Source organism: Terribacillus sp. JSM ZJ617, from assembly GCF_044383785.1.
Classification (GTDB): domain Bacteria; phylum Bacillota; class Bacilli; order Bacillales; family Amphibacillaceae; genus Terribacillus.
The window spans coordinates 1-112458 of record NZ_JBISEQ010000004.1 but is presented as its reverse complement, the minus strand read 5'-3'; the positions used below and the strand labels follow the sequence as shown (position 1 = coordinate 112458).

The 112458-nt window shown below is 44.9% G+C and carries 125 protein-coding genes, 11 tRNA genes, 1 pseudogene and 4 riboswitches; of the genes and pseudogenes, 103 read left to right on the top strand and 34 right to left on the bottom strand.

The window, feature by feature from the left end:
- Nucleotides 1-67 precede the first annotated feature (67 nt).
- The 6 genes from ACH6C1_RS14100 to ACH6C1_RS14075 all read left to right on the top strand — a co-directional run bounded on the left by ACH6C1_RS14100 (nt 68) and on the right by ACH6C1_RS14075 (nt 4333).
- On the top strand, nt 68-853 hold the full coding sequence (locus ACH6C1_RS14100) for a hypothetical protein (protein ID WP_374078049.1): 786 nt from the start codon (nt 68-70) through the stop codon (nt 851-853).
- A 3-nt stretch (nt 854-856) separates the two neighbouring features.
- Entirely contained in the window at nt 857-1234 is a 378-nt protein-coding gene (locus ACH6C1_RS14095) for a GntR family transcriptional regulator (RefSeq protein ID WP_095223970.1), read from the top strand.
- On the top strand, nt 1227-1916 hold the full coding sequence (locus tag ACH6C1_RS14090; RefSeq protein WP_374078047.1) for an ABC transporter ATP-binding protein: 690 nt from the start codon (nt 1227-1229) through the stop codon (nt 1914-1916). Before ACH6C1_RS14095 ends, ACH6C1_RS14090 begins: the two co-directional genes overlap by 8 nt.
- 43 nt (nt 1917-1959) lie before the next feature.
- Complete coding sequence (locus tag ACH6C1_RS14085; protein ID WP_095224080.1) at nt 1960-2880, top strand: ABC transporter ATP-binding protein; 921 nt, start codon at nt 1960-1962, stop codon at nt 2878-2880.
- Nucleotides 2873-3817 carry an ABC transporter permease gene (locus ACH6C1_RS14080; protein ID WP_374078043.1) on the top strand — a complete coding sequence of 315 codons (945 nt, stop codon included), beginning with the start codon at nt 2873-2875 and terminating at the stop codon, nt 3815-3817. Before ACH6C1_RS14085 ends, ACH6C1_RS14080 begins: the two co-directional genes overlap by 8 nt.
- 99 nt (nt 3818-3916) lie before the next feature.
- A complete protein-coding gene (locus ACH6C1_RS14075) occupies nt 3917-4333 on the top strand; it encodes an organic hydroperoxide resistance protein (protein WP_366248680.1) in 417 nt (138 codons plus the stop codon).
- A 45-nt stretch (nt 4334-4378) separates the two neighbouring features.
- Here the strand turns inward: ACH6C1_RS14075 and yidC are convergent, their stop codons facing one another.
- Both yidC and ACH6C1_RS14065 read right to left on the bottom strand, forming a co-directional pair.
- Nucleotides 4379-5161, bottom strand: a complete 783-nt coding sequence (yidC, locus tag ACH6C1_RS14070; RefSeq protein WP_374078041.1) for a membrane protein insertase YidC — start codon at nt 5159-5161, stop codon at nt 4379-4381.
- The gene (locus ACH6C1_RS14065; RefSeq protein ID WP_095223975.1) at nt 5110-5487 is read right to left on the bottom strand and encodes a hypothetical protein; all 378 of its coding nucleotides are present in this window, start codon (nt 5485-5487) and stop codon (nt 5110-5112) included. Before ACH6C1_RS14065 ends, yidC begins: the two co-directional genes overlap by 52 nt.
- Nucleotides 5488-5647: 160 nt before the next feature.
- On the opposite strand from ACH6C1_RS14065, the gene ACH6C1_RS14060 reads away from it, so the two are divergent.
- From ACH6C1_RS14060 to ACH6C1_RS14030, 7 genes are all read left to right on the top strand, one after another.
- Nucleotides 5648-6154, top strand: a complete 507-nt coding sequence (locus tag ACH6C1_RS14060) for a GNAT family N-acetyltransferase (RefSeq protein ID WP_374078038.1) — start codon at nt 5648-5650, stop codon at nt 6152-6154.
- A gap of 153 nt (nt 6155-6307) precedes the next feature.
- On the top strand, nt 6308-7672 hold the full coding sequence (locus ACH6C1_RS14055) for a processed acidic surface protein (RefSeq protein ID WP_374078035.1): 1365 nt from the start codon (nt 6308-6310) through the stop codon (nt 7670-7672).
- A 126-nt stretch (nt 7673-7798) separates the two neighbouring features.
- Nucleotides 7799-8725, top strand: a complete 927-nt coding sequence (locus ACH6C1_RS14050) for an ABC transporter ATP-binding protein (protein ID WP_374078033.1) — start codon at nt 7799-7801, stop codon at nt 8723-8725.
- A complete protein-coding gene (locus ACH6C1_RS14045) occupies nt 8718-9641 on the top strand; it encodes an ABC transporter permease (protein WP_095223979.1) in 924 nt (307 codons plus the stop codon). Before ACH6C1_RS14050 ends, ACH6C1_RS14045 begins: the two co-directional genes overlap by 8 nt.
- 20 nt (nt 9642-9661) lie before the next feature.
- Nucleotides 9662-10087, top strand: a complete 426-nt coding sequence (locus tag ACH6C1_RS14040) for a DUF4064 domain-containing protein (protein ID WP_374078031.1) — start codon at nt 9662-9664, stop codon at nt 10085-10087.
- A 26-nt stretch (nt 10088-10113) separates the two neighbouring features.
- Complete coding sequence (locus ACH6C1_RS14035; RefSeq protein WP_095223981.1) at nt 10114-10524, top strand: DUF4064 domain-containing protein; 411 nt, start codon at nt 10114-10116, stop codon at nt 10522-10524.
- 24 nt (nt 10525-10548) lie between these two features.
- Nucleotides 10549-10974, top strand: coding sequence for a DUF4064 domain-containing protein (locus ACH6C1_RS14030; protein WP_176465792.1), 426 nt, complete (start codon nt 10549-10551; stop codon nt 10972-10974).
- A 37-nt stretch (nt 10975-11011) separates the two neighbouring features.
- On the opposite strand, the gene ACH6C1_RS14025 is transcribed toward ACH6C1_RS14030, so the two are convergent.
- Both ACH6C1_RS14025 and crcB read right to left on the bottom strand, forming a co-directional pair.
- Entirely contained in the window at nt 11012-11356 is a 345-nt protein-coding gene (locus tag ACH6C1_RS14025) for a fluoride efflux transporter FluC (protein WP_374078027.1), read from the bottom strand.
- A complete protein-coding gene (crcB, locus tag ACH6C1_RS14020; RefSeq protein ID WP_374078024.1) occupies nt 11353-11745 on the bottom strand; it encodes a fluoride efflux transporter CrcB in 393 nt (130 codons plus the stop codon). The genes ACH6C1_RS14025 and crcB overlap by 4 nt, the downstream gene beginning before the upstream one ends.
- Nucleotides 11746-11843: 98 nt before the next feature.
- On the opposite strand from crcB, the gene ACH6C1_RS14015 reads away from it, so the two are divergent.
- The 11 genes from ACH6C1_RS14015 to thiM all read left to right on the top strand — a co-directional run bounded on the left by ACH6C1_RS14015 (nt 11844) and on the right by thiM (nt 20123).
- The gene (locus tag ACH6C1_RS14015; RefSeq protein ID WP_374078022.1) at nt 11844-12047 is read left to right on the top strand and encodes a hypothetical protein; all 204 of its coding nucleotides are present in this window, start codon (nt 11844-11846) and stop codon (nt 12045-12047) included.
- A gap of 78 nt (nt 12048-12125) precedes the next feature.
- Nucleotides 12126-12590: a flavodoxin gene (locus tag ACH6C1_RS14010; protein WP_095224082.1), complete on the top strand. Its 465-nt coding sequence runs from the start codon at nt 12126-12128 to the stop codon at nt 12588-12590.
- A 131-nt stretch (nt 12591-12721) separates the two neighbouring features.
- Nucleotides 12722-13135 carry a secondary thiamine-phosphate synthase enzyme YjbQ gene (locus ACH6C1_RS14005; protein WP_374078020.1) on the top strand — a complete coding sequence of 138 codons (414 nt, stop codon included), beginning with the start codon at nt 12722-12724 and terminating at the stop codon, nt 13133-13135.
- Nucleotides 13132-14166 (top strand): EAL domain-containing protein, encoded by a 1035-nt coding sequence (locus tag ACH6C1_RS14000; RefSeq protein ID WP_374078018.1) that lies wholly within the window; start codon nt 13132-13134, stop codon nt 14164-14166. Before ACH6C1_RS14005 ends, ACH6C1_RS14000 begins: the two co-directional genes overlap by 4 nt.
- Before the next feature lie 202 nt (nt 14167-14368).
- Nucleotides 14369-14959 carry an MCP four helix bundle domain-containing protein gene (locus tag ACH6C1_RS13995; protein WP_374078015.1) on the top strand — a complete coding sequence of 197 codons (591 nt, stop codon included), beginning with the start codon at nt 14369-14371 and terminating at the stop codon, nt 14957-14959.
- Nucleotides 14956-16080, top strand: coding sequence for a methyl-accepting chemotaxis protein (locus tag ACH6C1_RS13990; protein ID WP_374078600.1), 1125 nt, complete (start codon nt 14956-14958; stop codon nt 16078-16080). Before ACH6C1_RS13995 ends, ACH6C1_RS13990 begins: the two co-directional genes overlap by 4 nt.
- A gap of 188 nt (nt 16081-16268) precedes the next feature.
- Nucleotides 16269-16514, top strand: a complete 246-nt coding sequence (locus tag ACH6C1_RS13985) for a transcriptional regulator SplA domain-containing protein (RefSeq protein ID WP_038557971.1) — start codon at nt 16269-16271, stop codon at nt 16512-16514.
- Nucleotides 16507-17535, top strand: a complete 1029-nt coding sequence (gene splB, locus ACH6C1_RS13980) for a spore photoproduct lyase (protein ID WP_095223987.1) — start codon at nt 16507-16509, stop codon at nt 17533-17535. Before ACH6C1_RS13985 ends, splB begins: the two co-directional genes overlap by 8 nt.
- 60 nt (nt 17536-17595) lie before the next feature.
- Nucleotides 17596-17696: riboswitch (TPP riboswitch) on the top strand.
- A gap of 115 nt (nt 17697-17811) precedes the next feature.
- Complete coding sequence (tenA, locus tag ACH6C1_RS13975; protein ID WP_374078010.1) at nt 17812-18510, top strand: thiaminase II; 699 nt, start codon at nt 17812-17814, stop codon at nt 18508-18510.
- Nucleotides 18503-19339, top strand: coding sequence for a bifunctional hydroxymethylpyrimidine kinase/phosphomethylpyrimidine kinase (gene thiD, locus ACH6C1_RS13970; RefSeq protein WP_374078007.1), 837 nt, complete (start codon nt 18503-18505; stop codon nt 19337-19339). The genes tenA and thiD overlap by 8 nt, the downstream gene beginning before the upstream one ends.
- Nucleotides 19326-20123 (top strand): hydroxyethylthiazole kinase, encoded by a 798-nt coding sequence (gene thiM, locus ACH6C1_RS13965; protein WP_374078004.1) that lies wholly within the window; start codon nt 19326-19328, stop codon nt 20121-20123. The genes thiD and thiM overlap by 14 nt, the downstream gene beginning before the upstream one ends.
- A gap of 39 nt (nt 20124-20162) precedes the next feature.
- On the opposite strand, the gene ACH6C1_RS13960 is transcribed toward thiM, so the two are convergent.
- Complete coding sequence (locus ACH6C1_RS13960; RefSeq protein ID WP_374078001.1) at nt 20163-20486, bottom strand: YckD family protein; 324 nt, start codon at nt 20484-20486, stop codon at nt 20163-20165.
- A 175-nt stretch (nt 20487-20661) separates the two neighbouring features.
- Here ACH6C1_RS13960 and thiE point away from each other — a divergent pair, with 175 nt between their 5' ends.
- From thiE to ACH6C1_RS13940, 4 genes are all read left to right on the top strand, one after another.
- A complete protein-coding gene (gene thiE / locus ACH6C1_RS13955; RefSeq protein ID WP_374077998.1) occupies nt 20662-21300 on the top strand; it encodes a thiamine phosphate synthase in 639 nt (212 codons plus the stop codon).
- A 117-nt stretch (nt 21301-21417) separates the two neighbouring features.
- On the top strand, nt 21418-21966 hold the full coding sequence (locus ACH6C1_RS13950; RefSeq protein WP_374077996.1) for a copper resistance CopC family protein: 549 nt from the start codon (nt 21418-21420) through the stop codon (nt 21964-21966).
- A gap of 6 nt (nt 21967-21972) precedes the next feature.
- Nucleotides 21973-23043 carry a copper resistance D family protein gene (locus tag ACH6C1_RS13945; protein WP_374077993.1) on the top strand — a complete coding sequence of 357 codons (1071 nt, stop codon included), beginning with the start codon at nt 21973-21975 and terminating at the stop codon, nt 23041-23043.
- A 243-nt stretch (nt 23044-23286) separates the two neighbouring features.
- Nucleotides 23287-24549 (top strand): S8 family peptidase, encoded by a 1263-nt coding sequence (locus tag ACH6C1_RS13940; protein WP_374077990.1) that lies wholly within the window; start codon nt 23287-23289, stop codon nt 24547-24549.
- A 46-nt stretch (nt 24550-24595) separates the two neighbouring features.
- Here ACH6C1_RS13940 and ACH6C1_RS13935 read toward each other — a convergent pair whose 3' ends face one another.
- Together ACH6C1_RS13935 and ACH6C1_RS13930 are read right to left on the bottom strand one after the other, a co-directional pair.
- Entirely contained in the window at nt 24596-25792 is a 1197-nt protein-coding gene (locus ACH6C1_RS13935) for an MFS transporter (RefSeq protein ID WP_374077988.1), read from the bottom strand.
- A 4-nt stretch (nt 25793-25796) separates the two neighbouring features.
- Nucleotides 25797-26840 (bottom strand): ArsR/SmtB family transcription factor, encoded by a 1044-nt coding sequence (locus tag ACH6C1_RS13930; protein ID WP_374077985.1) that lies wholly within the window; start codon nt 26838-26840, stop codon nt 25797-25799.
- Between the two features lie 74 nt (nt 26841-26914).
- Between ACH6C1_RS13930 and ACH6C1_RS13925 the strand changes: the two genes are divergently transcribed.
- The 4 genes from ACH6C1_RS13925 to ACH6C1_RS13910 all read left to right on the top strand — a co-directional run bounded on the left by ACH6C1_RS13925 (nt 26915) and on the right by ACH6C1_RS13910 (nt 29504).
- The gene (locus ACH6C1_RS13925) at nt 26915-27424 is read left to right on the top strand and encodes an NUDIX hydrolase (RefSeq protein WP_374077983.1); all 510 of its coding nucleotides are present in this window, start codon (nt 26915-26917) and stop codon (nt 27422-27424) included.
- Nucleotides 27425-27447: 23 nt separating this feature from the next.
- Nucleotides 27448-27810, top strand: coding sequence for a DoxX family protein (locus ACH6C1_RS13920; protein ID WP_374077980.1), 363 nt, complete (start codon nt 27448-27450; stop codon nt 27808-27810).
- 65 nt (nt 27811-27875) lie between these two features.
- Nucleotides 27876-28952, top strand: coding sequence for a tetratricopeptide repeat-containing glycosyltransferase family 2 protein (locus tag ACH6C1_RS13915; protein WP_374077978.1), 1077 nt, complete (start codon nt 27876-27878; stop codon nt 28950-28952).
- A gap of 63 nt (nt 28953-29015) precedes the next feature.
- Entirely contained in the window at nt 29016-29504 is a 489-nt protein-coding gene (locus tag ACH6C1_RS13910; RefSeq protein WP_366248706.1) for a DUF456 domain-containing protein, read from the top strand.
- Between the two features lie 29 nt (nt 29505-29533).
- Here ACH6C1_RS13910 and ACH6C1_RS13905 read toward each other — a convergent pair whose 3' ends face one another.
- From ACH6C1_RS13905 to ACH6C1_RS13895, 3 genes are all read right to left on the bottom strand, one after another.
- Entirely contained in the window at nt 29534-29827 is a 294-nt protein-coding gene (locus ACH6C1_RS13905; RefSeq protein WP_095224001.1) for a DUF3817 domain-containing protein, read from the bottom strand.
- A 94-nt stretch (nt 29828-29921) separates the two neighbouring features.
- Nucleotides 29922-30704, bottom strand: coding sequence for a carbon-nitrogen family hydrolase (locus ACH6C1_RS13900; RefSeq protein ID WP_095224002.1), 783 nt, complete (start codon nt 30702-30704; stop codon nt 29922-29924).
- A complete protein-coding gene (locus ACH6C1_RS13895; protein WP_374077974.1) occupies nt 30701-31795 on the bottom strand; it encodes an iron-containing alcohol dehydrogenase family protein in 1095 nt (364 codons plus the stop codon). The genes ACH6C1_RS13900 and ACH6C1_RS13895 overlap by 4 nt, the downstream gene beginning before the upstream one ends.
- 74 nt (nt 31796-31869) lie before the next feature.
- Nucleotides 31870-31972: riboswitch (SAM riboswitch) on the bottom strand.
- A gap of 106 nt (nt 31973-32078) precedes the next feature.
- Between ACH6C1_RS13895 and ACH6C1_RS13890 the strand changes: the two genes are divergently transcribed.
- Nucleotides 32079-33257, top strand: coding sequence for a pyridoxal phosphate-dependent aminotransferase (locus ACH6C1_RS13890; RefSeq protein WP_374077972.1), 1179 nt, complete (start codon nt 32079-32081; stop codon nt 33255-33257).
- 41 nt (nt 33258-33298) lie between these two features.
- Here the strand turns inward: ACH6C1_RS13890 and ACH6C1_RS13885 are convergent, their stop codons facing one another.
- Genes ACH6C1_RS13885 through ACH6C1_RS13875 form a run of 3 tightly spaced genes read right to left on the bottom strand, consistent with a single transcriptional unit; the run spans nt 33299 to nt 35583 of the window.
- On the bottom strand, nt 33299-34429 hold the full coding sequence (locus ACH6C1_RS13885; protein WP_374077969.1) for an MBL fold metallo-hydrolase: 1131 nt from the start codon (nt 34427-34429) through the stop codon (nt 33299-33301).
- 13 nt (nt 34430-34442) lie between these two features.
- Nucleotides 34443-35069: a metal-dependent hydrolase gene (locus tag ACH6C1_RS13880; RefSeq protein WP_095224006.1), complete on the bottom strand. Its 627-nt coding sequence runs from the start codon at nt 35067-35069 to the stop codon at nt 34443-34445.
- Between the two features lie 58 nt (nt 35070-35127).
- The gene (locus ACH6C1_RS13875; RefSeq protein WP_374077966.1) at nt 35128-35583 is read right to left on the bottom strand and encodes a DUF4385 domain-containing protein; all 456 of its coding nucleotides are present in this window, start codon (nt 35581-35583) and stop codon (nt 35128-35130) included.
- A gap of 144 nt (nt 35584-35727) precedes the next feature.
- Here ACH6C1_RS13875 and ddlA point away from each other — a divergent pair, with 144 nt between their 5' ends.
- From ddlA to ACH6C1_RS13825, 10 genes are all read left to right on the top strand, one after another.
- Nucleotides 35728-36834, top strand: a complete 1107-nt coding sequence (gene ddlA, locus ACH6C1_RS13870) for a D-alanine--D-alanine ligase (RefSeq protein ID WP_374077963.1) — start codon at nt 35728-35730, stop codon at nt 36832-36834.
- Between the two features lie 429 nt (nt 36835-37263).
- Nucleotides 37264-37308, top strand: a riboswitch (PreQ1 riboswitch).
- 104 nt (nt 37309-37412) lie between these two features.
- Nucleotides 37413-38072, top strand: a complete 660-nt coding sequence (gene queC, locus ACH6C1_RS13865) for a 7-cyano-7-deazaguanine synthase QueC (RefSeq protein ID WP_095224009.1) — start codon at nt 37413-37415, stop codon at nt 38070-38072.
- Nucleotides 38069-38506: a 6-carboxytetrahydropterin synthase QueD gene (gene queD, locus ACH6C1_RS13860; RefSeq protein WP_374077959.1), complete on the top strand. Its 438-nt coding sequence runs from the start codon at nt 38069-38071 to the stop codon at nt 38504-38506. The genes queC and queD overlap by 4 nt, the downstream gene beginning before the upstream one ends.
- Nucleotides 38496-39227: a 7-carboxy-7-deazaguanine synthase QueE gene (gene queE / locus ACH6C1_RS13855; protein WP_374077956.1), complete on the top strand. Its 732-nt coding sequence runs from the start codon at nt 38496-38498 to the stop codon at nt 39225-39227. Before queD ends, queE begins: the two co-directional genes overlap by 11 nt.
- 188 nt (nt 39228-39415) lie before the next feature.
- Nucleotides 39416-40675, top strand: coding sequence for an argininosuccinate synthase (locus ACH6C1_RS13850; protein WP_095224012.1), 1260 nt, complete (start codon nt 39416-39418; stop codon nt 40673-40675).
- Nucleotides 40672-42087 carry an argininosuccinate lyase gene (gene argH / locus ACH6C1_RS13845; protein ID WP_366248716.1) on the top strand — a complete coding sequence of 472 codons (1416 nt, stop codon included), beginning with the start codon at nt 40672-40674 and terminating at the stop codon, nt 42085-42087. The genes ACH6C1_RS13850 and argH overlap by 4 nt, the downstream gene beginning before the upstream one ends.
- Before the next feature lie 89 nt (nt 42088-42176).
- Nucleotides 42177-43262: a carbamoyl phosphate synthase small subunit gene (locus tag ACH6C1_RS13840; protein WP_374077953.1), complete on the top strand. Its 1086-nt coding sequence runs from the start codon at nt 42177-42179 to the stop codon at nt 43260-43262.
- Entirely contained in the window at nt 43255-46458 is a 3204-nt protein-coding gene (carB, locus tag ACH6C1_RS13835; RefSeq protein WP_374077950.1) for a carbamoyl-phosphate synthase (glutamine-hydrolyzing) large subunit, read from the top strand. The genes ACH6C1_RS13840 and carB overlap by 8 nt, the downstream gene beginning before the upstream one ends.
- Complete coding sequence (gene argF, locus ACH6C1_RS13830; protein ID WP_374077948.1) at nt 46455-47405, top strand: ornithine carbamoyltransferase; 951 nt, start codon at nt 46455-46457, stop codon at nt 47403-47405. The genes carB and argF overlap by 4 nt, the downstream gene beginning before the upstream one ends.
- A 149-nt stretch (nt 47406-47554) precedes the next feature.
- Nucleotides 47555-48127 carry a VanZ family protein gene (locus ACH6C1_RS13825; RefSeq protein ID WP_095224017.1) on the top strand — a complete coding sequence of 191 codons (573 nt, stop codon included), beginning with the start codon at nt 47555-47557 and terminating at the stop codon, nt 48125-48127.
- Here ACH6C1_RS13825 and ACH6C1_RS13820 read toward each other — a convergent pair whose 3' ends face one another.
- Together ACH6C1_RS13820 and ACH6C1_RS13815 are read right to left on the bottom strand one after the other, a co-directional pair.
- On the bottom strand, nt 48128-49396 hold the full coding sequence (locus ACH6C1_RS13820) for an MFS transporter (RefSeq protein ID WP_374077945.1): 1269 nt from the start codon (nt 49394-49396) through the stop codon (nt 48128-48130).
- Nucleotides 49397-49398: 2 nt separating this feature from the next.
- Nucleotides 49399-50019 (bottom strand): ArsR/SmtB family transcription factor, encoded by a 621-nt coding sequence (locus ACH6C1_RS13815; protein WP_374077943.1) that lies wholly within the window; start codon nt 50017-50019, stop codon nt 49399-49401.
- A gap of 155 nt (nt 50020-50174) precedes the next feature.
- A riboswitch (FMN riboswitch) is annotated at nt 50175-50315 on the top strand.
- 334 nt (nt 50316-50649) lie between these two features.
- Here ACH6C1_RS13815 and ribE point away from each other — a divergent pair.
- The 7 genes and pseudogenes from ribE (at nt 50650) to ACH6C1_RS13780 (ending at nt 54657) form a co-directional block, all read left to right on the top strand.
- Nucleotides 50650-51297 (top strand): riboflavin synthase, encoded by a 648-nt coding sequence (ribE, locus tag ACH6C1_RS13810; RefSeq protein ID WP_374077941.1) that lies wholly within the window; start codon nt 50650-50652, stop codon nt 51295-51297.
- Between the two features lie 11 nt (nt 51298-51308).
- Nucleotides 51309-51926, top strand: a pseudogene (ribB, locus tag ACH6C1_RS13805) (3,4-dihydroxy-2-butanone-4-phosphate synthase); the annotation flags it as partial.
- A 98-nt stretch (nt 51927-52024) separates the two neighbouring features.
- A complete protein-coding gene (gene ribH, locus ACH6C1_RS13800) occupies nt 52025-52489 on the top strand; it encodes a 6,7-dimethyl-8-ribityllumazine synthase (RefSeq protein ID WP_095220086.1) in 465 nt (154 codons plus the stop codon).
- 83 nt (nt 52490-52572) lie between these two features.
- Entirely contained in the window at nt 52573-53148 is a 576-nt protein-coding gene (locus tag ACH6C1_RS13795; RefSeq protein WP_374077938.1) for a P-loop NTPase family protein, read from the top strand.
- 140 nt (nt 53149-53288) lie between these two features.
- Nucleotides 53289-53585: a PadR family transcriptional regulator gene (locus ACH6C1_RS13790; protein WP_255212179.1), complete on the top strand. Its 297-nt coding sequence runs from the start codon at nt 53289-53291 to the stop codon at nt 53583-53585.
- Nucleotides 53585-54034, top strand: coding sequence for a permease prefix domain 1-containing protein (locus ACH6C1_RS13785; RefSeq protein ID WP_095224024.1), 450 nt, complete (start codon nt 53585-53587; stop codon nt 54032-54034). The genes ACH6C1_RS13790 and ACH6C1_RS13785 overlap by 1 nt, the downstream gene beginning before the upstream one ends.
- Nucleotides 54031-54657 carry a hypothetical protein gene (locus tag ACH6C1_RS13780; RefSeq protein WP_374077934.1) on the top strand — a complete coding sequence of 209 codons (627 nt, stop codon included), beginning with the start codon at nt 54031-54033 and terminating at the stop codon, nt 54655-54657. The genes ACH6C1_RS13785 and ACH6C1_RS13780 overlap by 4 nt, the downstream gene beginning before the upstream one ends.
- Nucleotides 54658-54688: 31 nt before the next feature.
- On the opposite strand, the gene ACH6C1_RS13775 is transcribed toward ACH6C1_RS13780, so the two are convergent.
- Complete coding sequence (locus tag ACH6C1_RS13775; RefSeq protein ID WP_095224026.1) at nt 54689-55459, bottom strand: SDR family NAD(P)-dependent oxidoreductase; 771 nt, start codon at nt 55457-55459, stop codon at nt 54689-54691.
- A gap of 173 nt (nt 55460-55632) precedes the next feature.
- On the opposite strand from ACH6C1_RS13775, the gene ACH6C1_RS13770 reads away from it, so the two are divergent.
- Nucleotides 55633-55836, top strand: a complete 204-nt coding sequence (locus tag ACH6C1_RS13770; protein ID WP_095224027.1) for a hypothetical protein — start codon at nt 55633-55635, stop codon at nt 55834-55836.
- Between the two features lie 59 nt (nt 55837-55895).
- Here the strand turns inward: ACH6C1_RS13770 and ACH6C1_RS13765 are convergent, their stop codons facing one another.
- Nucleotides 55896-56384 carry a glutathione peroxidase gene (locus ACH6C1_RS13765; RefSeq protein ID WP_374077932.1) on the bottom strand — a complete coding sequence of 163 codons (489 nt, stop codon included), beginning with the start codon at nt 56382-56384 and terminating at the stop codon, nt 55896-55898.
- Nucleotides 56385-56489: 105 nt separating this feature from the next.
- Here ACH6C1_RS13765 and ACH6C1_RS13760 point away from each other — a divergent pair, with 105 nt between their 5' ends.
- Nucleotides 56490-56858, top strand: a complete 369-nt coding sequence (locus ACH6C1_RS13760; RefSeq protein WP_095224029.1) for a VOC family protein — start codon at nt 56490-56492, stop codon at nt 56856-56858.
- Between the two features lie 25 nt (nt 56859-56883).
- Here the strand turns inward: ACH6C1_RS13760 and trhO are convergent, their stop codons facing one another.
- Both trhO and corA read right to left on the bottom strand, forming a co-directional pair.
- Complete coding sequence (trhO, locus tag ACH6C1_RS13755; protein ID WP_374078598.1) at nt 56884-57846, bottom strand: oxygen-dependent tRNA uridine(34) hydroxylase TrhO; 963 nt, start codon at nt 57844-57846, stop codon at nt 56884-56886.
- A gap of 113 nt (nt 57847-57959) precedes the next feature.
- On the bottom strand, nt 57960-58928 hold the full coding sequence (gene corA / locus ACH6C1_RS13750) for a magnesium/cobalt transporter CorA (RefSeq protein ID WP_095224030.1): 969 nt from the start codon (nt 58926-58928) through the stop codon (nt 57960-57962).
- A 462-nt stretch (nt 58929-59390) separates the two neighbouring features.
- Here corA and ACH6C1_RS13745 point away from each other — a divergent pair, with 462 nt between their 5' ends.
- The 4 genes from ACH6C1_RS13745 to ACH6C1_RS13730 all read left to right on the top strand — a co-directional run bounded on the left by ACH6C1_RS13745 (nt 59391) and on the right by ACH6C1_RS13730 (nt 61473).
- Entirely contained in the window at nt 59391-59588 is a 198-nt protein-coding gene (locus tag ACH6C1_RS13745) for a cold shock domain-containing protein (protein ID WP_038558067.1), read from the top strand.
- An 81-nt stretch (nt 59589-59669) separates the two neighbouring features.
- Nucleotides 59670-59975 carry a hypothetical protein gene (locus ACH6C1_RS13740; RefSeq protein WP_374077928.1) on the top strand — a complete coding sequence of 102 codons (306 nt, stop codon included), beginning with the start codon at nt 59670-59672 and terminating at the stop codon, nt 59973-59975.
- Nucleotides 59976-60551, top strand: coding sequence for a xanthine phosphoribosyltransferase (locus tag ACH6C1_RS13735; protein WP_374077926.1), 576 nt, complete (start codon nt 59976-59978; stop codon nt 60549-60551).
- A 19-nt stretch (nt 60552-60570) separates the two neighbouring features.
- Nucleotides 60571-61473, top strand: a complete 903-nt coding sequence (locus ACH6C1_RS13730) for an AEC family transporter (RefSeq protein WP_374077924.1) — start codon at nt 60571-60573, stop codon at nt 61471-61473.
- A gap of 26 nt (nt 61474-61499) precedes the next feature.
- Here the strand turns inward: ACH6C1_RS13730 and ACH6C1_RS13725 are convergent, their stop codons facing one another.
- Nucleotides 61500-62378 (bottom strand): NAD(P)-dependent oxidoreductase, encoded by an 879-nt coding sequence (locus ACH6C1_RS13725; protein ID WP_374077922.1) that lies wholly within the window; start codon nt 62376-62378, stop codon nt 61500-61502.
- A gap of 480 nt (nt 62379-62858) precedes the next feature.
- Between ACH6C1_RS13725 and ACH6C1_RS13720 the strand changes: the two genes are divergently transcribed.
- Nucleotides 62859-65075 carry a ribonucleoside-diphosphate reductase subunit alpha gene (locus ACH6C1_RS13720; protein WP_374077920.1) on the top strand — a complete coding sequence of 739 codons (2217 nt, stop codon included), beginning with the start codon at nt 62859-62861 and terminating at the stop codon, nt 65073-65075.
- A gap of 18 nt (nt 65076-65093) precedes the next feature.
- On the opposite strand, the gene ACH6C1_RS13715 is transcribed toward ACH6C1_RS13720, so the two are convergent.
- A complete protein-coding gene (locus ACH6C1_RS13715; protein ID WP_374077917.1) occupies nt 65094-65759 on the bottom strand; it encodes a Type 1 glutamine amidotransferase-like domain-containing protein in 666 nt (221 codons plus the stop codon).
- Between the two features lie 106 nt (nt 65760-65865).
- On the opposite strand from ACH6C1_RS13715, the gene ACH6C1_RS13710 reads away from it, so the two are divergent.
- Together ACH6C1_RS13710 and ACH6C1_RS13705 are read left to right on the top strand one after the other, a co-directional pair.
- Complete coding sequence (locus ACH6C1_RS13710) at nt 65866-66579, top strand: TraR/DksA C4-type zinc finger protein (protein ID WP_366248737.1); 714 nt, start codon at nt 65866-65868, stop codon at nt 66577-66579.
- A 115-nt stretch (nt 66580-66694) separates the two neighbouring features.
- Nucleotides 66695-67363, top strand: coding sequence for a class I SAM-dependent methyltransferase (locus tag ACH6C1_RS13705; RefSeq protein ID WP_374077913.1), 669 nt, complete (start codon nt 66695-66697; stop codon nt 67361-67363).
- On the opposite strand, the gene ACH6C1_RS13700 is transcribed toward ACH6C1_RS13705, so the two are convergent.
- The 3 genes from ACH6C1_RS13700 to ACH6C1_RS13690 all read right to left on the bottom strand — a co-directional run bounded on the left by ACH6C1_RS13700 (nt 67329) and on the right by ACH6C1_RS13690 (nt 70939).
- Nucleotides 67329-68879, bottom strand: coding sequence for a glycosyltransferase (locus ACH6C1_RS13700; RefSeq protein WP_374077910.1), 1551 nt, complete (start codon nt 68877-68879; stop codon nt 67329-67331). The two genes, ACH6C1_RS13705 and ACH6C1_RS13700, sit on opposite strands and share 35 nt — an antisense overlap.
- A gap of 40 nt (nt 68880-68919) precedes the next feature.
- Nucleotides 68920-69366, bottom strand: coding sequence for an NUDIX hydrolase (locus ACH6C1_RS13695; protein WP_374077908.1), 447 nt, complete (start codon nt 69364-69366; stop codon nt 68920-68922).
- 181 nt (nt 69367-69547) lie between these two features.
- Entirely contained in the window at nt 69548-70939 is a 1392-nt protein-coding gene (locus ACH6C1_RS13690; RefSeq protein WP_374077906.1) for a S1C family serine protease, read from the bottom strand.
- Between the two features lie 179 nt (nt 70940-71118).
- Here ACH6C1_RS13690 and ACH6C1_RS13685 point away from each other — a divergent pair, with 179 nt between their 5' ends.
- The 4 genes from ACH6C1_RS13685 to ACH6C1_RS13670 all read left to right on the top strand — a co-directional run bounded on the left by ACH6C1_RS13685 (nt 71119) and on the right by ACH6C1_RS13670 (nt 75461).
- Nucleotides 71119-71811 (top strand): response regulator transcription factor, encoded by a 693-nt coding sequence (locus ACH6C1_RS13685; RefSeq protein WP_095224041.1) that lies wholly within the window; start codon nt 71119-71121, stop codon nt 71809-71811.
- The gene (locus ACH6C1_RS13680) at nt 71808-73124 is read left to right on the top strand and encodes a sensor histidine kinase (RefSeq protein ID WP_095224042.1); all 1317 of its coding nucleotides are present in this window, start codon (nt 71808-71810) and stop codon (nt 73122-73124) included. Before ACH6C1_RS13685 ends, ACH6C1_RS13680 begins: the two co-directional genes overlap by 4 nt.
- A 100-nt stretch (nt 73125-73224) precedes the next feature.
- Nucleotides 73225-75051, top strand: coding sequence for a translational GTPase TypA (gene typA / locus ACH6C1_RS13675; RefSeq protein WP_095224043.1), 1827 nt, complete (start codon nt 73225-73227; stop codon nt 75049-75051).
- Between the two features lie 107 nt (nt 75052-75158).
- A complete protein-coding gene (locus tag ACH6C1_RS13670; RefSeq protein ID WP_374077902.1) occupies nt 75159-75461 on the top strand; it encodes a YkvA family protein in 303 nt (100 codons plus the stop codon).
- A gap of 70 nt (nt 75462-75531) precedes the next feature.
- Here ACH6C1_RS13670 and ACH6C1_RS13665 read toward each other — a convergent pair whose 3' ends face one another.
- The 6 genes from ACH6C1_RS13665 to ACH6C1_RS13640 all read right to left on the bottom strand — a co-directional run bounded on the left by ACH6C1_RS13665 (nt 75532) and on the right by ACH6C1_RS13640 (nt 81837).
- Nucleotides 75532-76923 (bottom strand): sucrose-specific PTS transporter subunit IIBC, encoded by a 1392-nt coding sequence (locus ACH6C1_RS13665; RefSeq protein ID WP_095224045.1) that lies wholly within the window; start codon nt 76921-76923, stop codon nt 75532-75534.
- Nucleotides 76924-76950: 27 nt separating this feature from the next.
- Nucleotides 76951-78417, bottom strand: a complete 1467-nt coding sequence (locus ACH6C1_RS13660) for a glycoside hydrolase family 32 protein (protein ID WP_374077897.1) — start codon at nt 78415-78417, stop codon at nt 76951-76953.
- 118 nt (nt 78418-78535) lie between these two features.
- Nucleotides 78536-79537 (bottom strand): LacI family DNA-binding transcriptional regulator, encoded by a 1002-nt coding sequence (locus ACH6C1_RS13655; protein ID WP_483887692.1) that lies wholly within the window; start codon nt 79535-79537, stop codon nt 78536-78538.
- Nucleotides 79538-79583: 46 nt separating this feature from the next.
- Nucleotides 79584-80900 (bottom strand): ABC transporter permease, encoded by a 1317-nt coding sequence (locus ACH6C1_RS13650; protein ID WP_374077892.1) that lies wholly within the window; start codon nt 80898-80900, stop codon nt 79584-79586.
- Nucleotides 80897-81595, bottom strand: a complete 699-nt coding sequence (locus ACH6C1_RS13645) for an ABC transporter ATP-binding protein (protein WP_374077890.1) — start codon at nt 81593-81595, stop codon at nt 80897-80899. Before ACH6C1_RS13645 ends, ACH6C1_RS13650 begins: the two co-directional genes overlap by 4 nt.
- A 107-nt stretch (nt 81596-81702) precedes the next feature.
- The gene (locus tag ACH6C1_RS13640; RefSeq protein WP_095224049.1) at nt 81703-81837 is read right to left on the bottom strand and encodes a YfhE family protein; all 135 of its coding nucleotides are present in this window, start codon (nt 81835-81837) and stop codon (nt 81703-81705) included.
- Nucleotides 81838-82201: 364 nt separating this feature from the next.
- Here ACH6C1_RS13640 and argS point away from each other — a divergent pair, with 364 nt between their 5' ends.
- The gene (gene argS / locus ACH6C1_RS13635; protein ID WP_374077888.1) at nt 82202-83884 is read left to right on the top strand and encodes an arginine--tRNA ligase; all 1683 of its coding nucleotides are present in this window, start codon (nt 82202-82204) and stop codon (nt 83882-83884) included.
- Here argS and ACH6C1_RS13630 read toward each other — a convergent pair whose 3' ends face one another.
- The gene (locus ACH6C1_RS13630; RefSeq protein WP_374077886.1) at nt 83885-84349 is read right to left on the bottom strand and encodes a cupin domain-containing protein; all 465 of its coding nucleotides are present in this window, start codon (nt 84347-84349) and stop codon (nt 83885-83887) included.
- Between the two features lie 133 nt (nt 84350-84482).
- On the opposite strand from ACH6C1_RS13630, the gene ACH6C1_RS13625 reads away from it, so the two are divergent.
- The 6 genes from ACH6C1_RS13625 to abc-f all read left to right on the top strand — a co-directional run bounded on the left by ACH6C1_RS13625 (nt 84483) and on the right by abc-f (nt 90412).
- Complete coding sequence (locus ACH6C1_RS13625) at nt 84483-85622, top strand: CapA family protein (protein WP_374077884.1); 1140 nt, start codon at nt 84483-84485, stop codon at nt 85620-85622.
- A gap of 64 nt (nt 85623-85686) precedes the next feature.
- The gene (locus tag ACH6C1_RS13620) at nt 85687-86007 is read left to right on the top strand and encodes a thioredoxin family protein (protein WP_374077882.1); all 321 of its coding nucleotides are present in this window, start codon (nt 85687-85689) and stop codon (nt 86005-86007) included.
- Nucleotides 86008-86134: 127 nt separating this feature from the next.
- Complete coding sequence (locus ACH6C1_RS13615; protein ID WP_374077880.1) at nt 86135-87475, top strand: Nramp family divalent metal transporter; 1341 nt, start codon at nt 86135-86137, stop codon at nt 87473-87475.
- Nucleotides 87476-87562: 87 nt separating this feature from the next.
- Nucleotides 87563-88456, top strand: coding sequence for a YegS/Rv2252/BmrU family lipid kinase (locus tag ACH6C1_RS13610; protein ID WP_374077877.1), 894 nt, complete (start codon nt 87563-87565; stop codon nt 88454-88456).
- Nucleotides 88457-88519: 63 nt separating this feature from the next.
- Nucleotides 88520-88627, top strand: a complete 108-nt coding sequence (locus ACH6C1_RS13605) for an RAxF-45 family protein (protein WP_353615327.1) — start codon at nt 88520-88522, stop codon at nt 88625-88627.
- 162 nt (nt 88628-88789) lie between these two features.
- Complete coding sequence (gene abc-f, locus ACH6C1_RS13600; RefSeq protein WP_374077874.1) at nt 88790-90412, top strand: ribosomal protection-like ABC-F family protein; 1623 nt, start codon at nt 88790-88792, stop codon at nt 90410-90412.
- Between the two features lie 30 nt (nt 90413-90442).
- Here abc-f and ACH6C1_RS13595 read toward each other — a convergent pair whose 3' ends face one another.
- The gene (locus tag ACH6C1_RS13595) at nt 90443-91330 is read right to left on the bottom strand and encodes an SDR family oxidoreductase (protein WP_286160785.1); all 888 of its coding nucleotides are present in this window, start codon (nt 91328-91330) and stop codon (nt 90443-90445) included.
- Between the two features lie 191 nt (nt 91331-91521).
- Here ACH6C1_RS13595 and ACH6C1_RS13590 point away from each other — a divergent pair, with 191 nt between their 5' ends.
- The 6 genes from ACH6C1_RS13590 to ACH6C1_RS13565 all read left to right on the top strand — a co-directional run bounded on the left by ACH6C1_RS13590 (nt 91522) and on the right by ACH6C1_RS13565 (nt 97030).
- On the top strand, nt 91522-91797 hold the full coding sequence (locus ACH6C1_RS13590; protein ID WP_374077872.1) for a glutaredoxin family protein: 276 nt from the start codon (nt 91522-91524) through the stop codon (nt 91795-91797).
- Nucleotides 91798-91906: 109 nt separating this feature from the next.
- Complete coding sequence (locus ACH6C1_RS13585) at nt 91907-92431, top strand: YppG family protein (protein ID WP_374077870.1); 525 nt, start codon at nt 91907-91909, stop codon at nt 92429-92431.
- Nucleotides 92432-92457: 26 nt separating this feature from the next.
- Nucleotides 92458-93150 (top strand): alpha/beta hydrolase, encoded by a 693-nt coding sequence (locus tag ACH6C1_RS13580; protein WP_374077868.1) that lies wholly within the window; start codon nt 92458-92460, stop codon nt 93148-93150.
- Nucleotides 93151-93477: 327 nt separating this feature from the next.
- Nucleotides 93478-94980 (top strand): degradosome RNA helicase CshA, encoded by a 1503-nt coding sequence (cshA, locus tag ACH6C1_RS13575; protein ID WP_095224059.1) that lies wholly within the window; start codon nt 93478-93480, stop codon nt 94978-94980.
- A 135-nt stretch (nt 94981-95115) separates the two neighbouring features.
- Nucleotides 95116-95595, top strand: a complete 480-nt coding sequence (locus ACH6C1_RS13570) for a PH domain-containing protein (protein ID WP_374077865.1) — start codon at nt 95116-95118, stop codon at nt 95593-95595.
- Nucleotides 95588-97030: a PH domain-containing protein gene (locus ACH6C1_RS13565; protein WP_374077863.1), complete on the top strand. Its 1443-nt coding sequence runs from the start codon at nt 95588-95590 to the stop codon at nt 97028-97030. The genes ACH6C1_RS13570 and ACH6C1_RS13565 overlap by 8 nt, the downstream gene beginning before the upstream one ends.
- Nucleotides 97031-97056: 26 nt before the next feature.
- Here the strand turns inward: ACH6C1_RS13565 and ACH6C1_RS13560 are convergent, their stop codons facing one another.
- A complete protein-coding gene (locus tag ACH6C1_RS13560) occupies nt 97057-97827 on the bottom strand; it encodes a rhomboid family intramembrane serine protease (RefSeq protein WP_374077861.1) in 771 nt (256 codons plus the stop codon).
- A 155-nt stretch (nt 97828-97982) separates the two neighbouring features.
- On the opposite strand from ACH6C1_RS13560, the gene acpS reads away from it, so the two are divergent.
- The 15 genes from acpS (at nt 97983) to ACH6C1_RS13485 (ending at nt 110368) form a co-directional block, all read left to right on the top strand.
- Nucleotides 97983-98348: a holo-ACP synthase gene (gene acpS / locus ACH6C1_RS13555; protein WP_374077859.1), complete on the top strand. Its 366-nt coding sequence runs from the start codon at nt 97983-97985 to the stop codon at nt 98346-98348.
- 61 nt (nt 98349-98409) lie between these two features.
- Complete coding sequence (locus tag ACH6C1_RS13550) at nt 98410-99921, top strand: NAD(P)H-hydrate dehydratase (protein ID WP_374077857.1); 1512 nt, start codon at nt 98410-98412, stop codon at nt 99919-99921.
- Nucleotides 99922-99971: 50 nt separating this feature from the next.
- The gene (locus tag ACH6C1_RS13545; RefSeq protein WP_095224065.1) at nt 99972-100988 is read left to right on the top strand and encodes a LolA family protein; all 1017 of its coding nucleotides are present in this window, start codon (nt 99972-99974) and stop codon (nt 100986-100988) included.
- An 85-nt stretch (nt 100989-101073) separates the two neighbouring features.
- On the top strand, nt 101074-102246 hold the full coding sequence (gene alr, locus ACH6C1_RS13540) for an alanine racemase (RefSeq protein ID WP_374077855.1): 1173 nt from the start codon (nt 101074-101076) through the stop codon (nt 102244-102246).
- Between the two features lie 156 nt (nt 102247-102402).
- A complete protein-coding gene (locus tag ACH6C1_RS13535; protein ID WP_038558136.1) occupies nt 102403-102678 on the top strand; it encodes a hypothetical protein in 276 nt (91 codons plus the stop codon).
- A 4-nt stretch (nt 102679-102682) separates the two neighbouring features.
- Entirely contained in the window at nt 102683-103033 is a 351-nt protein-coding gene (locus ACH6C1_RS13530; RefSeq protein WP_038558138.1) for a type II toxin-antitoxin system PemK/MazF family toxin, read from the top strand.
- Between the two features lie 209 nt (nt 103034-103242).
- On the top strand, nt 103243-104115 hold the full coding sequence (locus ACH6C1_RS13525) for an STAS domain-containing protein (RefSeq protein WP_374078596.1): 873 nt from the start codon (nt 103243-103245) through the stop codon (nt 104113-104115).
- A complete protein-coding gene (locus tag ACH6C1_RS13520) occupies nt 104112-104468 on the top strand; it encodes an STAS domain-containing protein (protein WP_038558142.1) in 357 nt (118 codons plus the stop codon). The genes ACH6C1_RS13525 and ACH6C1_RS13520 overlap by 4 nt, the downstream gene beginning before the upstream one ends.
- A 2-nt stretch (nt 104469-104470) precedes the next feature.
- Entirely contained in the window at nt 104471-104872 is a 402-nt protein-coding gene (locus ACH6C1_RS13515) for an anti-sigma regulatory factor (protein ID WP_038558144.1), read from the top strand.
- A 16-nt stretch (nt 104873-104888) separates the two neighbouring features.
- Nucleotides 104889-105899, top strand: a complete 1011-nt coding sequence (locus ACH6C1_RS13510; RefSeq protein WP_374077851.1) for a PP2C family protein-serine/threonine phosphatase — start codon at nt 104889-104891, stop codon at nt 105897-105899.
- 56 nt (nt 105900-105955) lie between these two features.
- Nucleotides 105956-106285: an STAS domain-containing protein gene (locus ACH6C1_RS13505; RefSeq protein WP_095224069.1), complete on the top strand. Its 330-nt coding sequence runs from the start codon at nt 105956-105958 to the stop codon at nt 106283-106285.
- A 2-nt stretch (nt 106286-106287) separates the two neighbouring features.
- Complete coding sequence (rsbW, locus tag ACH6C1_RS13500; protein ID WP_038558151.1) at nt 106288-106764, top strand: anti-sigma B factor RsbW; 477 nt, start codon at nt 106288-106290, stop codon at nt 106762-106764.
- A complete protein-coding gene (gene sigB, locus ACH6C1_RS13495) occupies nt 106736-107527 on the top strand; it encodes an RNA polymerase sigma factor SigB (protein WP_095224070.1) in 792 nt (263 codons plus the stop codon). Before rsbW ends, sigB begins: the two co-directional genes overlap by 29 nt.
- Complete coding sequence (locus tag ACH6C1_RS13490) at nt 107520-108116, top strand: SpoIIE family protein phosphatase (RefSeq protein ID WP_286160787.1); 597 nt, start codon at nt 107520-107522, stop codon at nt 108114-108116. Before sigB ends, ACH6C1_RS13490 begins: the two co-directional genes overlap by 8 nt.
- Before the next feature lie 89 nt (nt 108117-108205).
- Complete coding sequence (locus ACH6C1_RS13485) at nt 108206-110368, top strand: Tex family protein (RefSeq protein ID WP_374077848.1); 2163 nt, start codon at nt 108206-108208, stop codon at nt 110366-110368.
- A 44-nt stretch (nt 110369-110412) separates the two neighbouring features.
- Here the strand turns inward: ACH6C1_RS13485 and cmpA are convergent, their stop codons facing one another.
- Complete coding sequence (gene cmpA / locus ACH6C1_RS13480) at nt 110413-110535, bottom strand: cortex morphogenetic protein CmpA (protein WP_095224073.1); 123 nt, start codon at nt 110533-110535, stop codon at nt 110413-110415.
- 88 nt (nt 110536-110623) lie between these two features.
- Here cmpA and ACH6C1_RS13475 point away from each other — a divergent pair, with 88 nt between their 5' ends.
- The 12 genes from ACH6C1_RS13475 (at nt 110624) to ACH6C1_RS13420 (ending at nt 112380) form a co-directional block, all read left to right on the top strand.
- Entirely contained in the window at nt 110624-111100 is a 477-nt protein-coding gene (locus ACH6C1_RS13475) for a SprT family protein (RefSeq protein WP_095224074.1), read from the top strand.
- 169 nt (nt 111101-111269) lie between these two features.
- Nucleotides 111270-111344: transfer RNA gene (locus ACH6C1_RS13470), tRNA-Asn, on the top strand.
- A 2-nt stretch (nt 111345-111346) separates the two neighbouring features.
- Nucleotides 111347-111437 (top strand) — tRNA-Ser (locus ACH6C1_RS13465).
- Between the two features lie 8 nt (nt 111438-111445).
- Nucleotides 111446-111517, top strand: a tRNA-Glu gene (locus tag ACH6C1_RS13460).
- 30 nt (nt 111518-111547) lie between these two features.
- A tRNA-Asp gene (locus ACH6C1_RS13455) sits at nt 111548-111624 on the top strand.
- A gap of 5 nt (nt 111625-111629) precedes the next feature.
- Nucleotides 111630-111700, top strand: a tRNA-Gln gene (locus tag ACH6C1_RS13450).
- A 17-nt stretch (nt 111701-111717) separates the two neighbouring features.
- Nucleotides 111718-111790: transfer RNA gene (locus ACH6C1_RS13445), tRNA-Lys, on the top strand.
- A gap of 76 nt (nt 111791-111866) precedes the next feature.
- Nucleotides 111867-111953, top strand: a tRNA-Leu gene (locus ACH6C1_RS13440).
- A gap of 58 nt (nt 111954-112011) precedes the next feature.
- Nucleotides 112012-112088: transfer RNA gene (locus tag ACH6C1_RS13435), tRNA-Arg, on the top strand.
- A gap of 9 nt (nt 112089-112097) precedes the next feature.
- Nucleotides 112098-112174: transfer RNA gene (locus tag ACH6C1_RS13430), tRNA-Pro, on the top strand.
- A 35-nt stretch (nt 112175-112209) separates the two neighbouring features.
- Nucleotides 112210-112283, top strand: a tRNA-Gly gene (locus ACH6C1_RS13425).
- Between the two features lie 20 nt (nt 112284-112303).
- A tRNA-Ile gene (locus tag ACH6C1_RS13420) sits at nt 112304-112380 on the top strand.
- Nucleotides 112381-112458: the final 78 nt, after the last annotated feature.

Below are 112458 nucleotides of genomic sequence, written 5' to 3'. Positions count from 1 at the left end.
TTGACGTGTATTTCTGTACTAGTGTACTATGTTATTAATACAGTAATACATCAGGAGGGTTTATTTCATGAAAGCTTGGCTAGCATTAGTAAAGAAGGAATTTCGTGTCGGATTGCCAATTTTACTTTTGGCAATCGTACTATTCCTTGTCGGCTTGGTTATAGTTACCGTCAGTACCTATCGCTTTGGGTATGCTTGGGATGGTGTTGGAATCATCGGATTAGCCTGGGGCGGCGGACACTTTTTCTTCATGGCAATCTACATGCTTTACAGTCTCGCGGTGGAGAGAAAAAGGTTGCATCTCTGGCTTCACAATCCGATGCATGCCTCGGGGCTTCTCGCAGCGAAGTTAGTAACAGGCACAGTTTACATGATCATTTCATTGCTTGTCGTAAGTATTGCAGCATATGTGGGAGGTTTGCACTTTGTAGAGTTCTCAGAGGGCACGTGGTTCAAGATTGGTTTGATTGCCTTCGTGCATGTAGTTATGTTCGCAATAGATTTTTCTGTATATGTCATTCTTGCATATGTTGTATTCCTGTTATTGGAAAGATACATGCCGGCATTCCTTAGCGGAACAGTGGTTTTCATCGGATGGTGGGTATTCGCTTATCTTTTCTTCGGTCTCATAGGGAATTCAAAAATTTATGCAGCTATTTCAGAATGGGGAAGAATCGACTTAGGCTTTGTCGCTAATTCACTTCAATTCGACATTAGTATTAGGGAAGCAATAGTCAATTTTCAAGGTGAAGACACTTTCATCTATGCTGGTAACTACGTCATTGAACTGATCACCATTCTTATCATCTATTTCATCGCATCCTGGTTATTAGACAAAAAAGTAGAGGTGTAGAGTATGACCGATACATTTCAATCATCCCAGCCCATATATCTGCAGCTGGCAGATAGGCTGAATAGACAAATTGTCAGCGGCGAGCTGAAGCCTGGCGACAAGCTGCCTTCCGTACGGGAAACGGCAGTTGCATCGAAAGTAAATCCGAATACGGTACAACGGACGTACCGCGAACTGGAGGCATCGGGAATCGTGGAATCACGCAGAGGGCAAGGAACATTCGTTACGGAAAATGAAGATATTCTCCTTTCTATACGTGAGAAGCTGAAGCAAGAACAAATACAGAATTTCATCCAAGTCATGCATGATATGGGCTATGAGAACGATGAGATCACAAAAGGCCTGCAAACCTATCTGGAAGGAGGAGCAGTGAATGATTGAATTTAAGAATGTGACGAAACGGTATATGACAAAAACAGCATTGCGAGACGTGAATTTAAAGCTCGATAAAGGCAAAATCATAGGCCTGGTCGGGCTGAACGGAGCAGGTAAATCAACAACGATGAAGCTGATTGCCGGACTGATTAATCCGACCAAGGGATCTGTGGAACTGGATGGTAAGAAAGTGACGCGCCGGATAGCGTCGAAGGTGAGTTATCTGTCTGAGCTGGATGAGTATTATACCTTCTATACTGTCCAGCAGACAATTGATTTCTTTGCGACGCAATTTCCTGATTTCAATAAAGAAAAGGCAGAGGAAATTCGTGCATATATGAATCTTGATGCCAATACAAAGGTAAAACATCTGTCCAAGGGGAATCGCGGCAGGCTTAAAATCATTCTCACATTGTCCAGGGAAGTGCCTATCCTCTTGATGGATGAGCCGCTTTCCGGGTTGGACCCGCTTGTGCGGGACTCCATTGTAAAAGGTCTGATCACATTTGTAGACACGGAGAATCAGCTTGTTCTCCTTTCCACGCATCAAATCATGGAAGTTGAAATGATTCTTGATGAAGTGATTGCAATCAAAGATGGTGAGCTGGTGGATCACAGGAATGTAGAAGAACTGCGCTACGATGAGCAGAAGGGCATATTGGAATGGATGAGCTCGATCTATGAGTAAAGAAGCACTTCAACTTTTATTACAAGCAAAGGAGCGAAAAAGCATGCAAAAACAGCCAGCAGTAGAAATAAAGCAGGTTACCAAAGTGATTCGCGGCCGAAAAATCATCGACCGTATCAATTTTTCCATCTATCCCGGTGAGGTGTTCGGCTTTCTAGGGCCGAACGGGGCCGGTAAAACAACAACAATCCGGATGATTGTCGGACTGATGGGCATCACGGATGGAGACATTCTTATCAAAGGCAATAGTATCAAAACATCCCATGGTGCAGCTATGAAACATATCGGTGCCATCGTCGAGAATCCGGAGATGTATAAGTATCTTTCCGGTTATCTGAATCTTGTGCATTTTGCGAGGATGAGTGATGGCGTAGATAAGAATCGGATCGATGAGGTTATCGAGCTTGTAGGCTTGAAGAATCGGATCAACGATAAGGTGAAAACATATTCCCTCGGGATGAGACAACGTCTCGGTATCGCACAGGCCCTGCTGCATCGTCCGGATGTACTTATCCTGGATGAACCCACGAATGGATTGGATCCGGCTGGGATTCGGGAGATGCGTCATTATATCCGCAATCTTGCTGAAAAAGAAGGCCTTGCCGTTATCGTATCCAGCCATTTGCTGAGCGAGATGGAATTGATGTGTGATCGAATCGGGGTCTTGCAGCAGGGTAAAATGCTCGGAGTGCAGCAAGTTCACGAGATGTCGAGTGAGCAGACACAAATGGTCAGCTTCCAAGTCGAACCATTGGAACAAGCTGGAGCTGTCCTCCGTGATATGGGCAGCAAGCAACCGCAGATCAAGGATAAACAAGTCTTTGTCGAGCTGACGCGTGATGAAATTCCAGCAGCTGCTGCAAAGCTTGCTAAGGAAGGAATCAGCATTTACGGTATCCAAGCAGAAACAAAGACATTAGAAGATACATTCCTGGAATTGACTGGAGGGAAGGAAATTGTCTAAATTCATCGGGTTGGTGCGAAATGAACATATGAAAACATTCCGTCGTCTATCAACGTGGATCATGGTGGGAATTGCGGCTGCTTTGCTGATTACGATTGCAGCTTTTACAGCGTATTACGCTGAGGACAGCAGCGGAGACTGGCGAGCAGATACAGAGCAGCAGATACAGGATCTGCAGAAGCAAGTTGAAAATGGCGATGTGGATGCAGCAGCTGCACAACAGGATATGGCTGCAATGCAATACCAGCTGGATCAGGATATCGCACCAGTTCAAAGTGATTCACTTGCTGCTTATATGGAAAGTGTCATGTACTACTGTGCACCGTTTCTGATTCTGTTCATCGCTATCATTGCAGGCGGACTTGTTTCCACTGAATTCGGTACAGGGACAATCAAACTATTACTTACTAAGACGCCTTCCCGTTTCAGTGTGTTAACTTCCAAGTATGTAAGTATGTTCATCACAACAGTTATCTTCTTTGTATTCTTTATTGGATTTTCCTTTATTGTCGGCGGTCTATTCTTCGGATTCAATGGATTTGACGCGAAAAGTGTGATTTTTGATAATGGAGAAGCTGTGACGAATAATATATTGGCTTCTACCATGAGAGATTACGGACTGAACTTTGTCCAAACATTCATCTATGCAACTATTGCATTTGCTCTATCTACCATCTTCCGTAACACAGCCTTGGCAATTGGATTTTCCATCTTCATTTCCATGTTCTTCCCGACCATCAGTTTCATACTTTCCAGATATGAATGGTCGAAGTATATCTTATTCAATAACGTGGATCTGACAGTATATAACCCAGGTAATACACCAATCGTCGACGGCATGACACTGGGCTTCTCAGTTGCGGTAATGGCAATCTATTTTGTCATCATCACTTGCATAACTTGGTTCAGTTTCATGAAACGAGACGTTACAGCTTAAGCACTTCAGTTGCTTTATGTTTAAAATAACGGTAAAAAGGAAGTAGTAATACTGTATGCAGCTTTTTAAAACTAACAAACGAAATAGGAGTGAATTAACATGAGTGACGTATTATTCACATCTCACGCAAAAGCAACTGGCGGTCGTGAAGGACATGTAAAATCTGATGATGGTTTGATCGATCTTGATCTTGTCCAACCAGGAAGCAAAAAGGATAGCGTAGGTTCCAATCCGGAGCAGCTATTCGCTGCTGGTTACTCTGCATGCTTCGATGGAGCATTCAACCATGTAGCAAGAGCTGAGCGCAAACGCGTTGAGACGGAAACTTCTGTTGATGTCAGCCTACTGAAAGATGGCGATGGATTTAAAATCGCAGCTGCTATCACTGTAGATGTTAAAGGTGTTTCTCAGGAAGAAGCGGAAGATCTATTAGAAAAGACGCATCAGTTCTGCCCTTACTCCAAAGCGACTCGCGGCAACATCGATGTAGATTTGAAAGTGAACGTTGTAGAATAACAAGCAAAAAAACCACTTCCTATCTGGGAAGTGGTTTTTCTATGCTCATTTTTTGCGTTGGAATAAAAACTTTGCCAGCAATGTCTGACAGATGACGAACAGACCGCCGACCGCCCAGTACAGCGGAAGTACAGCTGGTGAGCTGAAAGAGATAAAACCAATCATGAGCGGAGAAATGATACCGATCATACGGGCTTGCTGTCTTCTGGCTGGATCAACGCCGATTTGAGAAACACGATATTGCAGCCAATAAACTGCCATCGCAATAACCATGAGGGCGATATCCGGTGTTCCAAGATTAAACCAGAGGAAATCGTGCGTCGCGATTTCGGGTGTATTTCGAATAGCTGAATAGAAGCCGATCAGGAAAGGCATCTGAATCAAAAGCGGCAGACAGCCCATCGCGGAAAATGGATTCATGCCGTGTTTACGATACAACTCCATCATTTCCTGCTGCTGCTTCTGTTTCGACTCAACATCGGTTTTGTTTTTATATTTTGCCTGCAAAGCATCAAGCTCTGGCTTGAATAGCTTCATTTTCTCCTGTGTTTCATAACTCTTCTTGAGCTGCATCAGCATGAAAGGCATCAGGATGAGTCGTACCGCCAACGTGATCAAGATGACACTGATTCCGTAATCGTCATTGAAATTGCCAGCAATCCATTTGATCAAGTAAGAGAAAGGACTGATGAAGTAATGGTTGAACCATCCTTCACTAGTTGCGCCTCCGCTGCTGCTTTGGCATCCTGCCAGCAAAACTATCAGACCTATGGAGCTTAAGATAATACCGTACTTTTTAAAGAATGTGGATACAGATGTGCGTTGCAATTTGTTTTTCCTCCTTGTTGTATCGATTGGTTATCTGGATACAAACAAGAAGCTGCTTCGCCATCATCATCCGGACCGTCTTTCCGCATGGTAGTGCGGGCGAGCCAATGGACGATCGGCCTGCTGTAAGAAACGGCAGTAGGAGTATGCGATTGCCAGCTGTCTAACGTGCAGACATGCTGCCATTGCATCGCATCACTAGTACGAAAACGACTCGTAACTTTCGTTGTTGCTCTATGTGCCAGGATAAAAGTCATCGTCAGCCCGATATAAAAGACCAACGACGTAAAATCATCCGCGAATATATTCCAAAAAGCATACAGCATCTGTATACACCTCCTTTCGTTCCTTCTATTTTCCTATAGTTCTAGAAACTTGTCAAAACTGCGCAGGGATTTTCGTTTCGTTTGGAGAAATGGCTAAGAGAAGCGTTTTCTCTGCTAACAGCGGTTTATTTGAACAGTTTTATGACGGAGGGGGACGAACATGATAAACTGGTTAACAAGACTACAAGCTGCAGAGGTGAAACCGATGTTCAAGATACGCGAAGCAAAGGTCTCGGATTATGACCAAGTCGCTGTTCTGTACAAGGAATTATACAATACGCATTATACAAATCAGCCGGAGCATTTTGCCAAGAAGGCAGAACCGCTTGACCACCACGTTTTTGAAAGCAATATATACTTGGATAATAAGAAAGTATTCTTAGTGGAAAAAGCAAAGGAAGTTATGGCTTTTGCTACGATACGGGTGACGAACGAGACAATCTCTCACAAGGCACATATTTTCATTGAAGAATTCTGTGTGCGTTCCGATATGCGCGGCAAAGGAATCGGAGGACATCTATTTGAAAAAATCAAGCGCCATGGGAAAAAGATAGGGGCATCAGAAATAGAGCTGAATGTGTGGAATTTTAACAACCGTGCAGAAGATTTCTACGTCAAGATGGGCATGCAGACACGCTCAAAACGAATGGGAATATCATTGAAATAAGTAGATAATTGTCGAATTGACCCCTCGTACAGAGGGGCTTTTCTGTGTCAAGAAAAAAAGTTAAATATTTGTAAATATTTATGTAGCCAAGCTCTTTTATGCCATTTATAATAATCTGGAATTAGATAAATATATTTCCAGGAGGATACATACGTGACAAAGAAGCTATTGGTTGGAATAATCATGGTTTTGCTTTGCCTGCAAGTAGTAGCACCACAGACGGCTTCTGCTGCTATTAAACAAAAAGACCTTGAAGCCTACGCGGCTGAGCTAGGTACAGATGTGGAAGGTTTGAACCGCTATCTGGTAGATTTTGAATGGGGGACAATTGAAGATTTTGAACCAAGTTCGATCGATGAATTGCGTGATTGGCTTGGAGAGCCGGTAACAAAAGAAAATTTACAGTCTTTCTTGAAAGAGACTGGTTATACAATTGAAGATATAAATGCAAGTTTGAAAGCAATGGGTTTGACAGATTATACTGCAGAAGATATTTTACTTTATGAAGATCTGTCCTGGGTAATGGGTTATCCTGCTACTTCGCAAAATCTACAGGAACTAGCAGCAGAAGTAGGTCTCACAGAAAAAGAATTGGCTGATTTGTTCGCTGCGAATGGATTGGATTTATACAGCTATGGAACTATGGAAGAATTAAATGAAGTGATTTACAACGAAATAAACGGGGTATCATTGTATTTCTTATTGCAGGAAGTAGAATTGAGCCAGGAGGAATTTGACCAGCTGCTTGCGGATAACGGTGTGAAGCTGGAAGATTTCTCAAGCTATGAAGAGCTTATGGATTTCGTTTATGAAGAATCGGGTTATTATGAGTTCTCCCGCGAGGATTATTGGGAAATGCTGAGTTCTTTCCTTGATCTTATCGGAGTAAGCCAGGACGAGTTTTTCCGAGCTTATGATCATCTGGAAAGTGTTGTATTGAGCGATCCGGAAGCATTCATTTCTGGTCTGGAAGATATTGCACTTCGCGCAGAAGCATTGGGAGACTTTGAAACTTCCACAGAATTAACGGAAGAGCAAGGGAAAGAACTCATCTCGATATGGAATGATTTGATGAATCTTTTCCAAATGAAAGCTGAATTCTATCTGGTTGATGGCAATACGAAAACACCTGTAACGTTTGAAGAACTACTGAAAGTAACAGATCTCGAGAATCGTATTTTGCTTGTAGATTTGTTTGACTTACAGGGCAATCACCTATTGAACTTTACTATAACTGGCGAATTGTTTGGTTCTGATTTGCTCACAGGTGCTCCAGCAGTAGAATTACCTGTACAAGAAAAACCTTCTGAATCAGAACATAAGCACGAAGCACCTGTATTAAAAGAGAAAGTAACAGTCACACCAACGAAGACTGCGACGGAGACAGTGAAAGAAGAAGGCAAACGTCTTCCGGATACAGCTTCTCCTGTTGGCAATATTCTAGTGGCCGGTGCAGTATTGATGGCTGCTGGTGCAGTACTATACGCATGGAACCGACGGAAGAAACATAGTAATTAATAATGGAAGCACCACGAATCATTTAATTCGCGGTGCTTTTTCTATATAAAAAGTGAAACAATCTGACAAGGTGCTCCGTACATATTATGGAAATAACAAAATTGTTACAGGGAAAGGGCGAACGAGATGACAGAACCGGCAATGCAGCTGATTGGTCTGAAGAAGCAAATCGGATCGAAACTGATTGTGAAGGGTTTGGACTTCGACATTCAGCCGGGTGAGGTATTCGGATTCCTCGGACCAAACGGAGCAGGTAAGACAACGACAATTCGGATGATGGTAGGCTTGATTCGTATATCAGAAGGCGACGTGCGGATACAAGGAAAAAGCATCAAGACGGACTATAAAGAGGCAATCCGCCATGTTGGAGCAATTGTCGAGAATCCGGAATTATATGGGTTCATGTCCGGATACAAGAATTTGCTTGTATTTTCTAGGATGATTCCCGGGATATCAAAGGACCGCATTGATGAAGTAGTGAAACTCGTAGGATTGGAGAAGCGCATTCATCAGAAAGTGAAGAGGTATTCCTTAGGTATGAGGCAGCGGCTTGGCATTGCACAGGCATTATTACATAACCCGTCCATTTTGATATTGGATGAGCCGACGAATGGTTTGGACCCATCAGGTATCCGAGAAATCCGTCAGTATATCCGCAGATTAGCAGAACAAGAGAATGTTGCAGTCATTGTCTCCAGTCATTTGCTTTCGGAAATGGAGCTGATGTGTGACCGGATCGGTATTTTGAAGAATGGGGAACTTATTTCCATCCAGCAAATCCAAAATATTGAAGAGGACACACCAGCAGAAGTCGTGCAAATTGATTGTCCGGCTGCCTTTCACGAAAAAGCACAGCGTCTCTTGCAGGAGAAATTCGGAATCACTGCAATGGCGAGCGGTGAGAAATTGGCATTTCCGATAACGCGGGAAGAAATTCCATCCATCATTAGAGCACTGGCTGTCGCCGATATCGAGCTGTATGGTTTTGCAGTGGAACGGAAGACACTAGAGGATAAATTCTTACATGTGATTGGAGAGAATGTCATTGAGTAACTTTTTCCAGCTTGTTCGAAACGAGCAAACGAAGCTGTACAGCCAGCTGTCGACGTGGATCATGCTTGGCATTCTTATAGTGGTAGTACTAGGCTTCGCTATTCTGATGCGGACAGCAGATGGATTTGTATCGGATTATGATGATGCGACATGGAAGCAGCAATTGCAAGAAGAGAACGAATCACTTGCGGAATTCGACCCGGCAGATTCAAATATCTTAATCAATAACTACCGGATAGAGAATGATTTGAAACCTGAAGGCATGACGGCTTGGGAATTCCTTTACCAGGGTAATTTCCTAACCAGTGTGCTCAGCTTGCTGACAATCATAGTAGCTGGCGGAATAATAGCAAATGAATACCGCTGGGGAACAATAAAGCTCTTATTGATTCGTCCGGCGACAAGGACGAAGATTTTCTTTGCTAAATATACAAGTGTATTGCTTTTTGCTTTGACTGCATTGATTGTATTATTTGTCTTCTCTTGGTTATTCGGAATGTTGTTCTTTGGTCTTGGGGGCGACGGTTCCATGCTGCAAGTGAAAGATGGGGAAGTCGTTGAGATCTCTGTGTGGACCCGAATAGCACAGGACTATGGCCTGCAGCTGGTGAAGCTGGTCGTATGGGCAACATTCGCCTTCATGATTTCCGCGGCATTCCGAAATGGAGCCTTGGCAATCGGAACAGCCATCTTCCTAATGTTTGTCGGCAGCTCGGTTATTCCATTCATTTACGATAAGCCATTTGCGAAGTATGTCTTATTTTCGAATCTGGATTTGACTCAGTTTACAACGGGTATGAAATTAATTGATGATTTAACGCTTACATTCGCGATTGTGACTATAATTGTGTATTATCTTATCTTTTTAGTCGTAGGATGGGTATTGTTCGCCAAACGCGATGTAGCAGGTCATTAAAATAAGAGAGGGGAATTGAAATGGTAAAAAGAACAGCAGAAAAAGTGTTAGTAATCATTGGGGCAGTAATATTTCTCATTTCCGCAGTTACAACAGCAATCGGGTTAGGGGGTGCCTCGGATTCATCCACTGCTAATCAGCTTTCAGGTATGGGTTATTCGCAAGAGGAAATATCTTTGGTTACAGATTTGGTTGGCGGAATCTCGATCTGGTTCCTCGTTGTTTATATCATTTGCGCCATCCTCGGATTTGTTTCCTTGCGCATGCTTAAGCCTGACAGACAGGCAAAGGGTGCAGGCATTTTGCTCATTATAACTGCCGTACTAGGTACAATACTAACTGTCTTCACAGGTTTCATCAGCGGCATCCTTTATTTGATCGCAGGTATCATGGCGATTGTGCGAAAGCCTGTTGAGCAATATAATGATAGAGGAGAAACGTATTAAGAAGTAACGCAGGAAGGAGGTTTGACATGTTGAAACGAACAGCGGAGAAGGTACTTGCCATCATTGGTGCAATTGTCTTCCTCATTACTGCGGTCATGACAACAGTTCAGGTAGCTACATACGATCCTGAGGCTGCTCGCGATCAGATACTCGAAAGCGGAGTTGATCAAACAGTTGATACTGGTATGATTGCCGATATCGCAGGCTCCATTGGAATCTTTGTCATAATCGTGAGTGTCATTAGTGCCATCTTAGGTATTGTGGCAGCAGTTAAGCTGAAGACGGATCGTAAACAGACTGGCCTTGGTATCATGCTTATAATCGTGGCATTGGTAGGTTCTATCGGTACTTTCCTATCGGGCTTTATCGGCGGAATGGTTTATATTATTGCGGGTGTTATGGTGCTGGCGAGAAGACCAGCGGATGAAATCAGATAACTAAGAGAGAAAGAGGGAAAACGGTTGATCAAACGTACTGCGGAGTTAGTCTTAGGAATTATAGGGGTAGTATTTAATGTCTTGGGTGCTATTCTTGTTGGATTGTTCATGGGTGTAGCGGGTAATTCCATCAATGAAGAGATAAAGAATGATCCGACTATCACTGCTGAAGATGCAGCATTAGCCAGCAATTTTGTCGATGGTTTAGGTTGGTTCTATGTCATCGTTTGTGTGATCGGAGCCATCCTTGGTGTGGTAGGTATCTTGCTTTTGCGCCGTAACAGCAGTGCCATAGCTTCTGGCGTGATCTTCATCGTTGCTGCGGTTTTGATAACATTCCTGACATTATTCGTTGCAATTATTCCAGCGATTCTCTATCTGGTTGCGGGTATCTTGGCAATAGTCCGCAAGCCCATTGATACAAATGAAAATACAATAGAGAGTTACTGAATCCATAAAGGGGTACTGCCATTGGCAGTGCTCCTTTTTAAATGGATAATGCTAGGAAAGCAAGCAGTATGCCGCTTATATAGCTGCATAGCAAGTAACCGAGAGCCATGGCTATTTTCCTTCTGCTGCCCAGTTGAACAATCTCCAAGAAAAAAGTGGAGAAGGTCGTAAATGAGCCGAGAAATCCAACGGCGAGGAAGTTATACCAGCCCGCTCCCCAATCTGCTTGGAGCACGAGTCCGATTAGGAAGGAACCCATAATGTTAATCAGGAAGGTACTTAGAGGGAAGTTGTTCCTCCAAAATGTTTCGACTCGTCTGCTTATTTCGTAACGAGAAATTGCTCCAAGCCAGCCGCCTGCAAGTACCATGATAAGACTCATAATGACTGCTCCTTTATGACTTGATTCGGCGAAAGTCGAAGACCAATGAGCAGTGCTGCTATTCCGCCTGTTGTACTACAAACGAGATACACCAAGCCAATATGTGTCATGCCATCTTGGATGAGAAGAGCTGTTTCCAGGCTGACAGTCGAAAAAGTTGTAAATGCTCCGATCATGCCTGTTGTCAATGCTTTAGCTAGAGCAGGTTTATCTGCAAAGTAGCGCCTTTTCACAAAGTTAGTCATATAACCCATAGCGAAACATCCTATCATATTGATGCAAAGCGTCCCTGTTGGAAAATTACCAGTCTGCGGTACCAATGATCCAATAAGATAACGGAGAAGGGCACCAAAACTGCCGCCGCAGCCAATTGCGAGATACATTTTCATACACAAAACCTTCTTTGCCCGCATATAATGCTGTATGCCTGTATTATACCCCATTATCTGTGTTACGCTAGCAGGACGGATTCAGAAGGAAAGGTAGTATGATTATGATGAAAAATGCGGCGGTTTTAAGTGAGGAATATTTCTTATCCTACTTTCGCCTGCTGATGAATACGCGCGGCTGTTCTGTAGAAGAAGCTTATCACCTCACAATTGAGCAGATTTTCGAAGGAGATATCAATCTCTTTGGCGAAGACACCAAAAAGAATTTCAAACTTGCTTATCAAGCAGTCAAAGGAAACTGATGCTTCCTGACATGCTCCATTTGACATTGAGAATGGTTATCAATTAAAATGAGAGCAGATGAAGGGAAGTGAATGAAGGTGGCAAGTGTACTGATAGCATTCACCAGTATGTCAGGCAATACAGAGGAAATGGCTGACATTATGGAACAGACGCTGGAAGAAAAAGGAGTCGAAGTGACAAAGCTCCAAATTGATATAGATCAGTTAGACGTTTTTACGATGACCGATTATGATGGTATCTTAATGGGTACCTATACATGGGGCGATGGAGATATTCCCTATGAAATAGAGGATTTCTACGATGAGTTGGATGACATTGAACTGGATGGAAAACCAGTGGCCCTTTTTGGATCCTGTGATTCCATCTATGCTAGCTACGGTGCTGCAATTGATACATTCCAGGAAAAATTCAAGGAGCGCGGAGCGGAAATCGCTCTTGAAACTCTGAAAGTCGACCTCTCCCCAGAAGACGAGGATATCCGTAACTGTCAGGAATTCGCTGCTTCGTTTGCTTCTGTAATAGAGAAAGAACGCAGTTTATAAAAAGCAGTCTGCTTCAAGCAGACTGCTTTTTATTTTGTAGAAATGTGTTTACAAACTTTTTAAATTTTAAAGGGGATATGTAGAATAATGTCGAATAAATTCGGGTATAGAGACGGATAGGAGGCAGGACTATGGACATATTTCAAATACATACAAAGCACCACGATGATATGATTGATATTACTGACTCTATTCAGCGCTATATCCAATCAATTGGCATCCAAGAAGGAATAGCAGTCATCTCTTCTTTGCATACGACGGCGGGCATTACCGTTAATGAAAATGCTGATCCCGATGTAAAGCGGGATTTTCTTCGCAGGCTCAGGGAGATATATCCTTGGGAACAAGAACAGGATTTGCATGCGGAGGGAAATACGGCAGCACATTTGAAAACGAGTACCGTCGGACATGCTCAGACAGTGTTAATCTCTGAGGGTGAGCTCGTATTAGGAACATGGCAAGGTATTTACTTTTGTGAGTTTGATGGACCGAGAACAAGAAAATATGCAGTCCAAGTACTATCATCCGGAAAGGAAGGGGTATGATGGAACAGCTTTCTGTATGTGCCATGTGCGGGACAGTCCTTGATATACCGGAGAAGGGTGAATTGCTGATGCGTTCACCAGAATCATTCAGGAATTCATCATCAGAAAATCCGCCTCGGCAAGAAGATACATATACGATTCTCCAATATTTCAGCTTACAGCAATTAGAGCAGATGCTCCTGTCCTTGCGCAGTCAAAGTATACCGGGTGTAAGGTGTACCGTCGCCAAGAAAGTAACTAATAGCTATCCGATGGTATCTGTCGAGGAGCTGCTCCAACGTGTTCAATTTCCGCATTTCACAGACATTATTCACAAGGGAGCATTCCAGTCTTTCCTGCAGCCGATCGTTTCCATGAAGAATGAGGAAATATTCGGGTTCGAGCATTTGCTGCGGGCAGATAAACGGGAAGTCTCACCAGCTGCACTATTTAATTTCGCAGCAGAAGCAGGACTTACTTCTATGCTCGACCAGCGAGCGAGGAAGACTGCAGTCAGAAAAAGGGCACAGGAAGCTATTCCCGATGGGGTAAAAAGCTTCATCAATTTCCTGCCATCAACCATTTATAATCCTGACTTCTGTCTAAGGCAGACATTCCATACAGTCGAACAATATGGAGTGGATCCGAAAGACCTTGTTTTTGAAGTAGTTGAGACAGAGAAATTGGATGACGTTGCTCGCTTGAAGCGTATCTTTAAACGGTACAAGCAAGAAGGAATGAAGGTTGCCCTGGATGATGTAGGAGCAGGCTATTCCACGCTTGAACTGCTTAAAGAATTGGAGCCCGATTTTGTCAAGATTGACAGAGCATACATATCTTACTGCGACAGCGATACGCAGAAACAGGAATTTCTATATAAAGTAATGGACGTTGCCCGCCTCCTTGGCACACAGGTGCTGGCAGAAGGTATTGAAAGGCAAGAGGAGCTTTCTTTCTGTAAACAAATTGGAATGGATTTAGCCCAAGGCTACTTTATCGGGAAACCGAGCACCGAAGCTGTATCAGAAGACGTGCTGTTTCCTACTAGATAATAGATTCGTCAGAACCACCCTGTTATCAATCGGAATGTATACGATTGATAGCGGGGTTTTTAAACTTTATTAGAGAAATCGATCGAAATATTTTACATTTTCTTAAAAATAACTTCAAGTTCTGGAAAGCCTGCCGATATATTGAAAGTCATTATACGGTGGGAAATAGCTGTGTAATAGCTATCATCAGGGGGATACTGGAATGAAATTATTGAAAAATGTAAAAATCAGGACAAAAATGCTTATTTTAATCTTGGTTGGTGCTATTGCACTGGGGATTGTAGGAACGTCTGGGATAATGTATACCAGGGATATGGCAAAGGATGCCGAAATGATGTACAAGGAGAAGCTTCTCCCTAACTTGTCTATAAGTCAGATTCGAGTGAATAATAGATCGAACGATGCGTTTGTATTGGAATTAATGCTTAACAAGGACTCTGCGAGAAATGACGAGTTAAGTGAAATGCTTTCACAGTCCAGTGCTCAAGTAGAGGAAGAACTAGAAAAACTGGAAAACAGCGGTATGTCAGCAAGAGGAAAAGAAATCTTAGAATCTTATAATAAAGAACGCAATAAATTAAATGACATTAGGAACCGAGTGCTGAAATTTGCATTGGTAAATCAAAATGAGGATGCATACAATCTTTTTGTAGAAGAACAGATTCCGCAGCGTACAGTAGTAAATGATATTCTGCAAGAACTGCAGGACCAGAATACGAAGGAAGCAGAACAAACTTATGTGCAGGCAACTGAGGACGTAAGACTAGCTACCATAGTCTTATCTAGCGCATAGGTGTAGCCTTAATACTGCTTATTACAATAGGAATCCTTATATCGAAGCTTATCGTCTCTCCAGTGAAAGAGATGCGTATTTTATTGGGCAAGGCGGCAGATGGAGATTTCAGTTCGGATGGCACGTATCAATCCAAGGATGAGATGGGCGCACTGACAGCTTCTTATAATGCTATGGCAGATGGCATGCGGTCTATTATCCGAGTTGTGAATGATACATCTCAGCAAGTGGCTGCATCTGCAGAAGAACTGAGTGCAAGTGCGGAACAAAGCAGTTCTTCATCTGAACATGTAGCCAAAACGATTCAGGAGCTGGCAGAGGGTTCAGTCCAGCAGCTTGAGCTAGTTACAACTGCTACAGGGACAATGGGCAGTATGGGGCAGCATACGAGCAAGCTGGCTTCAAACGCCCAAAATGTAGAAGAAGCAGTGCAGAAGACATCTGAACTATCTGTCCAGGGAGGACATGCAATCAAGGATGTGAATGAACAGATGGAAACTATCACTTCCCATGTGCAGGAGCTTTCTGCGTCGATCGACAGTTTGAACAAACGATCTCGGGAAATCAGTGATATTACGAGCGTTATCACGGATATCTCCGCACAGACCAATCTTCTTGCGCTGAATGCCACTATCGAGGCAGCACAGGCTGGAGAGCATGGAAAGGGATTTGCGGTAGTCGCGGATGAGGTGCGCAAGTTAGCTGAGGAAACGAAGGGAGCAGCAGGACAAATTGCTGCTTTGGTTGACTTTATCCACCAGGATACGACTAAAACAATCGATCTGATGCAGCATGCAGCGGATGAAGTACAAGCTGGTACACGAGTTGTCGATCAAGCGGGCGGTTCTTTCCTTCAGATTGAAACTGCGGTAGCAGGTTTGGTGGATGAATTCAAAGAGGTGAGAGTTGCTCTGGAAGGTATGATTGCTGGTACAGATTCAGTCAATATGTCACTTGGGGATGTGAACGAGGTCGCAGAAGAAGGAGCAGCTTCGACCGAAAGTGTGTCAGCTGCAACAGAACAGCAGCTGGCTGCCATGCAGGAAATTGCGGCATCATCCAGTTCTCTTGCATTTATGGCAGAGGAGCTTCAAACCGCTATTGCTCGTTTCCGTGTGTAAGTTAATTGGTTAGCAGATAGTAACCAATAAAGGATAAGATTAATAATAGAAAAACATATATCATCCATTTCATATGAACCCTCCTCTAAGAAGTAGACGGATACTTCCTGGAAAAGGGTTCACTTTTTTACATTGTTTGTAACCGAATTGTGCATACTAGTCGCAGTATGTACAAAGGAGGCAATGTAATGGATGCTTTTCAAGCAGGAGAAATCGTCTATGTAATTATCCGCAACCCCCATGCACAGGGAGTAGCCAATATACAAGAGGCTGCGGTCGTCCATAACCCGGAAAAGCCAGGGGAACTGGCTCTGTTTGTGTATGAAACCTATTATCCGCTCAATGATGAGGTGGCGGTTTATCAGGATCTCGGAGAGGCGGAAGAAGCATATGTATCCGCTTTTGGTTTAGCCGATGGAGGCTATTATGGTTAAGCCATTTGTACCGCAGCTTGTGTATATAGAGCCTAGGGCATTAGAGTATCCGCTCGGCGTGAAGCTGCGGAATAAATTCAGGGACATGGGTGTAGAAATACGCGAGACAACTTCCCATAATCAGGTTCGGAACCTGCCTGGTGATAATGATTTCCAGAAGTACCGTACTGCCAAATCAACGCTTGTCGTCGGCGTTCGGAAAACACTGAAATTCGATACATCGAAACCATCAGCAGAATACGCTATCCCATTTGCGACAGGCTGCATGGGGCATTGCCATTATTGTTACCTGCAAACGACGATGGGATCCAAACCTTATATCCGTACGTATGTGAATACGGATGAAATATTTGATGCGGCAGAGCAGTACATGCAGGAAAGAGCCCCGGAAGAAACACGGTTTGAGGCTTCCTGTACGTCAGATATCGTTGGTATCGACCATCTGACGCATACGCTGAAACATGCAATTGAATATTTCGGTCGGTCCAAGCACGGACAACTGCGATTTGTAACGAAATTCGCCCATGTGGATCATTTGCTGGACGCTGACCATCAAGGACGAACACGATTCCGCTTCAGCATCAATGATGATTATGTGATCAAATATTTTGAGCCAGGGACTTCCCGTTTGAAGGATCGAATCGAAGCTGCGGTGAAAGTAGCCGAGGCCGGTTATCCGCTTGGATTCATCGTCGCTCCGATTTATTTGCATGACGGCTGGCAGAAGGGCTATCCGGAAATGCTCGAGCATCTGGAAGCAGCCCTGCCTGAACATGCCAAAAAGAATCTGACATTCGAATTGATCCAGCATCGATTCACGAAGCCGGCAAAGCGCGTTATCGAGAAAAATTATCCGATGTCGAAGCTTGAGCTGGATGAAAGCAAACGGAAATATAAATGGGGGCGCTATGGTATCGGAAAATACGTCTACCAAAATGAGGAGCAAGAAGAAATAAAGGATGTCATAGGAAGCACAATCTATAAAATGTTCCCGCAATCCAGGATTGAATATTTCACTTGATTCATCGGTTGACAATCGCATCTGTGCATGTGATAGTTAAGAGGACAATTGAATTTCGAGGAAGTCCACTAGGGGTGCCATTTGGCTGAGATAAGAGTGATCTTTATCCCTTTGAACCTGATCTGGTTAACACCAGCGTAGGGAAGTGGAGCCGGATTCGTGTATTTTCTGCACACTTGACTATACGAGTCGCTCCATACTTCTGGAGCGGCTTTTTTATATGGCCGGCGCCATTCACCCTTCCGACGGGGCTTTCTCCAATAGGAGGAGAAAAACATGTTTTCTGCACAATTGAGAGAAGAAGCAAACCCGGTATTCGAAGCAATCTATGCACATCCTTTCGTAGAAGGAGTTGCGAATGGATATGTGCCGCGTGAGGCATTGATCCATTATGTGAAAGCTGACTATGAGTATTTGACAGCATTTGCCCGTATTTACGGTTTGGCAGTCAGTAAATGCGAAACCCGAGAAGAGATGGAATTTTATCAGTCCCAAATTCATTTTGTCCTGCACAGCGAGATTCATCCGCATAACGTCTTCTGCAAGGCAGCAGGTGTGCAATACGAGGATCTGCAGCGGATGACACCACCGCCTGCTGCTGACCATTATATTTCACACATGATGAGCAGTGCCGTACAAGGAGATATAGGGGAGCTGATGGCGGCACTGCTTCCTTGCCCATGGACGTATCAAGCGCTGGCGGCACATATTATCGAAACAAAGGCACCTGACGAATCCAATCCATTCCAGGAGTGGATTCAGTTTTATGCCAGCAGGGAAGACGGTATGCCGGATGTGACGTCAGAACTTAGCAAGCGACTGGACAAGTGGGCCGAGACAGCGGGAACGGCTGCAAAGGAACGTGCACGGAAAGCTTTTCTTAAGAGCTGTATGCTGGAGTATAATTTTTGGGAGATGGCAGCCACACAGCAAGACTGGATGATCCCATTGAAAGGGGCGTCCATTCATGCCTGATATAAGGAGCGCTTTGACAATTGCAGGAACAGACCCTTCGGGAGGGGCTGGAATCCAGGCTGACTTGAAAACTTTCCAGGAGCTTGAAGTATACGGAATGAGCGTTGTCACCTCCCTCGTTGCCCAAAATACGACAGGAGTACAGGCAGTGCATCATGTTCCAGTAGAATTTCTTGAACAGCAGCTGGAATCAATCTTCTCTGATATCACCCCATCTGCTGTAAAAACGGGGATGATTGCATCAGAAGAGATGATGCGCTGCGTCGCTGCCGTTTTGATTAAATCAAAGACTGCCTATGTTATGGATCCTGTCATGTATGCTAAAAGCGGACATGCACTCATGGGAGAGGATTCCAGAGATGCATTGAAGAAACATCTTGTTCCACTCGCTGCCCTGATTACACCGAATATACCGGAAGCAGAGGAACTCACGGGTATTCGTATCGAAGATGAAAATAGCATAAAAACCGCAGCGAAAATGATTGTCCAGGAATATGGGGCTAAAGCTGTCCTGATGAAAGGCGGTCATATGGAAGGAGCATCTGCGTCAGACTGGCTCTATGACGGAAATAGCTTCACAGCCTACACAGCAGAACGTATACAGACGAAGCACACGCACGGGACGGGATGCACGTATTCTGCAGCGATAACCGCAGAACTGGCTAAAGGGAAATCTCTGCAAGAAGCAGTTCGGATCGGTAAGGATTTTGTGACAGATGCGATTTCGTATTCGCTTCAGCTTGGAAAAGGGAATGGTCCGACAAATCATTGGGGGTACCGTCTGCAAGGTGTGCCAGTTCAGGAGGAACAGCATAATGAAGTATACTGATGTGATAAAGCAAGTCCGGGAGAGAAACCCATTGATTCACTGCATTACCAATCAGGTTGTCATTAACTTTACGGCGAATGGTTTGATCGCACTCGGAGCTTCTCCTGTGATGGCATCAGCAAAGGAAGAAGCCGCGCAGATGGTCCAGCATGCACAGGCGCTGCTATTGAATATCGGCACACTTGCCGCAGCGGATGTGGAAGCAATGATCCTAGCCGGAAAAGAAGCGAATAGGCTCGGAATACCAGTGATTTTCGATCCCGTCGGAATAGGTGCCACAGCGTACAGAACAGAAACGGCCCGCCGCATATTGGCGGAGGTGGATGTCACTGTTATTCGCGGTAATGCAGGTGAAATATCCGTCCTAGGCGGAACATCTGTCAAAGTGAAAGGTGTAGATGGATCCGATGATGGTATTTCACCAAGAATTGTGCAGCAGCTGGCCAGGGAATTGGATGCTATTGTGATTGCAACCGGTAAAATAGATATCCTTTCAGATGGGAACCATACGTATAGTGTAGCTAATGGGCATGAGATGCTAAGTAAAATAACAGGGTCTGGCTGCTTGCTCGGTGCCGTTATAGCGGCATGTGCAGGAGCAGCTGACAACGTACTGAAAGCTTGCATCGGTGCTCTTGCCTTTTATGGTATTGCAGCAGAGAAAGCGGCTATGACAGTAAACGCTCCAGGCAGCTTTCAGGTTGCTTTTCTTGATCAGCTTTATTTGTTAGGAGATCAGGTGATTGATTCGGAGAAGGTGGAACAATTCGAAGTGAAAACATAAAGGAACAATCAGCAGCGCATGGCTGCTGATTGTTGGATATCACTTTTCTGGATGAGGATGAGGGCCATGCCTGTGCGGTTTCGGAATGAAACCATCCTGCTCTAATTGTTTAAACCTTTGATCCAAATGCTTCTCGATTTGATCTGCTTTCTCTTCTGAGAAAACACCATATTCAACGTACTTCTCAATGATTTGTTTTTCCTGCTCTAATGCCTGTTTTTGCAAAGCTGCTATTTCTTGCTTCTGCTCTTCTGTCAGTACATCAGCGACAGCTTTGTCAGCCGCAAAACCGGCAGCTGGATTGGATATGACCAATCCGAAGCATAGAGCGATTACTACAGCCCCGGCTTTTATCCATTTCAATTTTATCATCTCCTTGTTCAAAGCTTGGGCTTACTTTACGCAGTTTTGGGATTGCTATCCATCTTCCACACTTTTTCCTAATTTAGGAGAAAGGGATTTTTGACCTGAGGAATGGGAACATGTTCAACACATAATGGGGATGTGGAATGTCTTAATTGGAAAAGGAGTAATACACATGAAAGAAGAATTGGAGCTATATTTCATCATGGGCAGTCAAAACTGCCAGGATAAGGACCCGGAGGACATACTGGAACAGGCGCTTGAAGCTGGAATTACCATGTTCCAGTTACGTGAAAAAGGGGAAGGGGCTAGGACTGGACAGGAGAAGAGACAGCTGGCTGAACGACTTCAGGCAAGGTGTCGGGCACATAGCGTTCCTTTCATTGTTAATGACGATGTGGATCTTGCGATTGCGATTGGTGCAGATGGCGTGCATATCGGACAAACGGACGAAGCGATGCAGCAAGTAAAGGAGCGCTGCCCAGAGCATTTCATTATTGGTGTGAGTGCTCAAAATGCCGAGGAAGCTAAAAAAGCAATTGAGGATGGAGCCCACTACATCGGTGTCGGGCCAATTGCCGCTACTCGCACGAAGATTGATGCCAAATTCCCGATTGGACTGACAGGACTGCGTGAGATTCGGAAACAAATTGGTGACTTCCCGATGGTCGCGATCGGGGGGATCAATCAGAAGAACGCCGAGGCTGTACGGCAAGCCGGAGCGGATGGTATCTCTTTCATTTCTGTCCTAACCAAAGCGGCTGATATCCAGCAGGCAGTAAATGAGCTGAAGATGGAAAAGGTGCACAAGTGAGTGCATCTTTTTTATTTTGTGGAATTAAAATGTAAGTATTTGGTCACAATTCGTTCTATACGCTATCTATATTCTCTTATACGATGAAAGAGACATTTGAAAATTGGAGTGGTAAATATGAAGAAGCCAATGTTGGTCTTGCTGGCATTGTTCTTATATATGCTGCCGCAGACTGTGTCCGCTCATGCAGTACTGACGGCTTCGGATCCAGGACAAGGCGATATAGTGACAGAGAGTAAGGATGCCTTCACTCTGACATTCAACTCGGATGTGGAGGATGTAGTAGAGACAATAGTGACAGTCAACGGACAAGCACTAGCCACTGATTCTGCAGCCGTCGATGGGACGACAGTTACCGTCCCATTAGCAGAGGAAATGACTGATGGGGATTATGAGTTCAGTTATAAGGTGATTTCAACTGATGGCCATGAAGTCGGTAACACAGTTTCCTTTACAGCAGAAGGTCTGACCTCCAATGGGGAAAGTGGCGAACAGGAATCGGAAGATCAAAGTCAACAAAATACACAAGTGAACGAACAGGAGCAAACAGCTGCAGAGAAATCGAATGAAGAAGATTCTGATTCAGGTTTTATCATAACGGGATTGGTGATCATCGTCTTACTTTGTGCCGCTGTTTTGTTCTTCACTTATCGTAAAAAGGACTAATCCGCCGTGATTCTCGTTCCATTGTTAGAATTACTGTCGTATATCGCTTTTTCTTTTCTCGCTGGTCATCTTGTTTTCCGGTTTGTACGCAAGGAAGAAGCAGCAATCCGGACACCGCGAAGTGACGTATTAGCCGCTGCTGCTTCTGCTGCGCTAGTCACGAGCGGTCCTGTTATCAATCTCGTTTCTCTGATAGGTGCACAGAATGGATATGGGCATGCATTGAGCCAAGTATTATTCCAATTTACAGCTGGAAGAGTCTGGATCGGTATTTTCGTTCTGGCTATCTTTGTCTGGCTGCTGATTTATTTCAACAAATTTCCGCTTCTCACGCTCATCCTGTTCCTAGGTATGCTTTTTCTTAGTGCCTATGGCAGCCATACAGCAACAGAGGGTGGGTTGATCGGTGCTTTTGCTCATTTCATCCATTTGGGTGCTGCTGTTTTTTGGGTCGGTATACTGATTCATGTATGTTTTTATGCATCAGAACAATTCAGTTGGGAAAGTTTCCTGAAATGGTTTACGCCTTTCGCCATTTTGCTGGTAATGCTGGTAATGGCTAGCGGCATAACCGTCATGCTGTTCGCAATGGATATTCGAAACTACGGAAATGCGTTGATGCTGACGTATGGACAAATGCTGTTCTTGAAACATATCGTATTCATTCCAGTACTTGTATTTGCTGTCATTAATGGCATTCTTGCACGTAAAGCTCACCGTGATCCTGCATTTCGTCCGCTTAATTGGATCCGAGCCGAAGCAATCCTGCTGGCGATTGTATTCATTTGCACAGCGATACTTGGCACTTCTGCTACACCCGCCGATATTCCAGCGACCTTAAGCAATGAGGGTGCTGCTCCGATATTTGGCGGCATTTTTCCTAGTGTGACAGCTGAAAGTGTCGCAACCTGGCATTGGAGTGTATTTGGGATTATTTGCTGCATCGGATTTGGCCTATTTTTGACTAGTATCGTCTATCTTTTCAAAAAAAGAGCTGCAGCAAGCTTCGCATTGGCGGCCGCATTCGCTGCTTCGGCACTTTTGTACACTGCCATAATGACTAGTTTGCAATTTTAATAGATTCATATAACGGCATTATTCCACCTTTGATCACAGAAAGTTTCCGCTAGGCAAACATTCTGCAGCGAAAAGGAAATAGAAATTGGAATAATGTCTTTTTTTGTGCGCTGCTGTCGACTGTTTTCCCAATACATTTCCAAGTTAGCCTATGCTAGATTTACTGTAATAGTTTCTGAGAGTCTAGAAGGACAGAGGATCGGACTCCACTTCAGTGACTATAAAATCTAGCGAGGTGATCGAATGAAAAGAAAACTGGTTAGTGTCGCTGCTGTCGCAATGATAGGGTTATCTGTATTCCAGCCGTTACAAGCATCAGCTGCTCCTGATGAAACGGCAAAGAATGAGGAAGTCCGCGTTCTCGTAAAGCAGAAGGACGGCGTGTTTTCCACCCAGGCTACAGACAAGGTCAAGCAAGAGCATGGCGTTCGCAACAGCTTCGGTAAGGAAGGGTTTACTACTGAGGTATCTGAAAAAGAGCTCAAGGAGCTAAAAGCTGATAAAGCTTTGGAAGTAACCGAAGTAAGTGTATATACGAAGCAGGAAGTGTCCGAGAAACGGGATGTATCAGCACAAGCGGTATCTGATCGTACACCATGGGGAATTCAAGCAATCTATAATAATCCATCGATAACTAGTACAAGCGGCGGAAATAATATCAACATCGCTGTACTTGATACAGGTACTTCTGTCAACCACCCTGACCTTGCTGCCAATGTGGAGCAGTGTGTCGACTTTACCCAAGCATCCAGCGGACAAGTGAATGGTACTTGTGTCGATCGTGATGGACATGGTACCCACGTCTCCGGTTCTGCGCTTGCAAATGGCGGTAATGGTTCAGGTATCTTCGGTGTAGCACCGGAAGCAGATCTATGGGCATATAAAGTACTTGGTGATGATGGTCGCGGTTATTCCGATGACATCGCAAATGGTATCCGGAAAGCTGCCGATGATGGAGCAAACCGTGGTGAGAAAGTAGTTATCAGCATGTCGCTTGGCGGCGGACAAGATTCTCTTATCTCCAGCGCAGTTCGTTATGCAAACAGCAGAGGTGCATTAGTCATTGCAGCAACTGGTAACTCTGGACCATATGAAGGCTCTATCGGCTATCCTGCTGCACTGCCGGAAGCTGTTGCAGTTGCCAACCTGGAGAACCGTCAGCAAAACGGTACATACCGAGTTGCTGATTCTTCTTCCAGAGGCTACAGCCGTACAGATGGTGATTATGTTATCCAGACAGGTGATGTGGAAGTAGCTGCACCGGGATCAGCGATTCTTTCCACTTATCCAGGAAACACGTACGCATCATTGACTGGTACATCCATGGCAACACCGCATATCTCTGGTCTGGCAGCAAAAATCTGGTCCGAGAACACTAGCCTGAGCAGCTCCCAAGTGAGACAGACATTGCAGTCACGTGCGCGTTCCAACGATATCCTTGGCGGCTATGGTGCTGCCAGAGGCGATGATTATGCCTCCGGTTTCGGTTTCCCGCGTGTTCAATAATCTTTAGAAGTGAATGAAGAAGGCTCCTCACGAGGAGCCTTCTTTTTTATAGCTTCTGAGGCAATTGCCATACAAGAAGACCAGAAATGCTAGCGATACATCCGCCAAGTACAATTGTTAGCCCAACGCCGATCCACTCAGATAGGAGACCCGCGCAAACAGAGGCAACAGGAAGTAAGGTAAACGTAATGAAGCGGGATGTGGATTGGACGCGACCTAGTAAATGCCTTGGAGTATATCGCTGCCGAATTGTTTTGATGATCGGGTTAATGGCACCAGCAGCTGCTGTTCCAACCATATTGAAGCAAGCTGTCAGCCAGATAGTTTCTGACAGCCCGACGCAGATGATGGATAAACCGCCAATCACTTTGGCTGCGAATAATAGTTGTTTGTATGTAGAGAACCGATCCGCAAAGAAACCCAGAGATGTACCTAGAATAGCTCCAATTCCGCCAGAAGATAAAACTATGCCAAGCAGCAAAGGGTCGTTTGTGAGTTGATCTACATAGATGACCAGCAAAACAATGAGAAATTGTATGCCGAAGTTGGAAATCAGTAAGATGAGGTTGGTGTACCAAATCTCTTTCTGTTGATAAAGGAAAATGAATCCTTCCTTCAGCTCGTGTATGTAATGGGATATGGAGAATGTCTTAGAGCTGGTCGTTTGCTGTTCGTATGGCAGCAGGAGCACTAACCAAACGGCGAGTAGAGAAAGTCCGCTTACTGCTACTAAGCTGTAATGGATGCCGAAGAATAGAAGCGCGACACCACCAATGCTTGGGCCGAGTACAATGGTAATCTGAAAAAGAGCGCTTTCCAGACTATTGGCATAATGAAGCTGCCGATCGGCAACTAGATGTGGAATGGCAGTAAATTGAGCACCCTGGTAGAATTGACCGGCGAAGCCGATGCATATGGATATGATACAGACAAGCAGGAGACTTATCTGGTTTGTTACAGCGAATACACTCAGTAGCAGAAAACAGAGAAAGCGGGCAAGGTCAGCAATCAGAAGGACATGCTTCCAGTTTGTACGGTCGAGAAAGGGACCGATAAGAGGCTGCAGCAGCATTGTCGCCCGCTCTGCAGCTATTGCAATCGTAACGGCGATAGTGGAAGAGGTAACCTCAAGTACTAGCAGCGGCAGCAGGATGCTGTATACTTGTCCAGCCATAGAAGCCATTGTGGTGCTCATCATCAGGCGTGATAGCGGATGGGTTAGCTTGATTTTCTGTACATTCATGTAATCACTCTTCCAAAAAGGTTCGCAGTTCATGATCCAGGGAAGCAATACTTTCTTTATTTGCGTAATAAGCCTGTTTATCTGACTCGATAAGTCCGGCAGATTTGAGCATCTTCAAGTGATGGTGCAGTGTTGATTTTGCGACGGGAAGCTGCTCTGCTAATTGCTGCAGTGTTTGTTCACCTTCCATCAATCGTTTCAGCAAGTTAAGTCTGGTTGCATCACCTAATGCCTTGTACTTTCTTACAAGCATCGTATCCGGATTATACCTGTTGTCTGGATCGATGCTATTGGCATGGATGGGATAATAGAAAACCTTTGTAGCAGGCAGATCCGCACTGATGGTCCATGGTCTGTAGTGGAAATGGGGAATAAACAGTATTGTATCAATAGCATCATCTGGCTTGTAGCTTGTACTATTTACCACCCAGCGTATAAAGGTCAGTTTATCCATTGCGTGCAGTTTTTGTTCTTTATTTGCGACGTCTCGCTCCAGCATACCCAGTAAAAGCCAATCCTGCGGTTTGATCACCTCTTCGAACCATCTCTTCATAACGGAAATCAAATGTTCTTTCAGGGAAGGGATATCTGCATTGACAATAAAAGCGATATAATTCGGAAAGAAAGGGTTATCTGCAGTAACTTCTCGCAAAGTGGTCAGTGAGCTTTCACTACCTTGAGCAGCCTGCAGTCGATGCTTTTCGAATGCGCTGCCGATATAGGGAAGACTTTGTTCCCGTAATGTCTGGTCAGGCATGTTTGAAACCTCAGCTGTCCATTCCTCCAAGGTTCTGGCGTTTGAGTAGTGCAGCAGCTGAAGAAGCGTCTTCCAGGTGTTGCATTGATGGACTTCGTGCAGTTCGTGCTGTAGCTCATTCGAAAAGCCATTTTCAGAATCATTCCACATCTTTTCCACATGCTCGAGAGTCCCGGCCAAAGAAGCATTCGTGACAGCGGCAATTCCTAAAGCAGCTTCCCATAGTAACGATTTTTCAAAACGAATGGTATAATCATGTTTTGCTTTAAAGCCTGTCTGAATTATCTGCATATCTATCACCTCAAGAGTAATTCTATATTAATAGAATATTATATTCAATAAAATTCGAATAAAGGAGGAAGTAAATGCTAAACTATCATCGTGCATTTGGTGTTTATGCAGTTATATATAAGGAGAGCGATTTGCTTGTTATCCATAAAGGAAGCGGCCCCTATATCAATCGCTACGACTTGCCAGGTGGAAGTCTGGAAAGCGGGGAAGGATTGCTGGAGGCTGTCGTCCGTGAAACCAAGGAAGAAACTGGAATGACTGCAGCAGTGAAAAAGCAGATTCGTGTTATCGATTTCAAGCTTCCGTGGCAGTGGAAGGACTTTACCCATGTACATCATACGGCTGTCTTTTATGCAGCAGAGGCAACTGGCGAATTGCATATACCGGAGCAGTTTACAGGGCAGGATGCGAGAAGGGCAGAATGGGTCTCTATTCATAATTTATCTATTAAGAACAGCTCACCTTTGGTCATGCAGGCGGTCAAATTGCTATTGTCGTCCGAATTACCATTAGAAACAATTGTCTATTCAGAGTGGGAAATCAAAGAGGAGAGTTTTCAGGAAGGAGATCAGGGTATTAGATAAGGAAAAAAGAGGGTGCAGCTTAGGTGAAAAGAATTGGTTTGTATGCATTCAGTTTGTTGTTTATTGCGGCTGGTATCTCACATTTTGTATTGGATGATGGTTTCGTTGCCATGCTGCCAGCGTATGTACCGCTGCGCTATACATTGATTTATCTGACTGGCATAGCAGAGATTCTCCTGGCTATTGGATTACTTGCACCCGCTACCAGGAAGTTAACTGCTATCGTCGCTGTTATTTACTTGATTGCAATCTTCCCGGCAAACATATACAGCGCCGTGTATGATATACCGATGCCAGGCTTTGAGGAGACAAATCAAGCAATCCTCTATGCTCGTCTTCTTGTACAGCCGGTACTTATCTGGTGGGTTTGGAAGGTTACGAGATAAAATGGATCTGCAATTCCTCAAGAGCTTCGCATATATTGGGAATATCATGTATGCCGAGGTGACCTATGCGTTCCATCAGTTTGTGTATGATTGTAAAAAATGAAGAAGAAGTACTGGCTGGTTGTTTGGAGAGTGTCCAGGAATTAGTGAATGAAATAATAATTGTAGATACAGGATCTACTGATCGGACAAAGGAAATTGCGGCGGAGTACACGTCACAAATCTTTGATTTCGAGTGGATTGACGATTTCTCCGCTGCTAGGAATTACAGCTTCAGTAAGGCAACGGGAGAATATATCATGTGGCTCGATGCGGATGATATTCTTTTGCCGAAAGACCAGGAGGCTTTCCGTACTTTGTGGAGCGATCTAACCGATGAAGTGGATGTTGTATCAATGTATTATCATACATCACTTGATAGTGCGGGCCGGCCGCTATACTTGTATAGAAGAAATCGAGTCGTGAAACGGAGCAAGAACTTCCGCTGGCAGGGTGCTGTGCATGAATACCTGGAATTCGGCGGAAATATCGTTGATTCGGACATAGCCGTCACGCATCGGAAGGGCGATAAGACCGTTACGATTTCAGACCGCAATTTAAGGATCTATGAGTCCTACGTCGCTTCCGGCAGGGAACTCACACCACGTGATATGTTTTATTATGCAAATGAACTGAAGGATCATGGAAAGTTCGAGCGTGCCAAATCTTATTATATGGAGTTTCTTCAATCAGAGAAGGGCTGGGTGGAGGACAATATCCGAGCGTGCCAATATTTGGCGGATTGCTGCAAGGCCGAAGGAGATATGGAGGCATATCGTGCGCATTTGTTCCGTTCCTTTCAGTATGATCGGCCGCGACCTGAATTCTGCTGTCTAATCGGTGATTTGCTGACCGAAGATCGTAACTATCATGCAGCTGCGTATTGGTATGAGCAGGCTTTGGACTATGAAGGAAAGGAGCTGCCAGGCTTCAGTGTACCAGCGTATACGACTTGGTATCCGTATTTGCAGCTCACGCTTTGTTACTCCCGTATCGGTTCGCTCGATCAGGCAAAATCAGCCCATGAAAAAGCCGTGTCCTATAACCCGGATCACCCGAGTGTCCGTTATAACACTGCATTCTTTGAGAAGCTCAGTCTTTGATTTCCTTTTGATACTTCCTATGTCATAATACGTACTATCAAGGAAAGATATGGAGGATTGGTTGTGGCATTAGATATTATTGCTTGGATTATCATTGCGGTGGCATTCATCGCAAGCTTTGCGGGAATTGTCTATCCTGTCATCCCATCTCCGTTAATGTTATGGATTGGATTCTTAGTTTTCCAATTTATGCTCAGTGATGGGGATTTATCTGTAATCTTCTGGATAGCGATGGTTATCCTGACGGTTATTTTAATCATCTCGGATATTATTGCTAACAGTTATTTTGTTAAAAAATTCGGCGGCAGTAAGTGGGGCGAGCGAATCGCAGCAATTGGTGTAATTGTTGGTTCCTTTATTATCCCGCCTTTTGGCATCATTGTCGTGCCGTTTGTAGCAGTGCTTGTGACAGAGCTGGTTCAAAAAAGAACACCGAAGGAAGCTATCTACTCTTCTATCGGTTCATTGCTGGGCTTCCTTGGCGGCTCGATTGCTAAGATTATCATTCAATTGATCATGATTGTGTGGTTCTTTATAGCAGCCTTTGTATAAGAAAAAGCGAGCATTCTGCTCGCTTTTTCTTATGCGTATTCTGTTTTTTGCAGTCTCATATCGAAGATGTAATATCCGAATGGAATGACAGATGCTAGCAAGGCTAAAATTGCCCATTTCAAGCCCCAGCGGACTTTCAGGGTAGTGTATCCGGTCCATACGACATACAGAACGAACAAACCGCCGTGGATGGCACCTATGTAGGTGACGAAGATCGGTATATCCATCATGTATTTTAAAGGCATTGCCATGAACAATAACAAAAGCAAGGAAGTCCCTTCGAGAAATCCGATGATACGGAACCATTTCAATGTCGCTTGCATGAAAGCCCTCCCAAAAACTATTTATAAATAGTATAAGCAAGCTTGCCCCTATTTACCACTCCTCGGGAGAACTTGTCATAACATTGTCAAAATATCATTTCACATCATAGATGGAAGGACGTCTGTCCTGAAACACAGGGATGCGGCTGCGCACGTCATCCACTTGATCAAGATCTGCTTCACCATAAAGAATGGTTGCTTCCTCTCCAGCTTCAGCAATGATTTCGCCCCATGGCCCGATGATCAAGCTGTGTCCTGCAAATTCATTAGCTGGATCACTTCCTGCACGATTGCAAGCAACGACGTAGCATTGGTTCTCGATTGCTCTGCTGAGCAGAAGCGCCCGCCAGTGATCGAGTCGCGGCTTCGGCCACTCCGCAACGACGAATAGCACTTGCTGATCGTGAATCATATGCGTACGGATGAATTCAGGAAAACGGATGTCATAGCAGATGACACCAGCTGCTCGCTTATTTCCTATGGAAAAGGAGGCGGATTTGTCGCCTTGGGTCAGAAACTTCTCTTCATCCATCAACCGGAATAAGTGCGCTTTATCATATTCATGTAGCAGCTCACCAGCTGGTCCGAAGACAAGCATCGTATTAAAGACACCTGCTTCGGTCTGCTTGGCGATGGAACCAGCGACGATGTATTTTTGATGTGTCTTAGCTAGTCTGCTGATGAAGCGTTTCGTCGTTTCTCCCTCTGCATCACTAATGTTATCAAGCCTTGTCAGGTCATAGCCAGTTGTCCAAAGCTCAGGCAGCACGAGAACATCCGCATTTTCCTGTGCTTCTGTTATTAATGCTTCCACTTTGCTGTAGTTGGCTTCCGGGTCACCAAAAACGATATCATGCTGAATTAAAGCAAGTTTCATTGTGTCACTCCCTTATTTGCCGCAACGAATCTCTCGACACTTCGCATGGCGTCCACCACCTGATCTGAATCGGAAACATGCATGAAATGAATGGATTCCCCTGGAACGACAGCGCCGTCTGCTGCAATTTTCATCGCTTTGTCCACCTCTTCTTTTACGCCAAGCTCTTTAAGTACAGTTGGTAATCCGAGCTTTTGATAGATAGGGAGCAATGTGAGGATTTCTTCGAATTTTTCTTCCAGTGCAAGCTGAACAAGAATACCATAAGCGACTTTATTGCCGTGCAGCTGCTCGTGCGTTTCTGGAAGTCTTGTCAATCCGTTGTGAATGGAATGAGCACCAGCAATACGGCCATATTCATCACCGAAACCGCCAACCATTCCGCCAGCCATGATGATCGTTTCTGCAACGCGGAGAAATGCACTGTCAGCATGCTTGTTTTGCAAAGAACAAATAGCAGCATCTCCCTCCGCTATAAGGATATCCCGGCACAACCTAGCTGCGTTGCGGGATATTTGGACTGCAAGCGGCTGATCCGACATGTGTTCGGTAAGTGCATCCGCTTCGTACCATTTAGCCAATGTATCGCCAATGCCGGCAATCAGATAGGGTACAGGTGTCGTTAGTAGCAGCTTCGGCTCGACTAGCAGCATAAATGCACTGCGCGGAAACACTGTATATTCGACGAAATTACCTGCTTCATCATAGAAAACGCTAAGTGAAGCCCAGGGGGAGCAGTTTGAGACAATCGTTGGAATCAGGATGACCGGCAATCCTGCATCATTGGCAGCAGCTTTGGCAGTATCCAACACTTTTCCGCCTCCGACACCGATTATGAATTGAGCAGCTTCGTCCTTTGCGATATCTGCTAATCTGGCTGCTTCCGCATGTGTGCACTGGCCGTTATAGCCTACTCGTTTCACTGGCAAATCGATTGGATCCAGAAATGGGGAAGCCGCTTTCCAGGAAGCATCTCCGTGGATAAGCAATCCATTGGTCCAGTTCAATTCTTTAAGTCTTGCCGGAAGGCTTTGTAGTATATTATCCTCGCAGGCGTAATAATTCGGAGCGCCTTTTATGTTGATGGTCATGTTGTCACCTCATTGATTTTACATAAAAAAACTCTTCCAGACGAATATGGAAGAGGAATGGCGTGTGTCTCGTCCCCTTATCCCTCAGCGTCTAGCTGTTGGATTAGCACCGTGTGCAAATAGCACCGGTTGCCGGGCTTCATAGGGCCAATTCCCTCCGCCTTCTCTTGATAAGAGTGTGTGATTCATGTATGATTTGTTCATTATCGCATTCTATTTCCAAGACTGTCAAGATTGGTAATAGTCAGAATAGAATGTGGGAGACAACAGGAGAGTGAGTAAGATGGATTTTCCGTTTTCGGATGCATTGAAACGTTTGCCGGAACAGTTTTTTGCCGGCTTAGTACATAAAGTAGGGTTGCTGGAGCAGGAGGGGCACGATATCATCAAGCTCGGACAGGGAAACCCTGATCTGCCGACGCCGCAGCATATCGTAGAGAAATTGAAGGAAGCCTCCGATAATCCGGCTTATCATAAATATTCACCTTTCAGAGGCTTTGATTTTCTAAAACAGGCAGTCTGTGACTTTTATGATCGGGAATACGGTGTGAAACTAGATCCCGCAACAGAAGTGGCCATCATGTTCGGCTCTAAGACAGGTTTGGTGGAAATCAGCCAATGTCTATTGAATCCAGGTGATTTGGCACTGCTTCCAGATCCGGGATATCCGGATTATTTGTCCGGTATCGAACTTGCCCAAGCGCGGACATCACTCATGCCATTAACCGCAGAAAATGAATTTTTGCCTGATTATACTGCTATTCCTGCAGGTGATTTGGAAGAAGCAAAGCTGATGTTCCTGAACTATCCGAACAATCCGACTGCTGCTGCTGCGGATCAGAAGTTCTTCGATAAAACAGTGGAACTGGCGAAGGAACATAAGATTTGTGTATTGCATGATTTCGCTTATGGTGCACTTGGGTTTGATGGGAAAAAACCGCAGAGCTTCTTGCAGTCCGAAGGCAGCAAGGAAGTTGGCATTGAGATGTACACTCTATCCAAAACGTATAATATGGCAGGCTGGCGCATCGCCTTTGCAGTTGGTAATGCATCTGTTATTGAAAGTATCAATTTAATCCAGGACCATGTTTACGTGAGTCTGTTCGGCGGCATGCAAGAGGCGGCAGCTTATGCACTGACAGCGGATCAGACATGCGTGGAGGAGCTTGTCCACACGTATGAGAGCAGAAGAGATGCTTTCATTGGCCATTTACGTGCTATTGGCTGGGACGTTCCGGAGCCCAAAGGAACCTTCTTCGTTTGGCTGCCAGTTCCGCATGGTTACACGTCTGAGGAATTCGCTGATCTGTTGCTGGAAAAGGCGCATGTGGCGGTCGCTCCGGGCAATGGTTTTGGGGAATATGGAGAAGGGTACGTTCGCGCTGGTTTATTGGATACAGAAGAAAGATTACTGGAAGCAGCGATGCGGATCGAAAAGCTCGGTATCTTTTCTAAAGCATAAGAAAGAGCCAGTCCCGGTGGGAGCTGGCTCTTTTTTTCCTATTAACTGGTTACTGCGCAGCGATTAGGACCTGATTCAATATCGGCTTCGTCTGCGCTGCCTAACGTCGCTTTCCCTTGATTGGCTTCTCGTATCAGCTGATAACTATTTGGCTGCTGGTCAGGAATACTTCCCAAAACGGAGGAAGCAAATTCGCCCGCATTCGGAAGCTGCAGTCTCGGGTTCTTTCTGTATAGGTCTTCCATGCGTGCTTGGACTGTGCCGTCACTTCCGATCTCTGACAGCTCGGAAAAATGCGATGGAAGGACAATCAGATCCAGCGACAATAATGGAAATTTTTCGTATAACGTATTGTGCAGATCCTGTACCCATTGTTCTGCTTGACCGGCTAAATCCGGACGGCCAATCGACTCGGTAAAGAGCGTATCCCCAGAAAGCAGGAATGTGTCATCAACAACCAAGCTGATGCTTCCTTCTGTATGACCTGGTGAGGCAACGCTGCGCATGCCTTCTTCGGATTTACCGAATGGGATCGTAATACCGTCCTGCAGCGGTGAGAATGTGAATGTCGCTTCTTTTCCATCGTCTGCAGGGAACCAATAATTTGCTCCTGTTTCTTCTGCCAGCTTCCGTCCGCCAGACAAATGATCTGCATGTAGATGGGTATCAAGCACATGTTTGATCGTCCAGCCTTTCTCTGATGCGAAGGAGGTATAGACTTCTGTAAACCTGGCGGGATCTACTACTGCTGCTTCTCCATTGGAGACAACCATATAAGATAGGCAGCCTTTCCCCATACGCATGAACTGGTATATCTCTCCGCCATAAGTGAGATCACCGACTTTACGGGGACTGATCGTTTCTCCCCAAGCTTGCATCCCGCCAACAACATGGACAATATTATCCATTCCAGCTGCTTGTAAGAGGGAGACGGCTGTCTGGGCGGATTTGCCCCGATAGCACATGACATAGACAGGATCATGTTCTGGCAGTGCTTCGCGAGCCTTATTCGGATCTGCTTTGATGACAGCAAACGGGATATCATATCGTTTGACGCTGTCGGCATCAATCGCCCAATCCTGAACATCTGACTCTTGCCGGATATCAAGCAGATGAACACTATCTTTCGCTTTTATTTTTTCTGCCAGTTCTGCTGTGTACAATGGATTCATGCAATCGTCTCCTTTAGAAATCTTTTTTGATTATAGGAAGGAGCAACTTGACTCCTTTCTTATTCACAGGGAATATCCTGCTATCAGCGAGCAGGTGGCTTGCATAACCGGCAGTGCCGGCAAGCTGGGTCCCAAATAGGGCGGTCTCTTGTTCAAAGAATGTCATCAATATGTAGAAATAGATCAGTCCGATCAAGGAGTGGGTATAGGACCGGTGGGCAAGGAAGGATGCAACCCCGATATAACATCCGCTCATGACAACCCATGTATGTCCAGTATACAATCCGGTCAACAGTACAGCGATGCCTGTAATCAGCAGCATGAACTTCTTATTGATTACGCGGGAGAGAACCATAATTCCTGCCCCGATTGCTAACCCGATATAACGATCTTGGCCAAATAAATTCCACATACTATATAGAATGAGCAATAATCCGATAAAAATTGTAATATTGCGGATGGCTTTGTGCGAAAAAGTGATGCGGTTGGAGAGGATACCGCCTGTATCCAAATCTGGTACAAGCGCTGCAACTGCTGCTGTGCACGTCATTGTGACGGTGACAGCGCCTTCGGCATTCAAGGCGGTGGCACTGGCGAAACCTGCGCCAGCTCCGATTAATAGATGTGTAATTCCTTTCATTCTAGCTGTGCCTCCAAAAGTTAGTCTTTAAAAGCATACTAGAATCTTTATGTCATGGCTATCCGTATTGTTTCTGATGCGCCTTCTTACGGGAAAGGTAATCTTCATCTTCTCTTATTTCGTCCCACTTTTTTTTGAAAACTTGCGCAGAGGCTGCTTTTTCATCATCAATCTGCCGGTCGTGCTTTTCTGTCTTATCGGCATCCTTATATTTCTTGCCGCCCTTGTAGTTGGCATAGCGGCGAGCACGGGTATAGCCCATCTGAATATATTTCCTGGCCATATCCATTCCGACAAAGTCATCCTGCTTACGGTATTCCTCGAACATATCCGAAATCTTCTGGCAGGATTCCTCTGCGATTTCCGGTGTCTTGAAGCGCCAATGGGGCAGGATTTCACTTTTATAAGGCTCCACCATCAGCACACCTTGTTCCCCGCGGCCGACGCGGTATTTATCCGGGTGTTTGCGAAAATCGGTCGAGGCATCAAAATGATCGTAATAGCCCATTCCCATCCCCCTGTCTCTGTTGTTAATGTATATAGTTACCGAATGTGATCTATGTGAAACGCGAATTTTTCTTGTGGACATAGGAGGCAGCCGCACACGTTTGTGATAAAATGAAAGTAATGGTCTCACGTCAGAAAGGAATGGTTACAGGTGGGTAAAACAAAAGTAGGAATCGTCTTCGGCGGAAAATCCGCTGAGCATGAAGTATCCTTACAATCCGCAAAAAATATTGCCGATGCAATTGATAAAAATAAATATGATGTTGTTCTGATTGGAATAGATAAAGAAGGAAAATGGCAGCTGAATGACAAGGCAGATTATCTGTTGAATGCACATGATCCGAAAAATATCGAACTGAAGCCTTCCGGGCAAGGTATTGCAGTTGTACCTGGTTTAAAGGAAAAGCAGCTCGTCAATCCCAGTCAAGGCGCTGTTCTTGATCAAGTAGATGTTATCTTCAGCATCCTCCACGGTACACTCGGCGAGGATGGCAGCATGCAAGGGATGCTGCGTATCGCCAATCTCCCGTATGTAGGCCCGAATGTACTAAGTTCGGCTGTATGTATGGATAAAGATATCGCGAAACGTCTACTGAAGGAAGCTGGTATAAGAGTCGCTAATGGCTTCACCTTCAAAAAACGCCAGCTAGCATCTATCCGTTATGAAGAGGTAGCTGAAGTGCTGGGCAGTACAGTCTTCATCAAGCCCGCAAACCAAGGCTCCTCTGTCGGCGTTAGTAAAGCGAAGACAGAAGAGGAGTTCTACAAAGGCTTGGAAGAAGCTTTCCGCTATGATACGAAAGTTCTTGTCGAGGAAGCAATCGTCGGCCGTGAAATCGAAGTTGCGGTACTTGGCAATGAAGAGCCAATGGCATCATTGCCTGGAGAAATTTTGCCGAAAACGGAATTTTATTCTTATGAATCCAAGTATATCGACGAATCAGGAGCGGAGCTTGCTATCCCGGCTCAGCTATCCGAGTCTGTTACAGAACAAGCTAGAAAGCTGGCAGTCGAAGTATTCCAGACACTTGACGTCGAAGGGCTTGCCCGTGTCGATTTCTTCCTGACAGAAGACGGCGAATTCGTTGTGAATGAAGTGAACACACTTCCGGGCTTCACGAAAATCAGTATGTATCCGAAGCTTTGGGACATCACTGGCATTTCCTATCCAGACCTGATTGACCGTCTGATTCAGCTTGCTATCGAACGGCATAAACGCGATAACGAATTAAGCAACGCTGCTTTTGAGCAATTTTAATCTATTGCTGAATAGAAAAAAAGAAATCCGGACTAGGAAGGAAGTTCTTCAAGTCCGGATTTCTTTTTCTCTTATAAGAACTTATACTTCAGGAAGTTTATGAGAATCAGATACTGTATAGAGAGATTTTATATAATACATGTCAGCTGAATTCTTTGTGGTAAGACTTGGGCATTTAAAAGGAAATTCGCTATTCAGCGTAGGAAATGCGCGGAGACTCCCGCGGGAGGAAGGCCTAGGTGAGACCCCGGAGTGCGTCAGCACGAGGAGGCTCACCAGCCGCCCGCAGGAAAGCGGAGTGTATTTCCGAAGCGCCATTCAAATACTATTACCATCTTTTTAGTATCTTATTTACTTGTCTTTCCATATGCAATTGGACCTAACTGTGATACAATGAACTGCAGAAAAGAATAAAAAATCCAGGCCATCCTGGGAGAGGTTCTAGCACAACCCTCTATAAAAAACTAAGGAACTATATCCTTGGGTATAGTCTTTTTTATTTTTTTATGGATAATTGGCAGCCTCTTCCTATTGGAAGGGCTTTTTTATTGGATTGTCTGGAAAAAAGGAGAAACGAAATGAAGAAGGGTAAAGCCATCGTCGTATTCAGCGGCGGTCAAGATAGTACAACTTGCTTGTTTTGGGCTATGGAACAGTTTGAGGAAGTGGAGGCTGTTACGTTCAACTATAATCAGCGCCACAGTTTGGAAATCGAGGTAGCCGAACAAATAGCGAAAGAACAAGGTATCAGACATCATGTATTGGATATGTCTCTATTGAATCAGCTTGCACCAAACGCATTGACAAGAGATGATATCGAAATCGAACAGCAAGAAGGGGAACTGCCGTCCACATTCGTACCGGGACGTAATCTAGTATTTCTATCATTCGCAGCTATCCTGGCACATCAAGTGGGCGCAAAGCATCTTGTAACAGGTGTTTGTGAAACAGACTTCAGCGGCTACCCAGACTGCCGGGATATCTTCGTGAAATCTTTGAATGTATCTCTTAATCTATCAATGGATAAAGATTTCGTCATCCATACACCGCTTATGTGGCTGGATAAAGCAGAAACATGGGAATTGGCAGATCAGCTGGGCCAGCTTGACTATGTGAAAGAGAAAACACTTACTTGCTACAACGGCATCATTGCTGAGGGCTGCGGAGAGTGCCCGGCTTGTAAGCTGCGCCAAAACGGTCTTGATCAATATGAAGCGAAAAAGGCGGAACAAGTATGATCCAGCAAATTTATCCGCAAGTGCAGCATGACTATAGCTATGAACTGAATAAGGATCTGCATTTCGCGGCAGCACACAGCATCCAGCATCCGGATGCCGGTAAATGCCAGCAGGTGCATGGCCATACGTATTTCGCCAATGTTACGATTGCCGGAGATGAATTGGATGACAGTGGATTTTTATTCAATTTCTCTACAATCAAAGCATTGATTCATAAGAAATTCGACCATACCTTATTAAATGACCACACGGATGTATTCGGAAAAGACGATTTCCCGACAACAGAAGTGATGGCGCGTAAAATATATGAATTGATTCAACAAGAGCTGGATCAGCTGTCCCATCAGCCTAAGTGCCTGCAAGTCTTCTTGCGTGAGACACCGACCAGCTATTGCGTATACCGACCAAAGCGAGGAACAGAGAATGGCAAGTAAATTTCCGGTTTTAGAAGTATTTGGTCCTACCGTGCAAGGAGAAGGAATGGTTGTCGGACAGAAGACGATGTTCGTCCGTACAGCAGGCTGCGACTATAGCTGCAGCTGGTGTGATTCTGCTTTTACATGGGATGGATCAGCAAAGGATGACATTCGGCAGCTGACTGCCGAAGAAATATGGAATCGCTTGGAGGAAGTAGGCGGAGATCGTTTCCGTCACGTGACTATCTCCGGCGGGAACCCTGCACTACTTAAGAATCTAGGAGAGTTCACAGAGCTTTTGAAAAAGAAAGAAGTAAAAGTTGCTCTGGAGACCCAGGGAAGCCGATATCAGCCGTGGTTTCTGGAAATCGACGATCTTACTATATCTCCAAAGCCGCCAAGCTCTATGATGAAGACCGATTTTCATCGTCTTGATGAGATAATCAACAATCTGAGAGAAGCTGGACGTCTGATGCATGTGAGCCTGAAAGTTGTTATATTCGACGAAGAAGACTTGCGTTATGCAACGAATGTTCATAAACGTTATCCAGATGTGAGTTTTTATGTACAAGTTGGTAATCATGATACAGCTACGTTGGATGATGCGGCATTGAAAGATGCTTTGCTGTCCAAATATGAATGGCTGATTGACCAGGTATCAGCTTCCAATGAATTGAATCATGTGCGTGTCCTGCCGCAGCTTCATACGCTTGTATGGGGAAATAAACGCGGTGTATAAACAGAAAGACGAGTTCTTGAAACTCGTCTTTTTTTTGTACTTAAAAGTAGGCAGGCACCTTCTATTCAAAAGATTAATAGGATACCAAGTCGTTAAATTAATAAAAAATGCTTGAATTTATATTAGTATTAATGCATAATAATTCACATAAATAAATCGAGCATTCAGCACGGAGAGGGAGATTCATAATGGCAAAGGATAAAATCGTACTCGCATACTCTGGTGGTTTAGATACTTCTGTGGCAATCAAATGGCTGCAGGATAAATATAATTATGATGTTATCGCAGTTGGTTTGGATGTTGGTGAAGGCAAGGATTTGGATTTCGTACAGGAGAAAGCATTGCAGGTTGGTGCTATTAAATCTTATACAGTGGACGCAAAAGCTGCATATGCAGAGGAATATGTACTTCCAGCTTTGAAAGCAAATCTGCTTTATGAAGGAAAATATCCGCTAGTTTCTGCACTTAGCCGTCCTCTGATCGCAAAAGTGCTAGTAGATATTGCGAAAGAAGAAGGAGCTGTAGCTGTAGCTCATGGCTGCACTGGTAAAGGAAATGACCAAGTGCGCTTTGACGTAAGCTTCACGGCTTTGAATCCAGACTTGAAGATTGTTGCTCCTGTACGTGAATGGGCAATGAGCCGCGATGAAGAGATTGAATATGCAGAGAAGCACGGTATTCCAGTTCCTGTTGGGAAAGAGAGCCCGTACAGTGTCGATCAGAATCTATGGGGACGCTCCAACGAGTGCGGTATTCTGGAAGATCCATGGGAGCAGCCGCCAAGTGACGCATTCGGATTGACTGTTGATCCTGAAAATGCGCCAGATGAAGCGCAGATTGTAACAATTACATTCGAAAAAGGGAAACCAGTCGCACTTGATGGGGAAGACTATCCATTGGATGCACTTATCTTGAAATTGAACGAAATCGCAGGTAAACATGGTGTCGGACGTATCGATCATGTCGAAAATAGATTAGTAGGTATCAAATCTCGTGAAATCTATGAATGTCCGGCTGCAGTGACATTAATTGCTGCGCATCAGGAATTGGAAGCTTTGACGATGACACGTGAAATTTCCCAATTCAAACCGATTGTCGAGCAAAAGCTTGCGCAAACAATCTATGACGGACTATGGTATTCGCCGCTGACTAAAGCGTTGCAAGCATTCATCGAGGAAACGCAGCAGACAGTCTCTGGAAATGTGAAAGTGAAGCTGTACAAAGGACATGCACTTGTTGTCGGCAGGGAATCCGCGGAATCCCTATACAGCTTTGATCTGGCAACATACAAACCAGAAGATAAATTCGATCATGATGCTGCACTTGGATTCATCCAGCTTTGGGGACTTCCGACGAAAGTTCAGGCAGAGGTTGCCCGTCAGCAAACAGTACAAACGGAGGCACCATCACTATTGAAAATTGACAAAAAAGAAGCTGTGAAACAATGAAGCTCTGGGGAGGAAGATTCACAAAGCCGACCAATGAATTAGTAGACGCCTACACTTCCTCCATCGGCTTTGATCAAAAACTGGCTAAATACGATATTCAAGGCAGTCTGGCGCATGTAGCAATGCTTGGCAAATGCGGCATCATCGAACAAGACGATGCTGAAACAATTGCTGATGGATTAAAGCTTGTACTGCAAAAAATCCAGGCAGGGGAAGCAACGCTCTCACAGGCGGATGAAGATATTCATATGAATGTGGAACGATTATTGATTGAACAGATCGGTCCAGTAGGCGGTAAGCTGCATACAGGTAGAAGCCGTAATGATCAGGTAGCACTGGATATGCGTCTGTATTTGCGGGAAGCAATTGTGGATATTATCGGGTTGCTGGGTGCCGTGCAAACAGCGCTGACCGAACAGGCGAAACAGCATCTGGATACGATCCTCCCGGGTTATACACATTTGCAGCGGGCGCAGCCTGTACTCTTCGGCCATCATCTTATGGCATATGCTTATATGCTGCAGCGTGATGTGGAGCGGCTTCAGGATAGCTGGAAGCGTGTGAACAAGATGCCGCTTGGAGCAGGTGCCCTGGCTGGGACGACATTCCCGATCGATCGTCATTTTGTAGCAGAGCAGCTGCATTTTGATGCTATTACCGAAAATAGTCTGGACAGTGTAAGTGACCGTGATTTCGTGGTGGAGTTCCTGTCAGCTGCGAGTCTAATCAGTATGCATCTTTCACGGCTTTCGGAGGAATTGGTTCAATGGTCTAGCGCGGAGTTCAATTTCATAGAATTGGATGATGCGTTTTCCACCGGCAGCAGCATGATGCCGCAGAAGAAAAACCCTGATGTAGCGGAGCTTGTCCGCGGTAAATCCGGCCGTGTCTTCGGGCATTTGATGGGCATGCTGACAACTCTGAAAGGATTGCCGCTTGCTTATAATAAGGATATGCAGGAAGACAAAGAAGGCATGTTCGATACAGTGGAGACATTGAAAGGTGCACTTGGTCTTTTTGCACCGATGATCGAGACGATGCATGTGAAGCAGGAAAATATGTATCAAGCTGTTCGGAACGATTTCTCGAACGCAACAGATTTAGCGGACTATCTCGTAGCAAAAGGGATGGCATTTCGGGAATCACATGCTGTTGTTGGGCAGACAGTGCTGTACAGTATCGAGCAGGGGAAATATTTGCTGGATCTCGGTCTGGAAGAGCTGCAGCAGTTTTCCAGTTTGATAGAAGAAGATATCTACGAGGCACTTGCGCCGGAGACGGTCGTTGCAGCTAGGAATATCCCTGGAGGAACGGCAAAGGTACGGGTTCAAGAGCAGGTGGATGATATAGAAGCCTTGCTGGAAACGAATAAACAGTGGACAGAAGAGCAGGCTGCCAAACTGGAGGGGTGAGCAGCTGCTCACCTTTCTTTTGTTATAAATGCATATTTATTAGTTTTTTGGAATAAAGATAACGTTCGTTTCAGAAAGGAGCAGCATGAATGGAAGAGACAAAGGGTTATTTGATGCTCAGTACAGGAGATATTTTAGAGGGTGTCTGGCTGGGTGAAACAACGGAATCAGATGGGGAAATGGTTTTCAATACAGCGATGACAGGCTATCAGGAAGTGATGACAGATCCATCCTACGCTGGACAGATTGTCACAATGACGTATCCTTTGATCGGAAATTACGGCTTCAATGCGAATGATAAGGAAAGCCATATGCCATCTATTCATGGGCTTGTCATTTCGACACCATGTGAAACACCGGCTCATTACCAAGCAACCCAGACATTGCAGGATATTGCCAATGAACATAACTTCCCGATCCTTGCGCAGGTGGATACACGGAAATTGACGAAGATCATCCGTAAGCATGGGGATGTCTATGGAAGAATGACGAAAACACCAGGAGCTGCTCCAGAAAAAGCAAAAGTATCCGAAAAGATTGTGGAAAGTGTATCGGTGAAAAAGGCGCAGTTCCACCCGGCAAAGGGTCAGTCGGCAGCTCATGTTGCTATCATCGATTACGGCTATAAGCATTCGATTCGGGATATGTTGCTCGAAAATAAATGCGACGTCACAGTCTTTCCGTTTGATACGACGCTGGAAGAGCTGAAAGAAGCAAAAGTGGATGGTGTCCTGTTATCAAATGGCCCTGGCGATCCGAAGTCTCTCCAGTATTTAGCCGGCGAAATCAAAAGGATTGCAGAATATTATCCCACACTGGGGATCTGCCTCGGGCATCAGCTGTTGGCACTTGCATTCGGCGGGAATACAATGCGGCTGCCTTATGGACATCGAGGGAGCAATCATCCGGTCCAGCATTTGCCTAGCGGAAAAGTATCGATCACTTCCCAAAACCATGGATATGTCGTCGATGAAGCTTCTATTTCACAGTCCCTGTGGAATATCCTTTACAGCAATGTAAATGATGGATCGGTAGAAGGGCTGCAGCACTGCTCCAAACCGATCATGAGCGTCCAATTCCATCCAGAGGCGCATCCTGGCCCAAGTGATACGTATGATGTGTTCGAACAATTTTTGAATTCGGTACGGAATAGAGGAGTGACAGCATATGCCTAAGCAAGATCACATCAAGAAAGTCCTTGTCATCGGTTCTGGTCCGATTGTAATCGGGCAGGCAGCAGAATTCGATTATGCAGGCACACAAGCATGCCTTGCTTTAAAAGAGGAAGGGGTAGAGGTCATCCTCGTCAATAATAACCCTGCGACAATCATGACAGATCAGGCATTTGCCGACCAGGTGTATTTGGAGCCGCTCACCTGTGAATCCTTGACGAATATCATCGAAAAAGAAAGACCGGATGGCCTGCTGCCTACTTTAGGCGGCCAGACCGGCCTTAATCTGGCGGTAAGCCTGGATCAGGCAGGTGTACTGGAGAAATACAGCGTTACATTGCTAGGTACACCGCTTGATGCAATCCAGCGCGGAGAGGATCGGGAGCTGTTCAAGCAGATGATGCAGGAGATCAATGAGCCTGTCCCGGAAAGTCTTCCAATCACAACAATCGAGGAAGCAAAGGATTTTGCAGAAAATACAGGCTTTCCGATCATCATCCGTCCTGCCTATACATTAGGCGGAGCAGGAGGAGGAATCGCAAACGACCTGCCGGAACTGATGCGGTATGTAAAGAGTGGAATTCAGGCAAGTCCGATCAATCAGGTGCTAATCGAGCAGAGTGTGAAGGGCTGGAAGGAACTCGAGTACGAGGTGATGCGGGATGCAAATGACACTTGCATCATCGTCTGTAATATGGAAAATATCGACCCTGTCGGAATACATACAGGAGACAGTATCGTTGTCGCACCTTCCCAGACATTGACAGACCGACAGTATCAAATGCTTCGGACCGTATCATGTAAAGTTATCCGTGAGCTGGGTGTCGTTGGAGGATGCAATATACAGTTCGCGCTTAATCCAGATAGTGATGAGTACGTCATCATCGAGGTGAACCCGCGGGTAAGCCGCTCCAGTGCATTAGCATCCAAGGCAACAGGTTATCCGATCGCCCGGATTGCTGCAAAGCTAGCACTTGGCTATCATCTGCATGAGGTGCCGAATCCGATTACAGGAGATACATTTGCAAGCTTCGAGCCTGCCATCGACTATGTAGCTGTGAAAATACCGCGCTGGCCATTTGATAAGTTCACGCAGGCAGATCGTCTGCTCGGAACACAAATGAAAGCTACAGGCGAAGTAATGGCGCTATCCCGTAACCTTCCTGCTGGTCTGCATAAAGCCATTCGTTCCCTGGAAATCGGCTTGGAGGAATTCCGTTTGCCGTCCGCTGAAGCACTGACAGATGCTGAGCTGGAACAAGGGCTTATAGATGCAGATGACCGCAGACTGTTTCTGCTTGCTGAAGCACTGCGTAGGGGAGTATCTATCGAGACGCTTCATGAGTGGACGGAGATTACGACATTCTTCCTTCATGAGATGAAGCGGATCATCGATATCGAGCAAGAATTAAAAGAAGGTGGCTGGCAGCCTGAAGAGGCACTTCTCCGAAAAGCTAAGACACTTGGTTTCAGTAATGTTGCCCTAGCGAGAGTCCTCGATCAGCCATTGGCAGCAGTGGAAGGATTAATCAAGGAGCAGGAAATCAAGCCTTCTTACAAGATGGTCGATACGTGTGCAGCCGAATTTTCTGCGCAAACCCCATATTTCTACTCGAGCTGGCAAGAAGAAGATGAGGTTGAACCTTTACCTGCAGCTGATAAGAAAGTAGTGGTGCTGGGTTCTGGTCCTATCCGGATTGGGCAAGGGGTGGAATTTGATTTCTGCTCTGTACAATCTGCTTTATCTTTGCGAGAACAAGGCATTCGATCTATTGTCATCAATAATAATCCGGAAACTGTCAGTACCGATTTCAATACGGCTGACCATCTGTATTTCGAACCTCTTACAAAAGAAGATGTGCTGCACATCATTGAAAAAGAGCAGGCTGACGAGGTGCTTGTCCAGTTCGGAGGGCAGACAGCAATTAATTTAGCAGCAGATCTCGAGGAATCTGGCGTAACAATTGCCGGAACGAGCACAGCTTCAATAGATCGCGTGGAGAATAGGGAAGCCTTCTATGACTTGCTGCATACGCTGAACATCCCGCATATTCCGGGCACGACTGTGATGGATACCGCTTCATTGCATGTTGAAGCCCGCCGAATCGGTTATCCGATTCTGATTCGTCCATCTTATGTGATAGGTGGCCAAGGGATGGTCATCCTGCATTCGGAAGATATGCTGGAATCTTATTTGGATGAGCTCAAGCAGCAGATACACACTTCCCGCTTATTCCCGCTGCTTCTTGATAAATATGTCCCGGGAATGGAGGTAGAAGTAGATGTTGTTTGTGATGGCAAAGACATCCTTATCCCAGGCATCTATGAACATATCGAGCCTGCTGGAATCCACAGCGGAGACAGTACAGCTATTTTCCCTGCACCTAGCTTAAGTGAATCAGAGAAAGATATGATTGTCAGCTATGCAAGCAGAATCTCGGAATCTCTTAATGTGAAAGGTATCATGAACATTCAGTTTGTCTTTAGCGAAGACCGTAACATCTTGTATGTCCTGGAGGTCAACCCGCGTGCGTCCCGTACAGTGCCTATTTCCAGTAAGGTGACGGGCATCCCGTTGGTAGATTTAGCTACCAGAGTGCAGATGGGAGAAGCATTGCAGGATTCAGGTTATTCACTTGGACTGCAAAAAGAAATACCATTTTATGCTGTTAAGCTGCCTGTCTTTTCCACCACAAAGTTGGCAGGTGTCGATCCGCTGCTTGGGCCGGATATGCAATCGACGGGAGAGGCAATTGGATTAGGCAAGACGGAGACCGAAGCATTGAATAAGGCGTTTGGCTGGAAGGAAAAGACACTCCGGTCTTTGACAGACGAGGCTCAAATCCTTATAGATGTAGAATCCGCCGATTTGATCGGGCTGGAAGAATTACTTGGAAATCTGCAAGCAAAGGTTGTACTGACAGAGCAGACTGCAGCTATTTTGCCAGACAGTGATTCATTCGAAGTCGTTTCCTATGAAGAAGCAATTCTTTTGATTGAAGACCAAAAGATGACAGCTGTATGCAGTACGAGAAAAGGGTTCCAAGGTATTCGTGAATCGGCATGGAAAACAGAGACACCGTGTATGACAAGTTTGTCGACAATGCAAAGCTACTGGCTGGCTAGTCAGGATAAACTGGCTGACAGCTTGTCGATGTCGGATTATTTGGAGCAAGCGGAAAAGGAGCATGTGCAATGAAACAGACGATAGAACAGCAATCGATGGCAGGCAAAAGCCTGCTATCACTGCAGGATTTGACAAAGGAAGAAATTCTCTATGTGCTGGATTTGGCTGCCGAGCTAAAAAGTCAGCATCAAAAAGGTGAACTCAGTCAGCCGCTGGCAGGGAAAACCTTAGGTATGATTTTTGAAAAATCCTCCACACGGACGCGTGTTTCTTTTGAAACAGGTATTTATCAGCTTGGCGGTATGGGGCTTTATTTGAACTCAAAGGACTTGCAGCTTGGCCGCGGCGAACCAGTTGCTGATACTGCAAAAGTTCTGTCCGGCTATCTGGATGCCATCATGATACGTGCCAATTCGCATAAGATGGTGGAGGAGCTGGCAGCACATGCTACTATCCCGGTAATCAATGGCTTGACTGATTTATTCCATCCATGTCAGGCTCTGGCTGATTTGCAGACAATCTTGGAATATAAAGGAACATTGGAAGGCGTGAAGCTAGCTTATATCGGTGACGCTAACAATGTAGCTAATAGTTTAATGATTGCAGCAGCGAAAACTGGAATGCAAATTCGAATTGCATCTCCAGTGGGCTATCAGCCGCTCCCTGAAATCGTTGAAAAGGCGAAAAAAATCAGCGGTGATCCAGATTTTCTCCTTATTACGGAGAGTCCGGAAGAAGCTGCCGCAGGTGCAGATGTACTTTATACAGATGTCTGGACGAGTATGGGGCAAGAGGATGAGACAACTGCCAGACTGAAAGCATTCCAGGGATTCCAAGTGAATGAGGTACTCATGGATTCTGCGGCATCAGATGCTATCTTCCTGCACTGTCTGCCAGCACATCGGGGCGAAGAAGTGACCGCAGCTGTCATTGATGGTCCACAATCAGCTGTATTCCAAGAAGCTGAAAATCGTCTGCATGCCCAAAAAGCGCTTATGCTTGCTGTTATGGGGAAATAAAGAATACAAAAGAGAAACCGCCTGAAAAAAAGGCGGTTTCTTTTCTGTGTCTATGCGTTCACAAGAATGGGAAAATCATGTAGACTAAAGAGTATATGTCCACTTACTCTACGTAAGGGACTTCTAGGATACAGGAGAGAATAATCACTATGTTAACTTACGTAGCGCCAGCTATATTCCTGGCGTTTGTCTATTTACTGTCTATTATTCCGTTTCACCAGACGGTTGGTATTACCAAGAAACAACATTTATTGATGGCATCCTTCGCTATCTATGTGATCGCTGTCATTTGTCTGACATTCTTCCCATTGCCTGTGGATCAGAATCTTATCGAAGAAAATCAGCAGCTGGAAACAAGCTACCGCTGGAATACGTCGCCGCTAACGTCCATTATGCAAATCTGGCATACAACGCAAATCGATGGCTTCGGATATGGACTGGCCCTTAAAAATCTAGGGGGCAATATCCTCTTATTTGTGCCGCTCGGCTTTTATTTGCCTTTGCTCATTCGCAGAACCAGGTCTTTCTTTATCGTTGTTCTGTGCGGGCTTGTATTCAGTACAGCAATTGAGTCGACACAAGGATTGCTGAATTATTTTGTAGGCTATAATTATCGCTCTGTCGATATCGATGACATTATCTTGAATGTATTGGGAGCTATGCTTGGATATGCATTTTATTGGATTGCTCTGCGTCCGTTATTAAAAAGGGGCAAGCTGTAATCAGCTTGTTTCCTGCTGGGTATGATCCTTGAATCCAAGAAGTTCCGGTGACAAGGAGGCAAGGGGTCCCAATTTGCGCAATTTTGGATATAGAAGCCACGTTACAGAAAGCAAGGCAAGGCCGCTGCCTGCAGTGCAGAAGACCCAAGACAAAGGAATAAATGTGGCTGCATATCCGCCTGCCAATGAACCGATCGGCATTGCAATTGTAACGAAACTTGCACTTGCGCTTGTCACCCTGCCGATCATGGAAACTGGAACCAAAGTTTGCAACAATATTGCGAAAGTGACGTTGATACAGCCGACTGGTATCCAAGCGAGTCCGTAAAGAATCACACTCAACCAAGTCCATGGAACGAAGGCAGCAGCTGCCCAGATTCCAGAAGCCAGAAACATGGAACATATTGTTGCTTTACCGATGGGTAATTTGCTGAAGGCAGAAGCTAATAACGCGCCTATTAAAGCCCCGCAAGACATAGCTGCCAAATATAAACCATATACGGCAGCACCTTGTCGCTCATCTGCAAAAGCAGGCATGACCGCCATGGCGGCACCAATTGCCAGATTGCATAGTACTGCTCCAAAGAGTGCAGCAGCTAAAATGGTTGTAAAAAGAATCTTAAGTCCTTCTTTAAGTTCAGTGATGTAAGTGCTGAAGACAGAACGCGTACTATCGGCTTCACCGGTTTGCGCTCTATGGTGTGGGATTCTAAGGAAGCTGAATAAAAGGAAAGCAATACAGAAGGCAAAAGAATCGATGATGAATAGTAGTGTCGCTCCAAAGACAGCAATCATTACGCCTGCGATGGCATTAAAGATGAGATCGACACCTTGGTAAGCAAAGGAGAATAGTGCATTACCAGCAGGGAGTTCTTCTTTTTTCAGAACGATTGGCAATGCTTTTGTTTCTGTCGGATATGCAAATGCGTTAATAAAGGTCAGAATCGGCATGATGACAAGCAGCAGTGTAACAGACAGAAAGTCCTGCCAAGCTGCAAGTGGAATCAGCAGTATAAGCACAGCTTGCAGTGCTTGTGTCCACATCAGCGTGCTGCGAATTTGCCATCGATCAACCAGTGGCCCAATCAGGAACTGCAGTAGGTTCGGGATTTGTGTCAAGGCTCCTGCCAGACCTGAATAAAATGTGCTGTCGCTCAGATCATAAACGAGCCACATGGCCGCTATGAAATAAATGCTGTCTCCAATATTGCTTATAATTCGCCCCGAGAAAAGCAAGCCATAGTTACGCTGTTTCAGTATAGCGAACATCCTTAATCCTCCTCTTCCATCTCTACTTGATCAAATGATGGTGTGTCGATTTCAAAACCATAAGCAGAAAAATGATACAGCTTACCATTGGAATCATATTCAGCTGCCTCACTTTTTTCTCGCAGCTTCTCCATCAACCCGAATAAACCCTGAATAAACTCCTGAAAATCTGCTTCAGTGGCGCTGATTTCCCATATACTTCCAACTTTATCCCAGTCTTTCGGATCGGTGGAACCGGCTGCTTGGGCGAAGGACGACTCTGGTGCTGTAAGGATGGCTGACTTTGTCTTATTGGCCATTTGTACATATAGCTGCCTTGTCGATTCGCTTAATTCTTCTGCGTAGGGAAGCAAATCCTCTGACGGAAAGAAGCCTCTTGCAGCAGCTCGATAGAATTTCTGGATAATGCCATTTTTCTCCTCGGTACGAATCACTTCGATCAAGCCGTTTTTCTCCAACTCTTTCAAATGATAATGAATTTTCGGTCTGCTCGTTTCCAGCAAGACAGCAAGCTGCTGTCCGGTATAAGATGTTTCAACTAACTTCATGATCATCTCTGCACGCAGCGGGTCACTGATTGCTTTTAACTGTTCAAAGGTTGTTAATGCCATTGCTTGTTTCATTGTATTCCTCCTCTTGTAAACATTTCTTGATCGGTCAAATTTATTTTACAGATTTAGTTTAGTTATGGTTCCACATATTGTCAATTAAATTTTCAGACTTTTTTCCTGCTGTACAACGACATAAAAAATATGTTAAAGTAGAGGCAATCGAATAGGTTTTCTCTTGGGGCAGGGTGAAATTCCCGACCGGCGGTGATAGGCAGCATAGCTGTCTTCAGTCCGTGACCCGTTATTATAACGGTGGATTTGGTGAGATTCCAAAGCCGACAGTACAGTCTGGATGGGAAAGAGGAAACGGCGTGCTATCCACACGCCAACAGCAGCTATTTCGTTGATTGACGATAGCTTGTTTCGCTATACTTTTAAAGCCAAAGCCCCAGAATCCATTATTCTGGGGCTTTTTATATGAAAGTTAGTGCTATTTAGGAGCAAATTGGCAGAAGCGGCCAGCTTGCACCTTATTCGAGTGATTCATACAAGAATTTTGGTAAAAGATATATGGAATTGTTATAACCCCAACTAACCGTCACACAGCCCCGAGACGGTAATATTCCCATTCGTAAGCATGACAGCAAGTAAAAATAACTTCTTGTTTCCTTGAGAAGCTCTCAGAAGAAAAGGAGGAGAAAAGTGTTTACTGGAATCATTCAGGAAGTAGGCAGCATTATTGATGTGAAAAGACAGGATAAGGCGATGCAGCTCACAATTGCCAGTGAAAAGCTGACAGCAGATATGCACGTTGGGGACAGTATCTCCGTTAACGGTGTCTGTCTTACAGTTACTAGTTTCACCCCGTCTTCTTTTCAGGCAGATGTGATGCCGGAAACGTTCCATCACAGTTCTTTGTCCAATTTGCAAAGTTCCGATCAAGTGAATCTGGAACCTGCTTTGCAGCCTAATGGAAGACTGGGAGGCCACTTTGTGAGTGGTCATGTAGATACAACAGGATCTATCCTATCCATTCGAGATGAGTCAAATGCTCGTTACATTGACATTGCTGTAACAAAAGGGCTGCAGTATTTGATGTCCAAAGGTTCAATTTCAGTTGATGGTGTGTCATTGACGGTGTTCGAAGTCCGGGAAGATACATTTACTATTTCGCTTATTCCGGAGACGAGGAAAGCGACAATCTTAGGTGAAAAGAAAGCTGGCGATCTAGTCAATCTCGAATTCGACCAGCTTGCTAAATACATGGAACGGTTGCTGGAGCATCGAAAAAGTCCACAGTCTGCAGGCATTACGGAAGAGACGTTAGCGCAGTACGGATTCATGGATTAGGAGGGAAATGTATGAAAACGACAATAGACATCGCAATAGAATACTTGAAAAGCGGCAAACCGATCATCGTTACAGACGATGAAGCAAGAGAGAACGAAGGAGATTTGCTGGCTTTAGCAGCGTATGCAAGCCCAGAAACAGTTAATTTTATGGCTTCTGTCGGAAAAGGTCTGATCTGTGCGCCTATTTCCCGGGAAATTGCCGAAAGATTGGATTTGCCGCCGATGGTAGCTGATAATACAGATCCGCATGGGACAGCCTTCACCGTTAGTATTGATCATATTGATTCTACTACTGGTATCAGTGCATTCGAACGGTCCCATACGATTGCGAGGCTGGCAGATGCTGTTAGCAAGCCAACTGATTTTCAGCGTCCGGGACATATTTTTCCGCTGATTGCCCAACAAAATGGTGTACTGGAGCGACCTGGACATACAGAAGCTGCTGTCGACTTAGCTAGGTTGGCCGGGACAGCAGAAGCTGGCTATATATGCGAAATCATGAATGAGGACGGTACAATGGCGCGCATGCCGGAACTTGAGAAATTAGCTGAATTGCACCAGCTGCCAATTATCACAATCGCTGATTTAATTGCATATCGAGAACTTCAAGAAGCTAAAGTGGAGAAATAAACAGTAAAGATTTGTGAAAGTGCAGCAAGCATAAAACATTATCCAATACAAAAAAGATGAGGGACATACTGTCCCATATATAAAGGAGTAATCATATGGTTAACGTACTAGAAGGAAATGTAGTAGGATCAGATTTGAAAATTGGAATCGTTGTAGGAAGATTTAATGAGTTCATTACGAGCAAACTGTTGAGCGGCGCAATTGATACGTTAAAGCGTCACGGTGTCGATGAAGCAAAAGTGGATGTTGCGTGGGTACCTGGAGCATTTGAAATCCCCCTTGTAGCTGACAAACTTGCTGAAAGCAAAAAATACGATGCTGTGATTACATTAGGCACAGTTATCAAAGGCTCTACACCGCATTTCGATTATGTGAGCAATGAAGTGGCAAAAGGAGTAGCAAGTGCTGCCAGTAAGGCTGGTATCCCGATTATCTTTGGTGTACTGACAACTAATACAATCGAACAAGCCATTGAGCGTGCAGGTACGAAAGCAGGCAATAAAGGCGCAGAAGCAGCTGTTTCTGCAATAGAGATGGCCAATTTACTAAAACAGATCTAAGCAAGGGAAGCAGGGGGATTAACCTCTGCTTCTTTTTTGTATTTAGAAAATAATGTATATTCATTTTGGGGGTGCTTACTTACATGAAAACACACTATGAATTAAGAGGTGATGGGAACGAAACCAAATTACCTTGCAAAATACATATCATTGGTTCTGTCGGCAGCGGGAAGACGACGCTAGCTAAGGAGTTGTCGAATATCCTGAGTGCTGACCATCACGAACTGGATAACGTTGTTTGGAAACGATCCTCGGCAGGAGACAGACGCCGTTCTGACAAGGAGAAGCGGGAGATCTTGAAAAGTATCATTGATTCTCGTGCCTGGATCATCGAGGGTGTCCATACAGATGAGTGGATAGAAGACAGCCTTGTAAATGCAGAATTGATTATCTTGCTGGATCCGGCATATCGGATAAGAAATAGGCGGATAATCAAACGTTTCCTGCGTCAAAAAGTGAAATTGGAGACATCTAATTACACACCTTCCTTTCATATCTTCCTAAAGATGTTCAAATGGAATCGTTATTTTGAGCGTACGACTAAGCCATTTATCTTTGAGAGTTTTCTTCCATACGGTCATAAGATGATTATTGTAGAGAACAAATTGGATGTGTTAGAATACTTGACCTTTTTAAAAAGCAAATCTGAAGCAGGTTAATAGCCTGTTTTTTTATTTTTGGAAAAATGATACAGAAATTACTTTGACACGCAGAGTAATATGTTTTATGATTACTTTATCAGATAGAGTAATTCAGAAAGAAGGGGTAGCATATTCGGAGTGACACAATTCGAGGGCATTTGGATTCCATTATCCTTCGTTTGCTGATGGATGGGGATAAATATGGTTACCAGATATCGAAAGACATAGCAGCTTGGACGCACGAAGCATTTCAAATTAAGGAAGCAACACTTTATGCAGTCTTTCAGCGACTGGAACGACGAGAATTAATCGAGTCTTATCAAGGAGAAAAGTCACATGGAGGCAAGCGGAAATATTATACGATTACGACGCTTGGGAAGGCTTACTTTCATGAAGCAGCGAAAGAGTGGAAAGAAGCGAAACAATTAATCGATGTATTTATGGAGGGTGTTTGATGCAGAAGATCAATATGTATGTGGAAGAGCAATTTGCAGATTTGCCGGAGACAGAACAGGTAGTGAACTTGAAAGAGGAAATAAAGGATTCGATGGAAGAGAAGGCTGCAGATTTCATGCTGGATGGGAAATCGGAAGAAGATGCAGTCAATAAGGCAATTGTCGACTTCGGGAATTTGGCGGAAATAAAGAGGGAATTCCAGCTGCAGCATGCACCGCAGAAAACACCAGATAAAAAGAAGAAGCAAAAAGAAGATATGAGTACGTTGAATCTCGGGTTCTCTATATGCGGAAGTTTATTGATTATCGCACTGCTCGTTTTTGTGAATTTGTACTATACACCATATGAGATTTGGTTTGTCTACCCGACATTCGCTATTCTTTGGTGGCCGGTGAGTATGGCTTTCGTCTGGATGAAGGCTAGGAAAAGGAAGGTGATGCAGCGATGAAGCCATGGAGATTGTTTCTTGCATTTATGCTGCTGAGCCTGGGCGGTTTTTCCGTTTATATCAACTTGATGACTACGCCGCAGGAGATTTGGTATACGTACAGTTTAGGTGCTAGTATCATCATTGCCCTGCAGATTCTTTTTCCGAATCAATTGACAGTAGTGACGTGGCTGTCGACAATCGTTGTAGGAGCCGTACTGGTTAACGAAAATATGTCTGATTCGCCTTCTACACCATGGTATCTGTACACATTAGGTGCTTTGGCGTTATGGGGAACAGCTGTTATGCTTCGAGGACATCTTGCTAAAATGGGAATTGCCTTAGCTATCAGCTTGGCTGTCTGTGTATACTATTTCGGTCTGTATCAGTATTTTGGTCATGAAACACCTTGGTACGGTTTTATCATCTTCGCGATGAGCTGGTGGCCGCTATCTATTATAGGTCATCGCAGCTCTAGTTTATTCTTCAGTGTATTGGGCTTTGGTGCACTCAGTGTGTTCTTCCTGTTTGTGAATATAGCCTATTCTCCATCGGTGATCTGGGCGATTTACCCAATTTTCGCAGCAGCATGGTGGCCGCTGGCAGCATATTTCTACAGCTATCGCCGCCACCTCAGCAGATAAAAAAGGACACCCTCCGTGGGTGTCCTTTTGTTTATCTTGAATACATTTTCTTGGTTATTTTGCTGAGCAGACTGCTTGGCATGAACTTCATGAGCAAAACGGCTGCGTGAATGTTCGCTGATGGGAAGACGACCCGTTTGCCATTTATAAAACCAAGGAAACCCTCTCGTGCCACATCCTCGGGTGCATCCCGGAAAGAAGACATGATTTTGTCATTGCCGGCACGTTTAAAGAATTCGGTCTGCGTAGGACCAGGGCAAAGTGCCGTAACTGTTACACCACTGTCTTTCAATTCCTCGGCAAGTGCTTCCGAATACCGCTGAACGAATGCTTTGGATGCATGATATGCAGCCATATAGGGGCCAGGCAGGAAGGCAGCCATACTGGAAATATTCAAAATGCCATTCGGAACATTCTTGAATGGAGAGTGAATGATATCATCGATGAACAGACGAGTCAGGTTTGCCAATGAAACCATATTCAGATGCAGCAGTTTTTGCTGGGTCTCAAAGCTCGTATCCTCGAATTTGCCACTAAGCCCAAAGCCGGCATTATTCACAAGCACTTCTACCGTTTTTCCTTCATCACGAATCTTTTGGTACAGTTCATATGCACTGTTAGGTACGGACAAATCATGAGGAATGACAGTCACATTCGAATCTTGCAGTTCTGTTTGCAGGGAAAGGAGTTTGTCCTTGGAACGCGCTACGATGATGAGATCATAGCCCGCCTTGGCGAACCATTTAGCTATATGGTAGCCGATTCCGCTGGAAGCTCCTGTAATTAGAGCAGTTGGTTTCATTGTGCTTCACCTCATTTTGACAATCTTTATAAATATGTACCCTGTTGCCGGGTGGAAAAAACGCTATCTGTTTTTAGTATACCCTTTGCGGCGTTTGGTTACCAACTGGTTGGCGAGGTTTCTCTCTTTAGAAGAAAGGGAAAGGGCTTACAAAGGATAAAGGAGGGGAACTGATGGTCCAGAAAAACGGTGCTAAAGGTGATAAAGATAAACATGGCTTCTCCAAAGCGGAAAGTGAGAATCGGGAGGAGCAGCTGGAAAATAAACAGGATATGCTTGTAGACGATATACCTGTGGATGAAGTAGAACGAGATTTGGAGGATGATCGGCACAAACACCGCACAAAGCAAGCTTCCAATTCAGATCCGGAAGACTGAACCTGCATCCATTAGATGCGGGTTTTTTTTATAAAAAAAGCAGATGCGTCATGTAGACATCATCTGCTTGGCTGTTCGAGCAGTTTTTCGATTGCAGGCTTCATATCCATCGGACTGGTCTTCGGCGCAAATCGCTCGACGACATTTCCATCAGCATCTACGAGAAATTTTGTGAAGTTCCATTTGATACTCTTGGAGAATAGTCCGCCGGCCTGGCTGGTCAAATGCTTATAAAGTGGGTGGGCATCTGGTCCATTCACTTTTACCTTATCGAACATCGGAAAGCTGACGCCGTAATTGCGCTGACAAACAGCTGCGATTTCTTCACTGCTGCCGGGTTCCTGGTTCATAAATTGGTTGCATGGGAAACCTAATATCACGAGACCATTGTCCTGATAATCTTTATATAATTCTTGAAGCTGTTCCAACTGGGGTGCAAAACCGCATTTGCTTGCTGTATTCACGATGACGAGCACCTTGCCAGCGTAATCCTTTAAACTGACTTCTTTCCCATCTATCGCAACAGCAGAATAATCGTGGACTGTCATGTCGTTCTCCTCCTCTTGTCTGCACTTCCAATGTAGCATAAACAGAAAAGAACCGATAACAATCAGTTCCTTAATGATAGAATGTAGAAAAAGGGGGTTGTTTCGATGGAGTTTTTCCTAAAGCGATTTGATCATGTCCAGCTTGCTTGTCCAAGCGGCAGCGAAGAGCAAGCAAGGGAGTTTTTTGTGGATGTCTTCGGGTTTGAAGAAATTGAAAAACCAGCTAACTTGCGAGCAAGAGGCGGTGTTTGGTTCAATTGCAACGATATTATTGTGCATATGGGTGTAGAAGAACCTTTTTCACCAGCACGAAAAGCCCATCCTGCTTTTGAAGTAGAGGGGCTGCTGTCTCTCAGACGTCATCTGGATGAACACCATGTGGATTTTATCGATGATGCTGACTTGCCAGGTGCTGATCGAATTTATGTGAATGACCCTTTCGGAAACAGATTGGAATTTTTGGAATGGCATTAAAAAAAGAACCCCCAGGGGGTTCTTTTTAGTTTGCTACTGTTTCGTTTTCTAATTTCGCCAGGTGAGCTTCCACTTCTTCTTCAGTCAAGCCGTGTTCTGCAACGTACATATTACGAGGAGAACGGCGGCAGCTGTCGGAGCAGCCGCGAAGATATTTGTGCTCATTTTCTTCAGAGCAGATAATCTGGCGGTTGCAGGAAGGATCTGCACAATTAACATAACGTTCACAAGGCTGTCCATCGAAATAATCTTTGGCAACGATAACGTGTTCAGTTTGGTTGATCGGCACGGAAATGCGGGTATCGAATACGTACATGCGACCGTCCCAAAGCTTGCCTTGTACTTCAGGATCTTTTCCATAAGTGGCAATACCGCCATGTAATTGACCGACATCCTCAAAACCTTCGCGCACGAGCCAGCCGGAGAACTTCTCACAGCGGATACCGCCTGTGCAGTAAGTCAAAACGCGTTTGCCTTCTAAGATATCTTTGTTTTCACGGACCCAGTTTGGAAGGTCGCGGAATGTTTCAATATCAGGACGGATTGCACCGCGGAAGTGACCAAGATCATATTCATAATCATTCCGTGCATCCAGAACGACAGTGTTCTCGTCTTGCATCGCTTCGTAAAATTCTTTAGGAGATAGGTAATCACCTGTCACCTCACGGGGATCTATATCATCTTCAAGACGCAGCGTCACCAATTCAGGGCGATGGCGTACATGCATTTTCTTGAAAGCATGTCCATCCGCTTCGTCGATTTTGAAGACCATATCTTCAAAACCTGGTTTCGCGTGCATCATATCCATATATGCTTGTGTTTGTTCAACCGTTCCAGAGCAAGTACCATTGATACCTTCTTTGGCTACAAGGATGCGGCCTTTAAGACCTAATTCCTTACATTCCTTCAGATGTTCTTTGGCAAAAGCTTCGGGATCTTCAATATCTACATAGTTGTAATACAGTAATACTCGATAATCACTCATTATTTTTTCCACCTGTCATTTATATTTGCAAGATACAAAATTAGGCGTTATGTCGTTATTCATACTCTTGCAATCAAATATTTTAACACGAAAAGAAGTCCAGTACAAATGGAATTTTAAAATAGCTTGTTCTTGAAATAATGCCACATGCCGAAAGTGATCAGTACAAGTAGTACGCTCACGCCAGCTGTCGTCCAGGGACTGTCTGCAAAGGGTATCGGCAAATTCATCCCGAAGAACCCAGTAACGAACGTAAGCGGAAGCATGACGGTCGAGATAATCGTCAAGACATTCAGCTTCTCTGTCGATTTGGCACTGATGATGGAATAGTACGTATCCAGGGCACTGTTTACCAAATCACGGAAGGTTTCGGTAGAGTCAACAATACGTTCCAGGTGATCAATAAGATCGGTATAGAAGGGCACATTTTCTTCTTTGATATCGAATTTCCATTTGCCATTCACATTCAGGAAAATGCGCCGCTGCGGCAGAATCACCCTTCTGATCAGGATGATCGTCCGTTTTAGGGCAAGGAATTCCTCCGTTACTTCTTTCACGCCTTCACTATACATTTCATCTTCCAGTTCCTCGATCCGGATTCCGATACGGTCCAGGACAGGGAAGTATTCATCCGTGATGCCGTCAGCGAGTGCATAGAGAAGGAAGTCAGATCCTTGATTCATGTATCGGGAAGAACGGGAGCAGATAGCATCCATCTGGCCGAGCCAGCGAAGCTTATGCTTGTGGATGGTCACGACATAATTCGGCCCCAGGAAAACATTCAGTTCGAGCGTCGTGATTTCATTATCACTTTCCTCGTTGTAACGCAGGGCATGGAAGACGAAAAATTTGTATGCATCATAATCATCTACCTTAGCGCGGGGGCTGTCATGAAGGCAGTCTTCAATTGCCAGCGGATGGAAATCGAATATCCCGGCAAGTTCATGCAGTTCGTGAGACTGTACATCATAGGCATCGATCCACAGCAGATTGTCAGGATCCTCCAAATGACGATTACTGTCCTTCAAAGAAATATTTGTATGCATCATGTCATTATGATGATCATAAAGATACGTCTTAATCATATTGCCACCCCTTTCGTTACGTTTATTCTTTCACAATGTTCGTAAGCTATAGTCACTATAAAAAAAGGGGTAAGGACTGTCAACAGGAATATATCTTTCTTGAAGAGGGTATAGAAGCTGGCCATGGTGGATAAACTGGAAGTGAATACGTTTGTTTGTCGAATTTTGGAGCAAAAACCGTGACAATAGTCACAGGTATATATGCGTTGCTATGTAAGCGGATTCTGTTAGTGATACTCTATATGAAAGCGTTCTTATAGTTCGTAGGGCTCATTATTAACTTAATTTGGAGAAAAAGTTGGAATTGACTTGCATTCTTGTTCAAAAAAAGGTACTCTTAAGTAGCAAAAGGAAACGGTACGGTTGAATAAATCTTTACGATCTCTTTCACAATAAGTGGTGTAAAGGTATAACGATTCAATACCTGTACTTTTGTACTTCTATTGTAAGGAGGTCATTTAAATGACTGGAAAAGTAAAATGGTTTAACGCAGACAAAGGTTTTGGTTTCATCGAAAGAGAGGACGGAGACGACGTATTCGTACACTTCTCTGCTATCCAATCTGAAGGTTTCAAAACTCTTGACGAAGGTCAAGAAGTTGAATTCGAAATCGTTGAAGGCAACCGCGGCCCACAAGCTGCTAACGTAACTCGTCTGTAATTTCATACAATGACGACAGAGGCGCATTCTGGAATTTTCCAGGATGCGTCTTTTATCATTTTTAAGGAGAGATGAGCGCCGATGAGTCAAGATGAGCTATCGAGGAAGATCATTGAGAAATACCAGGAAGATGAACGGTTGATGATCCGAATCTTCGCACAATGGTGTACAAATCAAGATCTGGATGCTGTTACCTTATACGAACAAGCCTACCCGAACCAAGGTGAAAATGATGCGCTGAAAGAAGCTTTGGAAGAAGTCCTGCCTAAAGAAGAAGCCTCTGATATTTCAGACGAAATGGTAATGGAAGTGCTGCAGTTCTTTGGTAATGATGACTTGGCATTTGTTGTCGCATCTGCAGCAGAAGAGAGAAAGGGGAATCGATAGATGGAACTGCTCCAAAAAGCAATTCAAGAAAGAGGAACGATTATCGGGGATACAATCGTTAAAGTAGATAGCTTTTTGAATCATGAAATGGACACTGCCCTTTTATATCAAATCGGCAAGGAGTTCCGTCGCCGATTCCAGCACAAGTCTGTGACGAAAATCGTGACGATTGAAGCGGGCGGCATTGCTCCAGCGCTAATGGCTGGCCTTGCTTTCAACGTGCCGGTAGTGTATGCAAAAAAACAGAAGTCACTGACAATGAAAGGTGATGTTTATGTGGAATCTGTCTATTCGTTCACAAAGCAAGTGCACTCAGATGTGACGATCTCTAAGGATAGATTATCACCGGAGGATCACGTGCTGATTATCGATGACTTTCTTGCAAACGGAGAAGCGGCAGCCGGTTTAATCAGTATTCTTAATCAAGCTGGTGCCACTGTTGCTGGTATCGGGATTGTCATCGAGAAAAGCTTTCAAAGAGGTAGAACTCGCCTGGAGGAACTAGGCATTGAAGTAGTATCCCTTGCCCGTATTGCACGCATAGGTGAAGGGAAAATAGAATTTTTGAACTCATAACTTGATAGGATGATAGTTTGTGACTTACATATTGACCTTATTGCCAATCTTCGGTATTTTTCTTCTTGGTTTTGTTGGACAGAAGCTTTTAAAATTCGACATCCGAAGCATTTCGAAAATGTCGGTTTATCTGCTGTCCCCTGTATTGGCTTTCCAAACGTTCTATGAAAATCGTCTAAGTGCTGATTATATTTATTTGGCTGTTTTTGTTGTCGGTATTTGTCTGGCGCTGGTGCTGATCTGCTATGTAATCAGTCTTTTGCGCGGATATGATCGCCAGGATACTTATAGCTTGATGCTTGGCGCCTCGTTTATGAACAACGGCAACTACGGAACGCCGCTTGTCTTATTCGTGTTCGGTGCAGCGGGCTTCGATTATGCGGTTATCCTGCTTGTACTGCAGCAGCTCGTCATGGTGACAATCGGTGTCTTTATTGCTGCCAAAGGAGGAGGGGCTGTGCTGTCGCCTCGTGCTACGTTCCTTTCCGTCTTGAAAATACCAATTATCTACGGAGCGATACTTGGTGTATTGTTCCAGTTGTTATCCGTCCCGCTTAGCGGTCCAATTACTGAAGCTGTCCACCTTGTGGCTGATGCGGCAATCCCTACAGTAATGATCGTGCTTGGTATGCAGCTTGCTAATATCTCATTGAAATCCTTTGAATATGAACGTCTTACTTATGCGCTTGTCCTGAAGCTGCTTGTCTCACCGGCGATCGCATATTTATTCACACTGATCCTGCCAGTAGATGACATGGTCAAACAAATCATGATTTTGGTCGCCGCAATGCCGACAGCGGCGAATACGACCCTTTACGCACTCGAATTTGGTGCTAAACCTGCTTATGTATCGAGTACAACACTGATCAGTACGTTGCTCAGTCTAATTACCTTACCTGTTTTATTGTATGTATTAATATAAAGAGGCCAGTTTCCTGGCCTCTTTTCTTATGCTTTCTTTGTAAACAGTTTTATTAGGGCTTGCGTGCCGAGATCCTCATCGCCATTTTCGGCAAGACGTTCATATAAGGAGAGGCTTAGTTCCAGTCCAGGTGTTGTCATCCCCATTTCCTTAGCTGCTTCCAGAGCAAGTTTCATGTCCTTGATGAAATGTTTCACATAGAAACCAGGGTCATAATCTCCTTTGATCATCCGGGGAGCAAGGTTGCTTAAGCTGAAGCTGCCGGCAGCGCCTGTCGTTATTGACTGGAGCACCTTGGATGGGTCCATGCCTGCGTGCTCTGCATACGCGATCGCTTCGCAAACGCCGACCATATTGCTCGCAATGGTTACCTGATTGATCAGCTTCGTATGCTGTCCGAAACCGGCAGGTCCTTGGAGGATGATGTTTTCACCCATTGCTTCGAACACTGGGAGGACAGCTTGAAACGCATCTGCTTCACCGCCGACCATGATGGCTAGTTTTCCGTTCTGCGCGCCAATATCTCCTCCTGAGACAGGGGCATCCAACGCGAAGATACCTTTATCTTTTGCTTCAGTATGGATTTCCTCTGCAAGAGCTGGCTTCGAGGTCGTCATATCAATTACATAGGTGCCCGGGCGTGCGTGATGAATAATGCCGTTTTCGCCAAAGTAGACTTCCCTAACATCGCTAGGGTAGCCAACCATCGTAATTACTGCATCCACACTGGCAGCGAGGCTTGCAGGTGTATCGTGCCAAACTGCTCCAGCATCAATCAATTCTTCTGCTTTCGCTTTCGTTCGCGTATAGACCGCCAGTTCAAAGCCTGCCTGCATCAAATTGCGACTCATGCTTTTTCCCATAACGCCTGTACCGATGAATCCTACTTTCTTGATAGTTCCCATATAATCCCTCCTTAGCATGCACTTTTATCGTACCTTTAAGCTTCAGGAATGTCGAGTACTGGTGATAGAATCATGAAAAATCACAAACAATTTTTCGACAGCGAAAAACCTCGAAAGACGGCAGTTTCTTTTTTGCGACAGATTGTGAAATGAGGCAGTTGAATAAGATAGAGATTGAAAGAGTTATGGATATATGGTAAAGTCATTTATACAACATCTTGTTAGTTAAGACATAATTAAACACTATATATAGTTTCGAAGGCGAGCAAGCCGGGTATCGATAGTAGATGAAGAAATCGCTTCATTTGCTTGATAGACAGTGTTCTCAGACACTTTTTATTTGTCGATTCTGATCTATGTTACTACTGTATCTTGTAGGACGGACAGAAGGGACAGTTTCCTGGTAGTTGCTCACTTTGTGCGTTTAGGGGAAAGAAGTACTTACAATTACACCTGTATTTTGGAGGAGGAAGTTTCAACATGTTAGATACGACACAAACAGTCAATTGGAAAGAGCATGTGGCAGCCGTGCTCGAATCACGCTTTGCAGAAGCTGATGCAAAACATCTGATTCAATATGGTGAACGCCTGATGGAGCAGAAGGCTTGGTCATCAGATAAAGAGTGGTTGAACCAACTTATATTGGAGGGCTTGTCACAGCTGGATGAAGAAGAGCCGCAATGGACTTATATCGCTGCCAGCTTGTATCTTGAACAGCTTTATTTCCAAGCTTCACAAAACCGAGGTTACAATTTCGAAGAGAAATACGGATCATTCTACAGCTTGATTCAGCAATTGACTGAGATCGGTATCTATAACAAATTCCTTCTCGACACATACAGTGAAGAGGAAATCAATCATTTCCATAGCTTGATCGACTACAAGAAAGACGGACTGTTCACATACATCGGTCTGCGTACGCTTGCAGATCGTTATCTTGCGACGGACCATAAAGGCGGAACATATGAGCTTCCGCAGGAGAGATTCATGATCATCGCAATGACAGTCATGAGCAAAGAGCCTAAGGAAACGCGCAAAGGGCTTGTAACAGAAGCTTACTGGGCATTAAGCAATCTTTACATGACAGTCGCTACACCTACATTGTCTAACTCAGGTAAGAGTTATGGCCAGCTTTCCAGCTGCTTCATTGATACAGTCGATGACAGCCTGCAAGGAATCTTCGACAGCAATACAGACATTGCCAACCTTTCAAAAAACGGAGGCGGTATCGGTGTTTATCTAGGTAAGATCCGCAGCCGAGGCAGTGCGATCAAAGGGTTCGAAGGTGCATCTTCTGGTGTGCTTCCTTGGATGAAACAGCTTAACAATACTGCAGTTAGTGTGGACCAGCTTGGTCAGCGTAAAGGTGCGATTGCCACATATCTTGATATTTGGCATAAAGACATCTTCCCATTCCTTGACGCGAAGCTGAATAATGGAGATGAGCGTCAGCGTACACATGATTTGTTCACTGGTGTCTGCCTGCCAGATATCTTCATGGAACAAGTGCAATCTCGCGGCAATTGGTATCTATTCGATCCGCATGAAGTTCGACGTGTCATGGGCTTCTCCTTAGAAGATTTCTATGATGAGACTAGAGGGGATGGTTCCTTCCGTGAGAAGTATTGGGCTTGTGTAGAGAATCCAGACTTGCACAAGGAAGAGATTCCAGCTATCAATGTGATGAAACGTATCCTGCGCAGCCAGCTGGAAACGGGCGGACCTTTCATGTTCTACCGGGATGAAGTAAACCGTCAGAATGCCAATAAGCATGCTGGTATGATTTATTCCAGTAACCTATGTACGGAAATCATGCAAAACCAAAGCCCGACTATCATGACAGAACAAGTCACTCAAGATGGTAAAATCATCATCACAAAAGAACCGGGTGACTTCGTTGTGTGTAACCTGTCCTCCATCTCTTTGGCTAAGGCAGTTACAGAAGATGTCCTGGAACGCCTGATTCCGATTCAGGTTCGTATGCTGGACAATGTTATTGATTTGAATACAATTCCTGTTTTGCAAGCTCAGATCACAAACCAGAAATACCGTGCTATTGGACTAGGAACGTTTGGATGGCATCACTTGCTTGCATTGAAACAAATCGATTGGGAAAGTGATGAAGCTGTAGCGTATGCAGATGAACTTTATGAGAAAATCGCTTACCTGACAATTCGATCCAGCATGGAAATTGCGAAGGAAAAAGGTGTTTACCCTGTTTTCGAAGGTTCCGACTGGGCAGATGGAAGCTATTTTGATAATAAAGGCTACACAACCGGCGATTCCGAACTAGACTGGAAAGGCCTGCAGGAGCAGGTGAAAGAAAATGGTATGCGTAACGCGTACTTGATGGCAGTAGCGCCGAACTCTTCTACTGCATTGATTGCAGGAAGCACAGCTACGACAGATCCGATTTTCAGTAAGTTCTATTCTGAAGAGAAGAAGGACTATAAAATTCCGGTTACTGCACCTGATTTGAATGAAGAAACAGATCGCTTCTATAAATCCGCTTATGAAATCGATCAGCAGTGGAGCGTGAAGCAAAATGCAGCACGCCAAAAGCATATCGATCAGGCGATTTCTTTCAATATGTATGTTCCGAATTCCATCAAAGCAAAAGAATTGCTTGATTTGCATATTGCTGTTTGGGATTCTGGTATTAAGACATCTTATTATTTGCGTTCTACATCCAACTAATACAAAAGGGACCTTGTTTTACAGGGTCCCTTTTTCTATGCGCTTGACTTGTTCATTTCCGAAGACTGCTGCTGGCTTCCCGTTCTCTAAATATAAACAGGCATCCTCATCTATGCCATACCCGAAAGGGATGTCGTGTTGATGAAGACCGGCAAGGAGATTCGGCTCATCCTGCCATTGAGAAAAATGGACACTGATTAGCTGATTAGAAAGAATGCCGAGTCCAGGTCCGCTCCAAGCGCGATGATCGTCCGTATCGAGTGGGGACAGCAGGACGGTTTCTGGCATAAGCAATGCTCCCGCGCTATTGCCTGCCAGCGGTGTACCTGCAGCATATTTTTCTCTTAACAGCCCCTTGAATGGTTGTTTGGTGTAGATGCTATAGTATGTTTCCGAATGACCGCCTCCAATGAAAATGCCTGTAGCACTTGTGATAATCTCAGCCGATTTTGCTATATCCAATTCACCTTTTTCATTCGGTACGATCACGGATACATTGCTCTCATGAACTCCTTGGGCAATCCAGTGACTTGTATAACGGGACAGGAATGCTTCCCAGCCTTTTCGATATACAATCAATAATGCGATATGAGCGCTTTGCCCGCCTGCTGCTTTGGCAAAGTGGACATTCGCTTCTTCCTGCGAGGTATTTCCTCCGAGCAGGTACAGTCTTCTGGTTTGCATAAAGTATCGCCTCCATTTTCCTGATTATACAATATGTCCCGTCTTAATAGAGATGGGTTTTATGTCACATACTACTGACAGCAGGAAATGAACAGGAGGAAAGTGCATGGTCAGACAAGAGACATTGAATGCCTGTAAAGAAATGCTTGAGAATCGTTTGCAGGAATTGAAACAGGCGCTGAAGGACCATTTTGGTGTCGAGATGTCCTACACAAAGGATGCTATGGGTGAGCTGAGCAATTATGATAATCACCCTGGAGATACAGCAACGGAGCTATATGAGCGGGAGAAGGATATCGCGCTGAATGATCATCTGGAGCAGGAGATGAAAGACGTCCAAGCTGCCCTGAAAAGAATAGAAGATGGATCCTTTGGGATTTGTATGAAATCAGGAAAACAGATTCCGGAAGAACGTCTGCTGGCGATGCCGACAGCAGAAACGCTTGTGGAGTACAAGCCGCAGAGAATGACACTGCATGACCGCCCAGCTGAGGAAGCTGTCATCCATCCTCGTCTCGAAGATTTGGAAGGAAAAGATGACGAAGAAGACACGGAGCATAATTTCTATGATGGAGAGGATGCCTTACAGGATCTGCAAGCGTATGGCTCATCCGAAACGCCTTCCGATTTCGTCAATACAGAAAAAGATTATGATTATATGGCTGTAAATTCCGATGAAGAGGTGGGCGGAGCACAGGATATCGAGAATTTCCTGCTTGCCGACATGGATGGGAAGTTTGATGGAGTAAACGAGGATCATGAGAAGTATGAAGATTATCTGGAGGATGCAGACGTTAAATCCATTCTCTATGACGAGTAAAAAGAGCTGGGCACACATGCCCAGCTCTTTTGCTGTACAGAGAAACTTGCATACATGCTTATCCGGCGGAATACGTTGTACTACAAGCTACGTATTCTAATAAAGGGGTTGAAGCATGTTGACAGAAGCATGGACTTCAAGATTTTTCAAGCACGATGATCGTAAGGAACGCGATTTTGTGCTTAAATTACCGGATGCTTGGTGGAGCCGCAGCTATGAATATGGATGGGCAGCTTCTTTTGTGGAAGCGGATGATATCGTATTGGATGCTGCATCAGGAATCAGCCATCCGTTTAAGTTTCATTTAGCAGCTTCAGCTAAGACAGTGTATGCATGTGATATAGATAGCAGGATTACAGATGACCAGGCGATTCTGGAGGATGTGACCAAGGATTTTGGTCCGGAGGAAACGGCGCGTTTACCTGAAGACCTGCTCCGGAATATCCATCGTGCTGAAGCTAATCTGACATCATTGCCCTATGAGGATGCATTTTTCGATAAAATCTTCTGTATCTCGGTGATGGAGCACCTGGATGTTAGCGTGCAAAAACGTGCTTGGGAGCAATTCAGCCGTATCTTGAAACCGGACGGTTATGTCATCATGACATTCGACTATCCAACAGTCGATATTAATATTCTAGAAACATTGGCGGAGCTGGGGGGCTTTGAATATGCCGGACCAGTTGAATCGGAAATGCCCGCAGATGCGCTATTCAATGATCAGTGGGGACGACTGTATTGCTACCGAGCTATCTTTCGAAAGAAGAAACCTCCTTCCACTTGATTAACGTCGGATCAGGATCCAAAATGCTTTCATATTGAGCCTTCTTGCCATAGATTGCTTCTGGATCCTGCTGGCGATAGCGTTCGTATTTTCGTATGCGATCCTCCGCTCTGGCCCAGCCGAAATGCTTGATACGGATGTTGCTGATGGCATTCGGCAGCTGAAAGATATTTTCCGGGAAGCGACCGCAATGAACAGGTGTTTCCCGCCATTCATATGGAAATGCGGGCTGATAGCGCAGCAGGAATGGACGGTAAAATAGATGTGCTTGCCAGTACTGATCCTCCCGGTAACGCTCTTCATCCCAGAAATCGAATAATCGGAATGAATAAAGATCGAGATCAGCTTGATTCAGAAGCTGGTCTTTTTCTTTGAGGAAAACGTTATCCAGTACTTCATCTGCATCGAGATTCAGAATCCAATCAGGTTCCGCTGCAATTGTTGCCTGCCACTGCTGTTTCCGCAGCTCTATTTCGTTGCTGAATCCGGACTGGGGATTTTCGATCAATGTCAGCTGAACGTCATACTCCCTGCAAAGCTTCCGGCAAATGGCTGCTGTATTATCTGTACTATGGTCATCAATGATGACGGCCTGATCAACTGCGGGAAGAGAAGATCGCAGCGAACGCTCTAGATAACGTCCGGATTCATTTTTGACAATCATGGATAGAGTGAGGGTATTACTGGTATCCTTCGTAATGCGATAGTTATGCCCAGGCCAGTTATGCTCCCATCTGAATGCAGGGAGCTTTGCAAGATCCGTCTTGCGGTAAAGGTGAAAAGCAGGGTAATGTGTATCGACAAATAGCGAGATGCCGAGTGCTGCTGCACGAATACAAAAGTGGCGATCTTCTCCCCAAAAGGAGAGATTAGGTATTTCCCCGAAATGGACTCCCTTATTTAAAGCTTCCCTGGTGATAAGAGTACAAGCACCCAATCCTCCAACTTCATATGTTCCTGGTTTCCGCATCTGTTCCAGGAATTCCTGGTGCCGTGCTGCACGTTCTGTATCCGATAAAGATTCGCCGCGGTGGTGGGTGAATTGTTCATATTCATCCTTTAACCAGACTTGGGGAAGAGCCTGCGTGCCAGGCTGCCATTGGGTCCAGAAAATACAGGAAATGATATCTTTTTGACTGGCTAGTAATTTTTCCAATGTGGCCGGGTGAAGTACAATATCGGAATCGACAAAAAAGATATAATCCATTTTCTGCTCGACCGCATAGGAAATGATTTTATTCTTCAGAGCTGCCACTTTCCAAATAAGAGCTTCTGTCCAGTAGTGGGTGTGTTCATCCTTCTGATAGGAATCAGTGGTTTCGGATGGGAGGATGACAGCATCGTGTTCTGCAGCGAAAGCGGAAAGTAAGGTGCTCGATTTTGGGTCATCATTATCATCGATGAAGCAGTAGAAAATCGATGATTCTGTTGTTTGCAGTCTGTTGAGGGAATCCAAATAGGCAGCTAATATGTCGGGGTCTTGTTTTACAGTTGTGCCGATCAATACGGTTTGCATGCACCATGCTCCTTTATGTAGTCTGTTAATAATATATCTTTTAAGAGCGTGGATGTGCCTGTATAGTTTCTCTAACCACATGCAGGAACTGATTCTGTGAGGCTGCTAACGGCGGAACGGATTGGATATCGTACCACCGATAACGGAAGACCAATCCGTTATCAGCTCCATTTCCAAAGACACGATGATCCCATGCGTCAGGTAGCTGCTGCTTTATTAGAATCAAAAAGAAATGCCGGTGCTGGAGCTCGTGCTTGTCTCGATGGAGGAATGGTGCACTAGCGACCAATTCACCATCAGGCAAATCACGCAATCCAGACTCTTCGAAGATCTCTCTATGCAATGCGGTTAACAAGTTTTCCCCCGGGTCGACTGTACCTCCTGGAATCTGTAACCCTGCCTCGGGGAAATCCATGTGTTCATGGACGAGCATGTGATAGGTATTATTACGGTTGGATAGGATGTAAGCCAGAACTTTATCAACCAAATTATTCCACCTCCATTCATGATTATATACAAAAAAAGCGGTCACCTGTGCAGTTGGGTGATCGCTTTTTTGTATAAGCTCTGGGGGGAGCGTAGTCGACCGCAAAATGACATTTTGGGGATATCATGTTTTTGTTAAGGGTGCGGCCGTCATCTATCTGATCAATAAGCAACGCTTATTGTTATTGTTGCTGCTGCTGTTGTTGTGTAGATTGATCTGACTGTGTTGTTTGTTCCTTCGCTAATGTAAGTTTCGTTGTTTCTTTGTTTCCATCACGGTAATACGTAACAGTTACTTCGTCGCCGATATTTTTATCGGAATACAGGTAAGAGCGTAAGTCGACCATGCTCGTAATATCCTGGTCGTCGATTTTCGTAACAACATCGTATTGCTGCAGACCAGCATCTGCTGCCGGAGAGCTTTCCACTACCTGAGCAAGCACAACACCTTGAGTCACGTCTTCAGGAAGGTTCAACGTTTGCTGCGCATTTACTTGCGGTACTTGATCGAGGCTGACTGCGCCGATACCGATGTAAGGACGTTCAACTTTGCCTGTAGATTCCAGTTGATTGATGATTGGTTTAGCTGCATCAATCGGAATAGCAAAACCAATACCCTCGACTTCTTCCTGGGCAATTTTCATAGAGTTGATACCGATGATTTCACCGTTTGCATTTATCAAGGCACCACCGCTGTTACCAGGGTTAATAGCAGCATCCGTCTGCAATACTTCTGTTACCCAGTCCTCTGTACCATCATTATTGGAATCTACCGCTACAGAACGATCCAATCCGCTGATGATACCTTGCGTCACAGAACCAGCAAATTCAGCACCTAGTGGGTTACCGATCGCAATCGCTTGCTGTCCGACTGTCAGATCATCCGAAGTACCGAATGTGGCTACCTGATCTACATTTGTTCCGTCAATTTCCAATACAGCTAAGTCGCTGATTTCATCAGATCCCAGCAAGGTTGCTTTTTCCTTCTGTCCGTTGGAAAGGGTTACTTCCAAGCTGGACGCTCCGTCGACAACGTGATGGTTGGTCACAACGTATGCTTTGCCACCTTCTTTTTTATAGATGACGCCTGATCCAGATCCAGCTTCTTCGGATTCGGAGAATAAATCAGCCTGCTGCATATTCTCTACTCCTACTACTGCCGCAGAAGCGTCCTGAATAGCATTGGTCAGATTTTCCGTACTTGTTTGTGTAGCTAATGCCTGGTTACTTGATTTTGTTGTTGATGTATTGTTCGTTCCCATGGTTGCCGGGCTTGCTGCATTGGAACCAAAGGATATGACATTTGTGAATACAAGCACTGCAACGATTGCAAGAACTAAAACCCCGCCTGCAATTCCGCTGACGAAGCTTGTCCATACCTTGCCTTTTTGTTTCGGCTGCTGCGGCTGATTGATTGGTTCATCTACTTGAATCGCTTGGCTGTATTTCGGAGATTCTTCTTCAGTCCCGGAAAGTTTATTCGTTTCATCCGGGTAGGAGTTTTCCTGTTCATATGAAGAAGAGTGCTGATCATCTGGATACTCATTGTATGGTTTGTCATTGTCTCTGTTCATGTAAGGCACCTCTTTCGTGTTGTGTGTTCGTTGTTCTATACTACTTATTCTACTGTCTGGATTTGGCATCTTTTCGGAGCAATTATGTAAAATATGTGGAATGGACAAATAGCAGGAAAGTCTTTTCTTTTTGCGATTTTGTGGGAAAATAACCGTAGAGAGGAAAGGAGTACGATCAAATGTCACATCATATAATCGTTGTCGAAGACGATCAAAATATAAGAAATATAGTAGAAGCTTATCTGAAAAAGGAGGGCTATCAAATCAGCGTGGCGGAAACCGCAGAGCTTGCGCTTGAAATTGCGGATAAAGAAACGCCGGATATGTGGATCATGGATATCATGCTTCCAGGAATGGATGGATACGCACTTTGCAACAAAATCCGTCAAACGAGCGAAGTGCCGATCATCATCATCTCGGCGAAGGATGAAGAAATCGATAGAATACTCGGCTTGGAGCTTGGCGGAGATGATTACCTGACCAAACCTTTCAGCCCAAGGGAATTGGTTGCGCGCGTGAAGCGTTTATTTAAGAGATGGAACCCCCAGGCAAACCAGGAACCACAGCCGGCTAAACAAATGGATCTCCAAGCGGGGGACTTGCAGCTGCAATTAGGAGAACGGCGTGTTTACTGGCATGAAGCAGAAGTAGAAGTGACAGCGAAAGAATTCGAAATGTTAGTCATCCTTGTGCAGAATCCGAACCGAGCCTTTTCACGTGATGAATTGCTTACACAAGTGTGGGGAGAAGACTATTTCGGGAGTGATCGTGCTGTGGATGATTTAGTAAAACGACTCCGCAAGAAAATGGACGGCATTCCGATTGAAACGGTTTGGGGCTTTGGATACCGGTTCAGAATGAGCGAAGCATGAGATTGAAAACACAGCTGAACATTGCGTTTACGACTTTGCTTATTATTGTGATGGGATTCACAGCTATTACGCTGTATTCGCAGCTGAAGGGTTTGCTGGTTACCAATGAGACACGGCAATTAGAGGAAAGCGGTCAAATTCTACTCACAGCAATCAGTGGTGTAGATTCAATTCCTGCCGCATCACTGGACAATATGCTTAATAATCTAGATCTCAAAATGTTCCTCTATGATGAAGAAGCAGAGGAAGTCACCTATACCAACCTTGTTCGGTTAGACGCGGAAAGATTTGCTGAAAAATATGATACTGCTCCAACTAAAAAAAATACCATCTGGCAGGAGAATCGAAACAGTTATGTAGTCAAATCCATAGCAACTGGTGAAAATCAGAATATGGTCATCCTGCGTCCGATTCGTGAATTAGAAGAAGTGCAAGAAAGCTTTTTCCAGCGTATTTTCCTTGTATTTCTAATCGGCGTCATGATAGCTATTCTGATCAGCACTTACCTGACACAGCGACTTGTAAAACCTTTGACAGAATTGAAGTACCAGCTGAAAAAAATCCAGCGGCGCGAATTCGATAATATTGAATCTGTAAAAGCAAGTGGTGAAATCAAAGAAGTAGAGCAAAGCGCGATTGAGATGGCTAAGGAATTGAATCGTTATATTACGTCTCAGCGTCAATTCTTCCAAAATGCCAGCCATGAATTGAAAACACCGCTTATGACAATTCAAGGTTATGCAGAGGGAATTAAGGATGGCGTCTTCACAGGCAAGGATCAGGAACATGGCCTTGAGGTCGTTGTTTCCGAGATCAAGCGTTTAAAACAGCTGATCAATGAGATGATCCTTTTAGCTAAGCTCGACAGCGAGGAAGGCATTTATAAAGAAGAGCAAATAGAAATAGAAGAGCTGGTCAATTTGACGATAGACCGTGCCTTGCCGATTGCAAGCGACAAGAATATTCAACTTACCTACAATAAACTGCCTGCAATTGTGATTAATGGGGATAAAGAGAAACTTCTTCGGGCAATGATGAATATAACGTCCAATGCAATCCGCCATGCTGGCAGTCAAGTGCATATCTCTGTTCAGCCAAGCACTATCCGGCAAGTCGAAATCACCATTAATGATGATGGACCGGGCATTTCGGAGGACTTGCTGCCAAATATGTTCCAGCGTTTTGTTAAAGGTGAAGGCGGAGAAACCGGACTTGGCCTTGCGATCTCCCGTGCGATCGTTGAACGGCATAATGGGATCATTCGGGCAGGGGAGTCAGACCTAGGCGGAGCAAGCTTTACGATAATATTATAATGTTAATGTTTGCCTATCCTATTGTGCCGCGCATGAACTGTGGTATAATTAACAGGTTGTAGTCGGATAGGATTACATGAAGAAGAGGAGACATGTATACATGCAATTAAGAGAAGATATTCGCAATATCGCGATTATTGCCCACGTTGACCACGGGAAAACGACTTTGGTTGACCAGTTGCTGAAATATTCTGGTACTTTCCGTGATAATGAGCACGTGGATGAGCGCGCAATGGATTCCAACGACTTGGAAAAAGAGCGCGGAATCACAATCTTAGCGAAAAACACTGCGATTAATTATAACGATACACGTATTAACATATTGGATACACCAGGACACGCCGATTTCGGTGGTGAGGTGGAGCGCGTACTGAAAATGGTAGACGGCGTTTTACTTGTTGTGGATGCTTATGAAGGCGCAATGCCCCAGACTCGTTTCGTATTGAAAAAAGCTTTGGAGCAAAAGCTTACTCCGGTTGTAGTCGTAAACAAAATCGACAAACCGAGTGCACGTCCTGAGCATGTTATCGATGAAGTACTTGATCTATTCATCGAGCTTGGTGCTGATGATGACCAGCTTGAATTCCCAGTTGTCTATGCGTCAGCATTGAACGGTACTTCCGGTGAAGAGCCAGATGGACAAGTGGAATCAATGGATGCCATCTTCAAAACGATCATGGATAACATCCCCGCTCCAATCGATAACTCTGATGAAGGCTTGCAATTCCAGGTTACTATCTTGGATTACAACGACTTCCTTGGCCGTATTGGTGTTGGTCGTATCTTCCGTGGTTCCGTTAAAGTCGGCGATCAGGTTGCCCTGATGAAGAAAGACGGTTCCGTGAAGAACTTCCGTATTACTAAACTATTCGGTTTCATCGGTTTGAAACGAATTGAAATCACAGAAGCAAAAGCTGGTGACATCGTTGCCGTTGCTGGTCTTGAGGACATTAACGTTGGAGAGACTGTCTGCTCAGTAAATGCGCAAGAAGCATTGCCGGTTCCACGTATTGATGAACCAACATTGCAAATGACATTCCTAGTAAACAACAGTCCGTTTGCGGGTAAAGAAGGTAAATACATCACTTCCCGTAAAATCGAAGAACGTTTGCTTAACCAGCTTGAGACAGATGTAAGTCTACGCGTAGACCCAACTGATTCTCCTGATGCTTGGACAGTTTCCGGACGCGGAGAGCTTCACCTTTCCATCTTGATTGAGAACATGCGCCGTGAAGGCTATGAGCTCCAATTGTCCAAACCACAGGTAATCCTTAAGGAAATCGACGGCAAAATGTGTGAACCGGTGGAACGCGTACAAGCAGACGTACCGGAAGAATACACAGGAGCAGTTATGGAATCCTTAGGTTCCCGTAAAGGTGAAATGGTCGACATGATCAACCAAGGCAACGGTCAAGTTCGTCTTGAGTTTCGTGTACCTTCCCGTGGATTGATCGGTTACTCTACAGAGTTCATGTCCCAAACACGCGGATTCGGTATCCTGAACCATACATTTGATGGGTATGAGCCTGTCATTGCTGGACAGGTTGGCGGAAGAGCAAAAGGTGTTCTTGTAGCTCTTGAACAAGGTAAAGCATCTACTTACGGTATCATGAAGCTTGAAGATCGCGGTATCATCTTCGTAGCTCCTGGTACAGATGTATATGCAGGTATGATCGTTGGGGAGCACAGCCGTGATAACGACCTTACAGTTAACATCACTGTGGAAAAACACCTGACTAACGTACGTTCAGCAAACAAAGACCAAACTTCCACAATTCGTAAAACACGCGACTTGTCTCTTGAAGAGGCGATCGAGTACTTGAACGATGATGAGTATTGCGAAGTAACACCGGAATCCATCCGTCTTCGTAAGAAAATCCTTAACAAGAACGAACGTGAAAAAGCAACGAAAAAGAAAAAAGCATAATAAAAAGCCCAGCATAAATTGCTGGGCTTTTTTGCTTATACGTTGTGAAAAAGTCACTTATACCTTAAAATGGGAATAGCTCTATTTGGGCAGAAAGGAAGGATGATATGACCAGACTATGGAGCAGGCTCCGTTTTCTGTTCAATTTCCGCAAATCGATTCCATTTCTGAAAGCTTTCTTCATAGCTAAAGATGTGGCAGCAGCCAAGAAAGTGACAGCCGTTGCATTGATTGTCCTGTACTTTGTCTTCCCTTTTGACTTGATACCTGATTTTCTAATCGGAATTGGTATCGTGGATGACCTAGCAGTAGCAACATTCATCCTGCAGCTCATCATTAAAATGGCACCAGCACATTTGAAAGATAAGTTTAATGCTGACCGAAACGACAATAAGGTTATAAATATATAATAAAGCGCCCAGTAGGGCGCCTTTTTTTATTACAGGGGCCGGCTCGTGTCATAGAAATAGGATGCCTGCTTTACAATCTCTTCGGATCTTTATAACCAAACATCCAAGTAAGCGTGAATGCCACTGCCATAGCAACCAAGTTTATCAGGATATAAAAAGGAAGCTGACTATTCAAATAGAGCAGGGTGCCTGGTATGACAGTGATACTCATTCCTGTTCCAGCTAAATCGAGCAGGGATGCAAGGAAACCTCCAACACCTCCGCCAATCAATCCCATGATAAATGGCTTTATGAATCTTAAATTGATACCAAAGATGGCGGGTTCCGATATACCAAGAAATGCTGAGAAAGAAGATGGCAATGCTAACGCTTTCAATTTAGCATCCTTTGTCTTTAGACCAACTGCAAGACAAGCAGCACCTTGCGCAGCCATACCGCATGTAATGATTGCATTGAAAGGATTCATTCCGCGATTCTCCAATAGCTGAATCTCCAGGAAATTGAAAATGTGATGCACACCTGTGACTACAACGAGCTGATTGAGAGAACCGATCAATAATCCCGCAATCCCGAACGGTAAATCCAATACAGCCAATGTCCCAGTCAAGACAAGATCCTCGAGAGAATGAAAGATTGGACCAATTGCAAACAGTCCTAGTGTGATCATGACAGTCAATGTAAGGAAGGGGGTAAGAATCAAATCAAGTGCTTCCGTTATGCGACGGCGTAATGCTCTCTCTAATTTTGCACCAATCAGTCCAATGAAGAATGCCGGCAGTACAGACCCTTGATAGCCTACAACAGGTATAAAACCAAATAGAGTGATAGCTTCTGCGGATCCATTTGCTACTTCATAGGCATTGGGTAAGGCAGGATTCACAAGCATCAGACCTAATACAATACCTAAAACAGGGCTTCCGCCAAATACTTTAAAAGATGACCAAGCGACTAATGCGGGCAGAAAGGCAAATGCAGTATCAGTCAGAACTTGCGTAAATAAAAGGAAATTTGCGGGTATATCTGCTGGAGCCAAGCCGAATAGGTGGAGAATTTGATCCTGTGTCAGCAGACCGCGCAGCCCCATAAATAAGCCGGTTGCTACGAGGACTGGGATAATCGGTACGAAGACATCCCCGAAAGTCCGGATTGCCCGTTGGAAAGCAGAACCTTCCTTTTTACCAGCTTGCTTTACTTCCTGTACAGATGCACCGTCAATACCAAGTGCCTGAAGCTCATCATAGATTTTGTTTACGGTGCCGGTTCCAAAAATGATTTGATATTGCCCAGAGTTATAAAATGCACCTTTAACCTTATCTATACTTTCGACATTCTCCTTGTCAATCCTCTCTTTATCATGTACAACGATTCGAAGGCGAGTTGCACAATGAGCTATAGAGGAAATGTTCTCTTTTCCTCCAATGGCGTTGATGACTTCCTCAGCAATTTTCCTGTTATCAGTCATTATATATCACCCTTTCAAGAGTAAAATTTATCTATATAGCCACTGCACTGCGTTAAATGTTGCATTTCCTCCTTCGGTAAAGAAGGCAACACCGTTACTATCCTTTGCTGGGAATATCCTGGCGGTCATGACGGCTTCTCCGTCATTGATGAAAATTTCAACCGAGGATTGATCGACAAACAATCTGAGTGTTATTTTTGTTGCATCTAATGCATAACGTCGAATGCTTCCATTGCCATTTTTCATCGCCGCACCTGACCGTGTTCGGTCTAAGACAAGATACTTAGAAACTGCGTCATAATAAAGCAGCGTTTCTTCCGTAACTCCAGTTCGAAATGAAATTCCGGCTTTTGCCGCACCTTCCATACACAGTTCGCAAATCAATTCATAAGAAGATCCATGTATTTCTTCAAGCTGGATTTTAGTATTGTGTACTGTATGTGAAGCAGTGTTTTTATCTTTTCGAAGCAGTTCCACTTCTTTGACAGGTCGCTGCAGCAGTATGCCCTCTTTGATGGTAAGTTCTCTCGGCAGCGTAAGGCAATGTGCCCAGCCGTGCATATCTGTTGGATAATCAGTATCTGGAAGTCCCATCCAGCCAATGAGGATGCGCTTCCCATCTGGTGAAAGGGTAGTTTGCGAAGCGTAAAAATCGAATCCTCTATCCATTTCCATGAAACTGCCATGCTGAAAGTTAGGTACTTCTGGATCGATGGGTTCTCCTATCAAGAAACCCGCCTGATGGATATTTTCAAAACGATTCTCTTCTGCTGGTAATCCTTGTGGACAAAAGAGAAGGACACCTTTTTCTCCTAACTCAAAATAATCAGGGCATTCCCACATATATCCGAAATCAGCAAGGGATGTTTTCAGCTCCCCAATGAATGACCAAGTATGCAAATCATCTGATTTATAAATCAGCACACATCCCGTCTTATTCAGCCGCTGTGCTCCTAAAACAGCATAGTAGCGGTCATCTTCTTTCCACACTTTAGGATCGCGGAAATGGGCAGTGTAGCCTTGAGGAGGAGCATCGATTATTGGGACGTCTTGTTTTGTGATATGCCCCTCTTGATCCATCACTGCAAGACATTGATAGGGATGCCTCACCCAGTCTTTATCCCTTGTATTTCCGGTGTAAAAGAGGTAGAGCTTTTCATCCTCAGCCAAGGCACTGCCCGAGTATGCGCCATGTGAATCATACTGCCCTCCGGGTTCTATGCCAATCCCCATATCCTTCCAATGAACCAAATCTGTCGATGTTACATGATACCAGTACTTCATTCCATGGACGGGACCAAATGGGTGCCACTGGTAAAAGAGATGGTATCGGTCATTGTAATACCCAAATCCATTTGGATCGTTCAATAATCCGGTAGGGGGCTGAATATGATAATGCTGTCTCCAAGGAGAGGCATTAACCTTCTCCGCCAGTTTTTCCAATTCATCAGGGTCAGCCTCCGATAATAAGCGGTATTTATCTGCATTTGTCATGTTATCACCACTTTCATAACGATTTTCGGAACCGGTTCCAAACAAGGTGAAAAAAAACCAAAGAATTAGGTCCATAAGTAATGGAACCGGTTTCTTTGGTAATAGCATATACTGTGTCTTATATTATGTCAACGCTTTCACGTCTTATTAATTGCACAGGGTAGGTGGTGAGGCTCTCGCAGTATTCATCCTCGATAAGCTCTACAATTTTTTCACCTGCTTTTTTGCCAGCGTCTAAGTAATCGTATTTAACCGTAGTCAAACCAGGTGTGACAATCTCTGCTGTATCATAACCTCCAAATCCGGCAATTGAAATATCAACAGGAATTCGAAGGTTAAGTTGATGTGCTGCTTTGATTATACCCAAGGCGATGTTATCGGTTGCTCCGACAATCAAGGTAGCTTCCGTTTTGGAAAGGAAGCTTTGTGCCAGCACCATCGCATCTTGCATCCGGAAGCTTGTTTCCAGATAATCAGCATGGCAGTCATAATGTTCCAGTGCCTCGCGGAAACCGCGTTTCCGTTCGATGCCCACTGCAATATCACTTTCTGTTACGCCGAGGTAAATTATTTGACGATGCCCTTGCTTTACAACAAATTCGCCCATCATCTTTCCTGCTTCATAATCGTCATGTATCAAGCTCGGGAGTAAAGGATGCTGCTGACCTACCAGCAGAATTGGTATACTTGCTTCTTTTATAGCTTGTAAGTGTTCCGTGGTAATTTGTGTAGACATGAGGATGATGCCTGCGACCTTCTGTCTGGCAAAGTTATGGATCGCTTCAATTTCCCGGCTGACCTCTTGATTGGCACTTGCAATCAGTAATTGATAGCCCTGCCTGCGTAAGGATTCATCAATCCCCATCATTGTATGAGAGGCTGCAAAGGAATCCAGACGAGGTACGATGATACCGACCATAGCAGTTTTCTTAGCTTTCAGACTTTGGGCAAATGTATTTGGTACATAATTTTGTTCGTTTATAATACGTTCCAGCCTTTTCTTTGTAGCTGTACTGACAGAGCCGCCATTCAAATAGCGAGATACCGTACTTTTTGAAACTCCAGCCAGATCTGCAATATCCGCTATAGTTTTCATCTCTTTGTTCCTTTCAAAAAGCATTGATTTTCCTCAGTATACTATGAGAATGACGGAGTTGTCATAGAGACTAGATTTCGCGTCTCAATGCCCGCAGTACATCCACATTCGTAGCCTGTTTTGCCGGTCTGGATCCCGATAGGATCGTAACAACCAGACAAATGGTAATGCTAATGGCAGCTAATAGAAACGGAATAGATGAAAGCTGTAATGTGGTTGGTATTTCCTCTTCGAATATCTGCTCCAATATCACTGGAACTCCGGCATTCACAAGGAAGCTGATTAAATAAGCAACAGCTGTACCAATCAGTGCTCCTGCTAGCCCGATGAACGTACTTTCCATAAGAAAAATTTGTTTTATTGTTTTAGGGTTTGCACCAATTGCCTTCATGATGCCGATATCCGGTGCGCGCTCGGTCACTGCCATCGTCATGGTATTGTAAATCCCGATGGAGGCGATCAGTACTGCAATCGTACCTACGATTATGAGTCCGGCTTTCGCAACATTGAACAGGATGTTGATGTTTTTCAGCTCCTCCAAATTCGAATAAGCTAAATAGCCTTTCTCATCCAAGGAGTTCAGGATAGGTTCTACTGCTTCGGCATTGGAAGCATAAACTTCTACTTGGTCGTACAGCGGATATCCCTGCTCTGTATAGCTGTCTGTTACATCTAATGCTTCATCAAGCGTTCTTTTCAGTTCAGGAGTTGTCTTTACGGAATTCGTGTAGATGTATTCGTTTGCCGGTGCTGCTTCAATCCCGACAATTTGGACTTTTTCCGTTGCTGTGCGAGGCTCGCTCCCGTCTTCCGGAAAAGTGGATGCCTCGAGCTCGATTTCTTTGTTGAGGACCTCTTCCTCGTATAGATATTCAGGCTTTATCGTACCATCCTCTGCAAACTTGTCCTTTTCTTCGACGCCATCTTTCCCCAAGAATGCAGCAAAATCACTGCTGATGACAATCTCATTTTCTTTCTCCGGCAACCTCCCGCTGCCAAGTTCGATTCCTGCCTGTTTTTCGCTTTCAAAATCAACAGTTATAGCGGAAGGCATCTCGTTCGTGTAACCATCTAAATGAAAGTTAGTTTCACCAAGACTTTGAATTTGCCGTACAGCATCCACATTCTCGATTTGCTTCAATTCAGTTATATTTTCAGCCGTAAAACCTAGCTGTTCTTCATCATCAGTACCGTAAATATCAATTTTTGTAACAGCCCTGCTTTCCAGCTCGTCTTTGATTAAGGAGTCATGCAGACCAAACCCGACAGACGCTAGTACAATCAGGAAACAGCTCCCCATAGCAGCTGCAAGTATGGTCATGAACACACGAACTCTATTCTTCTTCATATTCTGCTGGACAAAACGCCATTTATCTTTGAATGTCATACCGGCATCACACCTTTCACTTTTTGCATCTGACCGTCCCTGATCTCCAGCTGTCTGTCCGCAATTGCTGCAACTTCATGGTCATGTGTGATGATAAGGAAGGTAATGCCTGCTTGTTTATTCAGCTTTTGAATGAGAGAAAGAAGTTCTGCTTCGGTATCGCTATCCAAGCTTCCAGTCGGTTCATCAGCCAGTATCAGCGGCGGATCAAGTATTAGTGCTCTGGCTATCGCAACGCGCTGCTGCTGCCCACCTGATAGTTCGGATGGATAATGATCCGGAAATGCTTCCAGCTCGACTTGCTGTAGCATATCCGCTACTTTTTGTTTGCGTTTTTGTTTCGGTGTTCCGTTCAAAATGAGTGGCAATTCGATATTTTGAGCTGCGGTCATACTTGGTATCAGCTGGAAGTTTTGAAAAATATAACCGATATGCTGTAAACGGAAGTCTGCTAATCGTCCTTCGTTCCAGCCGGTGATTGGCGTCCCATTAATTTCTACTTGCCCACTTGTTGGCTGGATAAAGCCGCCAATAATATGCAGTAAGGTCGACTTGCCAGAACCGCTTTTACCGACGAGGCTCACAATTTCTCCTTTCTCAACGCGCAAATCAATCCCGTGTAATACGGGTACTATCGTTTCTTTCGCTTTCTTTCCCATCGTATAGTGATGAGATACTTGTTTGATTGTTATCATTGTTTCTCCCCCTGTTATAGCCTGCTATTAATAACGACGGCAGCAAGAAGGAAAAGTATACAAAAAAATCCTGCTGTCTTATCGGACAGCAGGATCCCGGTGTTTATTTATTTCTTCTTTTGGCGGAAACCGCCGGCGATATCCGCGCGTTTGAACTCTTTGCGGAATGTTACTTCACGGGCATCAGATAAACTGACGCCATTCATGCGTACAGGCTGATAGTTGCCGTGTTGCTTAGCCATGCGATCATCTCCTTTTTACAGGTTATCAAAAGTGTGCCCATGGCATTTATAATCTAAACAGGGTTGCATCTTCTAAAAGAACCGCTATAATAAAGGACAATATATTGAGCCGATAAGAAAGAGAGTACTGCAGCTGGAAACTATAGCGAGTCCCGGACGGTGGAAGCGGGACGCGGAAAGCGGCAGGAACCGGACTTTCTTGGCTGCATCCCTGAACGAACGTCAAGTAGGGGCTGCCGGGAAACATCATTCCCGTTATCCAATTGAGCAGGTCCGAACAGGACAATTAGAGTGGCACCGCGGATTAAAACCGTCTCTTCCAAGTGGAAGAGACGGTTTTTTTATATTTGAAGGAGGAAATAATGTGTACAAATCAATTGCAGCAGAATTAGTAGCAAAAGCTTTGAACAAGCCAGCAGAGGAAATGACCCATCAAATCGAAAGACCGAAACAGCTGCAGCATGGAGACTATGCTTTTCCTTGCTTTTCGTTGGCGAAGGAAAAGAGGCAATCACCGCAAAATATTGCGGCAGAACTAGCAACAGGTTTAACACATGAAGTGTTTTCTTCTATCACAGCAGTTGGGGGGTATGTTAATTTCACACTCCATAAAAAGCTTGCCGGCAGCAGCGTGCTGAAGGATATTCTTCAGCAGCGCGCGGCGTACGGAAGTACAACTATCGGACAAGGGCAGACAGTTACTATTGATCTGTCTTCTCCTAATATTGCAAAGCCTTTTTCAATGGGGCATCTGCGCTCGACCGTAATCGGGAACAGCATTAGTCTTTTGCTGGAAAAGCAAGGCTATGACGTTGTAAGGATCAACCATGTAGGTGATTGGGGTACACAATTCGGCAAGCTGATTTGCGCTTATGAAAAATGGGGTGAGGAAGGAAAGGTGCGTGCCAACACGATTCCGGAGCTTCTGAAGCTGTATGTCCGTTTCCATGAAGAAGCAGCGCACAATGAACAGCTGGAACAAGAAGGGAGGGACTGGTTCCGAAAGCTCGAGCAAGGAGATGCGTATGCAAATAAGCTCTGGAGCTGGTTCCGTGACGTATCAATGGAAGAGTTCGATCGTGTTTATAAACTGATGGGCGTACGCTTTGATTCGGACGCAGGAGAAGCTTTCTACAATGACAAGATGGAACGTGTTGTAGAGGAGTTGGAGCAAAAAGAACTGCTTAGTCTGTCGGAAGGTGCCCAGGTAGTACGCCTGGATGAATTTGAACTTCCGCCTAGTCTGATCAAGAAAAAAGATGGCGCTACACTATATGCAACGCGTGATCTTGCGGCAGCTATCTATCGCAAGGAAACATACAAATTCTCCAAAAGTCTGTATGTTGTCGGACATGAACAGAGTTTACATTTTCAGCAGCTGAAACTAGTGCTGGAGAAAATGGGCTATGAATGGGCTGAAGGAATCACCCACATCCCATTCGGCATGGTACTGCAGGATGGCAAAAAAATGTCGACCAGGAAAGGAAAGCTAGTACTGCTGGATAAAGTACTGGAACAGGCAATCCATTTGGCAGATGCTAATATAACTGAAAAAAATCCAGGGTTGGCTAACAAGGAAGAAGTCGCAAGACAAGTCGGCGTTGGTGCTGTCTTATTCCATGACTTGAAGCATGAACGTATCCACGATATAGAGTTCTCGTTGGAAGATATGCTTCGTGTGGAAGGAGAGACAGGGCCATATGTGCAATATACGCATGCTCGAGCTAGTACGTTGCTGGCTAAGGGAGGAGAATTCCAGGACGGTTCGGAAGTCGATGAAGAGACAGCAGTGGCTGCTTGGCCGATTCTATCCCTGCTGCTGCAGTTCCCGGAAGCAATCGCCAATGCCGGAACCAACTACGATCCTTCCAGAATCGCCAAATATGTAATTGATCTTGCCCAAGCGTTCAACAGCTATTATGGAAAAGTGCGTATCCTCGAAAAAGATGAAAAACTCGGTGCACGATTGGCAATTGTCGAAGCTGTTGCATCCGTTTTGGAGGAGGGTCTTCGACTCTTGGGGATTCACGCACCGAGACAAATGTGATTAGCTCCAGATCGAATTGCCGGTAACAGGATCCAGCTTCGGAATTGGGACTTTCGGAATTTGCTGCAGCGCTTGTTTGTATTCGCCTGACTTGCCCGTTTTCGTGTCAAAGGACATTCCATCCGGATAAGCACCAAGTACTTGAAAATCATTAGATTGCTGCATCCGTTTGTGGGCAGTACCGGCAGGCAGCACAATGACATCACCATGGGAGATTTCCAGCTGTTCTCCATCCGGCCCGCCTAGCTGAACAGTTGCATGGCCGCTCAAAACTCCCAGTACTTCATGGACAGTACTGTGATAGTGGTGATACGGAAAAATGCCATTGACCCAGCTGTTTCTCCAGTGATTGGATTTGAAAACCTCCTGCATCGTATCAGTATGTTCGAAAGCATTCTTATAATAAAGAACAGGAAGCTTATTATTTGGATAGATGCCATCGTCGTGAAAATGGAATTTTTGCATGATGTGCCTCCTTTTTCTTTGTTATTTACCCGACTGTTCATCAATTGAATTCCTTTTTATACAAAATGTACTATTTTTCATGCGAGTCTGCGTTTATAATACGGATAAATAACTCACAGACAGGCGGTAACGCATGAAAATAAAAGCATTTTTTGTCGCATTGTCGGGTCTTGTCATTCTTACGTCGTGCAGTGGAGGAGTTCCGAAACAGCAAACAGAAGCGGTTCAGGCAGTGCAGCAAAAAATAGTGGAGCTGGAACCTAAAGAGGTGCCTGATAGTCGGTCAATTTCCGTTACTGCTATCGGGGATGTGCTCCTGCATAGCTCCATTTATCATGATGCAAGTACAAAGACAGGCTATGATTTTGATCCGATGTTTCAAGATGTTAAACCCTATTTAGATAGTACGACGCTCACTGTTGCCAACCAGGAATCCATTATGGGCGGGGAAGCGCTAGGCGTATCCACTTACCCGAACTTCAACAGTCCTGATGAAATTGGCGATACCTTGAAGGATATGGGAGTCGATGTAGTCACGATGGCCAATAAGCATACATTGGATCAAGGAGAAGCTGGCGTGAAGCATGCTACTGCTCAGTACGAGAAGATTGAAATGGCATATACTGGAGCGTATGCGAACAAGGAAGATAGCAAAAAGCTAACGATAGAAAAAACAGCAGAAGGTATTTCGGTCGCGTTTCTTAGCTATACGTATGGGACAAACGGAATTGCGGTACCTGAGGGCAAGGACTATTTAGTCAATCTGATTGATAAGCAAAAGATAAAAGATGATATCGGCCAAGCTAAACAGCAAGCAGATGCTGTTATTGTCAGTTTACATTTCGGTGTTGAATATGAAGATGATTCTAACGAGGATCAAAAAGAACTTGCTCAGTTCGTTGCTGATCAAGGTGCAACAGCAGTTTTAGGCTGTCACCCTCATGTGCTGCAGCCTGTTGAATGGCTGACAGGAAAAGAGGGAAATAAAACGCTCGTCATCTATTCTCTTGGGAACTTCATCGCTGCTCAGGAAGAAATCGATCGGCGTATAGGTGCAGCTTTTCAATTTGATATTGAGAAAGATGGAAAGACGGTAACTGCGAAGTCCCCAAGAATGCTCCTGACATATCTATCCTTTACTGATTGGAAGCATTACCGTATTCAGCCGATGTATCAATTGCCGGAAATGAAAAGTACTTATGAAGCGAAGAAAAAGCATATGGCGAAGCTTGCACCAGATCTTTCCTTCATTGAAAAAGATGCATCAAGCTAAGTGCTTGATTTCCGCCTAGTGTGTACCGTATCTTTAGAAGGAAAAGCAGAAGGGGGAAACAACAATGGAACGCATCAATACAAAAGAAAAGTTCAATGAAGTTATCGTGAGTGAAGAGCCGGTCATCGTTAAGTTCTTCGCAGACTGGTGTCCGGACTGCACACGCATGAATATGTTTATCGATCAGGTGCTTGCGGAATATGGCAATTATAAATGGTATGAGCTTAATAATGATGAAGTACCCGATGTTGCAGCTGAGCAGGACGTAATGGGAATTCCATGTATTCTCCTATTCCAAAACGGTGAGAAGCTGGCGCACTTGCATAGTGCAAATGCGAAATCTCCCGAAGAGGTTATCGCATTCCTCCAACAGCAGCTTGGGTAACTATTTGTAAACCGAAAAGCTTTCCTGTCCAGCAGGGAAGCTTTTTTTATAGGAGTATCTTTTCTTTGACTAAAAATGTTTCCTTTGGTAAACTCGTGCTAATAACAACAAGAAAGAAGCGATCTTTATGGATAAAGAACGAGACAAGGGCTGGCTTAGCAGAGCTGGGGATGCAAGTCTGGAAGAGTCGAACCATAGTGTGGCTATTCCGGAGAATGGGAGCTTCTTCAAAAAGCTATTCGCTTTTATGGGTCCAGGTGTACTTGTGGCAGTTGGTTTCATTGATCCGGGTAACTGGGAGACGTCCATTTCAGCTGGTTCTTCCTTTGGCTATATGCTGCTTGCTGTCGTCCTGCTTTCCAACTTAATTGCCATGCTGATGCAGGGGCTGGCCGCCAAGCTCGGAATCGCAACTGGCCGTGATTTAGCGCAGGCGACAAGGGATGCCTTCCATCCGAAAGTGGTCGTGGTACTGTGGATGCTGACAGAGCTGGCCATTATAGCAACAGATTTGGCTGAGGTTTTGGGTTCTGCCATAGCACTTAATTTGCTATTTCACATACCGATCATGGTGGGCATAATCATTACAGCGCTGGACGTCCTTTTGCTGCTTCTATTGCAGAAAAAAGGATTTCGCTGGATGGAAGCGATCATTACCGTACTGATGATCACCATCGCGGGCTGCTTTCTTTTCGAGTTGATTTTTTCGCATCCTGCTCTTTCGGAAGCATTGAAAGGCTATATCCCTTCGCCGGAAATTGTGACCGACCCATCGGTCTTATTTCTGGCGCTTGGTATTCTCGGTGCAACTGTTATGCCGCATAATCTGTATCTGCATTCCTCTATCGTGCAAACAAGGAATTATCGGGATACAGAAAAGGGCAAGAAGGAAGCAGTGAAATTCGCATATATAGACTCGACCTTCTCACTCGGAGTTGCTTTCTTCGTCAATTCAGCGATTTTAATCCTTGGTGCAGCTGCTTTCCATACTATTGGGCAGCATGTGGAAGGAATTGAGGATGCATACAAGCTGTTAAGTCCTGCTATTGGTGCGGGCGCTGCCAGCTTCCTTTTCGGTTTTGCACTGCTTCTATCTGGTCAGTCTTCGACTATTACAGGTACATTGACCGGACAGATCGTCATGGAAGGATTCATTCAGTTCCGCATAAAACCCTGGGTCAGACGGCTTGTTACAAGAATCATCGCCATCATTCCTGCGCTGATAGTCGTGGGGATTTGCGGCCCTTCCAGCACAGGTGATTTGCTTGTTTGGAGTCAAGTAATTCTTAGCCTGCAGCTATCCTTTGCAGTCATCCCGCTTGTACTGTTTACAAGCAGCAAGAAAAAGATGGGTTCCTTCGTGAACAAGCCTTATATTAAAGTGCTGGCGTGGACAGCCACAGGATTAATAGTCTCGCTGAATGCATTCATGCTCGGATATATGATCGTGACAGGGCATGCCTTATAAAGCCGGTTTCCAGCCGGCTTTTTTTATTTGCCAAAGTTTAACCGATCCAATGCGCAGGGAACATTAATAGGGAAGGAGAGGAGAACGATGCAAACATTCGAACACGCTGTATATCTAGTGAATGGAAATATGGACGATGATCTCATGGAACGGGAACTGGGACAAACATTGCCAAAGCTTGTGGCATCAGTCAAACAGCTAGAGGTCATGCAAACGAACGATCTGGGGGAATTGGTGAAATACAGCAGGGAGGTTGCAGGAGACATTGATCTATTGATCATACACGGTGGTGACGGTACCATCCATCAAGTGATCAATGCTATTGCACCTTTACCGAAGCGTCCGACAGTTGCAATCATTCCGGGAGGTACTTGCAATGATTTCAGCCGCATGTTAGGGTTGCCGCAGAATTTAGGGAAGGCAGCTGCAGCAATCGCTGACGGGAAGACTGCCTCGATAGACATTGGCCAGTATGAGGAATCGTACTTCTTGAATTTCTGGGGAGTGGGGCTGATTGCGGATGCATCGAATAACATCGATGAAGATCAGAAATCCCGCTTAGGCGTACTATCGTATTTTATCAGTACCTTAAGAACGGTCAACCAGGCTGAACCATTTTCATATCAAATGGAAATCGATGGTGAAAATGTAGAGGGAGAAGCAGTTATGATTCTGGTAATGAACGGCCGGTTCATCGGTACAAGAGAGTTTGCAGGGCCAAATATAAGGCCGGATGATGGTAAGCTGCATGTAATATTTGTGAAAAATTCCAATTTGACTAGCTTTAAAGAGCTTCTCCAGATCAAACAAGATAAAACAGTTCTATCTGATCTTACTGAGGTAGGAATTCAGGAAGCTGAAAAAATTCGCTTCTTGTCTCCTGCGGGTAAAGCAATTGATATGGATGGAGAAGTTTATCAGGAAACATCTGGTGAGGTAAAAATCCTGCCTGGACATCTTGAAATGATAATTGGAGAATAGTTTGACAATTCGTTTCATAACCTCTATACTGGAAATACTTACAAGGAAAAGGAGGGGAATCAGATGTTGCACACACTTTCGCGTGAAGCCGATCAAAATCTATTGCATCGCCGCGCGATTATTCATGGTTTTGTTGGTAACGGGATACGTATGCCCTTTTTTACCAACTAAATAATGGATAATGTGCAGGATCTATTTCTCTACAGCAGAAAGAAAAGGCGTTTCAGAGAGAACCACACCCTGCGTGTGGTTTTTTTGTACCCTTTTTTAGAATTTGTCAGAGTCAGACAGTCTTGCTGTCTGGCTTTTTTTTTAGAAAAAGGAGCGGATAACATGTTAATTACATTGAAGGACGTCAAGAAAATCATGGGCGGTAATATATTGTTCGAAAAGCTGAACCTGGAGCTGAAGCCGGGGGAAAAGATTGGTTTGGTCGGTCGAAACGGCAGTGGTAAATCAACGATCTTTAAATTGATCATCGGAACGGAAATATGTGATGGAGGGCAAGTGTTTATACGCAAGCAAGCAAAAATAGGTTATTTAGAGCAAATTCCAGTTGGGCATGCCGGTACTGTGAAGCAGTACTTGATGGGTGCATTCGATGAACTTGCTGCCTTGCAGGAAAGAATGCGGAAATTAGAGGAGCAAATGCTGGATCCGGGAAAAATGGAGAAAGCATTGGCTGCTTATGGAGAGGTGCAAACTGCATTTGCAGAAGCAGGCGGCTATGAAATGGATGCAAACATTACCCGGACAGCAAATGGGTTGCACATTGGACAGCTGCTGGAAGAACCTTTTGCCAAACTGAGTGGAGGAGAGAAAACAAAGGTGGGCTTGGCGTATGTACTCCTGCAGCAGCCAGATTTGCTGCTGTTGGATGAGCCGACAAACCATCTTGATCTGTCAGCTATTGAATGGCTTGAAAACTTTCTGGCAAATTACGCAGGAGCTGTATGCGTCATCTCACATGATCAGTATTTCCTGGATGCAACTGTATCCCGGATTGCTGATTTAGAGGATGGGGAGGTGACTGTTTATACCGGCAACTTCACCTCTTATCTGAAACAAAAGGAAGCGAAGCTCCTGCAAGAATTCGAAGCATACAAGGAACAGCAGAAAAAGATCAAGAAAATGAAGGAAACAATCAAGAGGCTGAAGCTGTGGGCGAATCAGGCAAATCCCCCGAATGAAGGACTGCATAAGCGTGCACGTAATATGGAACGCGCATTGGAGCGGATGGAGAAGCTGTCCAGGCCTAATATTGATCCGGCAAAGATGAGGCTTAAACTTGCTGCAGACGAGCGCAGCGGGGAAGATGTCATCCGTATGGAATCAATAAGAAAGGCCTTCGGTGAACGAGAAGTGCTGCGGGATATCATGCTGCATTTGCGTTATAAAGAAAGGGTAGCTATTGTAGGGGATAACGGCAGCGGCAAGTCGACATTAATCAAAATTGTCCTTGGCAGTTTACGTGCTGACAGCGGAATCGTTAAGATCGGGAGTGCAGTGCAGGTGGGGTACCTGCCGCAGCATCCACTGGAGGATGCGGATCCCGCCATGCGGATGATTGATTATTTCCGAACGGTGATTTCTGTGGCGGAAGCAGAAGCAAGACATATGCTGGCAGCATTCATGTTCTATGGGTACGCGGTGTTCCAGCCGATTGGGCGCTTGAGCGGAGGAGAAAGAATGCGGCTGAAACTTGCCATTTTTATGCATCAAGGTATCAATTTGCTCCTCTTGGATGAACCGACGAACCATCTGGACTTGGAATCAAGGGAGGTTCTGGAGGAGGCTCTGGGGCGTTTTGATGGAACGGTGCTTGGTATCAGCCATGATCGACATCTGCTGAATACCTGTTTTGATCAGACAGCTTACCTGGAAAATGGGGTGCTTCATCGTTATCCGGGTAATTATGAAGAGACAAAAGACCAATGGAAGATAGTTAAACAATAAAAAGCTGCGAGCATTGCTCGCAGCTTTTCTTTATGCTGTCGGAATTCCGCCAGTGATGCTGTATACCTGTGCACTTACATAGCTTGATTCTTCAGACGCAAGGAATACATACACGCTGGCAAGCTCAACTGGCTGTCCTGCACGTCCGGCAGGTGTTGGCGGTGTGTTGGAGCCGAATTCAGGGATGTTTTCCTGCAGCTGTCCGCCGGAAATTTGCAATGGTGTCCAAATTGGCCCCGGTGCAACAGAGTTCACGCGGATTCCTTTATCGGCAATCTGTTTTGCCAGACCTTTTGTGAAACCGATGATTGTGCTTTTCGTAGCTGCATAATCCAGCAGCATTGGAGAAGGATTGAAGCCTTCCACAGATGTCGTCGTAATGATCGAAGACCCCGCTGGCAAATGCGGAAGGGCAGCTTTTGTCAGCCAATAAAGCGGATATACATTTGTTTCAAATGTCGCTTTCAGCTGCTCGGTTGTCAAATCTGCAATGTCCTCTACAGCTTGCTGCTTACCAGCGACAAGTGCAAGGATATCAAGACCGCCTAATTGTTCGACTGCTTCCTCTACAAGCTTATAGTTGAATCTCTCGTTTCGAAGGTCTCCGGGTATAAGTACGGCCTTTCTCCCTTCTGCCTCAATTAGTTCTTTTACTTCTTCCGCATCTGGCTGCTCTTCTGGTAGGTAGTTGATAGCTACATCGGCACCTTCTCTTGCGTAAGCAATAGCAGCAGCACGGCCGATACCGGAGTCACCACCAGTAACCAGTGCTTTTCGTCCTGTCAGTTTTCCGGATCCTTTATAGCTATCTTCTCCGCAATCAGGCTTTGGATCCATATCCTTCTGCAGACCGGGCGGATCCTGATATTGTTTCGGATACGTATCATGGTAATATTGTGTTTTTGGATCTTTTGGCAATTAAGACAGCTCCTTTTCGTTTCGTATATATGCTATTGATACCACGTTTCATTTAAATCAAACTGCATATTCGAAATGTAATGGGTTGCATGAAGAAAAAAGCGGAACTTTCCTGAAAATAGGTTTTAAGTACTAGGTGCGGGGGTAATATTTGGTAGAATGCATTGGCAGGAGACAAAAGGAGAATGCAGATGAGACATCGCAATGTAGAAGTATACATCAGTGATCATTGTAAGCAATGCGAGCAAGTGATGGAGCAGCTTGATAAGTGGAATATTTCTTACAGTGTCAAAAATATCACAAATGCGCCCGCTGTATTGAAGGAAATGCAAGCACATTCCGTTTACAGCACTCCGCTTGTCCTGATCAATGGTGAAAAGGTTCTAGGGTTCCAAAAAAACAAGCTTCAGCAAATGCTTGGGCTTATCAACAGAATGCAGTCCACACGGACACAGTTCAGCTATTGAGCAAAAATCAACGTATCTGCGGTGGTTTTTGCTTTCTTTTTAATGTTGAGAATAACGCCCTTCCTTCGCCTAACATACGATAAAGGAGAAATAGGAAAGGTGTGTGGAGATGTATTATTACGATACGACAGAGCCACGCTCCCATGTACAGCAGCAGATGAGCGATGGCCGGCAGCGTTATTATTACGAACCTGTTTATCAAACCGAGCCTAGAGAGCAATTTAATGATACGATGAATACTCATACATGGATGCAAGCAAATGTAAATATTGGTGATACTAACAGACAGACCGATCCTTATGCCTACAATCCATATCCTCCTGAGTATTTCAGTCAGTGGGGAGGCTGGCAGCAAGCACAGCAAACGCAGCCGCCGCAGCAGGTAACGCCGTATGAGTATTTCAAAAAACCACCTCTTGCGCCGTATTGGCATGCATATGCCCAGCCGACAAATATCCAGCAGCCAAAGCAGCAAGCACAGCTGACAAAAGGGCTGGCAACTTACTTTCAAGATAAGAATGGCCAAATGGATATCAATAAGATGATGTCGACCGTCGGACAGATGGCTTCGACGGTGCAGCAGGTTTCTCCAATCGTCAAATCACTCGGTTCTTTTTTGAAGATACTGAGATAAACAATAAGGAAAGCGAAGATGATCGAATGACAGGAATATTATGTATCCACGGCTTCACCGGTGGTACGTACGAGGTGGAGCCCTTAACTGAGCATTTAATGAATCATACGGAATGGAAAGTGGAAATGGTCGCTCTGCCTGGTCATGGTAAGGCAGATGAGCTGTCCCTCCGCGGAGTCGGTCATAGAGAATGGATCAAGGCTTGTGAGGAAGCATATGAGCGTCTTGCACAAGAATGTACCCAGGTCTATGTGATAGGATTTTCGATGGGCGGAATGATTGCTTCCCATTTAGCCGCCAAATACGGTGCTGACAAGCTTGTCCTGTTATCAGCATCGGGTAAATACCTGAACTGGAAGCTGCTGACGATTGAGGCCTGGCAAAACATGAAAAAGCAGCTGAGCGGCGACATTGTGGACGACTTGACCAAACTGCGGGAAGAGAAAAAAGGGAAAATTCCGTTTCGTGCATTCTGGGAATTCAAGAAATGTGTAGATTATACAAAAAAAGCATTACCTGCAGTTTCCTGTCCCGTATTCATTGTGCAGGGAATTCAGGACAGCATGGTGCCGCATCGTACTGTAAACTATTTGCACAAACATCTTGGCTCCCAGAAGCAGAAAATGGTTCTCTTTGACGAATCGAGGCATCTTCTGTGCCTTGGTCCGGATATCGACCAAATCTGTATGCAAGTGGAGGAATTTCTGCTTGAGGCTTAATATTTGCCGGTGAGTGTTTAAGATCCATCCTAAAGGAGAAAATAGAAACAAAGCTGTGAAAGCCGGTAGGACTGCTGCTTGAAAATAATATAACATTTCCAAAGATCTGTTAGACATTTGGAAGGGCTTTAATGAAAAATATTACACGTATATGTACGTGTAATCATAGATATAGGTAGAATTCGGATAAATAGTGTGTTACTATAATTAAATCCAATGAATGCTTGCTTAAGGCCTCTTCCCAAGCGTGGAGGAAGGCTTTTTTATTGTGTATAACTGCCGTGCTTCATCAGTGAGACTTTTTTTATATAAAGGAGTAATTAGAAATTGACAACATTTAGTTCATTAGGTATTTCGGAACCAATTTTAAAAGCATTAGATAAAATGGGATTTGAAGAGGCTACACCGATCCAAGCCGAGACAATTCCATTCGCCCTGGAAGGAAAAGACGTACTAGGTCAAGCGCAGACTGGTACTGGTAAAACTGCTGCCTTCGGTATCCCGATGATCAGCAAAATCGATCGCTCTAAACGCCAAATCCAAGGTTTGGTTATTGCACCGACTCGTGAGCTTGCTATCCAGGTAGGAGAAGAGCTTCACCGTCTTGGTCAATTCAAAGGAATCCGTACACTTCCAGTATACGGTGGTCAGCATATGGACCGTCAGATCCGTTCACTAAAAGAAGGCCCGCATATCGTCGTTGCGACACCTGGCCGACTGCTTGACCATATCCGCCGCAAAACGATCAATATCAGCAATGTTCACACTGCTGTATTGGATGAAGCAGACGAAATGCTAAACATGGGCTTCATCGACGATATTCGCGAAATTCTTTCCTCTATCCCTGAAGAGCGTCAAACTTTGCTATTCAGTGCGACAATGCCGAAAGAAATCCGTGATATCGGTACGAGATTGATGAAAGACCCTACAGAAGTTAAAGTAAAAGCAAAAGAAATGACTGTAACGAACATCGATCAGACTTACATCGAAGTTCAGGAAAGACAGAAATTCGATACACTTTCCAACTTGCTTGATATCGATGAGCCAACATTGGCAATTATATTCGGCAGAACGAAAAAACGTGTTGATGAAGTGACTGAAGGCTTGCAGGCTCGCGGTTTCCGCGCAGAAGGTATTCATGGCGATCTTACACAAGGCAAGCGTATGTCCGTGTTGAACAAATTTAAAAATGGCCGTGTAGAAATTTTGGTAGCGACTGACGTTGCTGCACGTGGTCTTGATATTTCTAACGTAACGCATGTATATAACTTCGATATCCCGCAGGATCCGGAAAGCTATGTACACCGCATCGGTCGTACAGGACGTGCTGGTAAAGCTGGACAAGCTGTCTCCTTCATCACGCCAAGAGAGATTTCTCACCTGCACTTGATCGAAAAAACAACGAAGAGCAAAATTGCACGCAAAGATGCTCCGACTAACGACGAAGCTGCACAAGGACAGCAGCAGATCGCTATCGATAAAATGATGCGTACGATCGAAAACAAAGATCTAAAAGCATACAACGAAAAAGCAAACGAGCTGATCAACCAGTTCGGTGCTGAAACAGTTGTTGCAGCTGCTTTGAAAATGCTGACAAAAGAGCGTCGTAATACACCGGTTCGTATTACTTCCATTGCTCCAATCAGCGTAAAAGGCAACTTCAAGGACAAAAAGAAATACCGTGGCGGCGGTTCCCGTGGCGGTAATGGCGACCGACGTGGCGGCTATGGCCGTAACAGCAATTCGCGTGGCCGTAACTACCAAGGACAAGGCAAACGCAATGGCAGCGGAGGCGGCGGCTACCGCGGCAAACGCAACAACGATAACTAATTAAAAAAAGACACCTGAAGGGGTGTCTTTTTTTATGGCAAGAGTCTTGGAGTATTATTTCCAAGGCTCTTTTTTCATTCAAAAACGAAACAAATTTCCAGTCGAAACGTATGGTAACCGAAGAGGGGGAAGAAGATGAAGTCACAGCCACGTAATAAAATTGCAGTGAATGCAAAGAAGGTTTGGCGCATCAATGCCAGCCTGTATATGCTGCTGCCAGTCATTGCAGCAGCGGTTCTTACGTTTTTCTGGAATACCTGGTCCATTCCGGATGCTATCATTTATATTGCCTGGGCTATTATCGCCGCTAGCTTGATCTTCTTTATCTGGCTGCTTCCAGCGCTGCGATGGAGAAGGTGGCGTTATGAAGTATTTGAGCAGGAGATATACATACAAAGCGGCATCTTCATTGTTACGCAAACGATTGTGCCAATGATCCGGGTGCAGCATGTCGATACCGAGCAAGGACCGGTGCTGAAGAAATTCGGTTTGGCCACGGTATCTGTCTCAACAGCTGCAACGACACACAATATACCAGCTTTGGCTTTGGAGGAAGCTTTGGAGCTGCGTGACCGTATCGGAATACTTGCTCGTGTGGAGGAAGAAGATGTCTGAACCGAAAAGGATGCATCCAATCAGTATCGTCCTCCGGATGCTGAAGCTCATCAAAGACGCCATTGTTCCACTTGCTATTGCATTTATCGCATTACTGAGGGATATGACTAAGTTATTTTGGTGGAGTCCTTTCGCACTTATTGGGGTTATCTTACTGCTAAGCGGACTGTTTGGATTTTTATATTGGTACCGATTCACATATCGGATGGAAGATGATGAACTCCGAATTGAATCTGGGGTTTTTATAAGGAAAAAGCGTTATATATCCCGACATCGTATCCATTCCGTGAATACAAGTGCAAATATCCTTCACAGACTTTTTGGTCTGGTCAAGCTGGAGGTACAGACAGCAGGTGGAGGAAAAGAGGCGGAAGGGATGATTCCGGCCCTTTCCCAGTTGGACGCTGCGGCGATACAGCAGTTTGTAAAAAGGAAAGGGAATATCGTTCTACAGGAGAATACGGAGGATGCACCGATGCGAGAGGAGCGGAACAGCTATCGGCTCAGTTTCCGCCGCTTGCTAGTCGCTGCTGCTACCTCGGGCGGCACGGGTGTCATTTTCGGGTTCCTTTTTGCAATTACACAGCAAGCAGATGAGGTAGTTAATATAAATATCTATTCTTTTGCTTATGATTGGCTATCGCAGCAGAGCTTGCTTCTATCTATCATTTTTGTCATCGGCAGCTTGGCGTTGACATGGATGGTAGCCATGGTTGGAACGATATTAAAATATTGCTTCTTTGACATAACCAAGCAAGGGAATGAGCTTTCCATACGAAGAGGTTTGCTTGAAAAAAGGGAAATGACCATACCGTTGCATCGAATTCAAGCACTGAAAATAGAGGAAAATATCTTTCGCCAGCCATTCGGATTACTTGCGGTGAGTGCAGAAATTGCAGGTGGAGCAAGTGATGCTGACAAAAATAGTTTTTCCACTGTCCTTTTCCCACTGCTGAAAAAATCTGAGCTCGCTAGTTTTCTTAATGAGCTGTTACCTGAATTTGTAGTGGAGCCGAGCTTTAGGAAGCCGCCGAAGCGTGCATTGCTTCGATATCTATTTCTCCCATCGCTCCTTACTGTTCTAGCAACCGGGGTGCTAGTCTACTTCTTTGGCGGGTACGGGCTGCTGGCTCTTCTGCTCGTCGTAATTATCATTATCTTCGGTATCCTAAGCTATCGGGAGGCTGGTGTGTCCTGGGAGACAGATATGCTTACGATGCGGTACCGGGAGCTGACACGAGTGACTGTCCATGTGAATCGTAAAAAGGTACAGGCTTTCTATGCATCCCAGCATTACTTCCAATCAAAAAAACAGCTTGGTACATTGAAGATTGCTGTTGCATCAGGAGGGACAATGGGAAGCAGATTCAAGGTAAAGCATCTGGAAGAAAAGGATACAAAGGATGCCTCTGACTGGTATTCCTTCCGCAGTTAAAAAGAACCGCACACCATTTGTGCGGTTCAATTCATATAATCGTAGATACCGATAAGCACTAAAGCTGCGATAACAATCCACATGATAACCTTCTTGTTGGTTCGTTTCCCATACGGACGTTTTTTCCAGCGGTCTGCATCAAAGCCTGCATCGTCATCACGCTGGCGAGGTCGTTTGTTTCGATAAATGGAGAAAGGCTTTGCTTTTATAAGAAAGAGTGGGGCTAGTACAAATCCTGCCACAGCTCCAGCTAGATGTGCTGTGAGGTTTATATTTGCGGAAAACAATGACATTACAATACCGACAAGGAAGATGATGACGATCAATTGCGCATTTCCGGGATCTATCAAATGCTTGCGGAAATAAACCATAAACAGGTAAATACCAAACAATCCATAGATTGCACCGGATGCTCCTATATGACTGACAAAGCTGTAAGGATCGAGTACATAAGTCACAGCATTTCCAACAATTCCGGTCAGCAAGTAAAACAGGATGAACTTCAGTTTCCCTAGCATTTGCTCGAGAGCGGGTCCGAATATAACCAGCGAGAAACAGTTGAAAAGCACATGCGAGATGCTTCCGGGTGCGTGCAGGAAGATAGGTGTTACGAGCCTCCAGTATTCTCCGCCAGAGATGAAGAGATTCACACCTGCTCCTAATTGATAGAGGCTGCTTCCGAATTCAGTTGGCAGCAGGCCTGTTATAATCCAAAGCAGCAGATTAACTGCTACGATCAAGCTGATGACAGGATAAGCATATAAATATTCTTTAAAGCTTTCATTTCTGCGGAACAATCCAATCCCTCCTTCATACCTTCTTTTAGCTAACAGCATAGCGTAATCCAATGAAAATTGCTTGTCATAACATCTTATAACTTTCCCCCCTGCTTTTATACATATAGGGTACAATACTCGGTAGAGAATTCAGTTGGAAGGTGGGTTGTGCGATCATGATTAAGGGTATCGGATTAGATATTACAGAATTGGCACGTATCGAAAAAGCGATTATGCAAAGCGAGAGGATCCTGACTAGGATTCTGACAAAATCAGAACAAACACATTATCATTCACTATCTTCAGATAAACGGAAAGTGGAATTTGCTGCTGGACGCTTTGCTGCAAAGGAAGCCTACGCAAAAGCAAGAGGCACCGGTTTAGGCAAATTGGGTCTTCATGATATTGAAATAATGCCGAATGAAGCAGGAGCGCCAGTCCTCAAAGCCAGCGACCAGACAGAGGGGGAGCAGGTTTTCCTGTCGATTACCCATTCGGATGCATATGCTGCTGCGCAAGTGATCATTACGCAGGATAAATAGACTTGTTTGCATATTATGTGGGCCTGTCTCATAAATTGTAGTGCGGGTAGGAGGGAACAGCGTGTATATTGTCACCGCAAAGGAAATGTACGAAGTGGATCGTTATGCAATGGAGGAAATAGGGATCAGCGGCAGCATCTTAATGGAATCTGCCGGCCGTGCCATTGCGGAAAGGATGAAACCGCTGATCGGAACCACGGACAGAATATTAGTCCTATGTGGCTCCGGCAATAATGGCGGCGATGGATATGTAGTAGCCAGGACGCTGCTGAATGAAGGGTATGATGTGGCTGCTGTCCAAGTAGGGCGCAACCTGACAGCCGATGCAGCGATGCATCAGCAGGTTTACGACCGGCTTGGCGGTGAAGTGATGGATGTGGAAGCAGACGCTTTCCAGCCCGCATTGGCTAAAGCGGATATCATAGTGGATGCGATGCTGGGCTTGGGTGTTCGCGGCAGGCTGCGAAGCCCCTATACGGAAACCGTTCAAGCTGTCAATGACAGTGATGCACGTGTTTATGCCATTGATTTGCCTTCCGGTGTACCGGCGGATGATGCCTCGGAATTTGAAGAAGCGATCGAAGCCGATTACACCTTCATCATCGAAGCGCCGAAACCTAGCGCCTTCATCCAGAAAACAGCACCATACTACGGAAAATGGGATACAGTATCCATCGGCCTGCCGGCTGCCTATCTAGGCAGACAAGCCGGTGCCAGAACATGGACTGAAAAGGACGTGAAGCGGTCATTTCCGATCCGGCAGCCTTTTTCCCATAAAGGGACAAATGGCAAAGGATTCCTCATCGGGGGAGGAATTGAAATGCCAGGATCAGTTACGATGTCCAGCATGGCTTCTCTTAGGGCAGGAGCAGGTCTTCTGACTGTCGGAACCTTGCGCCAGGTCATTCCATCTGTATTATCCCACTTGGCAGAAGCGACATTCACTGCTTTGAATGAGGAGAATGGCGTGATAGCCGATACGGAAGACTTGGATGTAAGTGCTTATGATGCAATTGTCGTCGGCATGGGAATGGGACGGAGCGAAGCAACAGCTGCCTTGACGAAACGGGTGCTTGAAGAAGCGGAAGTTCCTGTCCTTTTAGATGCTGATGGTCTTTATCATATCAAATCCGACCTGGAGATCCTTCGGAATAGACAAGCTCCGACAGTTTTGACGCCGCATCCTGGAGAAATGGCCATGCTGCTGGATATGAAAGTGCCGGAACTGCTGGAACGACCATTCGAGCTGGCTCGGAAATTTGCGATAATGCATCAGGTACATCTCGTGCTGAAAGGGGCATACACCATCATCACCGCCCCAGATGGCAGTCAGGTTGTCAATACGACTGGCAACCCTGGTTTAAGTAAGGGCGGAAGCGGAGACGTACTCTCCGGTATCCTCCTTACAATGCTCATGCAGCACGAGGATCCGATGGAGGCAGTTGCAAACGGAGTTTACATCCACGGAAAAGCAGCCGATGTATTGGTCGAAGATTCGCATTCCCAGCAGGACTTATTGGCAACTGATCTTATGAAGGGGCTGGCCAAGGTTTTTCGTACCATTTCCGATTGACGGGGGCATGTTCTCTTTGTTCGCTTTATAGCTGACAAAGGAGTGTGACCATGAAAAAATTTGCTGGTTTGATTGTCTTTGCTGCCTTTTTATTCTTATTAGCCGGCTGCAGTGAAGCCTCTCAGGAAGATGTAGTAAAGAAGCTGGAAGAGACATCAGCTGAGCTGCAAGGCTACAAGGCCGAAGCCACTATGAAGCTGAACACAGGAGAAGAACAGCAAGCCTACGGTATTGACGTGTGGTATCAGAAAGACGACCATTATCGGGTCTTGTTGAAAAATGATACAGATGAGCAGGGCAGTCAGGTGATTCTTCGCAATAAAGATGGCGTATTCGTTCTCACACCTGCTTTGAAGAAAAGCTTCAAATTCCAGAGCGAGTGGCCTTATAACAGCAGTCAGCCGTATTTGTTCCAATCGCTCGTGCAGGATGTTCTGAAGGACAATACTGCGACCTTCGAATCCACAGAAGAGCATTATGTGTTCCAGACGAAAACGACATATCAGAACAATACAACGCTGCCTTACCAGGAAATCTATTTCAACAAAAAAACATATACACCTGAGCTGGTAAAAGTATTGGATAAAGATAAAAAGCCGATGGTCGAAGTAGCCTTCTCCGCATTCAAACTTGATCCGAAGTTCGGTGAAAAGGACTTTGAACTAGAGAACAATATGACTGGATCTCTATCCGGGGTACCAGCTTCTGCAGTACCGGATGAACAGCAAGGATTGACTGTGTTATATCCGACAGAGACGGCGGGGGCTGCACTTGCTGAGGAGAAGGAAGTCAATGCTGACGGGAAGGAACGGGTAATCCTGACATATGAAGGCGAGAAGAGTTTTACATTGATTCAGGAACAAGCGGATGTATCCGAGACTGCTGCAGCCGCAGCGATACCGGCTAGCGGCGAACCAATCAGCCTTGGTTTCACCGTAGGAGCCATTACCTCCTCCAGTCTGACATGGACAAACAACGGCGTCGATTATATGCTTGCCAGTGAGGAATTGACGCGGGAAGAAATCCAGGAAGTAGCGGCATCCATCAATGGCCAGGCTATGAAATAATGAGCAGAAGCAGACGAACCCAGTCTGCTTTTTTGTTTTCCTGCTATAATAGACGGAGGTAAAAATTCTAGGAGATGAATACAAAATGAAGGTCGACCATTTTTATCGGGATTCTTGGGTGGAAATAAATCTCGATCATGTTGAATATAATATAAAGCAACTGGCAGCACATATCGGGGAAGACAAAGGGATTTATGCGGTTGTCAAAGCGAATGCATATGGGCATGGATATGCCCAAGTCGCGCAGGCTGCGCTGAACGCCGGAGCATCGGCGCTGGCGGTCGCTTTTCTGGATGAGGCGATTCATTTGCGAAAAGCCGGCATACAGGCAGCAATCCTTGTGCTCGGAGCAACTCGTGCTGAGGATGCGGCAATTGCTGCAGAGTATGATATTTCGCTTACCTTTTACCGTAAGGATTGGCTGGAGGCAGTGCGTGCCCAAAACTTCCGCAAGCCCCTTCAGCTGCATATGAAGCTGGATACGGGAATGGGGAGATTAGGCTTCCGGACAGCGGAAGAAATTCACTCTGTATTGCCAATGCTTGATGCGCCGTCTTTAACCCTGGAAGGTGTCTATACACATTTTGCAACAGCTGATGAGTCTGATTTGGCGTATTTTGAAGGACAGCGAAGCAAATTTGACGAGTTATTCAAGTCTCTGCGGGAGGAATGGCACCACCCAGTCATCATCCACACAGACAATAGTGCAGCCAGCATGCGTTTTGCTGCGGATGAGTCGGATTTTGTCCGTTTCGGCATCGGCATGTATGGACTTTATCCGTCAAAGACCGTCAAAGAAGAGCATCCGATAGCACTCCGTCAAGCGTTTTCCCTGCACAGTAAACTAGTGCATGTCAAACAGCTTGAAGCGCATGAAGCGGTGAGTTATGGCGCAACCTATGAAACAGATAAACCGGAATGGATCGGGACACTGCCTATCGGATATGCCGATGGATGGATCCGCAAAATGCAAGGGTTCGAGGTACTTGTAGATGGCAAGAGAATGCCGATTGTTGGCAGGGTCTGCATGGATCAATGCATGGTGAAGCTAGATAAAGCCTATCCTACCGGTACCGAAGTTGTTCTCATCGGTTCGCAGCTGGATGCTTTTATCAGCATGGATGAAGTGGCAGACTGGGTAGACACTATCAATTATGAGATTCCTTGCCTTATTGGCGCTCGAATGCCGCGCGTCTATAAACGCTCTGGTCAGATTGTCGAAATCGCCAATGCACTTTCTCCTGGCGAAAGCGTATAATTTTCGGCAGGAAGTCAGCCTTTCTCCCAAGCTTTTTGTTTGAAAAAGGCTTTTTTTATCAAAAAGTTCCGGGGGGTCCTTTGCAAACACATGGCTCGGATGGTATGATGAAAGTGGATTTTTACAGAAACGACCCGAGCGAATTGGTGGAGGTGTATGGTTGTGTCCGAAGGCTTACAAGAAATCGTTGTAAAGCTGCCTAAGAAACTCCTGAATGAGGTGGATGGTTTGATGCAGAACAATAACAATAGTCTCGATCATTTCTTCTATCAAGCGGCTAAGTCATACGTGCAGGAAAGAAAGAATATTCGTGAGACCATGCAAAAAGGGTACATGGAAATGGCACGTATCAATCTAAATATCGCTTCAGAAGCTTTTCAAGCTGAAGAGGAGGCAGAAGTAACGTTAGAGCGCCTTGTAAGCGGGGTGTAGGCCTTTGATCGTTAAAAGAGGCGAAGTCTATTTCGCCGACCTGTCCCCGGTGGTGGGATCAGAACAGGGGGGCGTGCGCCCGGTATTGGTCCTGCAGAATGATATCGGAAACCGATTCAGTCCGACCGTCATCATAGCAGCGATAACGGCACAAATCCAAAAAGCCAAGCTGCCGACCCACGTGGAGATCGATGCCAAGAAGTATGGATTTGAACGGGATTCCGTCATTCTTCTGGAACAGATCCGAACAATCGACAAGCAGCGGCTGACTGATAAAATCACACAGCTGGACCCTCCAATGATGGAGAATATAAATCGAGCACTTGAAATAAGTCTAGGGCTTACAGAGTTCTAGGTATGGAATAGTCCTTGCGTATATAACGTGAGGGCTTTTTATTTTGATTTCAGTCCTATTGGAATTTGGTATATACTAAGAAGAAGTCGCCTTATTGGCAAGGTGGGCGTATTGGTGTTAGATTAAGAGTAGATAATAGTGACCTTGAACATATGACTGCAGCAAATCAGCCTTTGACAAGGTGAACGTTACAATACGGGGGTTTCATGATGGCAAAAAATCTGAAGGAGATTCTGGTTGGAAATAGTAATGATCTGGTTCAAATGTGGCTTGAGGAAGTCGCAGAAAAGCAGAAGGAAGTAGCAAATTCCGCTATTTCACAGGATCTTTTCGAAAACACCAATCGGGAATTCGTCAATATCATTTTCGGCAGTGTCGAGAAGGAGAGTTTGACTTCCGATCTGGACAGTTTTACAGAACGCGTTATTAACTTAGGTTGGCCGCTCAGCTATCTAACGGATGGTCTGCAGCTTTTTAAGCGTGTCGCAATTGAGTTTCTCATTGAACATGAAGAATTGGATGTACCTGTACCAAAGGTTCTGCGTCATGTGGACGAGCTTGTCAATCCAGTGATCAACCAGCTTGTGAATGAGTATTCCGGCAGCTGGGAAAATACAGTTTCACTCCAGCGTGTCGCATTGCAAGAGCTTTCTGCACCGTTGATTCCGGTTATGGACAATATTACGGTCATGCCTCTTATCGGTACCATTGATACCGAGCGTGCAAAATTCATAATGGAGAACTTACTCGATGGAGTGATCAAACATCATGCCGAGGTTGTGCTGATCGATATCACCGGGGTGCCAGTTGTGGACACGATGGTTGCGCATCACATCATCCAGGCGGCAGAAGCAGTGAGACTGATCGGTTCTACTTGTATCCTTGTTGGCATTAGACCCGAGATAGCTCAGACGATAGTGAATCTTGGGATAGATCTTAGTAAGTTCCCGACGAAAAGCTCTCTGCGCAAAGGATTTACAACGGCTCTTGAAATGACGAATCAAATGATCGTACAAACAAACAGCGAAGAACAGACCATAGAAGAGCTGATCGATTCGCTTGATAGGAGTGAACAATCGTGAGAATTCCAATATTGAAGCTGCATAATTACTTGCTGATCAGTATCCAGATTGATCTTGATGATCAGACTGCCATTCAATTCCAGGAAGACCTGCTCAACAAAATTCATCAAAGCGGAGCAACAGGGGTAGTTATCGACCTGACGTCTGTTGACATTATCGATTCCTTTATCGCCAAGGTACTAGGTGATGTGGTGACGATGTCAGACTTGATGGGAGCAAAAGTCGTGCTGACCGGCATTCAGCCAGCCGTAGCAGTAACACTAATTGATTTGGGCATTCATTTGAATGAGGTAACTACGGCATTAGATCTAGAACAAGGATTGATTAAATTGCGCCAGGAACTGGAGGAGTGAAAATGGACTTCAGAACCTGTGTAAATATACAGAAAGAATGGGACATTGTCGGTGCCAGACAATTCGGCCGCGACTTTTCGAAGAAGCTTGGCTTCGGGATTGTTGACCAGGCCCGTATAGCAACTGCTATATCAGAGCTTGCACGCAATATCTACCTGTATGCAGGAAGCGGTAAGATCTGCTTCGATGAGGTGGAGAACGTCGGTTCACGCGGAATTTGCATTGTTGCCATTGATACAGGTCCCGGTATAAAAGATATCAGTCAGGTAATGGAAGATGGTTTCTCCACATCTGGAGGTCTTGGCGCAGGTCTTCCTGGTGTAAAACGCTTGATGGATGAATTCGATATAACTTCAAAGACAGGCGAAGGAACGGAAATCCGCGTCGTTAAATGGGTTCGTTAGAGGAGGTTGATGCCAGGTGGATGCGCTTAAGCTAGATCTGTCACACTATCGTGAACTGCTCAAACAATACATCAATACACAAGACGAGTCTGCCTTATACGAGGCAGAGCAGATAAGTAAACGCTCCATCCAGCATAATATCTCGCTGGAGGAGATCATCAACACGCATATCAATGCGCTGGAAGATATTTATCCTGATCTTCCGGAGAACATTCAGCACTCGATGAGCTTTCTGTTGGAAGTAATGATTTCTTACGGGCTGGCATTGCAGGAATTCCAGGATCTTCGTGAAACACAGCTGGAGATAAAATCGGAAATTTCCGTAGCGGCCAGAATGCAAAATACATTGCTGTCAACAGTGAAGCCGGATGTAGAAGGTTTCGATATCGGAGTTGTCAGTGTACCTGCAAATCAAATGAATGGTGACTATCACCACTTCATCCATCATGAAGATGGTACTGTAGGTATAACGGTGGCTGATGTGATCGGCAAAGGTATCCCGGCAGCATTATGCATGTCGATGATCAAATACGCGATGGAAAGCTTTCCGTCTGAGCATAAAAACCCGAGTGAAATACTGGAAAGCCTTAACCGGGTAGTGGAACGGAATGTCGATCCAAGTATGTTCATTACAATGTTTTATGCACTTTTCAATCCGGCAGCCAGCACAATATCCTATTCATCAGCGGGACATGAGCCAGGCTTCTATTATCATGCTGCTGACGATACCTTTGAAGAGATTCGGGCAAAAGGTGTCGTTCTTGGCGTGACAGATATGGCCCAGTACCGCCAGTATGAAAGGGAGATCCATGCTGGGGATATGGTTATCCTGCTTACCGACGGTGTGACGGAATGCCGTCAAGGAGATCGCTTCATCGAGAGTGAGGAAGTGCTTGAGGTTATCAAGAGCTTTTCCCATCTTTCAGCGCAGGAGTTGGTGGAAAGCGTGTATAAGCATTTTGAAAGACTCCAGGATTTTCACCTGCGAGATGATTTTACATTGATAATTATCAAAAAAGATGTTTAAAAAAAGGACAAACGGGTATTACATAGGAATGGTAACTAGCCCTTAGGAGGTACATGATGAACTTAACTGTTGACGTACAAGAAAAAGAAGGAAAATCAGTAGTTTTATTAGCTGGTGAAATAGATGCGTATACAGCTCCTAAACTGAAAGAGACACTTTTATCCCTTACCGAAAAAGAGGGCAGTAAAGTGGAGGTTAATCTGGAGCATGTTAATTATATGGACAGTACCGGATTAGGCGTATTCGTTAGCGGGTTGAAATCGACAAAAGAAAACAACAGTGAATTGAAGCTCGTACAGCTGCAGGACCGTGTATACCGTTTGTTCGAGATTACAGGTTTGATCGATGTGATCGATGTTGACAAAACAGTACAAGGTGGCTATTAATTATGGAATCTTTCGATTTTATCGAGATTAAAGTACCGGCTAAACCAGAATACGTTGGGGTAATTCGACTGACCAGCTCAGGTGTTGCAAACCGGATGGGCTTTTCCTACGAGGATATCGAGGATTTGAAGGTTGCAATTTCCGAGGCGGTAACAAACACTGTGAACCATGCATATGAGAAAGATGAAGATGGCGAAGTTACAATTGGTTTCGGTGTTTATGAAAATCGGCTCGAAGTCATGGTCGCGGATCATGGCGGCAGTTTCAACTTGGATCAAGTGAAACGGAATATTGGACCATATGAAGCTGCAGAACCCATTGAACAGCTGAGGGAGGGCGGTTTCGGTTTATTCCTGATTGACGCGTTGATGGACAAAGTGGAAATCAATAGCGATTCCGGAGTGATCGTCCTCATGACGAAATACCTTCATGAAAATGGGGTGGGACTAGATGACGACCAAATCTCAACCACACAATAACCGTGAGGATGAGGTTTATAAATGGATAGATCATCTGCAAAAGTATCCCACAGATGAAGAAATCCAAGAAAAAATCGTACTCACATACAAAGATCTTGTCACATCCATAGCGAGGAAATACTCTAAGAACAGTTCCATCCATGAAGATTTGGTTCAAGTTGGAATGCTCGGCTTGCTTGCAGCGATCCGTCGGTATAATCCGGAATTCGGCAAGTCATTCGAATCATTTGCTATTCCGACCATCATCGGAGAAATCAAACGTTTTATTCGTGATAAGACATGGAGTGTCCATGTGCCGCGGCGGATCAAAGAACTCGGTCCGAAAATTCGTAAAGCAATCGACGAGCTGACTACTGATAATCAGAAGTCCCCGACTGTGGCGGAAATTGCTGCTTTTCTGGAAGTGTCCGAGGAGGACATTTTAGAGACAATGGAAATGGGCAAAAGCTACAAAGCATTGTCTGTTGACAGAAAGATTGAAGCTGATTCAGATGGCAGTACTGTAGCGATCCTTGATTTGGTAGGTTCGACGGATAATGGCTACGAAGATATTGACCGCAGAATGCTGCTGGAAAAGGTGCTGCCGATTCTTAGTGAGCGGGAGCAGGAAATTCTTCGCTGCACTTATTTTGAGAATATGAGTCAAAAAGACACAGGAGAAAGACTCGGTATTTCTCAGATGCATGTATCGCGTCTGCAGCGCAGAGCCCTGCGCAAATTACGGGAAGCCTTACAAGCTGAAGGTGCTGACAGCTTTGAGTGATACTTATCTCCATATGGATGTGTCGGCGTTTCAGGAGCCTAAAAAGGGCAACTATTATTGCGGAGATAGTTATTTCTATCACGAATCGGAACATGAATTCATCTGTGTCCTGGCGGATGGTCTTGGAAGCGGAGAATTTGCGAAAGAGTCATCACAGGTTGTAGTAGATGTGATTCAAGACCATGTACACAGCGGAATCGATGAATTGATCAGGAGATCAAACGAAGTGCTGGTAGGGAAACGCGGAGTTGTCCTCGGTATCCTAAAGGTGGATTATCGGGCAGGTACGTATTCCTTCACTAGCATTGGGAATATCGGAATCATGACGATTACGAGCGGCAAAAGGGAACGCTGTATACCAAGCCAGGGTTTTCTTGCAGGGTATCCGCGGAAATATAAAATTTCCCGAGGGATTCTACAGGATGACATGATATTCGTCATGTTCTCTGATGGGGTGTCTGATAACGAGCTTACACAAGACCTTTTCAAAGAAAAGGACGTACGCAAGATACGGGATATGTTCGCTCTTTCCAAACAAAAGCCGCATAAAGATGATATTACTATGATAGCTATGAAATACACGGAATAGGATCGGTACCTGACTCAGGTGCTGATCCTTTTTTTATCTGTCCGCCAATTCTGCTACAATGGACATAGAAGCAGTCAGGAGGAAGAAAATTGGAAGCAACCATTCAAGCCAGACTCATCCAATGGGTCGAAAAAGAAACATCAATTAAGCAATCATCTATTAAGCAGGTCATCAATTTGCTGGAAGAGGGCAATACAGTACCGTTTATTGCGCGTTATCGGAAAGAGCAGACTGGCGCTCTTGATGAAGTTGAAATCAAAGAGATTCAAGATAAATGGGAGTATGCTCAGCAGCTCCATCAGCGGAAGACAGAAGTAATCCGCTTGATTGAAGAACAAGGCAAACTGACAGAAGAACTGAAGCGTGATATTCTGGCAGCTATGCAGCTGCAGCGTATCGAAGACTTGTATCGCCCCTATAAGCAAAAGCGGCGCACAAAAGCTACAATCGCTAAAGAAAAAGGCTTGGAGCCTCTAGCCAAGGGGTTGTATGAGCAAACAATCCAGCACCTTGAAAAAGAAGCCAAAGCATATATCGACCCTGAGAAAGAACTGCAGACGGTTGAAGAAGTGCTGCAAGGTGCAAGTGACATAGTAGCCGAATGGATCAGTGAGCAAGCTGCTTTCCGGGACTATATCCGAGAAAAGACAGAGAAGCAAGGTGTGCTGTTAACGAAAGTAAAAAAGGCAGAAGACGATGAAAAAGGCGTATACGAAATGTATTATGAGTATCAGGAGCCAATTCGTCAGATGGCGTCCCATCGGATATTAGCTGTCAACCGCGGTGAGAAAGAAGGCATACTGCGGGTAACTGTTGAGCCTCCTGCAGATGTCATTCTAGGTTATCTTAAACGGAAAGTCATCAAGCAAAGAACTGCTGCTGATGTGGCATCTATCTTGCAGACAGTCATAGAGGACAGCTATAAGCGTCTCATCCAGCCATCCGTCGAACGGGAAATTCGCTCCATGCTGTCAGAGAAAGCGGAAGAGCAAGCAATTAAAATCTTCTCGGAGAACTTGAAAAACCTTCTTCTCCAGCCGCCATTGAAGGGCCGGGTTGTATTAGGTGTGGATCCGGCTTTTCGCACGGGCTGTAAGCTGGCAGTAATAGATGAGACGGGAAAATTGCTCGAAAAAAATGTCATCTATCCTACTGCACCGCGTCATGATATCAAAGGAGCTGGTAAAGTCGTTGAGGCATTATTGAATAAGTATGATGTAGAACTGATTGCAATTGGTAACGGAACTGCATCACGGGAAACAGAACAATTCATTGCAGATGTAATAAAACAGACGGAAAGCAACGTCGCTTATATAATCGTGAATGAAGCGGGTGCAAGTGTTTATTCTGCATCAGAATTAGCGAGAAAAGAATTTCCGGAACTGCAAGTAGAAGAACGAAGTGCTATTTCCATCGGTCGCAGAGTTCAGGATCCATTAGCAGAACTAGTCAAAATCGATCCAAAATCGATTGGTGTTGGACAGTACCAGCATGATGTGGGACAAAAAAGATTGAATGATTCCCTAGGTTTTGTTGTGGAGACTGCGGTAAACCAGGTAGGTGTCAATGTAAACACAGCTTCTGAATCCTTGCTGCAGTATGTATCTGGATTTAGTAAGACGGTGGCAGCGAATGTCGTGAAGCAGCGGAATGAAATTGGTAAGTTTTCTTCGCGTAAGCAGCTTAAGTCTATTCCTAGGCTCGGCAGCAAGACATATGAACAGAGTATCGGATTTCTGCGTGTCCTGGACGGCGAGGAGCCGCTTGATAGAACGCCGATCCATCCAGAGAGTTATGCTGCCACAAAGCAGCTTCTGAAGCGGCTTGGTGCGGATGTAGTGGATATAGGGACAGATAAACTGCGTGAGAAGCTTGCAGATCTTGATATAGCCGTGATTGCTGCAGAATTGGGCATCGGTGATCTTACTCTCCGGGATATCGTACAAGCCCTTAATCAACCAGGAAGAGATCCGCGTGATGATTTTGATCAACCATTATTGAAGCAGGATGTATTGGCAATGGAAGATCTTAAAGAAGGGATGGAGCTGCAAGGGACTGTCCGAAATGTCGTTGATTTTGGTGTGTTCGTCGACATAGGGGTTAAGCAAGATGGACTTGTCCATATATCCAAAATGTCTAATAAGTTTGTGAAGCATCCGATGGATATTGCATCGGTAGGAGATGTAGTCACTGTTTGGGTAGATAGAGTAGATATTGACAAACAGCGAATTGCACTTACAATGGTGAAGTAACAATAACAGCGAAAAAGCCCCTCTCCCCTCGTGGGACAGGGGCTTTAGCCGCCGTTGGACTGCTGTTTCCGTTTATAAAAGAACCAGCATTGATTCAAAACCTTCAATTGGTTCACGTTTTTAGTAAGGAAAGCTTGTGAAAGTTGATTTTTCAACCAATTAGGCATTCTTTTACCTCCTGCAGCCTATGGATGTCGGAAAAAATGAATGTCTGCAGTATCATATGCATAACAGAAACGGGAGGTGCCTGCGTTAATGAGAGAAATAACAATGGATAATCTGCAGCAAATCGTCGAAGAGATTTCCGTCGCATGGTTCAATCGGCCATTTGTCGATACAGCAAGGTATAACAATAGGCTGCGAACGACTGGAGGCAGGTACCTGCCGGGTAAACGGATAATCGAGATTAATCCGAAGTATTTGCAGGAGCTTGGGCAGGAAGAGACAATTGGAATTATCAAACACGAACTATGTCATTACCATCTTCATATAGAAGGGAAGGGGTACGGTCATAGGGATCCAGAATTCCGCGAGCTCCTTCGGCAGACGAAGTCACCACGCTTTTGTAATATGCTTCCGTCTGTTAAGGAAAAGAAGCTTTTATATTACAGATGTACGAAATGCAAGCATGTGTATAAGCGAAGAAAGACAGTGAATACGCGTAAATATGGTTGCGGTAAATGCGGAGGGACGCTGAAAAAGCTAGAGAATACTGAGTTACTGGAGAAATAAAACAAGAAAGGACAAAAACTTTCAAGAAAAGTGTTGACGTGTTCCGTAATCCATGATAAATTTATTAAGCCGTCGACGAACGGTGCAAGAAAAAATCACGAAAGTGGTTGACACACAGCGAAAGATGTTGTAAGATACATAAGGTCGCTAACAAAGTGATTAAAACTATTCCACAGTAGCTCAGTGGTAGAGCTATCGGCTGTTAACCGATCGGTCGCAGGTTCGAATCCTGCCTGTGGAGCCAATGGAGAAGTACTCAAGTGGCTGAAGAGGCGCCCCTGCTAAGGGTGTAGGTCGTGTAAGCGGCGCGAGGGTTCAAATCCCTCCTTCTCCGCCATCTCAAATGGCCCGTTGGTCAAGCGGTTAAGACACCGCCCTTTCACGGCGGTAACACGGGTTCGAATCCCGTACGGGTCATCGTTTTTCATAACGAGTCTTTAAAGGCTCGGTCCGGTAGTTCAGTTGGTTAGAATGCCTGCCTGTCACGCAGGAGGTCGCGGGTTCGAGTCCCGTCCGGACCGCCATTTATTGGGCTATAGCCAAGCGGTAAGGCAACGGGTTTTGGTCCCGTGATCGTTGGTTCGAATCCAGCTAGCCCAGCTTACTTTTTTTGTTGTGAGCCATTAGCTCAGTTGGTAGAGCATCTGACTTTTAATCAGAGGGTCGAAGGTTCGAGTCCTTCATGGCTCATCTGTTTAAAGTGTGGGTGATCATATAGATCTGCCGATGCTGTGAAACACAGACAGCATTTTTCTTTTGACTTTAAGCGGTCGTGGCGGAATGGCAGACGCGCTAGGTTGAGGGCCTAGTGGGTGAATAACCCGTGGAGGTTCAAGTCCTCTCGGCCGCACCAAAAAAAGTGTTGACAAGTTATGAGTTAAATGATACAATACAAAAGTTGTTCTTAATAAGCGCCCGTAGCTCAATTGGATAGAGCGTTTGACTACGGATCAAAAGGTTAGGGGTTCGACTCCTCTCGGGCGCGCCATTATTTCTCCGGGAAGTAGCTCAGCTTGGTAGAGCACTTGGTTTGGGACCAAGGGGTCGCAGGTTCAAATCCTGTCTTCCCGACCAGTAGTTCCATCCAGCCGAATGAAACATTTAAATATGCGGGTGTAGTTTAGTGGTAAAACCTCAGCCTTCCAAGCTGATGTCGAGGGTTCGATTCCCTTCACCCGCTCCACTATTTCAAACAAACGATATGGGCCTATAGCTCAGCTGGTTAGAGCGCACGCCTGATAAGCGTGAGGTCGGTGGTTCGAGTCCACTTAGGCCCACCATATTGATCTTTGAAAACTGAACAAAACAACCAATTACGAACTAAACGACATGATCGCAAGATCAACGTCAGCTCTAAC

Bases quoted from the DNA above. Each gene is read 5' to 3' on its own strand.
- ACH6C1_RS13840 (WP_374077953.1), top strand. From the start codon at position 42,177: ATGGAAGAGACAAAGGGTTATTTGATGCTCAGTACAGGAGATATTTTA.
- typA (WP_095224043.1), top strand. From the start codon at position 73,225: ATGCAATTAAGAGAAGATATTCGCAATATCGCGATTATTGCCCACGTT.
- ACH6C1_RS13765 (WP_374077932.1), bottom strand. From the start codon at position 56,384: ATGACAGTCCACGATTATTCTGCTGTTGCGATAGATGGGAAAGAAGTC.
- ACH6C1_RS13700 (WP_374077910.1), bottom strand. From the start codon at position 68,879: ATGCAAACCGTATTGATCGGCACAACTGTAAAACAAGACCCCGACATA.
- ACH6C1_RS13665 (WP_095224045.1), bottom strand. From the start codon at position 76,923: ATGACTGATAACAGGAAAATTGCTGAGGAAGTCATCAACGCCATTGGA.
- ACH6C1_RS13905 (WP_095224001.1), bottom strand. From the start codon at position 29,827: ATGCAAGCGACATTGAAATGGTTCCGTATCATCGGATTTCTCGAAGGG.
- ACH6C1_RS13760 (WP_095224029.1), top strand. From the start codon at position 56,490: ATGGAGTTTTTCCTAAAGCGATTTGATCATGTCCAGCTTGCTTGTCCA.
- ACH6C1_RS13585 (WP_374077870.1), top strand. From the start codon at position 91,907: ATGTATTATTACGATACGACAGAGCCACGCTCCCATGTACAGCAGCAG.
- ACH6C1_RS13890 (WP_374077972.1), top strand. From the start codon at position 32,079: ATGGATTTTCCGTTTTCGGATGCATTGAAACGTTTGCCGGAACAGTTT.
- ACH6C1_RS14075 (WP_366248680.1), top strand. From the start codon at position 3,917: ATGAGTGACGTATTATTCACATCTCACGCAAAAGCAACTGGCGGTCGT.
- ACH6C1_RS14025 (WP_374078027.1), bottom strand. From the start codon at position 11,356: ATGAGTCTTATCATGGTACTTGCAGGCGGCTGGCTTGGAGCAATTTCT.
- ACH6C1_RS13930 (WP_374077985.1), bottom strand. From the start codon at position 26,840: ATGCAGATAATTCAGACAGGCTTTAAAGCAAAACATGATTATACCATT.
- ACH6C1_RS13645 (WP_374077890.1), bottom strand. From the start codon at position 81,595: ATGATAACAATCAAACAAGTATCTCATCACTATACGATGGGAAAGAAA.
- ribH (WP_095220086.1), top strand. From the start codon at position 52,025: ATGGTTAACGTACTAGAAGGAAATGTAGTAGGATCAGATTTGAAAATT.
- ACH6C1_RS14095 (WP_095223970.1), top strand. From the start codon at position 857: ATGACCGATACATTTCAATCATCCCAGCCCATATATCTGCAGCTGGCA.
- argH (WP_366248716.1), top strand. From the start codon at position 40,672: ATGAAGCTCTGGGGAGGAAGATTCACAAAGCCGACCAATGAATTAGTA.
- ACH6C1_RS13640 (WP_095224049.1), bottom strand. From the start codon at position 81,837: ATGGCTAAGCAACACGGCAACTATCAGCCTGTACGCATGAATGGCGTC.
- thiE (WP_374077998.1), top strand. From the start codon at position 20,662: ATGAAAGAAGAATTGGAGCTATATTTCATCATGGGCAGTCAAAACTGC.
- ACH6C1_RS13915 (WP_374077978.1), top strand. From the start codon at position 27,876: ATGCGTTCCATCAGTTTGTGTATGATTGTAAAAAATGAAGAAGAAGTA.
- splB (WP_095223987.1), top strand. From the start codon at position 16,507: ATGGTTAAGCCATTTGTACCGCAGCTTGTGTATATAGAGCCTAGGGCA.
- ACH6C1_RS13545 (WP_095224065.1), top strand. From the start codon at position 99,972: ATGAAAAAATTTGCTGGTTTGATTGTCTTTGCTGCCTTTTTATTCTTA.
- ACH6C1_RS13590 (WP_374077872.1), top strand. From the start codon at position 91,522: ATGAGACATCGCAATGTAGAAGTATACATCAGTGATCATTGTAAGCAA.
- cmpA (WP_095224073.1), bottom strand. From the start codon at position 110,535: ATGCCTAATTGGTTGAAAAATCAACTTTCACAAGCTTTCCTTACTAAA.
- ACH6C1_RS14005 (WP_374078020.1), top strand. From the start codon at position 12,722: ATGGACATATTTCAAATACATACAAAGCACCACGATGATATGATTGAT.
- alr (WP_374077855.1), top strand. From the start codon at position 101,074: ATGAAGGTCGACCATTTTTATCGGGATTCTTGGGTGGAAATAAATCTC.
- ACH6C1_RS13735 (WP_374077926.1), top strand. From the start codon at position 59,976: ATGGAACTGCTCCAAAAAGCAATTCAAGAAAGAGGAACGATTATCGGG.
- ACH6C1_RS13795 (WP_374077938.1), top strand. From the start codon at position 52,573: ATGAAAACACACTATGAATTAAGAGGTGATGGGAACGAAACCAAATTA.
- ACH6C1_RS13850 (WP_095224012.1), top strand. From the start codon at position 39,416: ATGGCAAAGGATAAAATCGTACTCGCATACTCTGGTGGTTTAGATACT.
- ACH6C1_RS13985 (WP_038557971.1), top strand. From the start codon at position 16,269: ATGGATGCTTTTCAAGCAGGAGAAATCGTCTATGTAATTATCCGCAAC.
- ACH6C1_RS13605 (WP_353615327.1), top strand. From the start codon at position 88,520: ATGTTGCACACACTTTCGCGTGAAGCCGATCAAAATCTATTGCATCGC.
- ACH6C1_RS14085 (WP_095224080.1), top strand. From the start codon at position 1,960: ATGCAAAAACAGCCAGCAGTAGAAATAAAGCAGGTTACCAAAGTGATT.
- ACH6C1_RS13625 (WP_374077884.1), top strand. From the start codon at position 84,483: ATGAAAATAAAAGCATTTTTTGTCGCATTGTCGGGTCTTGTCATTCTT.
- ACH6C1_RS13710 (WP_366248737.1), top strand. From the start codon at position 65,866: ATGGTCAGACAAGAGACATTGAATGCCTGTAAAGAAATGCTTGAGAAT.
- ACH6C1_RS13715 (WP_374077917.1), bottom strand. From the start codon at position 65,759: ATGCAAACCAGAAGACTGTACCTGCTCGGAGGAAATACCTCGCAGGAA.
- ACH6C1_RS13925 (WP_374077983.1), top strand. From the start codon at position 26,915: ATGCTAAACTATCATCGTGCATTTGGTGTTTATGCAGTTATATATAAG.
- ACH6C1_RS13655 (WP_483887692.1), bottom strand. From the start codon at position 79,537: ATGCTTTTTGAAAGGAACAAAGAGATGAAAACTATAGCGGATATTGCA.
- sigB (WP_095224070.1), top strand. From the start codon at position 106,736: ATGACGACCAAATCTCAACCACACAATAACCGTGAGGATGAGGTTTAT.
- ACH6C1_RS13630 (WP_374077886.1), bottom strand. From the start codon at position 84,349: ATGCAAAAATTCCATTTTCACGACGATGGCATCTATCCAAATAATAAG.
- queC (WP_095224009.1), top strand. From the start codon at position 37,413: ATGAAGAAGGGTAAAGCCATCGTCGTATTCAGCGGCGGTCAAGATAGT.
- ACH6C1_RS14060 (WP_374078038.1), top strand. From the start codon at position 5,648: ATGATAAACTGGTTAACAAGACTACAAGCTGCAGAGGTGAAACCGATG.
- ACH6C1_RS13505 (WP_095224069.1), top strand. From the start codon at position 105,956: ATGAACTTAACTGTTGACGTACAAGAAAAAGAAGGAAAATCAGTAGTT.
- ACH6C1_RS13900 (WP_095224002.1), bottom strand. From the start codon at position 30,704: ATGAAACTTGCTTTAATTCAGCATGATATCGTTTTTGGTGACCCGGAA.
- queE (WP_374077956.1), top strand. From the start codon at position 38,496: ATGGCAAGTAAATTTCCGGTTTTAGAAGTATTTGGTCCTACCGTGCAA.
- ACH6C1_RS13745 (WP_038558067.1), top strand. From the start codon at position 59,391: ATGACTGGAAAAGTAAAATGGTTTAACGCAGACAAAGGTTTTGGTTTC.
- thiM (WP_374078004.1), top strand. From the start codon at position 19,326: ATGAAGTATACTGATGTGATAAAGCAAGTCCGGGAGAGAAACCCATTG.
- ACH6C1_RS13950 (WP_374077996.1), top strand. From the start codon at position 21,418: ATGAAGAAGCCAATGTTGGTCTTGCTGGCATTGTTCTTATATATGCTG.
- ACH6C1_RS13680 (WP_095224042.1), top strand. From the start codon at position 71,808: ATGAGATTGAAAACACAGCTGAACATTGCGTTTACGACTTTGCTTATT.
- ACH6C1_RS13995 (WP_374078015.1), top strand. From the start codon at position 14,369: ATGAAATTATTGAAAAATGTAAAAATCAGGACAAAAATGCTTATTTTA.
- ACH6C1_RS13615 (WP_374077880.1), top strand. From the start codon at position 86,135: ATGGATAAAGAACGAGACAAGGGCTGGCTTAGCAGAGCTGGGGATGCA.
- ACH6C1_RS13820 (WP_374077945.1), bottom strand. From the start codon at position 49,396: ATGTTCGCTATACTGAAACAGCGTAACTATGGCTTGCTTTTCTCGGGG.
- ACH6C1_RS13780 (WP_374077934.1), top strand. From the start codon at position 54,031: ATGAAGCCATGGAGATTGTTTCTTGCATTTATGCTGCTGAGCCTGGGC.
- ACH6C1_RS13935 (WP_374077988.1), bottom strand. From the start codon at position 25,792: ATGAATGTACAGAAAATCAAGCTAACCCATCCGCTATCACGCCTGATG.
- carB (WP_374077950.1), top strand. From the start codon at position 43,255: ATGCCTAAGCAAGATCACATCAAGAAAGTCCTTGTCATCGGTTCTGGT.
- ACH6C1_RS13940 (WP_374077990.1), top strand. From the start codon at position 23,287: ATGAAAAGAAAACTGGTTAGTGTCGCTGCTGTCGCAATGATAGGGTTA.
- abc-f (WP_374077874.1), top strand. From the start codon at position 88,790: ATGTTAATTACATTGAAGGACGTCAAGAAAATCATGGGCGGTAATATA.
- argF (WP_374077948.1), top strand. From the start codon at position 46,455: ATGAAACAGACGATAGAACAGCAATCGATGGCAGGCAAAAGCCTGCTA.
- ACH6C1_RS13705 (WP_374077913.1), top strand. From the start codon at position 66,695: ATGTTGACAGAAGCATGGACTTCAAGATTTTTCAAGCACGATGATCGT.
- ACH6C1_RS13875 (WP_374077966.1), bottom strand. From the start codon at position 35,583: ATGGGAATGGGCTATTACGATCATTTTGATGCCTCGACCGATTTTCGC.
- ACH6C1_RS14050 (WP_374078033.1), top strand. From the start codon at position 7,799: ATGACAGAACCGGCAATGCAGCTGATTGGTCTGAAGAAGCAAATCGGA.
- ACH6C1_RS13815 (WP_374077943.1), bottom strand. From the start codon at position 50,019: ATGAAACAAGCAATGGCATTAACAACCTTTGAACAGTTAAAAGCAATC.
- ACH6C1_RS13565 (WP_374077863.1), top strand. From the start codon at position 95,588: ATGTCTGAACCGAAAAGGATGCATCCAATCAGTATCGTCCTCCGGATG.
- ACH6C1_RS14035 (WP_095223981.1), top strand. From the start codon at position 10,114: ATGTTGAAACGAACAGCGGAGAAGGTACTTGCCATCATTGGTGCAATT.
- ACH6C1_RS14000 (WP_374078018.1), top strand. From the start codon at position 13,132: ATGATGGAACAGCTTTCTGTATGTGCCATGTGCGGGACAGTCCTTGAT.
- ACH6C1_RS13650 (WP_374077892.1), bottom strand. From the start codon at position 80,900: ATGACATTCAAAGATAAATGGCGTTTTGTCCAGCAGAATATGAAGAAG.
- ACH6C1_RS13670 (WP_374077902.1), top strand. From the start codon at position 75,159: ATGACCAGACTATGGAGCAGGCTCCGTTTTCTGTTCAATTTCCGCAAA.
- ACH6C1_RS13525 (WP_374078596.1), top strand. From the start codon at position 103,243: ATGGCAAAAAATCTGAAGGAGATTCTGGTTGGAAATAGTAATGATCTG.
- ACH6C1_RS14015 (WP_374078022.1), top strand. From the start codon at position 11,844: ATGATTATGATGAAAAATGCGGCGGTTTTAAGTGAGGAATATTTCTTA.
- rsbW (WP_038558151.1), top strand. From the start codon at position 106,288: ATGGAATCTTTCGATTTTATCGAGATTAAAGTACCGGCTAAACCAGAA.
- ACH6C1_RS13660 (WP_374077897.1), bottom strand. From the start codon at position 78,417: ATGACAAATGCAGATAAATACCGCTTATTATCGGAGGCTGACCCTGAT.
- ACH6C1_RS14100 (WP_374078049.1), top strand. From the start codon at position 68: ATGAAAGCTTGGCTAGCATTAGTAAAGAAGGAATTTCGTGTCGGATTG.
- ACH6C1_RS13690 (WP_374077906.1), bottom strand. From the start codon at position 70,939: ATGAACAGAGACAATGACAAACCATACAATGAGTATCCAGATGATCAG.
- ACH6C1_RS13685 (WP_095224041.1), top strand. From the start codon at position 71,119: ATGTCACATCATATAATCGTTGTCGAAGACGATCAAAATATAAGAAAT.
- ACH6C1_RS13725 (WP_374077922.1), bottom strand. From the start codon at position 62,378: ATGGGAACTATCAAGAAAGTAGGATTCATCGGTACAGGCGTTATGGGA.
- ACH6C1_RS13740 (WP_374077928.1), top strand. From the start codon at position 59,670: ATGAGTCAAGATGAGCTATCGAGGAAGATCATTGAGAAATACCAGGAA.
- ACH6C1_RS13620 (WP_374077882.1), top strand. From the start codon at position 85,687: ATGGAACGCATCAATACAAAAGAAAAGTTCAATGAAGTTATCGTGAGT.
- ACH6C1_RS13580 (WP_374077868.1), top strand. From the start codon at position 92,458: ATGACAGGAATATTATGTATCCACGGCTTCACCGGTGGTACGTACGAG.
- ACH6C1_RS13825 (WP_095224017.1), top strand. From the start codon at position 47,555: ATGTTAACTTACGTAGCGCCAGCTATATTCCTGGCGTTTGTCTATTTA.
- tenA (WP_374078010.1), top strand. From the start codon at position 17,812: ATGTTTTCTGCACAATTGAGAGAAGAAGCAAACCCGGTATTCGAAGCA.
- ACH6C1_RS14040 (WP_374078031.1), top strand. From the start codon at position 9,662: ATGGTAAAAAGAACAGCAGAAAAAGTGTTAGTAATCATTGGGGCAGTA.
- ACH6C1_RS14065 (WP_095223975.1), bottom strand. From the start codon at position 5,487: ATGCTGTATGCTTTTTGGAATATATTCGCGGATGATTTTACGTCGTTG.
- acpS (WP_374077859.1), top strand. From the start codon at position 97,983: ATGATTAAGGGTATCGGATTAGATATTACAGAATTGGCACGTATCGAA.
- crcB (WP_374078024.1), bottom strand. From the start codon at position 11,745: ATGAAAATGTATCTCGCAATTGGCTGCGGCGGCAGTTTTGGTGCCCTT.
- ACH6C1_RS13770 (WP_095224027.1), top strand. From the start codon at position 55,633: ATGGTCCAGAAAAACGGTGCTAAAGGTGATAAAGATAAACATGGCTTC.
- corA (WP_095224030.1), bottom strand. From the start codon at position 58,928: ATGATTAAGACGTATCTTTATGATCATCATAATGACATGATGCATACA.
- ACH6C1_RS13880 (WP_095224006.1), bottom strand. From the start codon at position 35,069: ATGAAAGGAATTACACATCTATTAATCGGAGCTGGCGCAGGTTTCGCC.
- ACH6C1_RS13610 (WP_374077877.1), top strand. From the start codon at position 87,563: ATGCAAACATTCGAACACGCTGTATATCTAGTGAATGGAAATATGGAC.
- ACH6C1_RS13570 (WP_374077865.1), top strand. From the start codon at position 95,116: ATGAAGTCACAGCCACGTAATAAAATTGCAGTGAATGCAAAGAAGGTT.
- ACH6C1_RS13885 (WP_374077969.1), bottom strand. From the start codon at position 34,429: ATGAATCCATTGTACACAGCAGAACTGGCAGAAAAAATAAAAGCGAAA.
- ACH6C1_RS13775 (WP_095224026.1), bottom strand. From the start codon at position 55,459: ATGAAACCAACTGCTCTAATTACAGGAGCTTCCAGCGGAATCGGCTAC.
- queD (WP_374077959.1), top strand. From the start codon at position 38,069: ATGATCCAGCAAATTTATCCGCAAGTGCAGCATGACTATAGCTATGAA.
- ACH6C1_RS13475 (WP_095224074.1), top strand. From the start codon at position 110,624: ATGAGAGAAATAACAATGGATAATCTGCAGCAAATCGTCGAAGAGATT.
- ACH6C1_RS13785 (WP_095224024.1), top strand. From the start codon at position 53,585: ATGCAGAAGATCAATATGTATGTGGAAGAGCAATTTGCAGATTTGCCG.
- thiD (WP_374078007.1), top strand. From the start codon at position 18,503: ATGCCTGATATAAGGAGCGCTTTGACAATTGCAGGAACAGACCCTTCG.
- ACH6C1_RS13895 (WP_374077974.1), bottom strand. From the start codon at position 31,795: ATGACCATCAACATAAAAGGCGCTCCGAATTATTACGCCTGCGAGGAT.
- ACH6C1_RS13720 (WP_374077920.1), top strand. From the start codon at position 62,859: ATGTTAGATACGACACAAACAGTCAATTGGAAAGAGCATGTGGCAGCC.
- ACH6C1_RS14090 (WP_374078047.1), top strand. From the start codon at position 1,227: ATGATTGAATTTAAGAATGTGACGAAACGGTATATGACAAAAACAGCA.
- ACH6C1_RS13535 (WP_038558136.1), top strand. From the start codon at position 102,403: ATGGTTGTGTCCGAAGGCTTACAAGAAATCGTTGTAAAGCTGCCTAAG.
- ACH6C1_RS13515 (WP_038558144.1), top strand. From the start codon at position 104,471: ATGGACTTCAGAACCTGTGTAAATATACAGAAAGAATGGGACATTGTC.